This is a genomic window from Pseudomonas sp. NPDC008258, assembly GCF_042956345.1.
Classification (GTDB): domain Bacteria; phylum Pseudomonadota; class Gammaproteobacteria; order Pseudomonadales; family Pseudomonadaceae; genus Aquipseudomonas.
Window position 1 is genome coordinate 1 of the sequence record NZ_JBIBGE010000032.1, and the last position, 88,370, is coordinate 88,370.

79 protein-coding genes and 1 tRNA gene are annotated in these 88,370 nt (G+C 63.3%); 50 read left to right on the top strand and 30 right to left on the bottom strand.

The window, feature by feature from the left end:
• The first annotated feature begins 494 nt into the window (after positions 1 to 494).
• Together ACFY9W_RS22670 and ACFY9W_RS22675 are read left to right on the top strand one after the other, a co-directional pair.
• A complete protein-coding gene (locus ACFY9W_RS22670) occupies positions 495 to 737 on the top strand; it encodes a hypothetical protein (protein ID WP_391135008.1) in 243 nt (80 codons plus the stop codon).
• Between the two features lie 84 nt (positions 738 to 821).
• A complete protein-coding gene (locus ACFY9W_RS22675; RefSeq protein ID WP_391135011.1) occupies positions 822 to 1,091 on the top strand; it encodes a DUF3077 domain-containing protein in 270 nt (89 codons plus the stop codon).
• Positions 1,092 to 1,128: 37 nt separating this feature from the next.
• Here the strand turns inward: ACFY9W_RS22675 and arfB are convergent, their stop codons facing one another.
• From arfB to ACFY9W_RS22695, 4 genes are all read right to left on the bottom strand, one after another.
• Complete coding sequence (gene arfB / locus ACFY9W_RS22680) at positions 1,129 to 1,542, bottom strand: alternative ribosome rescue aminoacyl-tRNA hydrolase ArfB (protein WP_391135014.1); 414 nt, start codon at positions 1,540 to 1,542, stop codon at positions 1,129 to 1,131.
• Positions 1,543 to 1,744: 202 nt separating this feature from the next.
• A complete protein-coding gene (locus ACFY9W_RS22685; RefSeq protein WP_391135017.1) occupies positions 1,745 to 1,924 on the bottom strand; it encodes a hypothetical protein in 180 nt (59 codons plus the stop codon).
• 88 nt (positions 1,925 to 2,012) lie between these two features.
• The gene (trbK, locus tag ACFY9W_RS22690) at positions 2,013 to 2,261 is read right to left on the bottom strand and encodes an entry exclusion lipoprotein TrbK (protein ID WP_391135020.1); all 249 of its coding nucleotides are present in this window, start codon (positions 2,259 to 2,261) and stop codon (positions 2,013 to 2,015) included.
• Between the two features lie 91 nt (positions 2,262 to 2,352).
• A tRNA-Ser gene (locus tag ACFY9W_RS22695) sits at positions 2,353 to 2,440 on the bottom strand.
• Positions 2,441 to 2,574: 134 nt separating this feature from the next.
• On the opposite strand from ACFY9W_RS22695, the gene ACFY9W_RS22700 reads away from it, so the two are divergent.
• From ACFY9W_RS22700 to ACFY9W_RS22735, 8 genes are all read left to right on the top strand, one after another.
• On the top strand, positions 2,575 to 3,246 hold the full coding sequence (locus tag ACFY9W_RS22700) for a Bax inhibitor-1/YccA family protein (protein WP_003251184.1): 672 nt from the start codon (positions 2,575 to 2,577) through the stop codon (positions 3,244 to 3,246).
• A 325-nt stretch (positions 3,247 to 3,571) separates the two neighbouring features.
• A complete protein-coding gene (locus ACFY9W_RS22705) occupies positions 3,572 to 4,951 on the top strand; it encodes a nucleobase:cation symporter-2 family protein (RefSeq protein ID WP_286110629.1) in 1,380 nt (459 codons plus the stop codon).
• 96 nt (positions 4,952 to 5,047) lie between these two features.
• Positions 5,048 to 5,440 carry a sulfurtransferase complex subunit TusD gene (tusD, locus tag ACFY9W_RS22710; protein ID WP_391135025.1) on the top strand — a complete coding sequence of 131 codons (393 nt, stop codon included), beginning with the start codon at positions 5,048 to 5,050 and terminating at the stop codon, positions 5,438 to 5,440.
• Position 5,441: 1 nt separating this feature from the next.
• Entirely contained in the window at positions 5,442 to 5,801 is a 360-nt protein-coding gene (gene tusC / locus ACFY9W_RS22715; protein ID WP_391135028.1) for a sulfurtransferase complex subunit TusC, read from the top strand.
• Complete coding sequence (tusB, locus tag ACFY9W_RS22720) at positions 5,801 to 6,097, top strand: sulfurtransferase complex subunit TusB (RefSeq protein WP_391135029.1); 297 nt, start codon at positions 5,801 to 5,803, stop codon at positions 6,095 to 6,097. The genes tusC and tusB overlap by 1 nt, the downstream gene beginning before the upstream one ends.
• Positions 6,094 to 6,429, top strand: a complete 336-nt coding sequence (locus tag ACFY9W_RS22725) for a TusE/DsrC/DsvC family sulfur relay protein (RefSeq protein WP_119369451.1) — start codon at positions 6,094 to 6,096, stop codon at positions 6,427 to 6,429. Before tusB ends, ACFY9W_RS22725 begins: the two co-directional genes overlap by 4 nt.
• Positions 6,426 to 7,427 (top strand): glycosyl transferase family protein, encoded by a 1,002-nt coding sequence (locus tag ACFY9W_RS22730; RefSeq protein WP_391135031.1) that lies wholly within the window; start codon positions 6,426 to 6,428, stop codon positions 7,425 to 7,427. Before ACFY9W_RS22725 ends, ACFY9W_RS22730 begins: the two co-directional genes overlap by 4 nt.
• A 96-nt stretch (positions 7,428 to 7,523) precedes the next feature.
• A complete protein-coding gene (locus ACFY9W_RS22735) occupies positions 7,524 to 8,483 on the top strand; it encodes a glutathione S-transferase C-terminal domain-containing protein (RefSeq protein WP_391135033.1) in 960 nt (319 codons plus the stop codon).
• A gap of 132 nt (positions 8,484 to 8,615) precedes the next feature.
• Here ACFY9W_RS22735 and cysG read toward each other — a convergent pair whose 3' ends face one another.
• The 6 genes from cysG to ACFY9W_RS22765 all read right to left on the bottom strand — a co-directional run bounded on the left by cysG (position 8,616) and on the right by ACFY9W_RS22765 (position 16,281).
• Positions 8,616 to 10,007 (bottom strand): siroheme synthase CysG, encoded by a 1,392-nt coding sequence (cysG, locus tag ACFY9W_RS22740; protein WP_391135035.1) that lies wholly within the window; start codon positions 10,005 to 10,007, stop codon positions 8,616 to 8,618.
• Entirely contained in the window at positions 10,008 to 11,288 is a 1,281-nt protein-coding gene (gene serS / locus ACFY9W_RS22745; protein WP_391135037.1) for a serine--tRNA ligase, read from the bottom strand.
• Between the two features lie 30 nt (positions 11,289 to 11,318).
• The gene (gene crcB / locus ACFY9W_RS22750; protein WP_391135039.1) at positions 11,319 to 11,693 is read right to left on the bottom strand and encodes a fluoride efflux transporter CrcB; all 375 of its coding nucleotides are present in this window, start codon (positions 11,691 to 11,693) and stop codon (positions 11,319 to 11,321) included.
• A complete protein-coding gene (locus ACFY9W_RS22755) occupies positions 11,690 to 13,015 on the bottom strand; it encodes an AAA family ATPase (RefSeq protein ID WP_391135042.1) in 1,326 nt (441 codons plus the stop codon). The genes crcB and ACFY9W_RS22755 overlap by 4 nt, the downstream gene beginning before the upstream one ends.
• A 12-nt stretch (positions 13,016 to 13,027) precedes the next feature.
• Entirely contained in the window at positions 13,028 to 13,651 is a 624-nt protein-coding gene (gene lolA / locus ACFY9W_RS22760) for an outer membrane lipoprotein chaperone LolA (protein ID WP_391135045.1), read from the bottom strand.
• Between the two features lie 62 nt (positions 13,652 to 13,713).
• Positions 13,714 to 16,281, bottom strand: a complete 2,568-nt coding sequence (locus tag ACFY9W_RS22765) for a DNA translocase FtsK 4TM domain-containing protein (RefSeq protein WP_391135047.1) — start codon at positions 16,279 to 16,281, stop codon at positions 13,714 to 13,716.
• Between the two features lie 353 nt (positions 16,282 to 16,634).
• On the opposite strand from ACFY9W_RS22765, the gene aat reads away from it, so the two are divergent.
• From aat to infA, 3 genes are all read left to right on the top strand, one after another.
• Positions 16,635 to 17,315 carry a leucyl/phenylalanyl-tRNA--protein transferase gene (gene aat / locus ACFY9W_RS22770; protein ID WP_019096728.1) on the top strand — a complete coding sequence of 227 codons (681 nt, stop codon included), beginning with the start codon at positions 16,635 to 16,637 and terminating at the stop codon, positions 17,313 to 17,315.
• A gap of 56 nt (positions 17,316 to 17,371) precedes the next feature.
• Entirely contained in the window at positions 17,372 to 18,079 is a 708-nt protein-coding gene (locus tag ACFY9W_RS22775) for an arginyltransferase (RefSeq protein WP_391135051.1), read from the top strand.
• 101 nt (positions 18,080 to 18,180) lie between these two features.
• Positions 18,181 to 18,399 (top strand): translation initiation factor IF-1, encoded by a 219-nt coding sequence (gene infA, locus ACFY9W_RS22780; RefSeq protein ID WP_002553999.1) that lies wholly within the window; start codon positions 18,181 to 18,183, stop codon positions 18,397 to 18,399.
• A gap of 164 nt (positions 18,400 to 18,563) precedes the next feature.
• Here infA and clpA read toward each other — a convergent pair whose 3' ends face one another.
• Positions 18,564 to 20,834, bottom strand: a complete 2,271-nt coding sequence (clpA, locus tag ACFY9W_RS22785) for an ATP-dependent Clp protease ATP-binding subunit ClpA (RefSeq protein WP_391135054.1) — start codon at positions 20,832 to 20,834, stop codon at positions 18,564 to 18,566.
• 30 nt (positions 20,835 to 20,864) lie between these two features.
• Positions 20,865 to 21,227 (bottom strand): ATP-dependent Clp protease adapter ClpS, encoded by a 363-nt coding sequence (gene clpS / locus ACFY9W_RS22790; protein ID WP_013973290.1) that lies wholly within the window; start codon positions 21,225 to 21,227, stop codon positions 20,865 to 20,867.
• A 230-nt stretch (positions 21,228 to 21,457) separates the two neighbouring features.
• On the opposite strand from clpS, the gene cspD reads away from it, so the two are divergent.
• A complete protein-coding gene (gene cspD / locus ACFY9W_RS22795) occupies positions 21,458 to 21,724 on the top strand; it encodes a cold shock domain-containing protein CspD (protein ID WP_391135058.1) in 267 nt (88 codons plus the stop codon).
• Positions 21,725 to 21,794: 70 nt separating this feature from the next.
• On the opposite strand, the gene icd is transcribed toward cspD, so the two are convergent.
• Positions 21,795 to 23,051 (bottom strand): NADP-dependent isocitrate dehydrogenase, encoded by a 1,257-nt coding sequence (gene icd, locus ACFY9W_RS22800; protein ID WP_391135061.1) that lies wholly within the window; start codon positions 23,049 to 23,051, stop codon positions 21,795 to 21,797.
• Positions 23,052 to 23,465: 414 nt separating this feature from the next.
• Between icd and ACFY9W_RS22805 the strand changes: the two genes are divergently transcribed.
• The 11 genes from ACFY9W_RS22805 (at position 23,466) to ACFY9W_RS22855 (ending at position 37,115) form a co-directional block, all read left to right on the top strand.
• The gene (locus tag ACFY9W_RS22805; protein ID WP_391135064.1) at positions 23,466 to 25,691 is read left to right on the top strand and encodes an NADP-dependent isocitrate dehydrogenase; all 2,226 of its coding nucleotides are present in this window, start codon (positions 23,466 to 23,468) and stop codon (positions 25,689 to 25,691) included.
• A gap of 204 nt (positions 25,692 to 25,895) precedes the next feature.
• The gene (locus ACFY9W_RS22810) at positions 25,896 to 26,336 is read left to right on the top strand and encodes an NUDIX domain-containing protein (protein WP_391135067.1); all 441 of its coding nucleotides are present in this window, start codon (positions 25,896 to 25,898) and stop codon (positions 26,334 to 26,336) included.
• A 59-nt stretch (positions 26,337 to 26,395) separates the two neighbouring features.
• Positions 26,396 to 27,520: a tRNA 2-thiouridine(34) synthase MnmA gene (mnmA, locus tag ACFY9W_RS22815; RefSeq protein ID WP_391135070.1), complete on the top strand. Its 1,125-nt coding sequence runs from the start codon at positions 26,396 to 26,398 to the stop codon at positions 27,518 to 27,520.
• Positions 27,517 to 28,143, top strand: a complete 627-nt coding sequence (gene hflD, locus ACFY9W_RS22820; RefSeq protein ID WP_391135073.1) for a high frequency lysogenization protein HflD — start codon at positions 27,517 to 27,519, stop codon at positions 28,141 to 28,143. Before mnmA ends, hflD begins: the two co-directional genes overlap by 4 nt.
• A gap of 216 nt (positions 28,144 to 28,359) precedes the next feature.
• Entirely contained in the window at positions 28,360 to 29,730 is a 1,371-nt protein-coding gene (gene purB, locus ACFY9W_RS22825; protein WP_391135076.1) for an adenylosuccinate lyase, read from the top strand.
• An 81-nt stretch (positions 29,731 to 29,811) separates the two neighbouring features.
• A complete protein-coding gene (locus ACFY9W_RS22830) occupies positions 29,812 to 30,978 on the top strand; it encodes a JmjC domain-containing protein (protein ID WP_391135079.1) in 1,167 nt (388 codons plus the stop codon).
• A complete protein-coding gene (locus tag ACFY9W_RS22835; RefSeq protein ID WP_391135082.1) occupies positions 30,971 to 31,399 on the top strand; it encodes a GNAT family N-acetyltransferase in 429 nt (142 codons plus the stop codon). The genes ACFY9W_RS22830 and ACFY9W_RS22835 overlap by 8 nt, the downstream gene beginning before the upstream one ends.
• A gap of 224 nt (positions 31,400 to 31,623) precedes the next feature.
• Positions 31,624 to 33,582 (top strand): DNA topoisomerase 3, encoded by a 1,959-nt coding sequence (locus ACFY9W_RS22840; protein ID WP_391135085.1) that lies wholly within the window; start codon positions 31,624 to 31,626, stop codon positions 33,580 to 33,582.
• Between the two features lie 234 nt (positions 33,583 to 33,816).
• Positions 33,817 to 35,106: an FAD-dependent oxidoreductase gene (locus tag ACFY9W_RS22845; RefSeq protein ID WP_391135088.1), complete on the top strand. Its 1,290-nt coding sequence runs from the start codon at positions 33,817 to 33,819 to the stop codon at positions 35,104 to 35,106.
• A 204-nt stretch (positions 35,107 to 35,310) separates the two neighbouring features.
• Positions 35,311 to 36,141 (top strand): alpha/beta fold hydrolase, encoded by an 831-nt coding sequence (locus ACFY9W_RS22850; RefSeq protein ID WP_391135091.1) that lies wholly within the window; start codon positions 35,311 to 35,313, stop codon positions 36,139 to 36,141.
• 194 nt (positions 36,142 to 36,335) lie between these two features.
• The gene (locus tag ACFY9W_RS22855; RefSeq protein ID WP_391135094.1) at positions 36,336 to 37,115 is read left to right on the top strand and encodes a TSUP family transporter; all 780 of its coding nucleotides are present in this window, start codon (positions 36,336 to 36,338) and stop codon (positions 37,113 to 37,115) included.
• On the opposite strand, the gene nudC is transcribed toward ACFY9W_RS22855, so the two are convergent.
• Both nudC and ACFY9W_RS22865 read right to left on the bottom strand, forming a co-directional pair.
• Entirely contained in the window at positions 37,083 to 37,913 is an 831-nt protein-coding gene (gene nudC, locus ACFY9W_RS22860; RefSeq protein ID WP_391135097.1) for an NAD(+) diphosphatase, read from the bottom strand. The genes ACFY9W_RS22855 and nudC overlap by 33 nt on opposite strands.
• Positions 37,914 to 37,950: 37 nt before the next feature.
• A complete protein-coding gene (locus ACFY9W_RS22865) occupies positions 37,951 to 38,763 on the bottom strand; it encodes a crotonase/enoyl-CoA hydratase family protein (protein ID WP_391135100.1) in 813 nt (270 codons plus the stop codon).
• 227 nt (positions 38,764 to 38,990) lie between these two features.
• Between ACFY9W_RS22865 and ACFY9W_RS22870 the strand changes: the two genes are divergently transcribed.
• From ACFY9W_RS22870 to ACFY9W_RS22890, 5 genes are all read left to right on the top strand, one after another.
• On the top strand, positions 38,991 to 39,608 hold the full coding sequence (locus ACFY9W_RS22870; protein WP_391135103.1) for a dihydrofolate reductase family protein: 618 nt from the start codon (positions 38,991 to 38,993) through the stop codon (positions 39,606 to 39,608).
• A gap of 79 nt (positions 39,609 to 39,687) precedes the next feature.
• Positions 39,688 to 40,233, top strand: coding sequence for a lipocalin family protein (locus ACFY9W_RS22875; protein ID WP_391135106.1), 546 nt, complete (start codon positions 39,688 to 39,690; stop codon positions 40,231 to 40,233).
• A gap of 86 nt (positions 40,234 to 40,319) precedes the next feature.
• Entirely contained in the window at positions 40,320 to 40,766 is a 447-nt protein-coding gene (locus ACFY9W_RS22880; protein WP_391135210.1) for an NUDIX domain-containing protein, read from the top strand.
• 10 nt (positions 40,767 to 40,776) lie between these two features.
• Entirely contained in the window at positions 40,777 to 41,736 is a 960-nt protein-coding gene (locus ACFY9W_RS22885) for an MBL fold metallo-hydrolase (protein WP_391135108.1), read from the top strand.
• Positions 41,737 to 41,771: 35 nt separating this feature from the next.
• Positions 41,772 to 42,299, top strand: coding sequence for an AAA family ATPase (locus ACFY9W_RS22890; protein ID WP_391135111.1), 528 nt, complete (start codon positions 41,772 to 41,774; stop codon positions 42,297 to 42,299).
• A gap of 111 nt (positions 42,300 to 42,410) precedes the next feature.
• Here the strand turns inward: ACFY9W_RS22890 and ACFY9W_RS22895 are convergent, their stop codons facing one another.
• Together ACFY9W_RS22895 and ACFY9W_RS22900 are read right to left on the bottom strand one after the other, a co-directional pair.
• Positions 42,411 to 43,694 carry an allantoate amidohydrolase gene (locus tag ACFY9W_RS22895; protein WP_391135114.1) on the bottom strand — a complete coding sequence of 428 codons (1,284 nt, stop codon included), beginning with the start codon at positions 43,692 to 43,694 and terminating at the stop codon, positions 42,411 to 42,413.
• A gap of 119 nt (positions 43,695 to 43,813) precedes the next feature.
• Positions 43,814 to 45,304 carry a cytosine permease gene (locus ACFY9W_RS22900; protein ID WP_391135117.1) on the bottom strand — a complete coding sequence of 497 codons (1,491 nt, stop codon included), beginning with the start codon at positions 45,302 to 45,304 and terminating at the stop codon, positions 43,814 to 43,816.
• A 346-nt stretch (positions 45,305 to 45,650) separates the two neighbouring features.
• Here ACFY9W_RS22900 and hydA point away from each other — a divergent pair, with 346 nt between their 5' ends.
• From hydA to preA, 3 genes are all read left to right on the top strand, one after another.
• Positions 45,651 to 47,090 (top strand): dihydropyrimidinase, encoded by a 1,440-nt coding sequence (gene hydA / locus ACFY9W_RS22905; RefSeq protein ID WP_391135119.1) that lies wholly within the window; start codon positions 45,651 to 45,653, stop codon positions 47,088 to 47,090.
• 170 nt (positions 47,091 to 47,260) lie between these two features.
• Positions 47,261 to 48,628 carry an FAD-dependent oxidoreductase gene (locus ACFY9W_RS22910; RefSeq protein ID WP_391135122.1) on the top strand — a complete coding sequence of 456 codons (1,368 nt, stop codon included), beginning with the start codon at positions 47,261 to 47,263 and terminating at the stop codon, positions 48,626 to 48,628.
• Positions 48,629 to 49,903 carry an NAD-dependent dihydropyrimidine dehydrogenase subunit PreA gene (gene preA, locus ACFY9W_RS22915; protein WP_391135125.1) on the top strand — a complete coding sequence of 425 codons (1,275 nt, stop codon included), beginning with the start codon at positions 48,629 to 48,631 and terminating at the stop codon, positions 49,901 to 49,903. It abuts the gene before it with no gap.
• A 134-nt stretch (positions 49,904 to 50,037) separates the two neighbouring features.
• Here preA and ACFY9W_RS22920 read toward each other — a convergent pair whose 3' ends face one another.
• From ACFY9W_RS22920 to gnd, 7 genes are all read right to left on the bottom strand, one after another.
• Entirely contained in the window at positions 50,038 to 50,658 is a 621-nt protein-coding gene (locus ACFY9W_RS22920) for a TetR family transcriptional regulator C-terminal domain-containing protein (RefSeq protein ID WP_391135128.1), read from the bottom strand.
• On the bottom strand, positions 50,658 to 51,014 hold the full coding sequence (locus ACFY9W_RS22925) for a VOC family protein (RefSeq protein WP_391135131.1): 357 nt from the start codon (positions 51,012 to 51,014) through the stop codon (positions 50,658 to 50,660). Before ACFY9W_RS22925 ends, ACFY9W_RS22920 begins: the two co-directional genes overlap by 1 nt.
• 60 nt (positions 51,015 to 51,074) lie before the next feature.
• Positions 51,075 to 51,362 carry a HigA family addiction module antitoxin gene (locus tag ACFY9W_RS22930; RefSeq protein WP_114171518.1) on the bottom strand — a complete coding sequence of 96 codons (288 nt, stop codon included), beginning with the start codon at positions 51,360 to 51,362 and terminating at the stop codon, positions 51,075 to 51,077.
• Positions 51,363 to 51,377: 15 nt separating this feature from the next.
• On the bottom strand, positions 51,378 to 51,656 hold the full coding sequence (locus tag ACFY9W_RS22935; protein WP_391135135.1) for a type II toxin-antitoxin system RelE/ParE family toxin: 279 nt from the start codon (positions 51,654 to 51,656) through the stop codon (positions 51,378 to 51,380).
• Between the two features lie 117 nt (positions 51,657 to 51,773).
• The gene (locus ACFY9W_RS22940) at positions 51,774 to 53,570 is read right to left on the bottom strand and encodes a glycoside hydrolase family 15 protein (protein WP_391135138.1); all 1,797 of its coding nucleotides are present in this window, start codon (positions 53,568 to 53,570) and stop codon (positions 51,774 to 51,776) included.
• A 141-nt stretch (positions 53,571 to 53,711) separates the two neighbouring features.
• Complete coding sequence (zwf, locus tag ACFY9W_RS22945) at positions 53,712 to 55,208, bottom strand: glucose-6-phosphate dehydrogenase (RefSeq protein ID WP_391135141.1); 1,497 nt, start codon at positions 55,206 to 55,208, stop codon at positions 53,712 to 53,714.
• Positions 55,205 to 56,368, bottom strand: a complete 1,164-nt coding sequence (gene gnd, locus ACFY9W_RS22950) for a phosphogluconate dehydrogenase (NAD(+)-dependent, decarboxylating) (protein WP_391135144.1) — start codon at positions 56,366 to 56,368, stop codon at positions 55,205 to 55,207. The genes zwf and gnd overlap by 4 nt, the downstream gene beginning before the upstream one ends.
• Before the next feature lie 24 nt (positions 56,369 to 56,392).
• Here gnd and ACFY9W_RS22955 point away from each other — a divergent pair, with 24 nt between their 5' ends.
• The 7 genes from ACFY9W_RS22955 to glgX all read left to right on the top strand — a co-directional run bounded on the left by ACFY9W_RS22955 (position 56,393) and on the right by glgX (position 67,921).
• Positions 56,393 to 56,560 carry a DUF6026 family protein gene (locus ACFY9W_RS22955; RefSeq protein ID WP_391135147.1) on the top strand — a complete coding sequence of 56 codons (168 nt, stop codon included), beginning with the start codon at positions 56,393 to 56,395 and terminating at the stop codon, positions 56,558 to 56,560.
• Positions 56,561 to 57,194: 634 nt separating this feature from the next.
• The gene (gene glgA, locus ACFY9W_RS22960) at positions 57,195 to 58,754 is read left to right on the top strand and encodes a glycogen synthase GlgA (RefSeq protein WP_391135150.1); all 1,560 of its coding nucleotides are present in this window, start codon (positions 57,195 to 57,197) and stop codon (positions 58,752 to 58,754) included.
• Positions 58,755 to 58,768: 14 nt separating this feature from the next.
• A complete protein-coding gene (treZ, locus tag ACFY9W_RS22965; protein ID WP_391135153.1) occupies positions 58,769 to 60,511 on the top strand; it encodes a malto-oligosyltrehalose trehalohydrolase in 1,743 nt (580 codons plus the stop codon).
• Entirely contained in the window at positions 60,508 to 62,577 is a 2,070-nt protein-coding gene (malQ, locus tag ACFY9W_RS22970; RefSeq protein ID WP_391135156.1) for a 4-alpha-glucanotransferase, read from the top strand. The genes treZ and malQ overlap by 4 nt, the downstream gene beginning before the upstream one ends.
• Positions 62,574 to 65,348, top strand: coding sequence for a malto-oligosyltrehalose synthase (locus ACFY9W_RS22975; RefSeq protein ID WP_391135159.1), 2,775 nt, complete (start codon positions 62,574 to 62,576; stop codon positions 65,346 to 65,348). The genes malQ and ACFY9W_RS22975 overlap by 4 nt, the downstream gene beginning before the upstream one ends.
• A 14-nt stretch (positions 65,349 to 65,362) precedes the next feature.
• Positions 65,363 to 65,611 (top strand): DUF2934 domain-containing protein, encoded by a 249-nt coding sequence (locus ACFY9W_RS22980; RefSeq protein ID WP_391135162.1) that lies wholly within the window; start codon positions 65,363 to 65,365, stop codon positions 65,609 to 65,611.
• Between the two features lie 156 nt (positions 65,612 to 65,767).
• On the top strand, positions 65,768 to 67,921 hold the full coding sequence (gene glgX / locus ACFY9W_RS22985) for a glycogen debranching protein GlgX (RefSeq protein ID WP_391135165.1): 2,154 nt from the start codon (positions 65,768 to 65,770) through the stop codon (positions 67,919 to 67,921).
• 38 nt (positions 67,922 to 67,959) lie between these two features.
• Here the strand turns inward: glgX and ACFY9W_RS22990 are convergent, their stop codons facing one another.
• A complete protein-coding gene (locus ACFY9W_RS22990; protein WP_391135168.1) occupies positions 67,960 to 68,085 on the bottom strand; it encodes a hypothetical protein in 126 nt (41 codons plus the stop codon).
• Between the two features lie 189 nt (positions 68,086 to 68,274).
• On the opposite strand from ACFY9W_RS22990, the gene ACFY9W_RS22995 reads away from it, so the two are divergent.
• Entirely contained in the window at positions 68,275 to 69,351 is a 1,077-nt protein-coding gene (locus ACFY9W_RS22995; RefSeq protein ID WP_391135171.1) for an autotransporter domain-containing protein, read from the top strand.
• Between the two features lie 117 nt (positions 69,352 to 69,468).
• On the opposite strand, the gene glgB is transcribed toward ACFY9W_RS22995, so the two are convergent.
• From glgB to ACFY9W_RS23010, 3 genes are all read right to left on the bottom strand, one after another.
• Positions 69,469 to 71,679, bottom strand: a complete 2,211-nt coding sequence (glgB, locus tag ACFY9W_RS23000; RefSeq protein WP_391135174.1) for a 1,4-alpha-glucan branching protein GlgB — start codon at positions 71,677 to 71,679, stop codon at positions 69,469 to 69,471.
• Positions 71,680 to 74,997, bottom strand: a complete 3,318-nt coding sequence (gene treS, locus ACFY9W_RS23005; RefSeq protein WP_391135177.1) for a maltose alpha-D-glucosyltransferase — start codon at positions 74,995 to 74,997, stop codon at positions 71,680 to 71,682.
• A 173-nt stretch (positions 74,998 to 75,170) separates the two neighbouring features.
• Positions 75,171 to 77,189, bottom strand: a complete 2,019-nt coding sequence (locus tag ACFY9W_RS23010; RefSeq protein WP_391135180.1) for a maltotransferase domain-containing protein — start codon at positions 77,187 to 77,189, stop codon at positions 75,171 to 75,173.
• Positions 77,190 to 77,329: 140 nt separating this feature from the next.
• Here ACFY9W_RS23010 and ACFY9W_RS23015 point away from each other — a divergent pair, with 140 nt between their 5' ends.
• The 3 genes from ACFY9W_RS23015 to ACFY9W_RS23025 all read left to right on the top strand — a co-directional run bounded on the left by ACFY9W_RS23015 (position 77,330) and on the right by ACFY9W_RS23025 (position 78,109).
• Positions 77,330 to 77,491: a hypothetical protein gene (locus ACFY9W_RS23015; protein ID WP_015271006.1), complete on the top strand. Its 162-nt coding sequence runs from the start codon at positions 77,330 to 77,332 to the stop codon at positions 77,489 to 77,491.
• Between the two features lie 91 nt (positions 77,492 to 77,582).
• A complete protein-coding gene (locus ACFY9W_RS23020) occupies positions 77,583 to 77,858 on the top strand; it encodes a hypothetical protein (RefSeq protein ID WP_391135184.1) in 276 nt (91 codons plus the stop codon).
• On the top strand, positions 77,855 to 78,109 hold the full coding sequence (locus ACFY9W_RS23025; RefSeq protein ID WP_391135187.1) for a hypothetical protein: 255 nt from the start codon (positions 77,855 to 77,857) through the stop codon (positions 78,107 to 78,109). Before ACFY9W_RS23020 ends, ACFY9W_RS23025 begins: the two co-directional genes overlap by 4 nt.
• A gap of 258 nt (positions 78,110 to 78,367) precedes the next feature.
• Here ACFY9W_RS23025 and ACFY9W_RS23030 read toward each other — a convergent pair whose 3' ends face one another.
• Positions 78,368 to 80,050 carry a fatty acid CoA ligase family protein gene (locus tag ACFY9W_RS23030; protein WP_391135190.1) on the bottom strand — a complete coding sequence of 561 codons (1,683 nt, stop codon included), beginning with the start codon at positions 80,048 to 80,050 and terminating at the stop codon, positions 78,368 to 78,370.
• Between the two features lie 321 nt (positions 80,051 to 80,371).
• Here ACFY9W_RS23030 and ACFY9W_RS23035 point away from each other — a divergent pair, with 321 nt between their 5' ends.
• The 4 genes from ACFY9W_RS23035 to ACFY9W_RS23050 are packed head-to-tail and all read left to right on the top strand — an operon-like array spanning position 80,372 to position 85,930.
• Positions 80,372 to 81,535 carry an isovaleryl-CoA dehydrogenase gene (locus ACFY9W_RS23035; protein WP_016711544.1) on the top strand — a complete coding sequence of 388 codons (1,164 nt, stop codon included), beginning with the start codon at positions 80,372 to 80,374 and terminating at the stop codon, positions 81,533 to 81,535.
• A 19-nt stretch (positions 81,536 to 81,554) separates the two neighbouring features.
• Positions 81,555 to 83,162, top strand: coding sequence for a carboxyl transferase domain-containing protein (locus ACFY9W_RS23040; RefSeq protein ID WP_391135193.1), 1,608 nt, complete (start codon positions 81,555 to 81,557; stop codon positions 83,160 to 83,162).
• Positions 83,163 to 83,165: 3 nt separating this feature from the next.
• On the top strand, positions 83,166 to 83,981 hold the full coding sequence (locus ACFY9W_RS23045) for a gamma-carboxygeranoyl-CoA hydratase (RefSeq protein ID WP_391135196.1): 816 nt from the start codon (positions 83,166 to 83,168) through the stop codon (positions 83,979 to 83,981).
• Positions 83,978 to 85,930 carry a biotin carboxylase N-terminal domain-containing protein gene (locus ACFY9W_RS23050; protein ID WP_391135199.1) on the top strand — a complete coding sequence of 651 codons (1,953 nt, stop codon included), beginning with the start codon at positions 83,978 to 83,980 and terminating at the stop codon, positions 85,928 to 85,930. Before ACFY9W_RS23045 ends, ACFY9W_RS23050 begins: the two co-directional genes overlap by 4 nt.
• A 183-nt stretch (positions 85,931 to 86,113) precedes the next feature.
• Here the strand turns inward: ACFY9W_RS23050 and ACFY9W_RS23055 are convergent, their stop codons facing one another.
• Positions 86,114 to 86,767, bottom strand: a complete 654-nt coding sequence (locus tag ACFY9W_RS23055; protein ID WP_391135202.1) for a S24 family peptidase — start codon at positions 86,765 to 86,767, stop codon at positions 86,114 to 86,116.
• Between the two features lie 130 nt (positions 86,768 to 86,897).
• Here ACFY9W_RS23055 and ACFY9W_RS23060 point away from each other — a divergent pair, with 130 nt between their 5' ends.
• Together ACFY9W_RS23060 and ACFY9W_RS23065 are read left to right on the top strand one after the other, a co-directional pair.
• Positions 86,898 to 87,209 (top strand): DUF6124 family protein, encoded by a 312-nt coding sequence (locus tag ACFY9W_RS23060; RefSeq protein WP_391135204.1) that lies wholly within the window; start codon positions 86,898 to 86,900, stop codon positions 87,207 to 87,209.
• A 435-nt stretch (positions 87,210 to 87,644) separates the two neighbouring features.
• Entirely contained in the window at positions 87,645 to 88,160 is a 516-nt protein-coding gene (locus ACFY9W_RS23065; RefSeq protein ID WP_391135207.1) for a DUF4880 domain-containing protein, read from the top strand.
• The last annotated feature ends 210 nt before the right edge of the window (positions 88,161 to 88,370 follow it).

Below are 88,370 nucleotides of genomic sequence, written 5' to 3' on the forward strand. Positions count from 1 at the left end.
GCTTGGACGGGGTGAGAACCGCGTCCAAGCCTCAAATGTGTAAACCATGTCCCCGGTTTACGATGTAAACGATGTCTCCGGTCGTACACCGCGAAGAATCCAACGCGATGCATGGCACCGGCTGCGCCGGTGTTCGCGGGCGTGCCCGCTCCCACAGGGTCCCTGCTAAATCACCAAAATGATGTCAACCTGCTTCGAAAAATCAGAATTTTTCTCTTTCTTGTAGGGCATTTCCCAAAGATACTGTTGCCGCCTATTTTCCATTGCGGGTGCCCTGCTGGGTCTCTAGTCTGGGCCTGTCGCTGCATATCAGTGACACGGCTTTGACGGGCCGCGATGGTTTTGAGTTATGGCACCTCTTTATGGTGGCTGTACGTACGGGCACGCTTGCGTGCGCCGGAGCTTCTCAATTCCGCCGGTCCGTCAACCTACGTACAGCTGCCACCCTTCTGCTTGACGGCTGAAAGGTGGCAGCACCAATAGGGAATTGAACAATGTTGAAGATGGTCCCCGACCCACCCCACACCCTCCACTCCCTCGAAGACACACTCATCCAGGCTTCGGACTACGCCCTCTGCGCGCTCGCCGTTTCGCAACAAGCGATGCTGCTGCAACCCAGATCACCCGCATCGATCTTGATGATGGCGACGACCCATGAACTTGAGTCGCTGCGCCTGTTGCTTGAATCCGCACTGATTCAGGCCCAGACGCCAAAAGAGCCACGAACGCCGCACTAAGCCGAATGTTCTGTATTGACTGGGCTGGCCCTGCTGCCAGCGAAGGTGCTCGCCCAGGTTCTAGATGATCAGGGAGATGGACCCATGACGACTGACGATTCGAACGAGAAAACGACCGTAGGCAAGACCACGTTCTACCAAGGCGAAAACCAGACCCACCCGCTGTTTCGCATCGAAGCCGGCATCCCTTGCCAGAACGCCCGCGAGCAGGCTTCGGAGTTGATGGGGTATGTGCGCGAACTGACGATTGTCGGGTTGATGGATGAGAAGCCGATGATGATCTGGGCTGCGCACTACCTGAGCGCGCTGGCCAAAGCGCTGATGGATGATGCCGAGTTGGGCATGATGCGCTGATCGGGTTCACTAGCCGCGCCACGCTCCACCACCAGCACTAGAAATCCACCTTGCCCCGCCCCGCCTTGACAGTGCTCCGCCTGGCTTTACCTTCAAGGCGGCGGGTTTTCGAGCCGAGGGTCGGCTTGGTAGGCCGGCGTTTCTTCTCGGTCTTGCCGGCAGCGATGATCAACTCGGCAAGACGCGCCAGTGCGTCGGTCCGGTTCTGCTCCTGGGTGCGGTACTGCTGGGCCTTGATGATCAGTACGCCGTCGCCGGTGATGCGGCTGTCACGCAGCGCCAGCAGCCGCTCTTTGTAGAACTCGGGCAACGATGAGGCCGGGATGTCGAAGCGCAGGTGCACAGCGCTGGACACCTTGTTCACATTCTGCCCACCCGCGCCTTGCGCGCGGATGTAGGTCAGTTCGATTTCGGCATCCGGCAGATGCACGTTGTTGGAGATGGTCAGCATGACATGGCCCTTGCAGTTGCCCCCATTATCACCGCCTGCGCCGCTCTCTCCTAGAACTGCACATGACTTGATGATTTAGCAGGGATCCTGTGGGAGCGGGCGTGCCCGCGAAGAGTCCAATGCGGTGCATGGCACCGGCTGCGCCGGTGTTCGCGGGCACGCCCGCTCCCACAGGGTACGCGGAGTGCCTGGGACGCAGTGTTCAAGATTGGGCGTTCTTGCGCGGTGCACGCTGAAGGCGTGTAACCACAATCTGAACAGCGCCGGCCACAAGGCACAGCACACCTATTTTCCATCCGCCTGTGAGGCCAAAGTTATCGGCTATCGTGCCTACGATCATCACGGTTACGAAGATGGCGGTGGGCAGGATCAGTTTGTTCATTTCGGCTTCCGAGTGCGAGCGACAGCGTTTGTGAGAAGGCACAGATCTCCAATCTAAAAGCCCTGAGAAATTCAGGGCTTTTTTGGACTTAGAAGTCGTCAGGCGGGCTTTTCTTGAACTTCCACTGGGTCATTTCCCTGGCTGCATGGAAGCTCTTGCAGTTCGCGATGAACTCATTGCGGTCCCATTCCTTGGAAAGGCTGGCCAGGATCTGCTCGTAGGTTTCACCCGAGCAATTGGCTTCGTTGGGCTCAGGCACCCTGTCTTCGGCAACTGCCCCCAGGCTCACCGCCATGCCAAGGGCTGCAAGAAAACGGGTAAAAGACACGATGTACATCCACTCACTCCTTTGAATTGACCTGCTCCAGAGGCCCGTTTTTGCAGGCCCCAAAAACGCAAAAAGCCCTGAATAATCAGGGCTTTGAATATGGCGGAAGCGTAGAGATTCGAACTCTAGGATAGTTGCCCATCGACGGTTTTCAAGACCGTTGCCTTAAACCACTCGGCCACGCTTCCAGCTCGTTTTGCGGCCGCCATAATACCTTAATGAAACACGCTGTCAAACTCTCTGTGTCGCGGGTTGTGGGAGCTCTGATAGACTCCTAGCATCTGAACGTTCGAAACCACAGGTTTTACCAAGGAGTGTCGCCATGCGCGAACAGGATTACGCCGTACACCACGGCCAGCAGGTCGAGCAGCAGGAGATCAGCAAGGTCCTGCGCAACACGTACAGCCTGCTGGCCCTTACCCTCGCCTTCAGCGGTGTCATGGCCTTCGTGGCCCAGCAGATGCGCGTCGGCTACCCGAACGTGTTCGTGGTGCTGATCGGCTTCTACGGGCTGTTCTTCCTTACCAACAAACTGCGTGATTCGGCCTGGGGCCTGGTGTCCACCTTTGCGCTCACCGGCTTCATGGGCTTTATCCTCGGCCCAATCCTCAACCGTTACCTGGGCATGGCCGGTGGCGCTGAAGTGGTCAGCTCGGCGTTTGCCATGACTGCGCTGGTGTTTGGTGGTCTGTCGGCCTATGTGCTTATTACCCGCAAGGACATGAGCTTCCTCAGTGGCTTCATCACTGCGGGCTTCTTTGTTCTGCTGGGTGCTGTCGTGGCCAGCTTCTTCTTCCAGATCAGCGGCCTGCAACTGGCGATCAGCGCTGGCTTCGTGCTGTTCTCGTCGGTGTGCATCCTGTTCCAGACCAGCGCGATCATCCATGGTGGTGAGCGCAACTACATCATGGCGACCATCAGCCTGTATGTGTCGATCTACAACCTGTTTGTCAGCCTGCTGCAGCTGTTTGGCATCATGGGTCGTGATGACTGATTGATTGGTGTGTGAGAAAGCCCGCTTCGGCGGGCTTTTTTGTGGGTATTGAACTGGGTGTAGGAGCGAGCTTGCTCGCGAACACCGGCAAAGCCGGTGCCATCCACTGCGTTGCCTGTTTCGCGGGCTTGCCCGCTCCCACAGAGGGGGCGATGCATGCTCCTGATCTGTTTTTCCCAGACAACTTCAGCCCAAATAACTGACTAAAAAGTCAGATAATCTGGCGAATGATCGCCGATCATGCGGCCATCGTGCTTTTCTCTACCGCAATCCGCCATCACCCCGTAGAATGCGCTCCTTTTTTCTTGCGGGGCAGCTTTCAGCAATGAGCTCACACGAACACAGCCCAGGCGCGGCGGCGCCTGCCAATGAACTGGTGCTTGGCCTTGAGGACAAGCCACGGCTGGTGATCGGCCTGCTGGCCGCCCTGCAGCACCTGCTGGCGATCATTGTGCCGATCGTTACCCCCGGCCTGCTGATCTGCCAGGCGCTGGGTGTTTCGGCGCGTGATACCAACCTGATCGTTTCCATGTCGCTGGTGATTTCGGGTATCGCCACCTTCGTTCAGTGCAAACGCTTCGGGCCATTTGGCGCCGGGCTGCTGATCGTTCAGGGCACCAGCTTCAACTTCGTCGGCCCGCTGATTGCCGGCGGTGCGTTGATGGTCAAGCAGGGCACGCCTGTAGAAGGCGTGATGGCAGCCATCTTCGGTGTGGTGATCGCAGGATCGTTCGTGGAAATGGGCGTTTCGCGCATCCTGCCCTTCGTCAAACGCCTGATCACCCCGCTGGTGACCGGCATCGTGGTGTTGATGATCGGCCTGACGCTGATCAAAGTCGGCCTGATCAGCATGGGTGGCGGCTTTGGCGCCATGGCCAATGGTACCTTCGCCAACGGCGATAACTTGCTGCTGTCGGGCGTGGTACTGGCGATCATCGTGATCCTCAACCGCGTCCCGGTGGTGTGGATGCGCAGTTGCGCCATCGTCATCGCCCTGGCGGTTGGCTATGCGCTGGCCGGCTACATGGGCCGCCTGGATTTCACCGGCATGCATGAAGCCGCGCTGTTCCAGGTGCCTACGCCGCTGCACTTTGGCCTGGGCTTCTCGTGGGCGCTGTTCATTCCGATGCTGGTGATTTACCTGGTGACTTCGCTGGAAGCCATCGGTGACGTTACCGCCACCAGCAAGGTGTCGCGCCAACCGGTCGAAGGGCCGGTGTGGATGCAGCGGATCAAGGGCGGTGTGCTGGTCAACGGTGCCAACTCGCTGCTGGCCGGCTTGTTCAACACCTTCCCCAGCTCGATCTTTGCGCAGAACAACGGCGTGATTCAGTTGACCGGTATCGCCAGCCGCCATATCGGTATCTGGATTGCCGTGATGCTGGTGCTGCTGGGCCTGTTCCCGAGCGTTGCCGGGGTGATTCAGGCGGTGCCGGAGCCGGTACTCGGTGGTGCGGCCATGGTGATGTTCGGTGCGGTTGCGGCTTCGGGTATCAATATTCTGGCCAGCACGCGGCTGGATCGTCGGGCGCTGCTGATTATTGCGGTGTCTTTGGCGTTGGGCCTGGGTGTTGCGCAAGTACCGGAGTTCCTGGCGCACATGCCGGCGGCGATCCGCAATGTGCTGGAGTCAGGTGTAGCCACGGGCGGTATCTGTGCCCTGGTGTTGAACTGGTTCCTGCCGGAGAGCAAGGAACAGGCCTGAGCCCTTCAGGCCGCATAAAAAGCCCGCCCCGCCATGCACAAGCGGGCGCGGGCTTTTTTGCTTTATCATGGCACCATTCCTTTGCATGAGTTACCCATGAAATTCGCTATCGCGGTGTTCTCTCCGGCCCATGCGCCCTCTTCGCGGCGCGCCTTGCGCTATGCCGAGGCAGTGCTGGCCGGCGGGCATGAGATTGCCCGGTTGTTCTTCTATCAGGACGGGGTGCACAGCGCCTCGGCCAACGTGGTCGCCCCCCAGGACGAACTGGATGTGGCGGGCCAATGGCGCGCCTTTATCCAGGCCAACCAGCTGGACGCCGTGGTGTGCATTGCCGCCGCCCTGCGCCGTGGCGTGCTCGATGAAGCCGAGGCCAACCGCTACCAGCGCCCGGCCGTAAACCTGCCCAAACCCTGGGAACTGTCGGGGCTTGGCCAGCTGCATGAGGCAGCGCAGGTTGCCGACCGCCTTGTCTGCTTTGGAGGCGACTGAAATGGCCAAATCGCTACTGATCATCAGCCGCCAGGCACCATGGAACGGCCCATCCGCCCGCGAAGCGCTGGACATCGCCCTGGCCGGCGGCGCGTTCGACCTGCCGCTGGGCATGCTGTTCCTCGACGACGGGGTGTTCCAGCTCGCCCCGGGCCAGCAACCTACCGCCGTGCAACAGAAGAACCTGGCCGCCAACCTGCAAGCACTGCCCATGTTTGGCGTTGACGAGTTGTTTGCCTGTAGCCACAGCCTCACCCGCCGCGGCCTGGCAGCCGACACCCTGGCACTGCCGGTGCAAGTGCTCGATGACGCGGCCCTGACTGCACTCATCGCCCGTTTTGACCAGGTGGTAACGCTCTGATGACAACCCTGCATGTAATTGCCCACTCCCCGTTTGGCGACGATCGCCTGGCCAGCTGCCTGCGCCTGCTAGGTACCGACGACGCGCTGCTGCTGTGCGGCGATGCTGTGTATGCCTTACGCAGCGGTAGCGAGCCGCACCAGCTGTTGCAAGCGGCCGGCCTGGCCCAGCGCCTGTTCGCCCTTGAAGAAGACGTGCAGGCCCGCGCGGTCGGCAACAGCCTGGCCAAGGCCGTGGACTACGCCGCGTTTGTCGAACTGTCGCTGCACTACGACAAGGTCAACACCTGGCTATGAATACGCTCAACGTTGGCGATAACGCCATCGCCCTGGACAAAGACGGCTTTCTGGTCGACCTGCAAGACTGGTCCCACGCTGCCGCCGAGGCCCTGGCCGAACGCGAGGGCATCCCGTTGACCGCTGACCACTGGGAAATCCTCGAACTGCTGCGCCAGTTCTACCAGGAATACCAGCTGTCGCCGGCCACGCGCCCGCTGATCAAGTACACGGCCCTGAAGCTGGGCCCGGAAAAGGGCAACAGCCCGCACCTGAACCGCCTGTTCAACGGCACCCCTGCCAAACTTGCCGCCAAGCTGGCGGGCCTGCCCAAACCGACCAACTGCATATGACCGAACCTCGCCCTTTGACACTGGAAACCCCGGCCGAACACCCGTTCGCCGAATTCGTGCGCATTCTCGGCAAAGGCAAGCGCGGCGCGCGTGGCCTGACCCGCGAAGAAGCCCGCGCAGCCATGACCCTGCTGCTGGAAGGCAAAGTCGAAGATACCCAGCTGGGTGCCTTCCTGATGCTGCTGCGCCACAAAGAAGAAAGCGCCGAGGAGCTGGCCGGCTTCACCGAGGCCCTGCGCGCCCACCTGCAGGCGCCGAGCATTGCGGTGGACCTGGACTGGCCCACCTACGCCGGCAAGAAGCGCCACCTGCCTTGGTACCTGCTGGCAGCCAAGTGCCTGGCTGGCAATGGCGTGCGCATCCTGATGCACGGCGGCGGCGCTCACACTGCCGGGCGCATGTACAGTGAGCAACTGCTGGACCTTCTGCAGATTCCGCTGTGCCGCGACTGGGCCGCCGTCGGTAACGCGCTTGACCAGCACCAGCTCGCGTTCTTCCCGCTGCACGACTGGGCGCCGCAGTTGCAGCGCATGATCGACCTGCGCAACACATTGGGCTTGCGCTCGCCCATCCACTCACTGGCACGCGTGCTCAACCCACTGGGCGCACGCTGTGGCCTGCAAAGCATCTTCCACCCCGGCTACCAGGCGGTGCACCGCGAGGCCAGCCGCCTGCTGGGCGATCATGCCGTGGTGATCAAGGGCGATGGCGGCGAGATCGAGGTCAACCCCGATGTCATCAGCCACCTGTACGGCACCACGGCAGGCGAAGCGTGGGACGAAGAGTGGCCAGCGCTTAGCGAGCGCCGCCATGTCAAACCGGCCAGCCTGCAAGCCGAGCACTTACTGGCGTGCTGGCGTGGTGATGTGCAAGACAGCTATGGCGAGAAGGCCCTTATTGCCACCATGGCCCTGGCCTTGCGTGGCTTGGGGCAGGACCGCGAGCAGGCGTTCGCAACAGCACAAGGCTACTGGGACACGCGAAACAAATCGATTTAACCGATCATTAACCCCGGTTATTTGCGCTATTTATTCGAACGATTTGGCCTAGACTGGGCTCCAACGACAAACAACTTTGTTCCGAGGAGCTCACTCATGGGCCTTTTGATCGACGGCCGCTGGCATGACCAGTGGTATGAAAACGGCAAGGACGGCACGTTCAAACGCGAAAACGCCCAGCGCCGCAATCAACTGCCCGCCCCCGAGGCCGGCCGTTACCACCTGTACGTCTCGCTGGCATGCCCATGGGCCCACCGCACCTTGATTTTCCGTGCCCTCAAAGGCCTGGAACCATTGATCGATGTATCGGTGGTCAGCTGGCTGATGCAGGACCACGGCTGGACGTTCGATGTGCAGCAGGGCTCTACGGGCGACCACCTCGACGCCTTGCAGTACCTGCACCAGCGTTACACCCTGGATGACCCACACTACACAGGGCGCGTGACCGTGCCTGTGCTGTGGGACAAGAAAGAGAAGCGCATCGTCAACAATGAATCGGCGGAGATCATCCGCATCTTCAACACCGCGTTCAACGAGCTGACCGGCAATACGCTGGACCTGTACCCGCAGCCACTGCGCCCCACCATCGAGGCACTGAACGAGCGCATCTACCCGGCCGTGAACAACGGCGTGTATCGCGCAGGCTTTGCCACCACGCAAGACGCCTACGAGTCCGCGTTCGACGATGTGTTCAACGAACTGGATTATCTGGAAGACCTGCTGAGCCGCAATCGCTACCTGGCGGGTGAATACCTGACCGAGGCCGATGTGCGCCTGTTCACCACACTGGTGCGCTTCGATGCGGTGTATCACGGGCACTTCAAGTGCAACCTGCGCCGCCTGAGCGACTACCACAACCTGTCGAACTGGCTGCGTGAGCTGTACCAGTGGCCTGGCGTGGCGGGAACGGTGGATATGGAGCATATCCAGAAGCACTATTACATGAGCCACAAGACCATCAACCCGAACGGGATCGTGCCAAAAGGGCCTTTGCAGGACTTTGGCCTGGCGCATGATCGGGAGAAGTTGGCGGGGAAAGGGATCTGGCAGGCTTGAGATAGCCGGGGCTGCTTTGCAGCCCATCGCCGGCAAGCCATCTCCCACAGGTATTTCACAGGCCTGAAGCCTTGTGCAGTACCTGTGGGAGCTGGCTTGCCGGCGATGGGCCGCAAAGCGGCCCCGCTAAAATCAGCTGTTCTGCGAACCTTCGAACCAGGCCAGCTTGTCGCGCAATTGCACCACTTCCCCGACAATCACCAGGGTCGGCGCATGCACTTCATGCCGGGCCACCAGCTCTGGCAAGTCTGCCAACGTACCGGTAAACACCCGCTGGTTACGTGTAGTCCCCTGCTGCACCAAGGCAGCCGGCGTACTGGCCGCCCGCCCGTGGCGAATCAGCTCGGCACAGATGGTCGGCAAACCCACCAACCCCATGTAGAACACCAAGGTTTGTGCCGGCGCCACCAGGTCATCCCACGGCAGGTTGCTGGTGCCATCCTTCAAGTGCCCGGTCACGAAGCGCACCGACTGGGCATAGTCGCGGTGAGTCAGGGGAATCCCGCCATAAGCCGAACACCCACTGGCCGCCGTAATGCCCGGCACTACCTGGAACGGAATGCCATGCTCGGCCAGCTCTTCGATCTCTTCGCCACCCCGGCCGAAGATGAACGGGTCGCCACCCTTCAGTCGCAGCACACGCTTGCCCTGCTGAGCCAGATCGACCAGCAGCCGGTTGATCTGGTCCTGCGGCACGGCATGGTCAGCGCGGCGCTTGCCCACGTAGATGCGCTCGGCATCACGCCGGCACATCTCGATGATTGCAGGTGCCACAAGGCGGTCGTACAGCACCACGTCGGCCTGCTGCATCAGGCGCAAGGCACGGAAGGTGAGCAAGTCCGGATCGCCCGGGCCCGCACCTACCAGGTACACCTCACCGCCCTGCTGCACTGGCGCACCGTCTACCATCGCCTGCAACAGGCGTTCGGCCTCGGCACCCTGCCCGGCCAGCTGGCGCTCGGCAATCGGCCCCTGGAACACGGTCTCCCAGAAGCCGCGACGCTGGTTGACGTCCGGATACAAGGATTTCACCTTGTGCCGGAAACGCGCAGCCAGCCCGGCCAGCTCACCGTAGGCCGACGGAATCCAGGCCTCAAGCTTGGCGCGAATCAACCGTGCGAGTACCGGGGCGTCACCGCCACTGGACACCGCAATCACCAAGGGTGAACGGTCGACAATCGCCGGGAAAATCACCGTACACAAGGCCGGTGCATCCACCACGTTGACCGGCAGGCTGAGGGCCTGCGCATCCGCCGACACCTGGGCGTTAAGCCCAGGGTCGTCGGTAGCTGCGATCACCAGCCGGCAACCGACCAGGTCGGCTGCCTGATAGCCACGCACCAGCACCTCTCCGCCACCTTCCCGGGCCAACGCGGCCAACTGGCCGTCGACGTCCGGCGCCACCACGCGCAGCACGCTGCCGGCATCTGCCAGCAAGCGTGCCTTGCGCAAGGCGATCTCACCGCCACCGACGACCAGCACGCGGCCGCCCTGCAGCTTGTGGAACAGCGGCAGGTAATCCATTTAGCGGATGACCTCGACGCCGCCCATGTACGGCTTCAGCACTTCCGGCACCAGGATCGAACCATCGGCCTGCTGGTAGTTTTCCAGCACGGCAACCAGGGTACGGCCTACGGCCAGGCCGGAGCCGTTGAGGGTGTGCACCAGCTCTGGCTTGCCGGTTTCCGGGTTGCGCCAGCGGGCCTGCATGCGGCGCGCCTGGAAGTCGCCGCAGTTGGAGCACGAGCTGATTTCGCGGTACTTGTCCTGGCTCGGCACCCACACTTCCAGATCGTAGGTTTTCACAGCGCCAAAGCCCATGTCGCCGGTGCACAGGGCCAGCACGCGATATGGCAGCTCCAGCAGTTGCAGTACACGTTCGGCGTTGGCGGTCAGGCCTTCCAGCGCTTCCATCGACTTGGCCGGCTCTACCACCTGCACCATCTCGACCTTGTCGAACTGGTGCTGGCGGATCATGCCGCGGGTGTCACGGCCAGAAGCACCGGCTTCGCTGCGGAAGCACGGGGTGTGGGCAACCAGTTTCAGTGGCAGTTGCTTGGCATCGAGGATCTGATCGGCCACCAGGTTGGTCAGCGACACTTCGGCAGTCGGGATCAGGTAGAAGTCTGCCTCACCTTCGCGGGTGATCTTGAACAGGTCTTCCTCGAACTTCGGCAGCTGGCCAGTGCCCTGCAATGCAGGCGCCTGCACCAGGTACGGGGTGTAGTGCTCCTCGTAGCCGTGCTCGCCGGTGTGCAGGTTGATCATGAACTGCGCCAGGGCGCGGTGCAGGCGGGCGATCGGGCCACGCAGCACGGCAAAGCGGGCGCCAGACAGCTTGGCTGCGGCCTCAAAGTCCAGGCCACCGCTGACTTCACCCAGGGCGACGTGGTCCTTGATTTCAAAGTCAAAGGCCTTCGGCGTGCCCCAGCGGCGCACTTCGACGTTGTCGTCTTCGCTGGCGCCGACCGGTACGCTGGCGTCTGGCAGGTTGGGGATGGTCAGCAGGATGCCGTCCAGTTCAGCCTGGATGCCGTCCAGTTCAACCTTGCCAGCGGCCAGTTCATTGGCCATGCGCTCGACATCGGCCATCAGCGGCGCGATGTCTTCGCCCTTGGCCTTGGCCTGACCGATGGACTTGGAACGGGCGTTACGCTCGGCTTGCAGCTGCTCGGTGCGGGTCTGCACCGCCTTGCGGCGCTCTTCCAGTGATTCGATGCGCGCGACATCCAGGCTGAAGCCACGGGAGGCCAGGCGTTGCGCCACTTCCTGAAGTTGGCCGCGTAACAGTTTGGAATCGAGCATATCGTTCTCTCGTTATAGGTAGGTGTTGGTTCAGAATCGGGTCAGTGACAGGCCAGCCCAGGTCGCAAGCAGCCCGCCCACTACGCTGATACCGGTATAGCCCAAGGCAAGGGGCACCTGCCCGCTTTCCATCAGGCGCACGGTATCGAGCGAGAAGGAGGAAAAGGTCGTGAGGCCGCCGAGAAAGCCGACAATAAGGCCGGCGCGCAACTCGACCGGCACCAGCGGCTTGTGCAGGAACAGGCCGTAAAGCAGGCCGATCAACAGGCAGCCGACCAGGTTGACCGCCAGCGTACCGGCATAGAAGTGCCGTGGCCAGTGGGCCGTTACCCAGTTGGCGGTAGCAAAGCGCAGCAAGGTACCGGCGATACCGCCAGCGCTGACCGCGGCGATGAGTGCAATCACGGTTTTCTCCGTTGACGGGGGCTATTGCGGTCGAGGTCTGCCAGGTGGCGCAGCTTCTCGCCAATCTTCAGCTCCAGGCCACGGGGCACTGGCTGGTAGTACTGGCGGGGCTCCAGTTCGTCGGGGAAGTAATCCTCACCGGCGGCGTAAGCGTCGGGTTCATCGTGGGCATAGCGGTACTCGTCGCCATAGCCCAGTTGCTTCATCAGTTTGGTCGGGGCGTTGCGCAGGTGCAACGGCACCTCCAGCGAACCATGCTCGGCTGCTTCGCGCAGCGCGGTCTTGAAGCCCATGTACACCGCGTTGCTCTTGGGTGCACAAGCAAGGTAGGTAATGGCCTGGGCCACTGCCAGCTCGCCTTCGGGGCTACCCAGGCGCTCCTGGACATCCCAGGCCGCCAGGCACAGGCTGAGCGCACGCGGGTCGGCGTTGCCGATGTCCTCGCTGGCCATGCGCACCACGCGACGGGCAATGTACAGCGGGTCGCAGCCGCCATCGAGCATGCGCGCAAACCAGTACAGGGCGCCATCAGGGTTGGAACCGCGCACCGACTTGTGCAGCGCGGAAATCTGGTCGTAGAACGCCTCGCCACCCTTGTCGAACCGTCGGCGGCTGTCACCGAGCAGGCTCTGTAGCATCTCGACGTCGATCTCGCTGCCATCTTCAGCAAGGTCAGAAGCGTTCTCGAGGAAGTTGAGCATGCGCCGGCCATCGCCGTCGGCGGCAGCCATCAGCATCTTGAACGCGTCGTCGCCCACCCGCAGGTTGCGCTTGCCCAGGCCGCGCTCTTCCGTGAGGGCGCGGTTGACCAGTTTGCGCAACGCTCCCTCGTCCAGGCTCTTGAGCACATACACCCGGGCCCGCGACAGCAGCGCATTGTTCAGCTCGAATGACGGGTTCTCGGTGGTAGCGCCAATGAACAGCAGGGTGCCGTCTTCCACATAAGGCAAAAAGGCATCCTGCTGCGACTTGTTGAAGCGGTGCACTTCGTCAACGAACAGAATGGTACGGCGGCCGTACTGGCCAGCCTGCTGTTTGGCCACTTCAACGGCCTGACGGATCTCTTTTACCCCGGCCAGTACTGCCGACACGGTTTCGAAGTGCGCATCGCAGAACTGCGCCAGCAGCCGCGCAAGGGTGGTCTTGCCCACCCCCGGCGGCCCCCAGAAGATCATCGAGTGCAGCGCACCCTGCTCCAGCGCTTCGCGCAGCGGTTTGCCGCGCGCCAGCAGGTGCTCCTGGCCGACGTATTCGTCCAGGTTGGACGGGCGCAGGCGAGCGGCCAGGGGCTGGGCGACGGGTTCGCTTCGAAACAGGTCCATGACGGGCTCTGGTTACTCCTTGATCACGTCCGCGCCTTTGGGGATGTCGAACTTGAACTTGCTGTCCGCCACCGCCTGGTTGGCCTTGACGCCATTGAACAGGATATTGGTGCGCTGACCGACGCTGTCGATCAGCTGCATGTCATTGATCAGGCCTTTGCGGAACGACACGCGCAGCGAGTCGAACAGGGTGTCCTTGGTTTTCGGCTTGAGGGTGAAGTCCATCACTTCGCCCTGCTCCTTGGAGGTGATGTCGAAGCTCTGGCTGATTTTCGACACGTCACCAGACAGCAGCAATGCCGGGGTCTGGTTCAGGCGCACGTCGAGCTTCTTGATGGTGGCCTGCTCCAGGTCCGGGTCCCACAGGGTCACCATCTTGCCGTCAGACACCACCACTTGTTCCTGCGGCGCATCGGTGTGCCAGTAGAACAGGCCCGGGCGCTTCACGGTCATCTGGCCAGCGGTTTCCTGCAGGCTGGCGCCGTCGGCGCCCAAGGTCAACTGCGAGAAATTGGCCTCGATGGTCTGCGACTTTTCCAGCAGTTGGGTCAGGCGTTGTACATCTTGCTCGCCGGCAAAAGCCGAAGCGCTGCCCAGAGCAAGGGCAGAAACCAACAGCATGCGAATCGCGCGCATGGTAATCCTCATTGAGCATTGAAAAGGCCGGGCGCCACCGTTGGCGCCCGGCAAGGTGTTCATCAGTCGCGCGGGCCGCCCGGGGCAATCACTTCCCGCGAGCCGTTGCTGTTCATCGGGGTGACAACGCCAGCCATTTCCATCGACTCGATCATGCGCGCAGCACGGTTGTAGCCGATCTTCAGTTTGCGTTGCACGGCAGAAATGGAAGCACGGCGGCTTTCAAGCACAAACTGCACTGCTTCATCATACAGGGCATCGGTTTCTGCATCGTCACCATCGCCACCACCGCCGCCGCCATCAAAGCCGCTACCGGCCTCTTCGACGCCGTTGAGGATGTCGTCGTTGTAGTCCGGCGCGCCGCGCAGTTTCCAGGCTTCTACCGTGCGGTGCACTTCGTCGTCGGATACGAACGCGCCGTGTACACGGATCGGCAGGCTGGTGCCCGGCGGCATGTACAGCATGTCACCATGGCCCAGCAGCTGCTCGGCACCACCCTGGTCGATGATGGTGCGCGAGTCGATCTTGCTGGATACCTGGAACGCCATGCGGGTCGGGATGTTGGCCTTGATCAGGCCGGTGATCACATCCACCGACGGGCGCTGGGTAGCGAGAATCAGGTGGATACCTGCCGCCCGCGCCTTCTGGGCGATACGGGCGATCAGCTCTTCGACCTTCTTGCCGACGATCATCATCATGTCGGCGAACTCGTCCACCACCACCACGATGGTGGGCAGGGTCTTCAGCGCAGGGGGCTCGTCGTCCATGCTCTCGCGGCGATACAGCGGGTCATGGATGATTTCGCCAGCTTCCTGGGCATCCTTGATCTTGCGGTTGAAACCGGCCAGGTTACGCACACCCATGGCCGCCATCAGCTTGTAGCGCCGCTCCATCTCGGCCACGCTCCAGCGCAGGGCGTTGGCGGCGTCCTTCATGTCGGTGACGACCGGGCACAGCAGGTGCGGGATGCCTTCGTAGATCGACAGTTCAAGCATTTTCGGGTCGATCATGATCAGCCGCGCGTCTTCCGGGCTGGACTTGAACAGGATCGACAGGATCATGGCGTTCACACCCACCGACTTCCCGGAACCGGTAGTACCGGCCACCAGCAGGTGCGGCATCTTGGCCAGGTCGGTAATGACCGGCTTGCCGCCGATGTCGTGGCCCAGGGCCAGGGTGACCGGCGACTTCTGCTCGTCGTACTGCGGCGTAGCCAGCACCTCGGAGAAGCGCACCATCTGCCGGTTTTCGTTGGGGATTTCGATACCCACGGTGGTCTTGCCGGGGATCACCTCGACCACCCGCACGCTGGTAACCGCCAGCGAGCGCGCCAGGTCCTTGGCCAGGTTGGCAATGCGGCTGACCTTCACGCCAGCAGCCGGCTGGATTTCGTAACGGGTAATCACCGGGCCCGGGTGGATCGAGTCCACCGCCACTTCCACACCAAACTCCTTGAGTTTGATTTCCAGCAACTGACCGACGCCCGCCAAGGATTCTGGCGAGTACTCGATCTTCTTCTGCTCGGCCGGGTCGAGGATGGAAATCGATGGCAAGGTGCCTTCCACGGCGCTGTCGATGAACAACGGCGCCTGTTTTTCTTTCATCACCCGCTTGCTCGGCTCTGGCGCCTTGTCGGCTGTCGGCGGCACGATCATCGGGGTTGCAGGCTGCGCACGGGGTACTACCGGTTCGCGTGGCACCACCGGTTCACGGGCGACGGTTGGCTCACGGGGCGGCACGACTGGCTCGCGGCCCAGGGTCGGTTCGCGCGGTTCGACTACCGGGGCGGGCGCCTCTTCACGCTTGAAGATACGCTCACGCAGCGCCGGTTTGGCCGGTTCGCGCTTCTCGGCGGCCATCGGCGCAGCCTTGACCACCGGTTCGTCCTCGCGCAGCTGTGCTTCCAGGCGCTTGCGCTCGTTGCGTGCCTCCCACCAGCGGTTGGCCGCGCCCTGCACCAGCTCGAACAAGTCGAGGGTGATCTTGCCGGTCAGGTCCATCACCTTGAACCACGACAAGTCGGTGAACACGGTAAGGCCGAACAGGAACAGGGCAATGAACATCAGCGTGCTGCCCTGCACGTTCAGCAGGTTGCGCGCCAGGTCACCCAGGCTTTCGCCAAGCGCACCGCCCGCGGAAAACGGCAGGCTGGCCGGCGGGTGGAAGTGGATATGCGCCAACGCCGCCCCGGACAGCACCAGGAACACCAGGCCGATCAGCCGCCAGGAGAACAGCCAGCCGCTCCAGTCCCACGGTTGGTGGCGTTCACGGAAAATCTGCCACGTCTTTACCGCCAGCAGCAGCGGGAAGATATAGGCGAAGTAACCCAGCACCATGAACAGGATGTCGGCGAAGTAGGCGCCGGCACGCCCGGCGGCGTTCTGCACCTGGTCGACGGTGGCGGTGTGGCTGAAGCCTGGGTCCGACGTGTCGTAGGTCAGCAGCGCCATCCACAGGTACAGGCACAGGGCGCCGACAGCGATCAACGCACCTTCCTTGAGGCGATAATGCAGCTGCTGCCGCCACAGGGGCACAGGCAAAGGAGCTGGGGTTGCGGTGGATTTCTTCAAAACGCGTCTATTCCTGCGCGTGCTGCGCGTCCAATAGTGATCGGCCGGCTGTACGGCCAATGAACCACTACTTTTAACATTACTGCCCGCCAGCCGCCATGGCGGCACGCCGTATGGAGCTTTGGCCGGGGGCGACTTTCATATAGGTGCAATTTGAGCATGCATTTTCTTTTGTGACAAAGGCTTATGCTGTGTTTTTGCACAGGTGTGACAGCAAATGTAGCGGATGGTGCCTGCGGTTTCATGAATGTGTAGGAAATTGCCTAATTTCATTGCCTGTAGCGCCCTCTTAGCGGGCGCGCCCGCTCCCACAGGTCCTGTGCAGGCTGCGAGGGCGAAGAAGCCAAAGAGATTGACCCTGCTTTTCACCCGCGCCATGCTGCCCGCTCCCCTCCCCCACCGCACGATAGACCATGCTCACCTGGCTAACCCGCGACTCGCTGACCTTCCCGCCCCTGGAAAAGGCCCTGCACGACCCCAACGGCCTTCTGGCGGCCGGCGGCGACCTTACCCCCGAGCGCCTGGTGCAGGCCTATCGCCACGGTTGCTTCCCCTGGTACCAGGACGGCCAACCGATCCTGTGGTGGTCACCCGACCCGCGTACCGTGCTGCTGCCAGACCAACTGCACGTGTCGCGTTCGCTGGCCAAGCTGATGCGCCAGGGCCGCTATCAGGTCAGCTTCGACACCGACTTCCCTGCCGTGATCGCCGCCTGCGCCGCGCCTCGCGACTATGCCGACGGCACGTGGATCACCGACACCATGCGCAATGCCTACTGCGAACTGCACCGGCGCGGCATCGCCCATTCGGTGGAGGTACGCCAGGACGGTGAGCTGGTCGGCGGCCTGTACGGCCTGGCCATGGGCCAGCTGTTCTTCGGCGAATCGATGTTCAGCCGCGCCGACAACGCTTCCAAGGTTGGCTTCGTGACCCTGGTCAACCACCTGCGCCAGGCCGGTTTCGTGCTGATCGACTGCCAGATGCCGACCAACCACCTGCACAGCCTGGGCGCCCACGCCATCAGCCGCGCCGAGTTCGCCGGCTACCTGGCACGCCACCTCGACCAGCCCAACAGCGCCACATGGGTTGCCTAGGCGAGTTTCCGTAGCTGGCTTACACTTAAAACAAAGTCTCACCGAAGGGGTTGATCATGACAGAGTTGGCGCGGTTGAAGTTCTATGCCACTCAGCCCCACTCCTGCAGCTACCTGCCCGAGGAACAGGCAACCACACTGTTCCTCGACCCCAGCCAGCCGATGGACGTGAACGTGTACGCCGACCTGTCGGAAATGGGCTTCCGGCGCAGTGGCGACCACCTGTACCGGCCTCATTGCCAGAACTGCAATGCCTGCGTGCCGGCCCGCATCCCGGTGGCGCGTTTTATCCCCAACCGCCAGCAACGGCGCATTCTGAAGCGCAACGCCGACCTGACCGTGACGGCAGCACGCCCAACGTTCAAGGAAGAGTACTTCGACCTGTACCGGCGCTATATCGAAACGCGCCACGCCGACGGTGACATGTACCCGCCCAGCCGCGACCAGTTTTCCACCTTCCTGGTGCGCGACCTGCCGTTCTGCTGGTTTTACGAGTTCCGCCTGGAGGGCCGGCTGATGGCGGTGGCGGTGTGCGACCTGCTGCCCAACGGCATGTCGGCGGTGTACACCTTCTATGAGCCGGACGAAGAGCGGCGCAGCCTTGGCCGCTTTGCCATCCTGTGGCAAATCACGGAAGCCCTGCGCCAGGAGCTGGAGGCGGTTTACCTGGGTTACTGGATCAAGAACTGCAAAAAAATGAATTACAAGACGCAGTATCGGCCAATCGAGCTGCTGATTAACCAGCGCTGGGTCACCCTCAACTGAAAGCCTTGGCTTGACACACACTTTTCCGGCATAATCCACGCCACTTTTTTGCCCGGTGCGGTTATGCGTCGGGCCAACACTGGATCCGAGGGTTCTACTGCATGTCGAAAGAAGACAGCTTCGAAATGGAAGGTACTGTCGTCGACACCCTGCCCAACACCATGTTCCGCGTGGAGTTGGAAAACGGGCACGTCGTAACCGCGCACATCTCCGGAAAGATGCGCAAAAACTACATCCGTATTCTCACTGGCGACAAGGTCCGCGTCGAACTGACGCCGTACGACCTGAGCAAGGGCCGCATCACTTACCGTGCGCGCTAAGCTCAAGCCATGAAAAAGCCCGGCCATGTGCCGGGCTTTTTTGTGCCTTCAAGATTGTAGGGGGCTGCGTTGCAGCCCTTCGCGGGCACGCCCGCTCCCACAGGGGTTAGCTATTACCTGTGGGAGCGGGCGTGCCCGCGAAGGGCCGCAAAGCGGCCCCAATATCACGCAACCTCGGCCGTGGTCTCGAAGTCGAACACCAGTTCGCCATCGCGCAGGTCGATGTGCACCACACCGCCATGCTCGGCCAGTTCACCAAACAGGATCTCCTCGGCCAGCGGCCGCTTGATCTTGTCCTGGATCAGCCGCGCCATTGGCCGCGCACCCATCTGTGCGTCATAGCCCGCCACCGCCAGCCAGCCGCGTGCATCATCGCTGACCTCCAGCAGTACCCGCTTGTCTTCCAGCTGCGCCTGCAGTTCGATAAGGAACTTGTCGACGATGCTCTTGATCGTCTCGGTGCTCAGGCGGCCGAACTGGATGATGGTATCCAGGCGGTTACGGAACTCTGGCGTGAAGCTCTTGCGGATAACTTCCATGGCATCGGACGCATGGTCCTGATGAGTGAAGCCGATCGAGGCCCGCGCCGCGGTTTCCGCGCCAGCGTTGGTGGTCATGATCAGGATCACGTTACGGAAGTCGGCCTTGCGCCCGTTGTTGTCGGTCAGGGTACCGTGGTCCATCACCTGCAGCAGCAGGTTGAAGACTTCCGGGTGGGCCTTCTCGATTTCGTCAAGCAGCAATACGCAGTGCGGTTGCTTGGTAATTGCCTCGGTCAGCAAGCCACCCTGGTCGAAACCGACATAACCAGGAGGCGCACCGATCAGGCGCGACACGGTGTGGCGCTCCATGTACTCGGACATGTCGAACCGCACCAGTTCCACGCCCAGCGCCTTGGCCAGCTGCCGCGCCGCTTCGGTCTTGCCGACGCCGGTAGGGCCGGCGAACAGGAACGAACCGACAGGTTTGTCTGGCGACTTCAGGCCAGCACGGGACAGCTTGATGGCAGTGGACAGCGAGTCGATGGCCTGGTCCTGACCGAATACGGTCAGCTTCAGGTCACGCTCAAGGTTACGCAGCAGCTCCTTGTCGGAACTGGTGACGTGTTTCGGCGGAATCCGCGCGATCTTGGCGACGATGTCTTCGACTTGCGGCACGTCGATACGCTTGACGCGGTTGGCCTCTGGCTGCAGGCGTTGGTAGGCGCCCGCTTCGTCGATCACATCGATGGCTTTGTCCGGCATGTGCCGGTCATTGATGTAGCGCGAAGCCAGTTCGGCAGCGGCGCGCAGGGCTTCGTCGCTGTACTCGATGTTGTGGTGGCTCTCGAAACGCCCTTTCAGCCCGCGCAGGATGCCCACGGTGTCTTCGACCGACGGCTCACTGACATCCACCTTCTGGAAGCGCCGCGCCAGGGCACGGTCCTTCTCGAAGATGCCGCGGAACTCCTGGAACGTGGTGGAGCCGATGCAACGGATCTCCCCCGACGACAGCAACGGCTTGAGCAGGTTGGAGGCATCCATCACCCCGCCCGACGCCGCACCGGCACCGATGATGGTGTGGATTTCGTCGATGAACAGGATCGCCTGCGGGCGCTTGCGCAGTTCGCCGAGCAGCGCCTTGAAGCGCTTCTCGAAGTCGCCACGGTATTTGGTACCGGCCAGAAGCGCGCCCAGGTCGAGCGAGTACACCACGCTTTGTGCCAGCAGGTCGGGCACCTGGCCATCGACAATGCGCTTGGCCAGGCCTTCGGCGATGGCCGTCTTGCCGACCCCCGCCTCACCCACCAGCAACGGGTTGTTCTTGCGCCGGCGCGCCAGGATCTGCGCCACGCGCTCCACTTCCTGCTCGCGACCCACCAGCGGGTCGATACGGCCAGCACGGGCCAGCTCGTTCAGGTTGCTGGCATAGGCGTCCAGCGGGTTGCTCGAAGAGGAGGTTTCGCCACCCTCTTCGTCCTGCATGTCCTGGTCGCTTTCAGATTGCGAACCATGCCCCGGCACCTTGGAGATGCCATGGGCGATGTAGTTGACCACGTCGATACGGGCCACGCTCTGCTGCTTGAGCAGGAACACGGCCTGGCTTTCCTGTTCGCTGAAGATCGCCACCAGCACGTTGGCGCCGGTCACTTCGCGCTTGCCAGAGCTTTGCACGTGGAACACGGCACGCTGCAGCACACGCTGGAAGCCCAGGGTTGGCTGGGTTTCACGGTCTTCGTCGTTGACAGGGATCAACGGCGTGGTGGAATCGATGAACTCTTGCAGGTCGTGCTTGAGCTTGTCGAGATTGGCGCCACAGGCGCGCAGAACGGTCGCGGCAGCCTCATTGTCAAGGAGTGCCAACAGCAGATGTTCGACGGTCATGAACTCATGACGCTTCGAACGAGCCTCCTTGAAGGCCAGATTGAGGGTGACTTCGAGCTCGCGGTTTAACATAGCTTCACCTCATACCCAAGTGGTCGGCGATTAACCGTCCTTCTCGATTTCACAGAGTAGCGGATGCTGGCTTTCCCTGGCGTATTGGTTGACCTGCATAGCCTTTGTTTCGGCGATGTCACGGGTAAACAATCCGCACACTGCCCGCCCCTCGGTATGGACGGTCAGCATGATCTTGGTCGCCAGCTCGCGGTTCAGATTGAAGAACGTCTCGAGCACTTCGACGACGAAATCCATTGGCGTGTAGTCATCGTTGAACAAAACCACCTTGTACATCGGTGGCGCCTGCAGGATCGGCTTGGCTTCCTGAACTGCAAGACCTGAGCCGTCGTCCTCATTCGATTGCGGGCGATCCTGATTGAATGTTAGTCGAATCTCACTAGGTGCATGCATGGAAAGAATTTCATCATGAGCGTCAGGTTAAAGTAGTGGGTTGACCGCACAGGCCACCGCCAGCGCAGGCGCCGGGCGACCTTGACTATCGGCAAAACGGTGTTACAACCAATAAGAACCCACCGTGGTCGATAAAGATCCGCGCAGTCAACCAGATTTTTCGCAAGGTTCGTATGCGGATGAAGTGGATGATACTCCAGTGATGGAGTCCTTTGCAGAGGGACGTAGGGATGACAAGCGGTAAAGTCAAGTGGTTCAACAATGCCAAGGGCTACGGATTCATCAACGAGGAAGGTAAATCCGATGACCTGTTCGCCCATTACTCGGCCATCCGGATGGACGGATACAAAACCCTCAAGGCTGGCCAGGCTGTGGTGTTCGACATCGTCCAGGGCCCCAAAGGCTTGCACGCGGTCGAAATCAAGGATGCCGCCGCGGCAGCAGCAGAAACCGCCAGAACCTTAAGTGAGTCCCATAGCGAAACCGTGAAGGCCTGATCCTCTGCTGCCTGCCGGTATACGAAAAAATCGGCCGCCTCTTTAACGAGGCGGCCGGTTTTATATTGCCTTACATATGCTTGATCATTGCATCACCAAAGCCTGAGCTGCCCACCAGCGTGGCGCCGTCCATCAGCCGCTCGAAGTCGTAGGTCACGGTCTTGGCCCCAATTGCACCGTTGGTGCCCTTGATGATCAGGTCGGCCGCCTCGGCCCACCCCATGTGCCGCAGCATCATTTCTGCCGAGAGAATCACCGAGCCCGGGTTGACCTTGTCCTGCCCTGCATACTTGGGCGCAGTGCCGTGGGTGGCCTCGAACATGGCCACGGTGTCGGACAGGTTGGCGCCCGGCGCAATGCCGATACCGCCCACTTCCGCCGCCAGGGCGTCGGACAGGTAGTCACCGTTGAGGTTGAGGGTGGCGATCACGTCGTATTCGGCCGGGCGCAGCAGGATTTGTTGCAGCATGGCGTCGGCGATGGCGTCCTTGACGATGACCTCGCGGCCGGTCTTGGGGTTCTTGAACTTCATCCACGGGCCGCCGTCGAGCAGTTCGGCACCGAACTCATCCCGGGCCACTTCGTAGCCCCAGTCCTTGAAGGCCCCTTCGGTGAACTTCATGATGTTACCCTTGTGCACCAGGGTCAGCGACTCGCGGTCGTTGTCCACCACGTATTGCAGGGCCTTGCGCACCAGGCGCTTGGTGCCCTCTTTCGAAACGGGCTTCACGCCAATGCCGCAGTCCTGGTCGAAGCGGATCTTGGTGACCCCCATTTCCTCCTTGAGGAACTTGATCACCTTGTTGGCCTCGGGCGAGCCGGCCTTCCATTCGATACCGGCATAGATGTCTTCGGAGTTCTCGCGGAAGATCACCATGTCGACGTCGCCGGGCTTTTTCACCGGGCTGGGTACGCCCTGGAACCACAGCACCGGGCGCAGGCACACGTACAGGTCCAACTGCTGGCGCAAGGCCACGTTGAGCGAACGGATACCCCCACCCACCGGCGTGGTCAGCGGGCCCTTGATCGACACCACGTAATCGCGCACGGCATCGAGGGTTTCCTGGGGTAGCCAGGTGTCCTGGTCGTACACCTGGGTGGCTTTTTCGCCGGCATACACTTCCATCCAGGCGATCTTGCGCTTGCCGCCGTAGGCTTTCTGCACGGCGGCGTCGACCACCTTGATCATCACTGGCGAGACATCGACACCGATCCCGTCGCCTTCAATATAAGGAATGATGGGGTTATCAGGCACATTGAGCGAATGGTCTGCATTGACGGTGATCTTGGTGCCGTCGGTCGGAACCTTGATTTTCTGGTATCCCATGCTTGCACTACTCCGCTTTCGGGTGTGGTTTGGAAATCATGCGATGCAATGAGCCTAAACCACATCTGCCGACCTGCAAGGCATGCGACAACCCGCCACATTGCCGCTACGTCTTTGGTCTTATAAATGGGCCGATATCACTTGGCCTTGCTGATTAGCCCGAATGGTTTGGTATACTCCGCCGCGACCGAAGGGTCATCGGGGCGAATCCCAGGAAAATGCGGACCGCCCTAGGCCATGAATGGCCGTAAAGCCTGGGTTGTTACCGCACCCCAGCACTTGACGCTCGACTGATGCATCCACCATCACCGCTCGCAGCCTCTCGACTTTCCGCTCATGGCGTTGCCAGGGCGATGCGCCTACCCTGCGCACCACGAGACTCGAGCACGCTCAGCACACAGAGAGTTAACCCGCATGCCCACCCGTTCCAAGATCATCTATACCTTCACCGACGAAGCCCCCGCCCTCGCCACCTACTCGCTGCTGCCGATCATCGAAGCGTTCACCGCTTCGGCTGACATCGCCGTCGAAACCCGCGACATCTCCCTGGCCGGCCGTATCCTTGCCGCCTTCCCGGAGCAACTGGGCGCAGAGAAGCAAGTAGGCGATCACCTGGCGGAACTGGGCCAACTGGCTACCACCCCTGAAGCCAACATCATCAAGCTGCCGAACATCAGCGCCTCGGTACCGCAGCTCAAGGCCGCGATCAAGGAACTGCAAGGCAAGGGCTTCAACATCCCTGACTACGCCGACGATCCGGCCACCGCGGAAGAAAAAGAGTCCCGCGCCCGCTACGACCGCATCAAGGGTTCGGCCGTGAACCCGGTACTGCGCGAAGGCAACTCCGACCGCCGCGCACCGCTGTCGGTGAAGAACTACGCCCGCAAGCACCCGCACAAGATGGGCGCCTGGGCCGCCGACTCCAAGTCGCACGTTGCCCACATGACCCAGGGCGACTTCTACGGCAGCGAGAAAGCCGCACTGATCGAAGCTGACGACAGCCTGCGCATCGAGCTGGTTGCCAAAGACGGCAACACCACCGTCCTGAAAGAAAAGACCGCCGTCAAGGCCGCCGAAATCATCGACTGCGCCACCATGAGCCGCAAGGCCCTGAAAGCCTTCATCGCCGAGCAGATCGCCGATGCCAAGGCCTCCGGCGTGCTGCTGTCGGTGCACCTGAAAGCCACCATGATGAAGGTTTCCGACCCGATCATGTTCGGCGTGATCGTCGAAGAGTTCTACAACGACGTGCTGGCCAAGCACGCCGCAGCCCTGGCAGACGTAGGCTTCAACGCCAACAACGGCATCGGCGACCTGTACGCCCGCATCAAGGACCTGCCAGCCGACAAGCAGGCCGAGATCGAAGCCGACATCCAGGCCCTGTACGCCCAGCGTCCAGCCCTGGCCATGGTCAACTCCGACAAAGGCATCACCAACCTGCACGTGCCGAGCGACGTCATCGTCGACGCCTCGATGCCGGCCATGATCCGTGACTCGGGCAAGATGTGGAACACCGCTGGCGAACTGCAAGACGCCAAGGCCGTGATCCCGGACCGCTGCTACGCCGGCATCTACCAGGCCACCATCGAAGACTGCAAGCAACACGGCGCCTTCGACCCGACCACCATGGGCAGCGTACCGAACGTTGGCCTGATGGCACAAAAGGCCGAAGAGTACGGTTCCCACGACAAGACCTTCCAGATCAAGGCCGACGGCGTGGTACGCGTGGTCGATGGCAAGGGCAACGTCGTGCTGGAGCAGAACGTCGAAGCCGGTGACATCTTCCGCATGTGCCAGACCAAAGACGCGCCGATCCAGGACTGGGTCAAGCTGGCCGTCAACCGTGCCCGCCTGAGCAACACCCCGGCGGTGTTCTGGCTGGACCCGGCCCGCGCCCACGACGGCGTGATGATCGAGAAGGTACAGAAGTACCTGAAGGATCACGACACTGCCGGCCTGGACATCCGTGTTCTGGCCCCGGTCGACGCCATCAAGTTCTCCCTGGCCCGCATCCGCGAAGGCAAGGACACCATCTCGGTGACCGGCAACGTGCTGCGCGACTACCTGACCGACCTGTTCCCGATCATGGAACTGGGCACCAGCGCCAAGATGCTGTCGATCGTGCCGCTGATGAACGGCGGTGGCCTGTTCGAAACCGGCGCCGGCGGTTCGGCACCGAAGCACGTGCAGCAGCTGGTTGAAGAGAACTTCCTGCGTTGGGACTCGCTGGGTGAATTCCTGGCCCTGGCTGCTTCCCTGGAGCACCTGGGCAACACCTACGACAACCCGCGCGCCAAGGTACTGGCCAACACCCTGGACCAGGCCACCGGCAAGTTCCTCGACACCAACAAGTCGCCTTCGCGCAAAGTCGGCGGTATCGACAACCGCGGCAGCCACTTCTACCTGACCCTGTACTGGGCCCAGGCCCTGGCTGCCCAGGCTGACGACGCTGCCCTGCAGGCTCGCTTCGCCCCACTGGCAAAAACCCTGACCGAGAACGAGGAGACCATCGTCGCCGAGCTCAACGCCGTTCAGGGCAAGCCGGCCGACATCGGTGGCTACTACGCCCCGGATGCCGAGCTGACCGCCAAGGTGATGCGCCCAAGCCAGACCCTGAACAGCGCCATTGCTGCCCTGTAAGGTTCGCTTGAAGTAACAGCCCAAACCCCGGCCACGCACCGGGGTTTGTGCTTTCTGGAGTTTGGGGCTGCTGTGCAGCCCTTCGCGGGCTTGCCCGCTCCCACAGGAAAGGTGCTGCCTGCAAGGCCTGCACTGCACCTGTGGGAGCGGGCAAGCCCGCGAAGGACCGCAAAGCGGTCCCGACAATCTGAAAGGAAACCGCGAATGACCTGGCAACCCCACATCACCGTCGCCACCATCGTCGAACACGATGGCAAGTTCCTCTTCGTCGAAGAGTTCAAAGCCAACCAGCACGTGTTCAACCAACCCGCCGGCCACCTCGAACCCAATGAAACCTTGCCCCAGGCCGCCCTGCGCGAAACCCTGGAAGAAACCGCCTGGGAAGTCGAGCTCACCGGTGTGGTCGGCATCTACCTGTACACCGCCCCCAGCAACGGCGTGACCTACCAGCGCATCTGCTTCGCCGCCCGCCCCGTACGCCACCACGCCGACCTGGCCCTGGACAGCGACATCGTCCGCGCCGTGTGGCTGACCCGCGACGAACTGCTCGCCGACCCCGCCCGCTGGCGCAGCGAGCTGGTGCCGCGCTGCCTCGACGACTACCTCAAAGGCCCCTTGCACAGCCTCGAACTGCTACGCGACTGACGCAACGCCACGGGTTTGATAAACTCGGCGTTTTTCCCCTCTGATACACACCGGTACCCATGACCAGCCCAGCACTCAAAGACCCCGCCAAGACCCGCGTCATCGTCGGCATGTCCGGCGGCGTGGACTCTTCCGTCTCCGCCCTTCTGCTCATGGAGCAGGGCTACCAGGTGGAAGGGCTGTTCATGAAGAACTGGGAAGAAGACGACGGCACCGAATACTGCACCGCCCGCGAAGACCTGGCCGACGCCCAGGCCGTGTGCGACCGCATCGGCATCAAGCTGCACACCGCCAACTTCGCCGCCGAATACTGGGACAACGTGTTCGAGCATTTCCTTGAAGAGTACAAGGCCGGCCGAACCCCCAACCCCGACATCCTCTGCAACCGCGAAATCAAGTTCAAGGCGTTCCTCGACTACGCCCTGTCGCTGGGTGCCGACCTGATCGCCACCGGCCACTACGTGCGCCGCCGCGACACCGGCGAACTGACCGAACTGCTCAAGGGCCTGGACCCGAACAAGGACCAGAGCTACTTCCTGCACGCCGTCGGCGGCAAGGAAATCGCCCGCACGCTGTTCCCGGTCGGCGAGCTGGAAAAACCCGAAGTACGTGCCATCGCCGAAAAGCACGGCCTGGCCACCGCCAAGAAGAAGGACTCCACCGGCATCTGCTTCATTGGCGAGCGCCGCTTCAGCGACTTCCTCAAGCAGTACCTGCCAGCCCAGCCGGGCAACATCGAAACCACCGAGGGTGAAGTGATCGGCCGCCACCATGGGCTGATGTACCACACCATCGGCCAGCGCCAGGGGCTGGGCATCGGCGGCCTGAAGGATGCCGGTGACGAGCCGTGGTACGTGCTGCACAAAGACCTCACCCGCAACGTGCTGGTGGTTGGCCAGGGCAACGAACACCCATGGCTGTTCTCCCGCGCCCTGCTCGCCTCGGAAATCTTCTGGGTCAACCCGATAGACCTCAGCAGCCCGCGCCAGCTGACGGCCAAGGTGCGCTACCGCCAGAGCGACCAGCAGTGCACCCTGGAACTCACCGAAACCGGCTACCGCGCCGTGTTCGACGAGCCGCAGCGCGCCGTCACCCCGGGCCAGTCGGTGGTGTTCTACGACGGTGAAGTGTGCCTGGGCGGCGGCGTGATCGAAGCTGCCGAGCCGTGGAGCCCCCGCGCATGAGCAACCTGCAGGAGCAGCTGATTGCGCTGGGCGGGGTATTCCAGGCTGCCGTGCTGGTCGACCGCATCGCCCGCACCGGCCAGGCCAGCGAGGCCAACATTGGCTGCATGCTTGGCAGCCTGCTGGTGCGTGACCCCAAGGACACCCTTGAGGTGTTCGGCGGTGACGACCTGAACCTGCGTGACGGCTACCGCGCGCTGGTCGGCGCCCTGGAGCGCGACCCCAGCAGCCTGCAACGCGAGCCACTGCGCTATGCCCTGTCGATGCTCGGCCTGGAGCGCCAGCTGAACAAGCGTGGCGACCTGCTCGACACCATCGGCAACCGCCTGCCGCAAATCCAGTCCCAGGCTGACCATTTTGGCCTGGTTCATGAAAACGTCATTGCTTCCAGTGGAGCCTTGTACCAGGACACGCTCAGCACTTTGCGCCAGCGTATTCAGGTGCACGGCGACATGCGCTTCCTGCAGCAACCCAACAACGCCTCGAAGATCCGCGCCCTGCTGCTGGCCGGTATCCGCGCCGCGCGCCTGTGGCGCCAGCTGGGCGGGCACCGCTGGCAGCTGGTATTCAGCCGGCGCAAGCTGCTGAACGAACTGTACGACATGATGCGCAGCCCCAACTGAAGGGCTGAGCTGGCGCTTTGTGGGAGCGGGCGTGCCCGCGAAGCAGGCGACTCGGTGGATGGCACCGGCTACGCCGGTGTTCGCGGGCGCGCCCGCTCCCACAGGGTCTGGCAGCAGATTCAAATTGGCCCGACCTTTGGTCAGCCACCCGACTCGGGCGCAAATTTCATGTATGATATGCGCCCTTCCAAAAGCCTGACTGTCCGAGAACACCCCATGCAGCTTTCTTCGCTCACTGCGGTTTCCCCTGTAGACGGCCGTTATGCCGGCAAAACCCAGGCCTTGCGCCCCATCTTCAGCGAATTCGGCCTGATCCGTTTCCGCGCCCTGGTCGAAGTGCGCTGGTTGCAGCGCCTGGCCGCTCACCCGCAGATCGGCGAAGTGCCGGCGTTCTCCGCCGAAGCCAATGCCCTGCTGGACACCCTGGCCACCGATTTCAAGCTGGAGCACGCCGAGCGCGTCAAGGAAATCGAGCGCACCACCAACCACGACGTCAAGGCGATCGAATACCTCCTCAAGGAGCAGGCCGCCCAGCTGCCTGAGCTGGCCAAGGTCAGCGAGTTCATCCACTTCGCCTGCACCAGCGAGGACATCAACAACCTGTCCCACGCCCTGATGCTGCGCGCCGGTCGTGACGACGTGCTGCTGCCGCTGATGCGCCAGATCGCCGACGCCATCCGCGCCCTGGCCCACGCCCACGCCGACGTGCCGATGCTGTCGCGCACCCACGGCCAGCCGGCCTCGCCGACCACCCTGGGCAAGGAACTGGCCAACGTCGTGTACCGCCTGGAGCGCCAGATCGCCCAGGTTGCCGCCGTACCGCTGCTGGGCAAGATCAACGGCGCCGTGGGCAACTACAACGCTCACCTGTCGGCTTACTCGCAAATCGACTGGGAAGCCAACGCCCGCGCCTTCATCGAAGACGAACTGGGCCTGCAGTTCAACCCGTACACCACCCAGATCGAGCCGCACGACTACATCGCCGAGCTGTTCGACGCCATCGCCCGCTTCAACACCATCCTGATCGACTTCGACCGTGATGTGTGGGGCTACATCTCGTTGGGCTACTTCAAGCAGAAGACCGTTGCCGGCGAAATCGGCTCGTCGACCATGCCGCACAAGGTCAACCCGATCGACTTCGAAAACTCCGAAGGCAACCTGGGTATCGCCAACGCGCTGTTCCAGCACCTGGCCAGCAAGCTGCCGATCTCGCGCTGGCAGCGTGACCTGACCGACTCCACCGTGCTGCGCAACCTGGGCGTGGGCTTTGCCCACAGCGTCATCGCCTACGAAGCCAGCCTGAAAGGCATCGGCAAGCTGGAAGTCAACGAAGCCCGCATCGCCGCCGACCTGGACGCTTGCTGGGAAGTACTGGCCGAGCCAATCCAGACTGTAATGCGCCGCTTCAACATCGAAAACCCCTACGAGAAGCTCAAAGAGCTGACCCGTGGCAAGGGCATCACCCCGGACGCGCTGCTGACCTTCATCGACGGCCTGGACATGCCAGCCGACGCCAAGGCCGAGCTCAAGCAGCTGACCCCCGCTACCTACATCGGTAACGCGGCAGCGCAGGCCAAACGCATCTAAGCTGACCGTCGCGTACAACGCCCGGCCTGGCCGGGCGTTTTTATTCCCGTACGAAAATTACGTTTTTTCAATAGGTTGAACATGAATCCTGATACTCCACTGCAGCTGCTCGGCGGCATCTCGGCCCGCGAATTCATGCGCGACTACTGGCAGAAGAAGCCGCTGCTGGTGCGCCAGGCCTTCCCGGACTTCATCAGCCCGATCGACCCCGACGAACTGGCCGGCCTGGCCCTGGAAGAAGAAGTCGAGTCGCGTATCGTGCTGGAGCACGGCGCCCACCCATGGGAGCTGCGCCGCGGCCCGTTCAACGAAGACACCTTCGGCGAACTGCCTGAAAAGGACTGGACCCTGCTGGTGCAAGCCGTGGACCAGTTCGTCCCAGAGGTGGCAGAGCTGCTGGAAAACTTCCGCTTCCTGCCCAGCTGGCGTATCGATGACGTGATGATCAGCTATGCCGCCCCGGGTGGCAGCGTTGGCCCGCACTTCGACAACTACGACGTGTTCCTGCTGCAAGGCCACGGCGAGCGCAACTGGAAGATCGGCCAGATGTGCGACAGCGACAGCCCGCTGCTGGAACACGCCGACCTGCGTATCCTGGCTGAGTTCGAACAGAGCGGCGAGTGGACCCTGGAACCGGGCGACATGCTCTACCTGCCACCGCGCCTGGCCCACTACGGCGTGGCCGTGGACGACTGCCTGACCTACTCGGTCGGCTTCCGCGCCCCTAGCGCCGCCGAAGTGCTGACCCACTTCACCGACTTCCTGGGCCAATTCCTGCCCGACGAAGAGCGCTACAGCGACGCCGACGCCCAGCCGGTAAGTGACCCGCACCAGATCCAGCACGACGCCCTGGACCGCCTCAAGGCGCTGCTCGACAAGCACATGAACGACAAGGACCTGCTGCTGACCTGGTTCGGCCAGTTCATGACCGAGCCGCGCTACCCGGAGCAGGTTGCCGGCGAAGTGCTGAGTGAAGAGGAGCTGGTAAAAGCCCTGGAAGATGGCGCCATCCTGATCCGCAACCCGAGCGCACGCCTGGCCTGGTCCGAACTCAACGACGACCTGATGCTGTTCGCCAGCGGTCGCAGCTGCCCGCTGCCGGCCAAACTGCGCGAGTTGCTGAAGCTGGTGTGCGCGGCCGATGCCCTGCACATCGACAACCTGGCAGAGTGGCTGGAAGACGAAGATGGCCTTATGCTAGTGCAGCAGCTGGTCCAACAAGGAAGCCTGGGATTCGCCGATGAATAAAATCCGTGTGCGCCTCGCCGACTGGCACAAGGACAATGCCGACATCCGCCGTATCCGCGAAGCGGTGTTCATTGCCGAACAGCACGTGCCACCTGAGCTGGAGTGGGACTCGGACGACCCGAGCGCAGTGCACTTCCTGGCCCTGGAAGGCGACTACCCCATCGGCACCGCCCGCCTGCTGCCTGATGGCACCATTGGCCGGGTTTCGGTACTGAAAGACTGGCGCGGGCTGAAGGTAGGTGATGCACTGATGAACGCAGTGATCGCCGAAGCGCAGAACCGCGACCTGAAGCAGCAGATGCTCAGCGCCCAGGTACACGCCACCCCGTTCTACGAGCGACTGGGCTTTCGCGTAGTCAGCGAAGAGTTCCTCGAAGCAGGCATTCCGCACGTGGACATGGTGCGCGACTCGCGCGCCTGATACCTGTACCGGCCTCTTCGCGGGCTTGCCCGCTCCCACAGGGACCCCACAGCTATTGAATGCTGTGCAGTCCCCGTGGGAGCGGGCAAGCCCGCGAAGAGGCCGGCACAGCCGAATACATGCCTACTGACAAAAACCTGTACATCCATCCAGATAAAGCTTGCCTCCGCGCCCCTGCTTGCGCATCCTAGTGCCCATCCCCCCCCGATGAAGCGTTCCCGGCCATGCGCCTGTTCCTCTGCGAAAAACCCTCCCAGGCAAAAGACATCGCCAAAGTGCTCGGCGCCACCCGCAAGGGCGACGGCTGCTGGCAAGGCACCGACGTCTGCGTAACCTGGTGCATCGGCCACCTGCTGGAAACCGCCCCGCCCGACAGCTACGACGAACGCTACAAGCGCTGGAACCTCGCCGACCTGCCGATCATCCCGGACAAGTGGAAAATGCTGGTCAAGCCCAAGACCGCCAGCCAGTTCAAGGCAGTCAAGCGCCTGCTCGGCGAAGCGCGGGAGCTGGTAATCGCCACTGATGCCGACCGCGAAGGCGAAATGATCGCCCGCGAACTGGTGGAACATTGCCGCTACCGCGGCCCGGTGCAGCGCTTGTGGCTGTCGGCACTGGATGACGCCTCAATCCGCAAGGCCCTGGCACGCCTGCTGCCGGGCCACGAAACCTTCAACCTGTACCACTCGGCCCTGGGCCGCTCGCGTGCCGACTGGCTGATCGGCATGAACATGAGCCGGCTGTTCACCTTGCTGGGGCGCCAATCCGGCTACCAGGGCGTGTTGCCGGTAGGCCGGGTGCAAACACCCACCTTGCGCCTGGTGGTCGACCGCGACCGCAGCATCGCCGACTTCGTGCCGGTGCCGTTCTGGGCCATCGATGTACAGCTGGAGCATGCCGGCCAAAACTTCAACGCCCAATGGCGCGCCCCCGAAGGCGCCTGCGACGATCAGGGCCGTTGCCTGAACCAGGCCCTGGCACAACAAGCCGCCACCGACATCGGCAGTGCCGGCACTGCCCGGGCCATCAAGGTTGCCACCGAGCGCGTACGCGAAGCCGCACCGCTGCCCTTCGATCTGGGTACACTGCAGGAGCTGTGCTCGAAGAAGTTCGGCCTCGGTGCCCAGGAAACCCTCGACATCGCCCAGGCCCTGTACGAAACCCACAAGCTGATCACCTACCCGCGCAGCGATTGCGGTTATCTGCCGCAAAGCCAGCACGCCGAAGCGCCGGCCATCCTTGCCGCCCTGCAACGGGCCGATGCCAGCCTGGTGCCGCTGCAGCCCTACCTGGAGCCGCAACGCCGCTCGCGGGCATGGAACGACGCCAAGGTCAGCGCCCACCACGGCATCATCCCCACCGCCGCCGCCAGCGACCCGTCGCGCCTGCCGGCCAAGCACAAGGCGGTGTATACCCTGATCCGCGCCCGCTACCTGGCGCAGTTCCTGCCCAACCATGAGTACGACCGCACCCAGGCCGATTTCGACTGTGCCGGCCATGCCCTGCGCGCCGTGGGCAAGCAAATTGTCGAGCCGGGCTGGCGCCGCGCCCTGCCCGAGGCGTTGACCCCGGCCAAGGGCCGCGAGGCACCACCGGCCCAGGTGCTGCCAACGCTGCGTGAAGGCCAGGACTGCAATGTGCAAGGCCTGCAATTGAAGGACTTGTGGACCCAGCCGCCCAAGCCCTTCACTGAAGGCGACCTGATCAAGGCCATGAAAAACGTGGCCAAGCTGGTGGACGACCCACGCCTGAAGCAGAAGCTCAAGGAAACCACCGGCATCGGTACCGAGGCCACCCGCGCCAGCATCATCCAGGGCCTGCTCGACCGCGGCTACCTGGTGAAGAACGGCAAGGCGCTGTCGGCCACGCCAGCGGCCTTCAGCCTGATCGATGCCGTGCCCCGTGCCATCGCCGACCCTGGCACCACGGCCATCTGGGAGCAGGCGCTGGACATGGTGCAGGGTGGTGAGATGAGCCTTGAAGAGTTCGTTGCCCGGCAATCGGCGTGGATGGGCAAGCTGGTCGAGCGGTGTAGCGGCATGCGCATGACCATCAGCGGCCCGGCGGCGGGGGCTGCGCCGCCGTGGAAGAAGAAGCGGCGCGGTGGCGGGAAAGGTAAAACAGCTGGCAGCAAGTCGGCCGCCAGCAAGCCGCGTCAGCCCCGAAAAAAAGCGACAACCTGAACATTCTGCATCGCCTTTACTGGCCTCTTCGCGGGCGCGCCCGCTCCCACAGGAATTTCACAAGGCCTGAAGCCTATGCAGTACCTGTGGGAGCGGGCATGCCCGCGAAGAGGTCTGTACAGGCAATACATCACGACCAGGCAAACCACAAATTGGACTGACACATTGGCAGCATGAAATTTACCTGCTAAGTTTTCATGAAAATAATCAAAATAATTTTCACGAGACCTCTGCATGTTCAAACAGTCCGCCCAGCACGTCGCCAGCTATTACGCCCAGACCTACCCCGCCCACATCCCCCTGCGCCCTACCCTGCAAGGCACCCACGACACCGATGTGCTGATCATCGGCGCCGGTTTCAGCGGCCTGCATACCGCCCTGCGGCTTACCCAGGCCGGCAAGCGCGTAACACTGCTGGAGGCCAGCCGCGTGGCCTGGGCTGCCTCCGGGCGCAATGGTGGCCAGGCACTGCTGGGCTGGTCGTGCGACATGCCGCCACTGGAAAAGGCCTTGGGCGTGGAACGCACCCGGCGCCTGTGGGCCAGCATGTGCTGGGCCGCTGACGAAATGCGCGCGCTCCCCCAGCGCCACGGCTTCGATGTCGATTACCGGCAGGGCAGCCTATGGACCGCCGTGCTACCGCGCCGGGTGAAACTGCTTGAAGAAGCCTTGCAAGAGGCTGAACACAAATGGGGCTACGACGCCCTGCGCCTGATCGGCCGAGAAGAGCTGCCGCAATGGGTCGACAGCCCACGCTACCAGGCTGCGCTCTACGATGCCAAAGGCGCCCACCTCAACCCACTCAAACTGGCCCAAGGCCTGGCCAGCACCATCGAGGCTGCGGGCGGGCGCATCTACGAACAGAGCCAGGTGCTCAGCTATCAACAGGCTGGCGACGGCCATGTCGCCCGTACCGACCGGGGCGAAGTACGCTGCCAGGTGGTGGTGCTGGCCTGCAACGCCTACATCGACCGCCTCGACCGCAGCCTGTCGCGGCGCCTGTTGCCGGTCGGCTCCTACCAGGTGGCCACCGCACCACTGGGCGCCGACCTCGCCCGTTCGCTGCTGCCGCGCAACAGTTGCGTGATCGACAACCAGTTCGTGCCCGACTACTTCCGCCTTACCCCAGACCACCGCCTGCTGTTCGGCGGCGGCTGCACCTACCTGGGCGGCATTCCCAAGGATGTCGCCCGCGCCACCCGCCCGTACCTGGAGCGGGTGTTCCCGCAACTGGCCGGGGTGGCCATCGAGTATGCCTGGGGCGGCCATATCGACTGCAGCCTCCAGCGTACGCCGGACGTCGGTCGCGACGGGCAGCGCTATTGGCTGCAAGGCTTCTCCGGGCATGGCGTACTGCCGACCCTGGCCGCAGCGCGGGCGGTCAGCGATGCCATTCTTGGCGATGACGACCTGCTTGAGTTGTACCAGGGCATCGACAACGGCCGCTTCCCCGGCGGCGACCTGCTCGCCGCCCCGCTGGAAGCCGCCGCCAAGGCCTGGTACCGCATGCGCGACCGCGTCTGATTAGTTGACACAATTCCCCTGTGGGAGCGGGCATGCCCGCCAAACAAGCGGCGCGGTGGATGGCACCGGCTTTGCCGGTGTTCGCGGGCTCGCCCGCTCCCACAGGGGACCGTGCAAGTCCGCACCCCACAATCTCCAATACCCAGCAAAATCCCTCCTATTCTCAATAGCTCCCTTCGCTTCCTGCACTCAGGAGACACGACCATGAGCTATGTAACCACGAAGGACGGCGTACAGATCTTCTACAAGGACTGGGGCCCGCGCGACGCACCGGTCATCCACTTCCACCACGGCTGGCCGCTTAGCGCGGACGACTGGGACGCACAGATGCTGTTCTTCCTCGCCCAGGGTTTCCGCGTGGTCGCCCACGACCGCCGTGGCCATGGGCGTTCCAGCCAGGTGTGGGATGGCCACGACATGGACCACTACGCCGACGACACTGCGGCCGTGGTTGCCCACCTGGGCACCCAAGGTGCTGTGCATGTCGGCCACTCGACCGGCGGTGGTGAAGTGGTGCGCTACATAGCCCGCCACCCCGAGGACAAAGTGGCCAAGGCGGTGCTGATCGCTGCCGTGCCGCCCCTGATGGTGCAAACACCCGATAACCCCGGTGGCCTGCCCAAGTCGGTGTTCGATGGTTTCCAGGCCCAGGTCGCCAACAACCGCGCACAGTTCTACCGGGATGTACCGGCCGGCCCGTTCTACGGCTACAACCGCCCCGGTGTCGAAGCCAGCGAAGGCATCATCGGCAACTGGTGGCGCCAAGGCATGATCGGCAGCGCCAAAGCCCACTACGATGGCATCGTGGCGTTTTCGCAGACGGATTTCACTGAAGATTTGAAAAGCATTACTCAACCGGTATTGGTGATGCATGGGGATGATGACCAGATCGTGCCGTACGAGAACTCGGGGCCGCTCTCGGCGAAGTTGCTGCCTAATGGCACATTGAAGACCTACAAGGGCTACCCGCATGGCATGCCGACTACTCACGCCGATGTGATCAACGCGGATTTGCTGGCGTTTATCCGCAGCTGATGTGATCGCCTGTACCGGCCTCTTCGCGGGCACGCCCGCTCCCACAGGTTACGTGCACACTCAAAGTCTTGTGCAGTACCTGTGGGAGCGGGCGAGCCCGCGAAAGGGCCGGCACTGGCAACACACCCCTCCCAGGATTACCATATCGCCCTTCTAGTGCGGCCCTTTGCTGCCTCCCTGCCTGCCAAAACCCCATGCCCTTCGAACTTACCGTAGAACCCCTCACCCTGCTGGTCCTGGCCCTGGTCGCCTTCGTCGCCGGTTTCATCGATGCCATCGCCGGTGGCGGCGGCTTGCTCACCACCCCGGCCCTGCTCACCGCTGGCATGCCACCGCACCTGGTGCTGGGCACCAACAAACTCAGCTCCACCTTTGGCTCTGCCACCGCAGGTTTCACCTACTACAAGCGCAAACTGTTCCACCCGGCCCAGTGGCGCCCGGCATTGTTCGCCACCTTGGCCGGGGCATTGCTCGGCGCGGTCATCGCCCACTACATGCCCGCTGAATGGCTGAACAAGATGCTGCCGGTGATAGTCTTCGCCTGTGGCATCTACCTGCTGTTCGGCGGCACACCCAAGGCGCCGCTCGATGCCGATGCACCGATCAAGAAGAAATGGCAGATGCCGCAAGGCTTCACCCTGGGTTTCTACGATGGCGTGGCCGGCCCTGGCACCGGGGCCTTCTGGACGGTCAGTACCCTGCTGCTATACCCCATCGACCTGGTCCGCGCCAGCGGCGTGGCGCGCAGCATGAACTTCGTCAGCAACATCGCGGCGCTGACGGTGTTCATCATTTCCGGGCAGGTGGACTACATCGTCGGCCTGTGCATGGGCCTGTCGGTGATGGTCGGCGCCTTCTTCGGTGCACGCACGGCGATCAGTGGCGGCAGCAAGTTCATTCGCCCTGTGTTCATCACCGTGGTGCTGGCACTGACTGTGCGCTTAGCGTGGCAGCACTGGTTCGGCCAGGCCTAACCGACGAGCCACATACAAATCGATCAGGTACCGGGCAATCGACCGCCCGGCCGGCAGCGGCGGCAGATCGTGGACGCTGAACCACTGAGCGTCCTCGATCTCGTCCGGCTGCATGACAATGTCGCCACCCGCGTATTCGGCATGGAAACCGAGCATCATCGAATGCGGGAACGGCCAGCACTGGCTACCGACGTACTGGATGTTCTGCACCTCCACCGCCACTTCTTCGCGCACTTCGCGCACCAGGCAGTCCTCGGCCGACTCGCCCGGCTCGGCAAAGCCTGCCAGGGTGCTGTACACCCCAGTGACGAAGCGCGGCGAGCGCGCCAGCAGGATTTCGTCGCCACGGGTGACCAGCACGATCATGCTCGGCGAGATCCGCGGGTAGCTACGCAGGTCGCACGGCTGACAATACATCGCCCGCTCCCAACGGATTTGCGCCATGGCCTGCCCGCAGTTGCCGCAAAAGCGGTGCTCGCGGGCCCAGGTGCCGATCTGCGCGGCATAACCCAGCACCTTGTAGGTGTCGAAATCACCTTCGAGCATGAAGGTACGCAGGCCGCGCCAGCTGCACCCAGGCATCTCGGTAGCGCTGCGCAGTTCCAGCAGGAACACTGGCTGGCCGTCGAAATGGCCGATGCCGTGCTCGCACAGTACATCGAGGTCCTGGCGCTTGAGCCAGTCGCGAGGAAACAGCGCGCCGTTGTCGTCCACCAGGAACCCTTCCGGGCTGCGGGCCACGGCCAGCCCCCCGGTGATCTGCGGATCGAGTACTGCGGTAGTCCAGCGTGCTGACATGTCGGGGGGTTCCTTGACTGCGCGTCCCCCGGCCCGATCAGTCGGCGAACGTCGGTTTCTGTTTGCTCATGTGCGCCGTCACGGCCACACGCAGGTCTTCGGACTGCAGCATCGCGGCGTTCCAGGTGGCGATGTAGTCCAGGCCATCGTCAATGCGATGGTCACGCATGTAGCTGAGCATTTCCTTGGTGCCGGCCACAGCGATCGGCGATTTTGCGGCAATCTCGCGGGCGATGGCAAAGACCCCGTCGAGCAATGCGGCCTGATCATCATAGACCCGGTTGACCAGGCCGATGCGCAGGGCTTCGTCCGCCGCAACGTTACGCCCGGTGAAGGCCAGCTCACGCATCATGCCGTCGCCGATGATACGTGGCAAACGTTGCAGTGTGCCGACATCGGCGGCCATGCCCATGTCGATTTCCTTGATCGAGAACTGGGCATCGCTGCTGCAATAGCGCATGTCGCAGGCGGAGACCAGGTCGATTGCGCCACCGATGCAGTAGCCCTGCACCGCAGCCAGTACCGGCTTGCGGCATTTGTCCACGGCCGTGAACGAGGCTTGCAGGCGCTGGATGGTACCGCGCAGGAAGCGTGCATTGCGGCCCACGTCCTTGCCCATCTGCCCGGCCAGCGATGCCAGCATCATCAGGTCGATACCGGCAGAAAAATGCTTGCCGGCACCGCTGATCACCACTGCGCGCACCGCATCGGTGTCGTCGATCCACTGGAAGATGTCGATGATCTCCTCCCAGAAGGCAGCGTTCATCGCGTTGACCTTTTCCGGGCGGTTGATCTGAACGTGGGCGATACTGTCGGTCAGTTCGACCTTGAATGCGCTGTATTCGGTCACGGGCGGCACTCCTGTGGGTGGGGGGTTCATGGCAGGGATGGTAACCCAGCCCGATGACCGCACTTGTGCCAAAAGCGGGACTGCACGCCTTGCCTAAGGCGTGCCGACCCTGAAGCGTTTCCGTTGCAGATGACCACGCCGCAGGCGCTGTACCAAGTGTCGATTTTGCCTTTTGCCATTCGACTACCCTGAAAGCAGCCACCGGCGCTGCCAACAGGAGAGTCCCCATGCGCAAACTCATCGTAGCGGCCTTCATCAGCCTCGACGGCGTCATGCAAGCCCCCGGCGGCCCGCAGGAAGACACCAGCGGTGGCTTCACCTACGGCGGCTGGATCGTACCCTACGCCGAGGAAGTCTTCGGCCAGGCTATGCAGGCGCTGTTCAGCCAGCCTTTCGAGCTGCTGCTGGGCCGACGCACCTATGACATCTTTGCCAGTTACTGGCCAAACATCAAAGACAACTCGGAAGACTTCTCCATCGCCAACCTGTTCAACCGTGTGCCCAAGCATGTAGCCACCCACACTCCGGGCAGCCTCGAATGGCACAACAGCCACGCCTTGGGCGCGGACATCACTGCGGCGGTACGCACACTCAAACAGCAGGGCGGCGCCGACCTGCTGACCCAGGGTAGCGCCGAACTGGTGCAGCAACTGCTGGCCGCCGGCCTGGTCGATGAACTGCAACTGCTGATTCACCCGCTGCTACTGGGCCACGGCAAGCGCCTGTTCGGCGACGACGCGGCAGCGGCAGCCTTCACCCTGCAACACTCACAGGTTACGCCCGCCGGCGTGATCATCGCCCGCTACGTGCGCGCCGGCCAGGTGCAGACTGGCTCGTTCGACTGAATGAAATTGCGTACAACTTTTGCCCCGCGCCCGCATCGAAACACAGGTAAGCCCCCAATCCGTTCCAAGGAGGTTCACCATGGCGCTACGCACCCCGCTGCTGCTGTCCTGCATCACCCTGGCCCTGCTTGGCTGCGCCGGCAATGATCACCCGGCGCCGCCGCGTACCCAGCAGGTCGACCTGCAACGCTATCAGGGCACCTGGTATGAGCTGGCGCGGCTGCCGATGTTCTTCCAGCGCAACTGCGTGCAATCCGAGGCGCACTATGGCCTGCGTACCGATGGCCGCATAGACGTGACCAACCGCTGCCTGGAAAAGGACGGCCAGTGGAATGAAGCCAAGGGCATTGCCGAGGCCCAGCAACCGGGCAGCACCGACAAGTTGTGGGTGCGCTTCGACAACTGGTTCAGCCGCCTGGCACCGGGCCTGACCAAGGGCGAATACTGGGTGCTGTACCACGACAAGGACTACCGCGTGGCGCTGGTCGGCCACCCCAACCGCGAATACCTGTGGCTGCTGTCGCGCACGCCTGCGGTCACCGACCAGCAACGCGAGCAACTGCTGACCATTGCACGGGATCAAGGCTATGACACCGGGAAGCTCATCTGGCGGCAGGCAGACTAGCAGGCCGTCGACGGCGGGCGGCAATCCGGCTAAGGTGTGCGCCCTTTTATCACCTCGAAGGAACGAGCCCGTTGAGCACCCAGCCGCTGCAAGCACCCCGTATCCGTTTTCTGGCCCTGTGCGTGTTCCATCACCAAGGCAGGATCCTGGTCAATGTCTTCGACGACCCGGCCACAGGGCAGACGCTATGCCGCCCACTGGGTGGCGGTATCGAGTTCGGTGAACTGGGCCGCGATGCCATCGCCCGGGAAATCATTGAGGAGCTCGGCCAGCCGATCAGCGATATACGATTGCTTGGCACTCTGGAAAGCCTGTTTACCTATGCCGGCACACCAGGGCATGAGATTGTGCAGGTGTACGATGCGCGCTTCGACGACGCCAGCCTGTACCAGCAAGACTGGCTGGACGGCCAGGAGTCTGACAACAGCCCGTTCCGTGCCCGCTGGTGCGACAGCGCCGACTTCACGCGGACAGGCCCCTTGGTGCCACAAGGGTTGCAGGCGCTGCTGCACGAGCTGTCGCTGTTGAGCTAGGAGCCTGAGCATGGACCTGCTGTTCCTGGGCACCTCCGCCGGGGTGCCGACCAAGGCGCGTAATGTCAGCGCCACAGCCGTGATCGAAGCCAGTGGCAGCCACTGGTACCTGGTCGACTGCGGCGAAGGCACCCAGCACCAACTGCTGCACACCCCGCTGTCGATCCGCGACCTGCGCGCCATCTTCATCACCCATGTGCACGGCGATCACTGCTTTGGCCTGCCCGGCCTGCTGGCCAGCGCCGGCATGAGCGGGCGCACCCAGCCGCTGGAGCTGGTCCTGCCCGCAGCGCTGCATGAGTGGGTACGCCAGGGCCTGGCGGCCAGCGACACCTTCCTGCCGTTCGAGCTTCGCCTGCTGGCCGTGGAGGACCTGGCCGAATGGCGCAGCGAGACCCTGCAAGTGACCACCGTGCAGTTGTCACACCGGGTACCGAGCGTCGCTTTCGTATTTACCGAACTCAACCCGGAGCCTCGCCTGGACACCCAGCGCCTGGAAGCCGAAGGCATCCCACGCGGCCCGATATGGGGCCAACTGGCCAAAGGCCTGAAGGCGCAGCATGGCGGGCAGTGGCTGAACGGTAACGACTACTTGCGCCCTTCGCGCCCGCCGCGCCGGGTGGTGGTGTGCGGGGACAACGACAACCCCGAACTGCTGGCCGATGCCGCCAAAGGCGCGGATGTGCTGGTGCATGAAGCCACGTTCACCCAGGCAGTGGTCGAGCGTACCGGGCTCACCTTCGGCCACAGCACGGCAGCAGCGGTGGCGCGCTTTGCCGAAGCGGCGGGCGTGCGCAACCTGGTGCTGACACACTTCAGCGCCCGCTACCAGAACGACCCCAGGCGCAGCCCGAATATCGATAACGTACGTGACGAAGCCCTCGCCCACTACCACGGGCAACTGACCCTGGCGCAGGACCTGAAGCGCTATCACATGGGGCACAATGGCTGTCTTGAGCCGGCCGAATGAATTAGCATTGCCGGTTTTTCCAAAAGGACTTGGCCATGCAGCGTATCGTGATTCTGGGCAACGCCGGCAGCGGTAAATCGACCCTGGCCCGGCAGATTGGCACCCGCCTGGGCTCGCCGGTGATACACCTGGACACCTTGTTCTGGGAGGCGGGTTGGGTAGAACCGGATGCCGGCATTTTCCGCAACCGGGTACGCGATGCGGTTGCCGGGGATGCGTGGGTGTGCGAGGGCAACTACAGCCGACGCACCTTCGACCTGCGCTTGCCACGGGCCGACCTCGTTATCTGGCTGGATACACCACGGCTGACATGCCTGAAGCGGGTCATCCTGCGCAGCGTGCTGAACAAGCCACGGCCGGACCTGCCGGCGGGGTGTACAGAGCGCCTGGACCGGGCGTTTCTGACCTTTTTGAAGTTTGTATGGACGTTCGACCGGGGCTATCGGCCAGGGATCGAGGCGAACCGCCAGGCGATCGGGCCACAGGTGCCGGTGGTGCATTTGCGGGGCGGGCGGCAGATTGCGGCGTTTCTCGAAAGCCTTTCACTGCCTGTTCCGGCCTGATCGCCGGCAAGCCAGCTCCCACAGGGGTATCACAGGGCCTGAGGGCGGCACTGTACCTGTGGGAGCTGGCTTGCCGGCGATAGGGCCAATGCAGGCGACACCGATCTCTGGCTACGCCGCCAACCGGCCGCTGGCAATCGCCTCCGACGCCGCCAGCATCGCCCGCAGCAACACCGCACACCCTGCCGCCAGGTCACCGGGCGTGGCGTTCTCGATCTCGTTATGGCTGATGCCGTTCTCGCATGGCACGAATATCATCCCCGCCGGCCCCAGTTCGGCAAGGAAAATTGCGTCATGCCCCGCGCCGCTGACGATGTCCATGTGCGGCAAGCCCAGTGCCTGCGCCGAAGCGCGCACGGCATCGACACAGCCTTTGTCGAAGTACAGCGCCGGGAAGTCTGCCGTGGGCACCAGTTCGTGGCTCAGGCCGTGCCTGGCACAGGTCGCCTCGATCACCCCGCGCACCTCGGCAATCATCGCATTCAGTTGTTCACCTTCCAGGTGGCGGAAGTCGAGGGTCATGCGCACCTCGCCTGGGATCACGTTGCGCGAGCCCGGATAGGCTTGCAGGCAACCTACCGTGCCGCAGGCATGGGGCTGATGGCCGAGGGCGGTACGGTTGACCGCCTCCACCACGGCGGCCGCGCCGACCAGCGCGTCCTTGCGCAGGTGCATGGGCGTCGGGCCGGCGTGGGCTTCGACGCCGCGCAAGGTCAGGTCGAACCATTTCTGGCCCAGCGCGCCAAGTACAACGCCAATGGTCTTGGCCTGGTCCTCAAGGATCGGCCCCTGCTCGATATGCGCCTCGAAATACGCACCCACCGCATGGCCGAGTACTGCACGCGGGCCGGCGTAACCGATGGCGTTCAAGGCCTCGCCAACGCTCACGCCCTGGGCATCACGCTTGGCCAGGGTTTCCGCCAGGGTAAACTTGCCGGCGAACACCCCCGACCCCATCATGCAGGGCGCAAAACGCGAACCTTCTTCGTTGGTCCATACCACCACTTCCAGCGGCGCCTCGGTTTCCACGCCCAGGTCGTTGAGGGTGCGGATCACCTCCAGCCCGGCCATCACCCCGAAACAGCCATCGAACTTGCCGCCCGTGGGCTGGGTGTCGATATGGCTGCCGGTCATTACCGGCGGCAGTTTGGGATTACGCCCGGGGCGGCGTGCGAAGATATTGCCGACGGCGTCGATGCTGACCGTGCAACCGGCGGCCTCACACCACTGCACGAACAGGTCGCGGGCCTGGCGGTCGAGGTCGGTCAGGGCCAGGCGGCACACACCCCCCTTGGCGGTGGCGCCGAGGCGGGCCAGGTCCATCAGCGATTGCCACAGGCGGTTGCTGTCGACGTGATGGGCAGTGGTCTTCAGGATGTCTTGAACTGGAGTCACGGGTTTCTCCTTCAGGCTTTCTTGTTGTCTGTGCGGGCCTCTTCGCGGGCATGCCCGCTCCCACAGGAACTCCACATTTCTGTGGGAGCGGGCGAGCCCGCGAAGAAGCAGGCGCGGTGTCAGGGCAAGGGCTTGGCCAGCCGCGCAGGGTTGCGAGCCGCCACATTGGCGAAGACGTAGTACAGCCCGCCGCCCAGCAGCGAACCGGTAAACCAGCCATAGTCGTAGAACCAGCTGAAGCTGCTGTTGCCAATGGCCATCACGGTCAGCGCCACCGGCAAGGCAAATGCAGCAAAACCGGCCCAGTTCCACGCCGGGTACACGTCATCACGGTACAACCCGGCCAGGTCCAGCTGCTGCCGACGGATCACGAAGTAATCCACCACCATGATCCCGGCAATCGGCCCGAGCAAGCTGGAGTAACCGAGCAACCAGTTGGAATACACGCTCTCCAGGCTCAGGTCGGAGACAATCCAGCCCAGCTTCTTCAACAACTCATGGCCCATCAGCGCCAGGCCGATGAAACCGGTCAACCACACCGCCCGGCTGCGCCCGATCAGGCGTGGGGCAATGTTCTGGAAGTCGTTGGTTGGCGACACGATGTTCGCTGCGGTGTTGGTCGACAGCGTGGCGATCACGATCAGCGCCATGGCCAAGGCCACCCAGAACGGGCTGTGGATCTTGCCGATCAGGCTGACCGGGTCGGATACCGTCTCACCCACCAGCGACGCCGAGGCAGCAGTCAGCACCACACCCAGCGAAGCGAACAGGAACATGGTCAATGGCAGGCCGAAGATCTGCCCGAGAATCTGGTCCTTCTGGCTGCGGGCATAACGGCTGAAGTCGGGAATGTTCAGCGACAACGTGGCCCAGAAGCCGACCATGGCCGTAAGCCCTGCGCAGAAGTAGCTGACCACGCTCGCCCCTTCCGGCCGTTTGGGTGGCTGGGCCAGCAGTTCGGTCATCGACATGTGCGGCAAGGCCCAGAACAGCAGGCCGACGCCCACCGCCACCAACAACGGTGCTGACAGCGTTTCCAGCCACTTGATCGACTCGGCACCGCGCAGCACCACCCAGAGGTTCAGGCACCAGAAAATCATGAACCCGATCACCTCGCCGGTACCGCCCAATGCCTTCCAGCCATCGAACACCGAGCCCAGGAACAGGTGGATGGCCAGCCCGCCGAACATGGTCTGGATACCGAACCAGCCACAGGCAACCACCGCGCGGATCAGGCACGGTACGTTGGAGCCGAGGATGCCGAACGACGAACGCAGCAACACCGGGAACGGGATGCCGTACTTGGTGCCGGGGAAGGCGTTGAGGGTAAGCGGGATCAGCACGATCACGTTGGCCAGCAGGATCGCCAGCAACGCTTCCCCGACGCTGAGGCCGAAGTAGGCGGTAAGCACGCCGCCGAGGGTGTAGGTGGGTACGCAGATGGACATGCCCACCCACAGGGCGGTGATGTGCCACTTGTTCCAGGTACGCTGGTGCACCTTGGTCGGTGCGATGTCGTGGTTGTAGCGCGGGCTGTCGAGGACATCACTGCCCTCGGCCAGCTCGAACAGGCCATCCTGCTCGACCACTTCCGATCTGCTCTGTTGCATGGGCCTTTCTCCAGACTTTCTTGTAGTTGTTTGCTCATCGGGCTAATTCGATGGCCGGAGTACACACGCGTATTTGTGCTTAGAAATCTTGACCAGAATTTCATCTTGTCAAGTCAGTCAATAACCGTTGAAAGCCCCGTAGTCAGCAGGTCTTCAAAAATTAGTCTTTTAATATCAACTAGTTAATGACCACAAAATTTATAGGAAAATTTTCTTGATGATTTCCTGATCAGCATCTAGCCTCGAATCTTGTCAGGCCTGACAGGATTAACCGCCCTGCCCGCCCTGCGAACCAGACAATTCCAAGAACCGGCCAAGAGACCGGTCAGCCTGCGAGGAAAACGGCATGTCCCTGTTGATCCGTGGCGCCACCGTGGTTACCCACGAAGAGAGTTACCCCGCCGATGTCCTGTGTGCCGATGGCCTGATCCGCGCCATCGGGCAAAACCTTGAACCCCCGACCGACTGCGAGATCCTCGACGGCAGTGGCCAGTACCTGATGCCCGGCGGCATCGACCCGCACACCCACATGCAATTGCCGTTCATGGGCACCGTGGCCAGCGAGGACTTCTTCAGCGGCACCGCTGCGGGCCTGGCCGGCGGTACTACGTCGATCATCGACTTCGTCATCCCCAACCCGCAGCAGTCGTTGCTGGAGGCCTTCCACACCTGGCGCGGCTGGGCACAGAAAAGCGCCAGCGACTACGGTTTCCACGTTGCCATCACCTGGTGGAGCGAGCAGGTGGCCGAGGAAATGGGCGAACTGGTGGCCAAGCATGGGGTGAACAGTTTCAAGCACTTCATGGCCTACAAGAACGCCATCATGGCCGCCGACGATACACTTGTGGCCAGCTTCGAGCGCTGCCTGCAACTGGGTGCGGTGCCCACCGTGCATGCCGAGAACGGCGAACTGGTGTATCACCTGCAAAAGAAACTGCTGGCCCAAGGCCTGACCGGGCCAGAAGCACACCCGCTTTCGCGCCCTTCGCAAGTGGAAGGTGAAGCGGCCAGCCGCGCCATCCGCATTGCCGAAACCATTGGCACGCCGCTGTATGTCGTGCACATTTCCAGCCGGGAAGCACTGGACGAAATCACCTATGCGCGGGCCAAGGGCCAGCCGGTCTACGGCGAAGTCCTGCCCGGCCACCTGCTACTGGACGACAGCGTCTACCGCGACCCGGACTGGGCCACTGCCGCCGGCTACGTGATGAGCCCGCCGTTCCGCCCGCGGGAACACCAGGAGGCACTGTGGCGTGGCCTGCAATCGGGCAACCTGCACACCACCGCCACCGACCATTGCTGCTTCTGCGCCGAGCAGAAAGCCATGGGGCGCAGCGACTTCAGCCGCATACCCAACGGCACTGCGGGCATCGAGGACCGCATGGCGGTGCTGTGGGATGCAGGGGTGAACAGTGGGCGCCTGTCGATGCATGAGTTCGTTGCGCTGACGTCTACCAACACGGCGAAAATCTTCAACCTGTTCCCGCGCAAGGGCGCCATCCGCGTTGGTGCCGATGCCGACCTGGTGCTGTGGGACCCGCAGGGCACCCGCACGATCTCGGCCCAGACCCACCACCAACGTGTGGACTTCAACATCTTCGAAGGCCGCACCGTGCGCGGCATCCCCAGCCACACCATCAGCCAGGGCAAGGTGCTCTGGGCCGATGGCGACCTGCGCGCCGAAGCGGGCGCGGGGCGGTATGTGGAGCGGCCGGCGTATCCGTCGGTGTATGAGGTGTTGGGGCGTCGGGCCGAGCAGCAGCGCCCGACGCCTGTCCAGCGTTAAGGCCATGGGGCCGCTGTGCGGCCCAATCGCGACACAAGGCCGCTCCCACAAAAAGCAAAAGCCGCGTTCCCCTGTGGGAGCGGCCTTGTGTCGCGATGGGCCGTGCAGCGGCCCCCGAACCCACCGCAACACCTGTCGCCTGCACCATAAAAAATAGAGAGGCTACAACCGTGATCGACGCCCTGAACCACTTGCCGCGCCCCCGGGCCGGTGCCGACCAGTTGGCCGAGCGCTTCAGCGACCTGGCCCCACCCCTCACCGCTCGCCAGGCCGCCGTGGAAAGCGCACGCTGCCTGTATTGCTACGACGCCCCCTGCGTGAACGCGTGCCCCAGCGATATCGACATTCCCTCGTTCATCCACCGCATCAGCGACGAAAACCTGCAAGGCGCCGCCGAACGCATCCTCTCGGCCAACATCCTTGGCGGCAGCTGCGCCCGCGTGTGCCCCACGGAAATCCTCTGCCAGCAGGCCTGCGTGCGCAACAACGCACAGGAATGCGCACCGGTACTGATCGGCCAACTGCAACGCTATGCCCTGGACAACGCCCACTTCACCGAACACCCGTTCAAGCGCTCACCCGCCACCGGCAAGCGCATCGCGGTTGTCGGCGCCGGCCCTGCCGGGCTGTCCTGCGCCCACCGGCTGGCCATGCACGGGCATGACGTGGTGGTTTTCGAGGCCAGCGAAAAGGCTGGCGGCCTCAACGAATATGGCATCGCCCGCTACAAGCTGGTCGACGACTACGCCCAGCGTGAGGTGGAGTTCCTGCTGGGCATCGGCGGCATCGAGGTTCGCCATGGCCAACGCCTGGGCGGCAACCTCAGCCTGGGCGAACTGCGCGACCAGTACGACGCGGTGTTCCTCGGCCTCGGCCTGAATGCCGTGCGCCAGCTGGGCCTGCCCGATGAAGAAGCCCCCGGCCTGCTCGCCGCCACCGCGTACATTCGCGAGCTGCGCCAGGCCGACGACCTTGGCCAACTGCCGCTGGCCGACCGCTGCCTGGTGATCGGCGCCGGCAACACGGCCATCGACATGGCAGTGCAGATGAGCCGCCTGGGGGCGCGCGACGTCAACCTGGTGTACCGCCGCGGTCACGCCGACATGGGTGCCACCGGCCACGAGCAGGACATCGCCAAGGCCAACCAGGTCCGCCTGCACACCTGGGCGCGCCCCGATGCCGTGCTGCTGGATGACGCCGGCAAGGTACGCGGCATGCGCTTTGCCCGCACCGAGCTGGCCGACGGCCGCCTGCGTGATATCGGCGAAACGTTCGAGCTGGCCGCCGATGCCATCTTCAAGGCCATCGGCCAACGCTTCGACGATGCCAGCCTCGGCGACCCGGTGGCTGCGCAACTGGCCCGCGAGGGTGAGCGCATCCGCGTGGACGAAACCCTGCAAACCAGCCTGCCGGGCGTGTATGCCGGCGGCGACTGCACCGCCTTGGGCCAGGACCTTACCGTCCAGGCCGTACAGCACGGCAAGCTGGCCGCCGAAGCCATCCATGCCCGACTCATGCTCAACGTGGAGGCAGCGTAAATGGCCGATTTGTCTATCGTGTTTGCCGGCATCAAGGCACCCAATCCGTTCTGGCTGGCTTCTGCGCCGCCCACCGACAAAGCCTACAACGTGGTCCGCGCCTTCGAGGCCGGCTGGGGTGGCGTGGTCTGGAAAACCCTGGGCGAAGACCCGGCGGCGGTCAACGTGTCGTCGCGCTACTCGGCGCACTATGGCGCCAACCGTCAGGTACAGGGCATCAACAACATCGAGCTGATCACCGACCGTTCGCTGGACATCAACCTGCGCGAAATCACCCAGGTGAAGAAGGACTGGCCTGACCGTGCACTGATCGTGTCGCTGATGGTGCCGTGCGTGGAGGACTCGTGGAAGTTCATCCTGCCGCTGGTGGAGGCCACCGGGGCCGACGGCATCGAGCTCAACTTCGGCTGCCCGCACGGCATGCCGGAACGCGGCATGGGCGCGGCGGTTGGCCAGGTGCCGGAATACGTGGAACTGGTTACCCGCTGGTGCAAGACGTACTGCTCGCTGCCGGTGATCGTGAAGCTGACACCGAACATCACCGACATCCGCCAGTCGGCACGTGCCGCGCACCGGGGCGGGGCCGATGCGGTGTCGTTGATCAATACCATCAACTCCATCACCAGCGTCGACCTGGACCGCATGGTGGCCCACCCCATCGTGGGCGACCAGAGTACCCACGGTGGTTACTGCGGGTCTGCGGTGAAACCGATTGCCCTGAACATGGTGGCGGAAATCGCCCGCGACCCGCAAACACGCGGCTTGCCGATCTGCGGCATTGGCGGCATCGGCAACTGGCGTGATGCGGCGGAGTTCATGGCCCTGGGCAGCGGTGCCGTACAGGTGTGCACGGCGGCGATGCTGCACGGGTTCCGCATTGTCGAGGACATGAAAGATGGCCTGGCGCGCTGGATGGACCAGCACGGGCACGTCAACATCGAAGCATTTCGCGGGCAGGCGGTGGGGCATACCACCGACTGGAAGTACCTGGACATCAACTATAAGTCGGTGGCGCATATCGACCAGGACGCGTGCATTGGTTGCGGGCGTTGCCACATTGCCTGCGAAGACACTTCGCACCAGGCCATTGCCAGCACGCTGAAGCCTGACGGCACGCATGCCTACAGCGTGATCGAAGAGGAATGCGTGGGCTGCAACCTGTGCCAGATCACCTGCCCGGTGGAAAGCTGCATCGAGATGGAGGCGCAGGATACCGGCAAGCCTTACCTGAACTGGACGCAGGATCCGCGCAACCCCTATCGCGAGGCCAGTTGAGGCATTGGGGCTGCTGCGCAGCCCTTCGCGGGCACGCCCGCTCCCACAGGGACCGCGCCGCTCATGAGGGCAACGCAGAACCTGTGGGAGCGGGCGTGCCCGCGAAGGGCTGCGCAGCGGCCCCCTTTCCGGACTCAGGGCTCCAGCCCGATCCCCCGCAAGATCACACTGGTCACTGTCTGCACCGCACTCTCGAATGCCATGTCCGACAGCACCTCGCCGCCGTTGAGCAGCTGCACCTGGTAACCGAAGTCGGCATAGTGCTGGGTCGAGGCCCAGATCATGTACAGCAACGCCGACGGCTCCACCGGCAGGATGCGCCCCTCCTCCACCCAGCGGCGGATTTTGGCTTCCTTCAGTTGTGCCCAGGGCACCAGGCTTTCATCCAGGCTCACCCCCAGCACTGGCGCCCCGTGCAGCATCTCTTCGGCCCAGATTTTCGAGCCCAGTGGCCGCGAACGCGAATGCCCCATCTTCGCCCGGATGTAACTGGTCAGCACCACGCGCGGGTCGTCGAAGTTCTCGAAGCACAGCGCGTCCTGCTTCCACACATCCAGCAGGTCTTGCAGCACCGCGCGGAACAGGTCGTCCTTGGTGCTGAAGTAATAATGCAGGTTGGAGCGCGGTAACTCGGCCTGTTCGGCAATATCGCCCATGGACGTAGCGCCGTAGCCTTTCTCGGCGAACACCTTTTCTGCCGCCTGCAGGATCTTCTGGATATTGCGCCGGCGGATTTCGATCTTGTGGTTGGCCATCAGGCTTGAGCCGTCCACACCGCCAGTTCATAGCCGTCCGGGTCGATGAAATGGAAACGCCGCCCGCCGGGGAAGGCGAAGGTCGCCCGGCTGATTTTCGCCCCCGCGGCCTCGATTCGCTGCTGGGTGGCCTCTAGGTCGTCGGCGTACAAAATGACCAGCGGCCCACCTGGGCGCACCGGCTCACCCGTGGTGAAGCCCCCGGTCAGGCGACCATCGCTGAACTCGGTGTAGGTGGGCCCGTAATCGGTGAACGCCCAGCCGAACACGCTGCCATAGAAGGCCTTGCTCCGTGCGATGTCGCTGACATTGAACTCGATGTTGTCGATTTGCCGATCACTACCGCGAATGCCCATGTGTGCTCCGTGCCGAATGGTGTTTGACCTAGTCTACTCCGGTATTTTCAGAGTTTTTTATCAGGCGGCTTGAAACAGCCGGGCGATTACAGGTTGCTGGCGGTGGCGTGCCTGCCAGATATCGTAGTCGGCCTGAATGGCCAGCCAGAGACGAGCGGTGCTGATGCCCGCCATCTCAAGACGCACGGCCAGGTCCGGAGAAATCGCCGCGCGGCCATGCAGTACCCGGGAAAGCGCTTCGCGGGAGAACCCCAGGTGCGCAGCGAAGGCTTTCACCGTCAGGCCAAGCGCTGGCAGCACATCTTCGCGCAAGGTTTCGCCTGGATGTGGCGGATTGTGCAAAGGCATTATCAGCTCTCCTTCTCAGTGGTAATCAAGGTAATCGACCAGTTCGACATCGGAACCCACGAAGCGAAAGATCAACCTCCAGTTGCCGGACACACTGACTGACCAGAAGTCCGATAACGCGCCCTTGAGCGGATGCAGCTGCCAGCCAGGAACGACCAGATCCTGCGCAGCCATGGCGCGCTCAAGAAATTGAAGTTGCCGTTTCAAGCGCTTTGAGTGCGCTGCCTGGATCCCTCGGGTGTTGCCCGTTTCATGAAAAACTCGCAGTCCCTTGTGTCGAAAACTGATGATCATGGGTAACTCGCCGCATCCATTTGGGAGACGAATCAAGTGTGACCCCATGCATCACACTAAGCAAAGTATCATATGTGACGCGATGCGTCACACAAAGAATATGAGACAGCGGCTTGTCTACCCACAACTCGCCCGATCACGCACCGGGCACTGTGCCCGGTGCAGGTTCAGCGCGGTGTTGATGATGCCGATATGGCTGAACGCCTGGGGGTAGTTGCCAAGCATGCGCTTGCCGGCCGGGTCGTACTGTTCGGCCAGCAGGCCAAGGTCGTTGCACAGGCCGGTCAGGCGTTCGTACATGGCCTGCGCTTGTTCCTGGCGGCCCAGCAGTACGTAGACATCGGCCAGCCAGAACGAACACACCAGGAAGGTGCCCTCGCCCGGGGTCAGGCCGTCGCTGCAACTGTCGCTGTCGTAGCGCAGCAGCAGGCCGTTTTTCACAAGGCGCTGTTCGACCTGCTCCAGCGTACGCAGGAAGCGCGGGTCTTCGGCAGGCAGGAAGCCGGTCAGGGCGATCTGCAACAAGCTGGCGTCCATCTCGGTCGAGCCATAGGCCTGGACGAAGAACTGGCCGCTGCTGTCCAGGCCGTGCTCGCAGACTTCGCGGTGAATTTCATCCGCCACCTGGCGGTAGTGCCGCCCGCGCTCACGGCCTTCTTCGGTGGTATCGGCCAGCCCTGCGGCACGGTCAAACGCCACCCAGGCCATGACCTTGGAATGCACGAACTGCTGCCGCCCACCGCGCACTTCCCAGATGCCTTCGTCCGGCTCGCGCCAGATGCGCTCGACGTAGGGCAGGATCAAGCGGGAGATGGCGGCGCTTCGCGGGTGGCGTGGCAAACCACCCTTGATTGCCTGGGTCATGGCATCGGCCAGCTCGCCGTAGATGTCCAACTGCACCTGCTGCGATGCGGCGTTGCCGACCCGTACGGGTTGCGAATGCTCGTAGCCCGCCAGCCAAGGCAACGTGTATTCCTGCAAGTCGCGCTCGCCGGCCAGGCCGTACATGATCTGCATCTGTTCCGGGTTACCGGCCACCGAGCGCAGCAGCCATTCGCGCCAGGCCTGGGCCTCGTCGAAGTAGCCGAGGTTCATGAACGCCAGCAAGGTCATGGTGGCGTCGCGCAGCCAGCAGAAGCGGTAGTCCCAGTTACGCTCCCCACCCACGCGCTCGGGCAGCGAGGTGGTCACAGCGGCAACGATGCCGCCGGTAGGCGCATAGGTCATGGCCTTGAGGGTAAGCAACGAACGGCGCACCAAGGGGGTATAGGGACCTACCTGCGGACAGCGGGCAGCGAAGGCCTGCCATTGCTCGACGGTTTGGACAAAGGCCTGGTCGATCTCGCAGTCGGGGTGCAGCGGCAGGTGCGAGGCCTGGTGGCGCAGGCTGAAGACCTGGCGCTCACCCGCGCCGACGCGAAAGCGCGCAACGGTATGGTGGTCGAGGGCATGCGGGGGCACCGTGCTGCAGAGGATCAGCCGGTCGGGGCCGGCAACGGCGCTGAGGGTCAGTGGGTCGAGGCGCTCCACCCAGGGCACACTGCGGCCGTAGTCGAAGCGCATGACCAGGTCCATTTCAAAATTGGTTTCGCCACTGAGACCTTCGACGATGCGGACCACTGAGTTGACCTCGCCCAGTGGCATGAAATCGAGTACCCGGGCGCGGCCGGTGGCGGTGACCCAGGTGGTTTCCAGTACCAGGGTATCGTCCAGGTACTGGCGGCTGCTGTGTTCGACCGGGTCGCAAGGGGCCAGGCGCCAGCGGCCGTTTTCTTCATTGCCCAGCAGGGCGGCGAATACGGCGGGGGCGTCGAAGCGTGGCAGGCACAGCCAGTCAATGGAGCCATCGCGGCTGACCAGGGCGGCGCTGCGGCAGTTGCCTAGCAGGGCGTAGTCTTCTATGTGGGCGGGCATCGGGCCTCCTTAGTGTGGTTGCCTGTGCTGGCCTCTTCGCGGGCTTGCCCGCTCCCACAAGTTCAGCAGCGGCCTTGAACCTGCGCCATCCTGTGGGAGCGGGCAAGCCCGCGAAAGGGCCGGTACAGGCTTGCAAACCTCTCACCCCAACCGGTGCCACTCGCGCTTGTCCCGGGCCAGCAGTTCATTGCCAGCCTCGGGCCCGTCTTCACCGGCCGGGTACTCATGCACTTCTCCCCCTTGCGCCCAAGCGTCGAGGAACGGCTGCACCGCTCGCCAGCCGTTCTCGATATTGTCGGCCCGCTGGAACAGGGTCTGGTCACCGGTCAGGCAGTCGTAGATCAGCGTTTCATAACCGGTCGCCGGGGTCATCTTGAAGAAGTCCTTGTAGGCAAAGCCCAGCTCCACATTTTCCATTACCAACTCCGGCCCTGGCCGCTTGGCCTGCAGGTCGAACCACATGCCCTCGTTGGGCTGAATCTGGATTTTCAGGTAGTTGGGCTTGGGCCGCTCCAGCTCCGACTCGCGGAACTGCGCATATGGTGCAGGCTTGAAGCAGATGGCGATCTCGGTGTCGCGCACGCTCATGCGCTTGCCGGTGCGCAGGTAGAACGGCACGCCGGCCCAGCGCCAGTTGTCGATCATCACCTTCAACGCCACGTAGGTTTCGGTCTGGCTGTCTGGGGCGACGTTGGCCTCCTGCCGGTAGCCGGGCAACTGCTTGCGCCCCTGCTTGCCGGCGCTGTACTGGCCACGCACGGAGTTTTTCAGGGCCATTTTCGCCGACCATGGGCGAATGGCACCGACCACCTTGGCCTTTTCGCCACGCACGGCATCGGCACCGAACGCAGCCGGCGGCTCCATGGCCACCATCGCCAGCAACTGGAACAGGTGGTTGGGCACCATGTCACGCAGGGCCCCGGTGCTGTCGTAGAACGCGCCGCGGGTTTCGACGCCGACCGTTTCCGCAGCCGTGATCTGCACGTGGTCGATGTAGTGGTTGTTCCAGAACGATTCGAACAGGCCGTTGGAGAAGCGGCTGACCAGGATGTTCTGCACCGTTTCCTTGCCCAGATAATGATCGATGCGGTAGATCTGCCGCTCACCCATCACCTTCAGCAAGCAGGCATTGAGCGCCTCGGCGCTCGCCAGGTCAGTGCCGAACGGCTTCTCGACCACCACGCGGCGAAAGCCCCCGGCGGACTCGTCGAGCAAGCCGGCCTGCCCCAGGCGCTGGGCCACTTCGGGGAAGAAACGCGGCGAGGTTGCCAGGTAGAAGATCGCATTGCCATGACTGGTCTTTTCGATACGCTTGGCGATGGCCTGATAGGTCGCCGGGTCGAGGAAATCACCCGTCTGGTAGTCCAGGCGCTTGGCCAGGCGTGCCCATAGTTTTTCGTCCAGGCATTTGGCCGAGCCTTTGTCCCGCTCGACCATGAACGCGTGCAGGCGGCCGGCAAAATCCTCGGCACTGGCCGGGTTGTGGTCAACGCCGACAATGCGCAGGTTGCGGTCCAGCAACCCGTCGCGGCTGAGGTTGTACAGCGCCGGCATCAGCAGGCGCTTGACCAGGTCACCATTGGCGCCGAACAGGAACAGGGTGCAAGGAGGGGCAGCGGGAATGGTCTGTTTGGTCATTCGGCTTTCTTCTCGACATGGCCACCAAAGCCCAGGCGCATGGCCGAGAGGATCTTGTCACCGTAAGTGCCCTGCTGCTGACGCGAGCGGAAGCGGGCAAACAGTGCACTGGACAGCACCGGTACCGGCACCGCCTGCTCCACGGCGGCGTCGATGGTCCAGCGCCCCTCGCCACTGTCAGACACCGAACCGCTGAACTGCGACAGTTGCGGGTCGGCTACCAGCGCATCGGCAGTTAGATCGAGCAGCCACGAAGTGACCACGCTGCCCCGCCGCCACACTTCAGCAATTTCGGCCACGTTCAGGTCAAAGCGCTGGTCTTCCGGCAGCTCGCTGCCACCTTTGCTGCGCAGCAGGTCAAAACCTTCGGCGTAGGCCTGCATCAGGCCGTATTCGATGCCGTTGTGCACCATTTTCACGTAGTGCCCGGCCCCCGGGGGGCCCGCGTGGATGTAGCCATGTTCGGCACGCTGGTGCTCGCCGCTACGGCCATGCGTGCGCGGGATGTCGCCAACGCCCGGTGCCAGCGCCTTGAACAGCGGCTCCAGGCGCTCGAACACGTCCTTCTCGCCGCCGATCATCATGCAGTAGCCACGGTCCAGGCCCCAGACACCACCGGAAGTGCCCACGTCCAGGTAGTGCAGGCCGCGCTTGGCCAGTTCTGCGGCGCGGCGCATGTCGTCCTTGTAGAAGGTGTTGCCGCCGTCGATGATCGCATCGCCCGGCTCCAGCAGTTCGGCCAGCTGGGCGATAGTCTGCTCGGTCGGCTCGCCCGCCGGCAGCATGACCCACACTGCACGCGGTGCCTTGAGCTTTTGTACCAGGGCACCGAGGTCGTGCGCACCCTGTGCGCCCTCGCCCTCCAGCCCGGTGATGGCCTCGCGGTTGCGGTCGTGTACCACGGTGCGATGGCCGGCGCGCATCAGGCGCCTTGCGATATTGCCGCCCATGCGGCCCAGCCCGACGATTCCCAGTTGCATGAGCCGATGCTCCCCTTTCGAAATGGATGACAACACAGTCCAGCTTTTCAGATTAGTCCAGCCTGCCGCCCGAGGGTTCAGCGACGAACGGCGAGACCACGATAAACAAAAAAGTTCCCAAGGCCTGCGAAAGAATTCAAAATGCGCCCCGCGTGAAGCGTCTACGCTTTGACTTGTCACCAGCCAAAACCGCGAGGTGTGCTCATGGGTACCTTGATGCCTGCAACCCCAACCCAGACACTCTATGTCTCCGTGCGCCGTGATGAGCTGCGTAAACTGAAAGACGAACGTGACCAGCTGCGCCAGCAGGTTGCGCAACTGAACCTGCTGCTGGCACAGCAGCGTGATGGCGAGAAAGCGATCGGCGTCTGATTTTCCCCTCCCCCAGTGGGAGTTGTAAGGCTCCCACCTTGCTTGTTTCCTGATCCTGCATTTCCAGGTCCGTCCCCTTCGCGGGCTTGCCCGCTCCCACAGTGTGTTTGCGTTGCCTGAAGCCCACACATTACCTGTGGGAGCGGGCAAGCCCGCGAAGAAGCAAACACCTCTCCAGCGCACCAACAGGGTGCACGCGCCCACTCCAGCCATATTTTGGCGCACCCGAAAAACACCCTCGGCAAACCTTTTCACATCTGGTCACATACGCCAACGTTTGCGTCTATTTCGCACATAACAATAGTGACCAGCGGGTCACCTTTTTATCACTTTCTCTCCTACACTCGGTTTTCGGCCCGCCATTTGCTCAAGGGAAGAGTGACGTAAAAAAGTCGAACTTTAAGGAAAACCGGCAGGTCAGGAATTAAGTAGGCCAAACGCATGGGACACGCCCAGCCACGGCCCACCCACCCCAACCAGTCCACTCGCCTGCGGCCGGAACGCCGACAGCGCTGTGCCTGCGCGCACGACTCAGGGGCATGGAACGCACTAGACGGATTCGAATTAGAGAGAACCAACACGATATATCGCCACGGGTGCCAGCACCCGGCCAAGCATAGGGACGGAGAGAAGTATGATCAGTGCCGCTGTCGAGCCTCACGTAGATTCATTCAACCCGGACAACCGCGAGCCGCTCACCCCGGATTTCGCCACGACAGGCAAGGCACCCGGCGCCCAGCGCCAGCACAACCCGAACATGCGCAAGATTCTGTTCGTGACCTCGGAAATCGCCGACCTGGTGAAAACCGGCGGCCTGGGCGACGTGTCCGCCGCCCTGCCGCGTGCCCTGGCCCACCTGCACGATGTGCGGGTGCTGATCCCTGGTTACCCGCAGGTGATGGAAAGCGACAACCCGATCCACATCGTCGGTGAACTGGGTGGCCACGCAGCCCTGCCGCCTTGCAAGATCGGGCGCATGGACATGGCCGACGGCCTGGTGATCTATGTGCTGATCTGCCCCGAGCTGTATCAGCGCGACGGCACACCCTATGGTGCCAACAACGGCCGCGATTGGCCCGACAACCACATCCGCTTCGCCCGCCTGGGCCTGGCCGCCGCGGAAATCGCCGCCGGTGAGGGCATGATCCACTGGAAGCCCGAAGTGGTGCACGCGCATGACTGGCCCGCGGGCCTGGCCCCGGCCTACATGCACTGGCGCGGGCTGAACACGCCCACCCTGTTCACCATCCACAACCTGGCCTACCAGGGTGTGTACAGCCGTGGTTGCAGCCCGGAACTGGCAATCCCGGACCACGCCATGCAGCAGGAAGGCATGGAGTTCTACGGCAAGCTGTCGTTCCTCAAGGCCGGCCTGGCCTATTCCAGCCACATCACCACGGTCAGCGCCACCTATGCCCGGGAAATCACCACCCCCGAATTTGGCTGCGGCCTGGACGGTTTCCTTGCCAGCAAAGCCCAGCAAGGCCTGCTTGGCGGCATCCCCAACGGTATCGACGAAAGCTGGGACTCGGCCACCGACAAGCACCTGCAACACAACTTCAGCATCAACGACTGGGAAGGCAAGGCACGCAACACCCAGGAAGTACGCGCATTGTTCAACCTCGAACCTTCCGAGGGCCCGCTGTTTGCCGTGGTTTCGCGGCTGGTCTACCAGAAGGGCCTGGACCTGACCTTGGGCGTGGCCGACTACATCGTCGAGCAAGGTGGGCAGATTGCGATCATCGGCCGTGGCGAGCCGGAAGAAGAGCAGGCCATGCGCGAACTGGCGCTGCGCCACCCGGGCCGCATCGGCGTGCGCATCGGTTTCAACGAAACCGACGCCCGGCGCATGTTTGCCGGCAGCGACTTCTTGCTGATGCCGTCGCGCTACGAGCCCTGCGGCCTCAGCCAGATGTATGCGCAGCGCTTCGGCTCACTGCCGGTGGCACGCAATACTGGCGGCCTGGCCGACACCATCGAATGTGGCGTTACCGGGTTCCTGTTCAACGAGTCCACCGTCGAGAGCTACCGTCAGGCGCTCAGCCGTGCCTTTTATGTATACGGCAAGAAAGACCTGCTGAACGCCATGCGCTGCCTGTCGATGACTCAGCCGTTCAACTGGTGCCAGGCGGTGGAACCCTATGCCCGCCTCTACGAGGACCTGGTCAAGCAGGCACAGCTGAGCCATTACTGAGCGGGGGCCAGAAGATGCACAGGCATGGCGCACACTTGCTGGACGCCACGTCGGCGCGCTTCGCCCTCTGGGCACCCGATGCGCGCAGCGTGAGCGTGGAACTGGAGCAGCAGCCGGCCATCGCGCTGCTGCCGGATGAAGACGGCTGGTACACCGGCGTGGCACCGTGCCAGGCCGGTGACCGTTACCACTACCGGATCGACGGCGAACTGCGGGTGGCCGACCCGGCCTCGCGCTACCAGCCCGACGGCGTAAAGGGGCCGAGCCAGGTGGTGGGTGTGGCCGGTTACCCTTGGCAACACCCTTGGCAAGGCCGGCCCTGGCACGAAGCGGTGATCCAGGAGCTGCATGTTGGCTTGCTCGCTGGCTACGACGGCGTTGCCCGGCAGTTGCCGCGCCTGGCCGAACTGGGCATCAGTGCCATCGAGCTGATGCCGCTTGGTCAGTTCCCCGGCGAGCGCAACTGGGGCTATGACGGCGTGCTGCCGTACGCGCCACAAAATACCTACGGCAGCCCCGAACAGTTATGCGCCCTGGTCGACCAGGCCCACGGCCACGGGCTGATGGTGCTGGTGGACGTGGTGTACAACCACTTTGGCCCCGATGGCAACTTCCTGCACCAGTACGCCAGCCCGTTCTTCCGCGAAGACCGGCAGACGCCCTGGGGCGCGGCCATCGATTTTCGCCGCCCGCAGGTACGCGAGTACTTCATCCAGAACGCGCTCATGTGGCTGTGCGACTACCGCTGCGACGGCTTGCGCCTGGATGCCGTACACGCCATCGACCAGCCCGACTTTTTGCTCGAACTGGCGCAGCGTGTGCGTGCCGCCGTGGAACCGGGCCGGCAGATATGGCTGGTGCTGGAAAACGAACACAACCAGGCCGGCCTGCTGGAGCAAGGCTTCGATGCCCAATGGAACGACGACGGCCACAACGCCCTGCATGTGCTGCTGACCGGCGAAACCGAAGGCTACTACGCCGACTACCAGCAGCGCCCCATCGACCAGCTTGCACGTTGCCTGGCCGAAGGCTTCGTGTTCCAGGGCCAGGCCAACCGCCATGGCACGCCACGCGGTGAACCCAGCGGGCACCTGGCGCCCAGCGCCTTTGTGCTGTTCCTGCAGAACCACGACCAGGTCGGCAACCGCGCCCTGGGCGAACGCCTGACCCGCCTGTGCCCGCCGCCGGCCCTGCGTGCGGCCACCGGCCTGCTGTTGCTGGCACCGATGATCCCGCTGCTGTTCATGGGCGACGACGATGGCAGCTGCCGCCCGTTCCTGTTCTTCACCGACTTCCATGACCAGCTGGCCGACGCCGTCCGCGAAGGCCGGCGCGGCGAGTTTGCCCACTTCAATGCGTTTGCCGACCCCGAGCAACGCAAGCACATCCCGGACCCCAATGCCGAACAGACCTTCGAGGCATCACGCCCGCAAAACAAGGAAGTGATCGCCGGCTGGCATGGCTTGTACCAACAACTGCTCGACCTGCGCCACCGCCACATCATCCCGCACTTGCCCGGTAGCCGGGCACTGGGTGCCGACGTGCACGGCGACAAGGCGCTGACCGCACGCTGGCGCCTGGGCGATGGCAACACCCTGCGTATCGACCTGAACCTGGCCGACACCTCGCAGTCAATCGAGTTACCCCCAGCGTCAACCCGGCTGTTCGACAGCAGTGACACCCGGCACCCCGATAGCCAACTGGCCGCGTATAGCTGCGTGGTCAGCCTGCTTCCCCCTGACCAGGAGCGCCCATGAGCGAAACCGCCCTGCACCGCCTGGCCAGCCGCGTCGGCCTGAGCCGCGACTGGATTGATGCCAATGCCCGGCCGCAACGTGTCAGTGACGAGGTGCTGCGCAACATCCTCGCAAACCTGGGCCACCCTGCCGCCGATGACACCGCGATCGCCGCCAGCCTGCGGGCGGTGGAAGCCGCCGAAGATAGCGAACACCTGCCGCCGCTGCTGACCGCGGACCTGGGCCAGCCATTGCCGCTGGCGCGCTACTTCAGTGCAGCCAGCGTCGCGCACTGCACGCTTGAAGACCACGCCTCGCTTACCCTCAGCCTCGACAACCAGTCACGCCTGCCCGGTGAGTTGCCCATCGGCTACCACCAGGTGGAAATCGACAGCCGCCGCTTTACCTTGGCCGTGGCACCCCCACGCTGTCACAGCCTGGAAGACACGGTGCCACAACCGCCACCTCGCTGCTGGGGCCTGGCCGTGCAGTTGTACAGCCTGCGCCGCCCCGGCGACGGCGGCTACGGTGACTGCCTGGCCCTGGAGCAACTGGCCCGTTCGGCTGCCGAACGCGGCGCTGACGCCTTGGCCATCAGCCCGATCCACGCCCTGTCGGCCATCGACCAGGAACATTACAGCCCGTATTCCCCCTCCAGCCGGCTGTTGCTCAACACCCTGTATGCCAGCCCGGCTGCGCTGCTGGGGGAGCGGGAAGTGCGCATGGCCATCGAAGCCTGCGGCCTGGAGCAGCAACTGGAGGACATCGAGCAACGCTCACTGGTTGACTGGCCACGCGCCGCCAACGCCCGCCTGCGCCTGCTCGAAGCGCTGTACCAGGGGTTCAGCAAGGGCGACCACCCACTGCGCAGCGACTTCGACAGTTTCCGCCAGGCCGGTGGCCAGGCCCTGGAGCACCACTGCCGCTTCGAGGTACTGCAAGCGCAAGCCGTGGAGCATGGCCTGGGCGCCGACTGGCGCAACTGGCCCAAGGCCTGGCACGACCCTTACCACCCTGAAGTTGAAGCCTTTGCCAACGCCTACCCGGCCAAGGTCGAGTTCCATGCCTTTTGCCAGTGGCTGACCGAACGGGGCCTGCAACGTGCCCAGGAGGCCGCCCGCAGCAATGGCATGTCTGTCGGCCTGATCGCCGACCTGGCCGTGGGTGCCGACGGCGCCGGCAGCCAGGCCTGGAGCCGCCAGGATGAATTGCTGGCAGGCCTGAAGGTGGGCGCGCCGCCCGACATCCTCAACCGTGCCGGGCAGGACTGGGGCATCTGCGCGTTCTCGCCCGAAGGCCTCAAGCGCAACGGCTACCGCGCATTCATCGAAATGCTGCGCGCCAACCTCGCCCACGCCGGCGGCCTGCGCATCGACCATGTGATGGGCCTGCGCCGGCTGTGGCTGATCCCGCAAGGGGCAAAACCCAGCGAAGGCGCTTACCTCAACTACCCGCTGGACGACCTGCTGCGCCTGCTGGCGCTGGAGTCGGTGCGCCATCGGGCGATCATTCTCGGCGAAGACCTGGGCACCGTGCCTGATGGCCTGCGCGAAACCCTGGCCGGGAAGGCGGTGCTGGGCATGCGCGTGCTGCCCTTCGAGCAAACCCAGCCGGGCCAGTTCAAGCCGATTCTCGACTGGCCGGACAACGCCCTGGCTACCACCGGCACCCATGACCTGGCGCCATTGGCCGGCTGGCTGGAAAACCGCGACATCGACTGGAGCCACCGCTTGCAACTGATCGATGCCGCCACCGAGTTGCACTGGCGCCACGACCGCCAGAAAGAACACGATGGCCTGCGCCGAACCCTGGAGGCCAACTACGGCGAACTGAAGGACAACGATGCATTGATCGATGCCGCCATCCGCTACGTCGGCCATACCCGCGCACCGCTGGTGCTGGTGCCTTTGGAAGACCTGCTGGGCTGCGACGAACAGCCCAACCTGCCGGGTACTACTGCCGGCCACCCAAACTGGCGCCGGCGCTTTGCCCAGCCAGTGGGCGAACTGCTCGACGACGAGGACGCAGCGCGGCGCCTGGAGCTGCTGGCCCAGGCGCGCGAACAGGCCTGGGAGCGTGACCGATGAAGCCGCTGACCGCGACCCTGCGCCTGCAGTTTCACAGCGACTTCACCCTCGACCACGCCGTGCCGCTGGTGCCGTACTTCGCCCAGCTGGGCATCAGCCACGTGTACGCCTCCCCCATCCTCAAGGCCCGCGCCGGCTCGCGTCACGGCTATGACGTGGTCGACCCGACCTGCATCAACCCCGAGCTGGGCGGTGAAGCGGCACTGGAGCGGTTGGTCGCCGCCCTGCGCTTACACGGCATGGGGCTGATCCTCGACACGGTGTCCAACCACATGGCCGTGGGCGGTGCCGACAACCCTTGGTGGCAGAGCCTGCTGGCCTGGGGCCGGCGCAGCCCGTATGCAGCGTTCTTCGACATCCAGTGGCACTCCAGCGACCCGCTGCTGGCCGGGCAACTGTTGCTGCCGTTCCTGGGCAGCGACTATGGCGTGGCCTTGAAGAATGGCGAGATACCGCTGCAATTCGACAAACGCCACGGTCTGCTGCAAGTGGCTCATTACGAGCATCGGTTCCCGGTCTGCCCGGTCGACTATGGCTGGATCCTGGCGCTCAGCCCAGAACCGGCCCTGAAAACCCTGGCCGAACACTTCACCGCGTTGAACGAATCGGCTACCCCGCTGGCCGACGCGCTCGCGCTGCAAGCCGAGCTGGCGCGCCTGGTGCGTGAAGGTGCCGACCTCGACTCGGCCCTGCTGGCCTTCGATAGCCGCAGCGAAGCGGGCTTCAAGCGCCTGCACCTGCTGCTGGAGCGCCAGACCTACCGCCTGGCCTGCTGGCGCACCGCCGCCGACGATATCAACTGGCGGCGCTTCTTCGACATCAACGAGCTGGGTGGCTTGCGGGTGGAGCGCGCCGAGGTGTTCGAGGCCACTCACGCCAAATTGTTCGAGCTGGTGGAACGCGGCCTGGTGGATGGCCTGCGCATCGACCATATCGACGGCCTGGCCGACCCACGCGGCTACTGTCGCAAACTGCGACGACGGGTCGATGGGCTGTTGGCACGCAGGCCTTTGCCGGCTGCCCTGGAGCACTTCCCGATCTACGTGGAGAAAATCCTCGGCGCCAACGAGCACCTGCACCGCGACTGGCTCACCGACGGCACCACCGGTTACGAGTTCATGAACCAGGTTTCGCTGCTGCAACACGACCCGGCCGGTGAAGCGCCGTTGACCGAGCTGTGGGCCAACGTCACTGAACGACCGGACTTCCCCGAAGAAGTGCGCCAGGCCCGTCACCTGGTGCTCAATGCCAGCCTGGCCGGCGACTGCGAGTCGGTAGCCCAGGCCCTGTTGCAGGTGGCCCGCAACGACCTGATGACCCGCGACCTGACCTTGGGTGCGATCCGCCGCGCCTTGCAGGCACTGGTGGCGCATTACCCGGTGTACCGCACCTACTTCAACGCCTGCGGGCGCCCGGTAGAAGACGAACGGTTTTTCCAGCAAGCATTGGCCAACGCCCGGCAAGACCTCGGCGAAGCCGACTGGCCGCTGCTGGAGCAACTTGAACAGTGGCTGGGCGGGCACGCCTGGCGGCATCTGCCACCGGGCCGCGCCCGCAAGCAGTTGCGCCACGCCTGCGTGCGTTTCCAGCAGCTGACCGCGCCCAGCGCAGCCAAGGCCGTGGAAGACACCGCCTTCTACCGCAGCGCGCGGCTGCTGTCGCGTAATGATGTGGGCTTCGAAGCCGAGCGTTTCAGCGCCCCGCCCATGCATTTCCATAACGAAGCCCAGCGGCGCCTGCGCGACTTCCCCGACAACCTGCTGGCCACCGCCACCCATGACCACAAGCGCGGCGAAGACACCCGCGCACGCCTGGCCGTGCTTAGCGAGCGAGGCCCGTGGCTGGCCAGCCGGGTAGAACATTGGCGCGAGCTGGCCGAACCGCTGCGTGCGCAACTGGAAGATGGCCAAGCCCCCAGCCCCGGCGACGAACTGATGCTGCTGCAAACGCTGCTCGGCAGCTGGCCGCTGGACCTCGACCTGCACGATGGCAACGCCTTGCGCCAGTACGCGGAGCGCATCCGCCAGTGGCAGCAGAAGGCCCTGCGCGAGGCCAAGTTGCGCAGCAGCTGGAGCGCGCCGAACGAGGCCTACGAAAGCGCCTGCGCGCGCTACGTCGACGGCCTGTTGCTGGGCGACGAGAACCAGCAACTGCGCAAATCGGTGGCCGATGCCGCGCAACAGCTGGCCTGCCCTGGCGCCCTCAATGGCCTGGTGCAGGCCTTGCTACGCATGACCCCCCCCGGCGTACCCGACCTGTACCAGGGCAACGAGTACTGGGACTTCAGCCTGGTCGACCCGGACAACCGCCGCGCCGTGGACTACGCTTGCAGGCGTCGCACCCTGGACGATGCCACGCCCGTCGCCGAGCTGCTGGCGCACTGGCGCGACGGTCGCATCAAGCAAGCCTTGATCGCCCGGCTGCTGGACTGCCGCCAGGCCCATGCCGACCTGTTCCGCCGCGGCGCTTACCTGCCGCTGACGGTGCAAGGCCGGTATGCAGAACAAGTGATCGCCTTTGCCCGCCTGGGTGAAGGTGAACGCGCCATCATCGTCGCCCCGCGCCTGGCCAGTGGCCTGCTGGGCGGCGCTGCAACCCCGTTGATCCCGGCACAGAACTGGGACGACACCCGGCTGGTACTGCCGTTTGCCTTGTCGCCTGCCAACTCGACGGGACTTTTCCCCTGTGCGGCGGTCAGCCCTTCAAGGGAGCTGCTACTGAGCGCCATGCTGGCGGAGTTTCCGGTCAACGTGCTGATACAACAATCTTGAGCATCAGGAGCGTCATGATGAGTGTCGATGAAAAGCGTATTCGCGAATTTGCATACCAGATATGGGAGTCAGAGGGTAAGCCCGCCGGCGAGGAAGAGCGCCACTGGGACATGGCCCGCAAGCTGGCCGAGGCTGAGGCGTTGGCACCCAAGGCTGCGCCGCGCAAGCGGGCGCCGGCCAAGCCCAAGGCAGCAGCAGCGGCTGCTGAAAAACCCGCTGCCGTGAAAAAGCCCCGGGCGGTGAAAAAGCCTACTGCTGGTTAAACCTGCGCCGGCCTCTTCGCGGGCTTGCCCGCTCCCACAGGGACCGCACAGGTTATGAAATTTGTGCACTACCTGTGGGAGCGGGCAAGCCCGCGAAGAGGCCGGCGCAGGACTGCATCACTCCCTCCCTTCCACCACGGCCACCCGAGGATTGCCATGAGCCCCCGCACCCCAAAGAAAACCCGCTCAGTTGCCCCATCGCGCATCCGCGAAGGCCTGCCCTTCCCCCTTGGCGCCACCTGGGATGGCCTTGGGGTGAATTTTGCCCTGTTCTCGGCCAACGCCACCAAGGTCGAACTGTGCTTGTTCGACTCCACCGGCGAGCAGGAAATCGAACGCATCGAACTGCCCGAATACACCGATGAGATCTACCACGGCTACCTGCCTGACGCGCATCCCGGGCTGGTCTATGGCTACCGTGTATACGGCCCCTACGAACCGGAGAATGGCCACCGTTTCAACCCCAACAAACTGCTGATCGACCCCTATGCCAAGCAGCTGGTCGGCAGCCTGAAATGGTCCGAAGCCCTGTTCGGCTACACCATCGGCCACCCCGACGGCGACCTGTCGTTTGACGAACGCGACAGCGCGCCCTTCGTGCCCAAGTGCAAGGTGATCGACCCTGCCTTCACCTGGGGCCGCGACCAGCGTGTGCTGATCCCGTGGGAACGCACGATCATCTACGAGGCGCATACCCGTGGCATCAGCATGCGCCACCCGGCGGTACCGGAAAAGCTGCGTGGTACCTTCGCTGGCCTGGCCAATGACGAGCTGCTCAAGCACATCAAGGAACTGGGCGTTTCCAGCATCGAACTGCTGCCAATCCACGCCTTCGTCAACGACCAGCACCTGCTGGACAAAGGCTTGAACAACTACTGGGGCTACAACAGCATCGCCTTCTTCGCCCCCCACCCGCGCTACCTGGCCAGTGGCAAGATCGCCGAGTTCAAGGAGATGGTCGCGCACCTGCACGACGCCGGGCTGGAGGTGATCCTGGATGTGGTCTACAACCACACCGCCGAAGGCAACGAGCGCGGCCCCACCCTGTCGATGCGCGGCATCGACAACGCCTCGTACTACCGCCTGATGCCGGACGACAAGCGCTACTACATCAACGATTCCGGCACCGGCAACACCCTGGACCTGAGCCACCCCTGCGTGCTGCAACTGGTCACCGACTCGCTGCGCTACTGGGCCGGCGAAATGCACGTGGACGGCTTCCGCTTCGACCTGGCGACCATCCTTGGCCGCTACCACGACGGCTACAGCGAGCGCCACGGCTTTCTCGTCGCCTGCCGCCAGGACCCGATGCTGAGCCAGGTCAAGCTGATTGCCGAACCCTGGGACTGCGGGCCCGGGGGCTACCAGGTGGGCAACTTCGCCCCGGGTTGGGCCGAGTGGAACGACCGCTTCCGCGACACCGCACGCGCCTTCTGGAAAGGCGACGAAGGCCAGCTGGCCGACTTCGCCGCACGCATGACGGCATCAGGCGACATGTTCAACAACCGCGGACGCCGGCCTTACTCCTCGGTCAACTTCATCACCGCCCACGACGGCTTCACCCTGCGCGACCTGGTGTCTTACAACCACAAGCACAACGAAGACAACGACGAGAACAACCAGGACGGCACCGACAACAACCTGTCGTGGAACTGCGGCGCCGAGGGGCCCACCGACGACCCGGACATCAACGCCCTGCGTATGCGCCAGATGCGCAACTACTTTGCCACCCTGCTGCTGGCCCAGGGCACGCCGATGATCGTCGCTGGCGATGAATTCAGCCGCACCCAGCACGGCAACAACAATGCCTACTGCCAGGACAGCGAGATCGGTTGGATCAACTGGGATCTGGACCAGGACGGCAAAGACCTGCTGGCCTTCGTCAAGCGCCTGACCCGTTTGCGCCTGGCCTACCCGGTACTGCGCCGCTCGCGCTTTCTGGTGGGTGACTACAACGAAGCCATCGGGGTCAAGGATGTGACCTGGCTGGCGCCAGATGGCAACGAAATGAGCGTGGAGCAATGGGAAGACCCGCACGGGCGTTGCCTGGGCATGCTGATCGACGGCCGCGCGCAGGTCAGCGGCATTGCTCGGCCTGGGGCCGAGGCGACGGTATTGCTGATCGTCAACGCCCACCATGACATTGTGCCGTTCAAGCTGCCGGCCGTGCCTGAAGGCGAATACTGGAGCTGCCTGGTCGATACCGACCGGCCGGAGCTGCGCAAGGGGCAGCACCTGCCATTCGACAGCACGTTCGAGGTTAAAGGGCGCTCGATGCTGCTGATGGTGTTGCAGCACGAGGAAGACTGAGCCACCTGCCAGTGGCAGTGCGGGTTAAGTGCTAGCAATCATTCTTCATAGCCGGGGCGCGTCAAATAGCGAACCCGGCTATGCCCTCCCTGTTTGCTCAATAAATCAAAGGTTTGAGCCATGCCACGAAGCGTGAACAGATTCTTCACGCTTTCTTGACGCAAGCGCCGTCCTCTCCTTAGCTGAACATTATCTAGCAGTAAAGATCTCGCGCCGGGCCTCTAGCTCGCGCCTTTGTGCGCGCTTGCGAAGGCTGGCGTGCTGGTTTGGGTCGCCCACTGTTTTTGCCGTACAGCTCGTGACAACAGGCCAGGTCCTCGGGCTGTACCCCACAAAAACAAAGGAGATCCGCCATGAAATGCACCTCGAACCCCTTGCGCTTCGACAGCATTTTCTACGCGGTTTCCACGTCGCTGCTTCTGGCAACCCCGGTGGAAACGTTCGCGTACGAGCTGCAAGGTGACCCCACCTCGCCCGGTTTCTTGCAGCAGCCTGCGCTGGCGCAGATGTCGCTCGACCCGGTCAGCGCCAGTGGTATCAACATTGGCACGCTCAATGCCTTTTCGCAGAAGATGAGCGAGCGCCACGGGCAGGCGGCACCGGACCTGGTTGCCAGCCAGTGGGCACAGTTTTTCCCCACCACTTCGCGCAACGGCGCGCAGCCGCCAGAGCAGCTGGAGGCGCCCAGCCAGCAACTGATGATCGGCCCGGACCTGTTCGTGCGTGAAACTGCAGCGGGCAATGTGCACCGTGCGGGGATTTTCGTGGGGCACAACAACCTGCAGAGCAGCTTCAACGGCATGCGCCCGCTGCTGGGCGACAAGCAGCGCAATGCCGTGAACCTGAGCGGGGAAAGCCTGGGCGTCTACTGGAGCATGACCCATGAACAGGGCTGGCACCTGGACGCGGTGGCCATGGGCTCGCGCATCGATGTACTGGGCCGTGGCGAAAACGGCCAGCGCCTGGACGACAATGGCCATGCGATGACCTTCTCGGTGGAGGGCGGCTACCCGATCCGCCTCGGCGGCAACTGGGTGATCGAACCCCAGGCACAGTTGATCAACCAGCAGTTCTTCCCCGGCAACCAGGTGCAGGAAGAAACCTTGCAGGCCTTCGACAGCCAGCCGAGCTGGAGCGGCCGGGTGGGTGCGAAATTGTCCGGGCGCTATGAAGTGCGCGGCATGCCCATCGAACCCTATGTGCGGACCAACGTGTGGTACGACTTCAGCGATGCCGATGAGGTGAAGCTGGACCAGGTCGACAAGATCTCAAGTTCACGCTATTCGACCACGGTGGAATTGGGGTTGGGGCTGGTGGCGCGGGTGACGCCTTCGGTGGCCTTGTTTGTGAGTGCCGATTACAGCAGTGATGTGGATGACAATGATTTGAACGGGTTGATTGGCAGCCTTGGGGTGCGGATGCGGTGGTAGGCAGGCTCGGCCTCTTCGCGGGCACGCCCGCTCCCACAGGGACCGCACATGACCTGAACATTGCGCAATCTCTGTGGGAGCGGGCATGCCCGCGAAGAGGCCGGTACAGGCTGCCAATCAAGCCGGTTTCATTATCAGGACCCCAAGCGGCGGCAAGTTGAGCGCCAGCGACAATGGCTGCCCATGGCTGGCTACAGCCTCACTGGCCACCGCCCCCAGGTTGCCCACGTTCGACCCGGCATACAGCTCGGCATCACTGTTCAACAACTCCTGCCAACGCTCACCAAACGGCACGCCAATCCGATACCCCTCACGCGGCACCGGGGTAAAGTTGGCCACCACCAGCACCGGCTCGCCATTGCTGCCCCAGCGCAACCAGGCGTACACGCTGTTCTGCGCGTCGTCACCAATCAACCACTGGAAGCCCTGCGGCTGGCAGTCCTGCTCATGCAGTGCCGGTATGTCGCGGTACAGCCGGTTGAGGTCGCCGACCAGCCGCTGCACACCTTGGTGCTCAGGGTACTGCAACAGGTACCAGTCCAGTTCGCTGTCATGGTTCCACTCACGCCACTGGCCGAACTCGCAGCCCATGAACAACAGCTTCTTGCCCGGGTGCGCCCACATGAAGGTGAGGTAGGCACGCAGGTTGGCGAACTTCTGCCAGCGGTCGCCGGGCATCTTGTCGATCAGCGAACGCTTGCCGTGCACCACTTCATCGTGGGAGATGGGCAGGATGAAGTGCTCGGAATAGGCGTAGATCAGCCCGAAGCTCATCTCGTTGTGGTGGTGGGCGCGGTGCACCGGGTCGTTCTGGATGTAATGCAGGGTGTCGTGCATCCAGCCCATGTTCCACTTGTAGGCAAAGCCCAGCCCGCCCTGCTGGGTCGGCTGGCTTACACCCGGCCAGGCGGTGGACTCCTCGGCGATGATCAATGCACCCGGGGCCTCGTGAGCGGCCACGCCGTTGAGGTGGCGGATAAAGTCGATGGCTTCGAGGTTCTCGCGCCCGCCATGGCGGTTGGGTACCCATTCGCCGGCTTTGCGCGAATAGTCGCGGTACAGCATCGAAGCCACCGCATCGACCCGCAGGCCATCGATGTGGAAGTGCTTCAGCCAGTGCAAGGCCGAGGCCATCATGAAACCGCGTACTTCGTTGCGGCCAAGGTTATAGATAAGCGTGTTCCAGTCCTGGTGGTAGCCCTCCAGGGGGTTGTCGTATTCGTACAGGGCGGTGCCGTCGAAACGCGCCAGGCCGTGTTCGTCCGTGGGGAAATGCGCCGGCACCCAGTCGAGCAGCACACCAATGCCGCCCTGGTGGCAGGCATCGATGAAGGCGGCGAAATCCTCGGCACTGCCGTAGCGCGAGGTGGGCGCGAACATGGACAACGGCTGATAGCCCCAGGAGCCGCCAAACGGGTGCTCCATGATTGGCAGCAGTTCGATATGGGTAAAGCCGAGTTGCTGCACATAAGGCACCAGCCGTTCGGCCAGTTCGCGCCAGTTGTAATAGCGCCCGACTTCGCCCGCTTCATCCAGCTCGCAGCGCCATGAACCGGGGTGCAGTTCGTAGATCGACAGCGGTGCGTTGTAGGCATGGCGCTGCGCGCGTTGTGCCATCCAGTCGTGGTCCTGCCAATCGTGGCTGAGTGCATTGGCAACCTTGGACGCGGTGCTCGGCGGCAATTCGGTGGCGCGGGCCAGCGGGTCTGCCTTCAGCGGCAGAATCCCGCCCTTGCCCAACACCTCGAACTTGTAGGTTTCACCCACACCCAGGCGCGGCACGAACAGCTCCCACACCCCGGCACTGTGGCGCAGGCGCATGGGGTGGCGGCGGCCATCCCAGTTGTTGAAGTCACCCACCACCGACACCCGCCGGGCGTTGGGTGCCCACACCGAAAAGCACACGCCGGCAATGCCATCGACCTGGACCGGCTGGGCGCCAAAGCGCCCGGACAGGTCGCGATGGTTGCCTTCGGCGAACAGGTGCAGGTCCATATCACCCAGTTGCGGGCCGAAGCTGTAGGGGTCTTCGGTAACTTGCTCGCCACCCGCCCAGCCGACTTGCAGCAGATAAGCCTGTGCATCATCCAGGTGCGCGGTGAACAAGCCCGGTACACCCCCCTGCACCATTTCGGCCAGCACGCGCCCATCATGGCGCGCCAGCACCCGGGCACTCAGCGCATCGGGCAGGAAGGCGCGGATGAACACCCCGCCCGCCCCGTCGCCGTGAGGGCCTAGCACTGCAAAGGGATCGGCGTGCTCGGCGCGGGCCAGGGCATCCAGGTCCCGTTGCCGAAGGCCGCCGTTTTCACGCGTTGTAGCATTCATCTATGACTCTCCCCAGGTACTGATCAGTCCATGCAGGCCATGCAAAGGCACGGCCAGCCAGCTTGGACGGTTCTCGGCTTCGTATGTAATTTCGTAGGCGGCTTTTTCCAGGCAGAACAGTTCCAGTGCGGCGCGCTCGCCCTCGGCCTGTTGCCAGGCATGGGGCATGGCGGCGGTGGCCAGGCCATAGGCTTCGACGAAGGCGTGGCGCGACTGATGCAGGTACTGCCGGGCAACCCGCTGACGTGCCTGGCGCGCCGGGCCGGAAAGGTCGACCGCAGACGCGCTGCGCAGAATCATGGCAGCAGCATAGTCGAAGGATCGCAGCACGCCGCTCACATCCTTGTACGGGCTGTGTTTTGCCCGGCGTTCTTGCAGTGGCCGGGACGGTTCGCCTTCGAAATCGATCAGGTAGGCGTCACCCTGCACCACCAGCACCTGGCCCAGGTGAAGGTCGCCGTGCACGCGCATCAGCAGGCCGCCCTGGGCCTGCCCGGCGAGGTGACTGATGTGCTGGGCCAGGCCGTCGCGCTGTTGCTGCAAGTCGTCGACCAGGGCCTGGCTGTCACCGTCGAGGTTGTCGCGGTGCTGGGCCAGCAGATCGAGGGCATGGGTCAGTTCGGCGCTGATCTGCGTGGCCCAGCGCTGGCTGTCGTCGGCATCGCTGGGGCGCGGCCGGAACGCCTCATCGTCGGTAGGCGCCGCCAACAGCATGTGCATCTCGCCCAGGCGCTGGCCAAGCAAGGCGGCGAAACCGCTGAGTTCGGCCAGCGCATCGGTATGCACCTCGGCATCCTCGGCGGTGGCTTCCATCTGGTCGCGGATGGCCCGCTCCAGGGTGTTCTGGGTCCAGGCCCAGGCGTCGCCCTGGTTGTTCAGGTAGCCCTGGGCAATCATCAGCAGGTGTGGCGCGTGTTGTTCGTCCACCCGGCTGACCCAGGCCAGCAATGGCGAGATATTGGCAAAGCCGGCGGCGGTCAGGTAGGCGCTCATTTCAAGCTCGGGGTGGATGCCCGGGTTGACCCGGCGGATCAGCTTGAGCACCACCCGGTCGGCGATCACCACCGAGCTGTTGGACTGCTCGGCGCTGAGGTAGCGCACTGTGCTTTCATCATTGAGCGCAAGGGCTGCCAATTGCCCGGTGCTTTCGAAACGCAGTTCTCCTTCGCCGTTGCCGCATGGCAGGCGCATACCCTCCTGGCAGGCACGCAGCACTGCACGAATGAAGGGTTCCAGAACGAAGGCGTCGGTGATCAGGCCCACCTGATGGGCACGGCGCACCCGCGACAGGGCCAGTTGCTGCGGCAGCGCGGTGTTGATGTCTTCCTCGCGCAGCAGGCCGAACGGCAACTGGTAGCGGTTGGCCGTGCCATCGCTGAGCACTTCGATTTCGCTGAGCAGAACCGGTGTGGTGGCGGTGCCGAAGCGCACGCCGTAGCACAACCGAACGGCGTCGATCGGCCCCTCTTTGCCAGCGAACCAGCGCCGCTTAGGCAAGTACTGCGGCAGGATGCCGTTTGCCAGGGTATCGCTGGACGGTGCTTCCAGCAGTTCTTCCATGCGTTTGCGCAACACCAGCGTAGTCAATTCGGGTAACCCCTCGGTGGCCTGGACGTGCCAACTGGGCATGCGGTCGTGCGAAGCCAGCAGGAACCAGTAGAAGGCATAAGGTGGCAAGGTGAGCAGGAACGGCAACTGGCCAATTGGCGGGAAGGCGCTGCCGCCGAGCATCTCAACCGGTACTTTGTCGGCGTAGTGTGACAATTCCAGTTCTGCGGCCTGGGCAGCGCGGGAAACGTTGGCCACGCAGAGGATGACCTCGGTATTACCGTCGGCATCGGTGTACTCGCGGATGTAGGCGAGGATGCGCCGGTTGCTGGGTGTGAGGGTGCGCAGGCTGCCGCGGCCAAAGGCCTTCTGCTGCTTGCGCACCGCCAGCATGCGCCGGGTCCAGTTGAGCAGCGAGTGCGGGTCGTGGCTTTGGGCTTCGACGTTGACGGTCTGGAAGCCGTACAGCGGGTCCATGATCGGCGGCAGCACCAGGCGCTGCGGATCGGCGCGGGAAAAGCCGCCGTTGCGGTCCGGCGACCATTGCATGGGCGTGCGTACGCCGTCGCGGTCGCCCAGGTAGATGTTGTCGCCCATGCCCAGCTCGTCGCCGTAGTAGAGGGTTGGGGTGCCGGGCATCGACAGCAGCAGGCTGGTGAGCAGCTCGATACGCCGACGGTCACGCTGCAGCAGCGGCGCCAGGCGCCGGCGGATGCCTAGGTTGATGCGGGCGCGGCGGTCTTCGGCGTAGTAGTTCCACAGGTAGTCGCGTTCGCGGTCGGTGACCATTTCCAGGGTCAGCTCATCGTGGTTGCGCAAGAAGATCGCCCATTGGCAATTGGCCGGAATCTCCGGCGTCTGGCGCAGGATATCGGTGATCGGGAAGCGGTCCTCCATGGCCAGGGCCATGTACATGCGCGGCATCAGCGGGAAGTGGAAGGCCATGTGGCATTCATCGCCCTCGCCTTCGCCAAAATAGGGGCGGGTGTCTTCCGGCCACTGGTTGGCTTCGGCCAGCAGCATGCGGTCGGGGTAGTTGGCGTCGATTTCGGCGCGAATCGCCTTGAGCACCTCGTGGGTTTCGGCGAGGTTTTCGTTGTTGGTGCCGTCGCGTTCGATCAGGTAGGGGATGGCATCCAGGCGCAGGCCATCGACGCCCAGGTCGAGCCAGAAACGCATCACGTCGATCACCGCCTTGAGCACCTGCGGGTTGTCGAAGTTGAGGTCGGGCTGGTGCGAATAGAAGCGGTGCCAGAAGTACTGGCTGGCGACCGGGTCCCAGGTCCAGTTGGACTTTTCAGTGTCGAGGAAGATGATGCGCGTGCCGTCGTATTTCTGGTCGTCGTCCGACCACACGTAGAAGTCCCTTGCCTTGCTGCCACGCTTGGCATGGCGGGCGCGCTGGAACCACGGGTGCTGGTCGCTGGTGTGGTTGATGACCAGCTCGGTGATGACACGCAGGCCGCGCTTGTGAGCCTCGGCGATGAAGCGTCTGGCGTCGGCTAGGCTGCCGTAGTCGGCGTGCACGGCCTTGTATTCGGCGATGTCGTAGCCGTCGTCGCGCCGTGGCGAGGGGTAGAACGGCAGCAGCCACAGGGTGTTGACGCCCAGCTCGGCAATGTAGTCAAGCTTGCTTATCAAGCCGGCGAAGTCGCCGATGCCGTCGTTGTTCGAATCGAAGAACGACTTGATGTGCAGCTGGTAGATAACGGCGTCCTTGTACCACAGCGGGTCGTCGATGAAGGCTGCCGGGCGGGTACGCTTGGCCATGGGTGACTCCTTTCAGTTCCAGGTTGCTCTGGCCCAATGCACAAGCAACAGGCTTGACAGCATCCCTGTGGGAGCGGGCATGCCCGCGAAGCAGGCACCGAGGTGTATGGCACCGGCTTTGCCGGTGTTCGCGGGCGCGCCCGCTCCCACAGGTGCAGGGCAGTGCGCCGGCGTTACCCGGCCTTTTCGATACGCCAGATACCAAACGGCAGGTGCCAGGGCTCGATGCGCATGAACTGGGTCTTGCCGTACCACGACCAGCGGTGGCCGTTCATCAGGTCTTCGCCGTGGGTTTCGGCGTTGTCGTCCAGCCCAAGCTCCCACAGCGGCAGCTCGAAATGCGCCTCTTGGGCGTTGTGCGGGTCCAGGCTGATCGCCACCAATATGAAGTTGTCGCGCTCGGGCGTGCGCTTGGCGAAGTACAGGATGTTGTCGTTCCAGCAATTGAAGAACGCCACGCCCAGGTGGGTTTGTAGAGCACGGTTCTGCCGGCGAATGCGGTTGAGCTGGGCGATCTCGGCAATGATGTTGCCGGGTTGGGTGAAGTCCCGTGGGCGGATTTCGTATTTTTCCGAATCCAGGTATTCCTCCTTGCCCGGCAGCGGCGTGCCTTCGCAAAGCTCGAAGCCCGAATACATACCCCACAGGCCCGAACCCATGGTGGCCAGCGCGGCGCGGATGAGGAAGCCGGCGCGGCCAGAGGTGTGCAGGAAGTACGGGTTGATATCCGGGGTGTTGACGAAGAAGTTGGGCCGGTAGCACTGGCTCCACGGCGGCTGGTTGAGTTGCTCGTAGAATTCGCGCAGTTCCTGCTTGGTGTTACGCCAGGTGAAGTAGGTATAGCTTTGCGCGTAGCCGACCTTGCCCAGGCGCGCCATCATCGCGGGCTTGGTGAATGCCTCGGCCAGGAAGATCACATCCGGGTAGCGGGCGCGCACATCGGCGATCATCCATTGCCAGAACGGTAGTGGCTTGGTGTGCGGGTTGTCGACGCGGAAGGTTCTGACACCCTCCTCCACCCAGCCAATGATCACATCGCGCAGGGCCAGCCACAGGCTGGGCACCGCGTCGGGGGCGTAGAAGTCGACGTTGACGATGTCCTGGTACTTTTTCGGCGGGTTCTCGGCATAGCGGATGGTGCCGTCCGGGCGCCAGCTGAACCAGCCCGGGTGCTCCTTGAGCCAGGGGTGGTCCTGCGAGCACTGGATGGCGAAGTCGAGGGCGATTTCCAGGCCGTGCTCGGCGGCGGCGGCCACCAGGCGGCGAAAGTCGTCGCGGCTGCCCAGTTGCGGGTGGATCGCGTCATGGCCACCTTCGGCACTGCCGATGGCATAAGGGCTGCCCGGGTCGCCCGCCTGGGCCGTGAGCGCGTTGTTGCGGCCCTTGCGGTGCTGCATGCCAATGGGGTGGATAGGCGGGAAGTACAGCACGTCGAAGCCCATGTCACGGATCATCGGCAGGCGTTCATGTACATCGTTGAAGGTGCCATGGCGCTTCGGGGCGTCAGTGATCGAACGCGGGAACAGCTCGTACCAACTGGCGAACTGCGCAGCCGGGCGGTCGACATCGACGGGGAATTCGCGGCTGCGGGCCAGGTAGCTGCGGTGCTCGGCTTCGCTCATCAGGCGCGCCGTAGTGGGGTCGAGGAACAGCGCCACCTGGTCGTCTGTGCCAAGCGTGGCCAGGCGTTGCTGCGTGGCGTGCAGTTCTTCGCGCAGGGCACCGTTGCACAGGTCGATACCCTTGCCCAGCATCAACCGGCCCTCTTCCAGCTCCAGCGTCACCTCGACACCGGCGTGGTACTTTTTCTCCAGGTCGTGACAGTAGGTAGCGTAGGGGTCGACCCAGGCTTCGATGCTGAACAGGTGCGGGCCCAGCTCGGTCGGGGTGAATTCGGCCAGCCAAAGGTCGTTACCCGGCGACTGCATGGGCACGCAATGCCAGCGCCGGCTGTTGGCCTGGCGCCAGTTGAGCATCACGGCCAGGCGGTCGTGGCCATCGCAATAGACCTTGCTGCTGACGGCCACCGGCTGGCCGCTGATGGCCTTGGCGGCGAAGGTGCCGGCTTCGAGTACAGGCTGGGTGTCTTCGATCACGATACGCGGCGCCAGCAGCGCCTGGGACAGACCAATGGCCTGGTCCGCGTGATCGTTCGCCATGGGCACGCTTTCAAAGGGCTCGTTACGTGACATCGACCTTGCTCCCTCAGGCTGGTGGCGGTAAGGGTTCAGAGCCGGGCACAGGCGTGGGGTTCAAAAAAATTGAGCGAACGGCAGCTGCCAGCGGTCACAGCCTGCAGCACCTCTTCAATCCACCCACGCGAGGTCAGGCAATGAACATTCCCATTCCACCGGAAACCCCCGATCCGAATATCGACGACCCCAGCTTGCCGCCGCCCGTGCCGGAAGAAGAGCCGGACGAGTTGCCGATCAAGCCTACGGTGCCGCCGACAGTGGGCGACCCGCCGAGCCAGGAACCACCGGTGAAGGCTTAAGGGTAGACCAACGCACCTGATATTTTTGCCAGTAGCTCCTTTCGGCGTTGAATACGAACATCGGGTCTCCACTACGCACTGGAGGTTGCAGATGATCATTGAAAACGTCGAAGGCGATTTTGGCAGGGCGTCGCTTGATAACATGAATGCATGGCTTGTCAGTTATGCACCCACAATCAACGACCCGAAGCTTGATCAACGCCTCAGCGATCTTTTCAGCAAGGCGCAGTTCGAGCGGTTTCTTGAAGGCATTGATGAAGAGCTGGAGGATTACGGACCGGTAAAAAGACGTTTCTTGCCACTGTATCCGGAAGGCACTTTGGTGAAACTGGTGGAGGCTTGGGAACGCTATCAGGAGTCTGCATGATGACCGGTGGCTCAGGTATTGCCTCCAAGCCACATCACACGCATTACCAAGCTGAAGTAATCGATCATCTTCAAGATGCAGGCATCGTTGATCCTACTTTAGGCATGCGCTTGCTGGAGATGGACCAGGACAAGCGCGAATATGCGCTTCGACAGTTGGAATCAAGGTACCAGGTACGATTGAGGCGAGACGCGGCTGCCACCGTCCATGCGCTGGCTGAAGAGCTTGGCAGGGCGCTGATTTTACGTTGATCATTCCGGCCTCTTCGCGGGTAAACCCACAGGGATTGGCGCTGCATCTGTGGGAGCAACTGTCTTGTTCAAGATCTGAAGGCTTGCGCAGTCCCTGTGGGAGCGGGCGCGCCCGCGAACACCGGCAAAGCCGGTGCCATCCACCGCGTCGCCTGTTTCGCGGGCATGCCCGCTCCCACAGGGACTGCGTTGGCTTCGAGTTAACGCGGTACCAGTGGGAGCGGCTTTAGCCGCGAAAGGGCCGGTTGAGCCCATGCATCAACCAGCAATTGCAGCCGAAATTTCCGCCACACTGATCTCCCGCATGCGGAATTTCTGCACCTTGCCGGTCACCGTCATCGGGTATTCGTCGACAAAGCGGATATGCCGCGGCACCTTGAAGTGGGCAATGCGTGCCTTGCACCAGCCCTGCAACTCTTCGACCGTGGCGCTGTGCCCTGGGTGCAGCTTGATCCAGGCGACGATCTCCTCACCGTAGCGGCTGCACGGAATACCGATTACCTGCGCATCGGCCACGGCCGGGTGGGTGTAGAAGAACTCTTCCAGCTCACGCGGGTAGATGTTCTCGCCGCCGCGAATGATCATGTCCTTGTTGCGCCCGACAATGCGCACGTGGCCATGCTCGTCCATCACCGCCAGGTCGCCGGAGTGCATCCACCCTGCCGGGTCGATGGCATCTGCCGTGGCCTGCGGGTTGTCCCAATAGCCAAGCATCACGCTGTAGCCGCGGGTGCACAACTCGCCAATCTCGCCGCGCGGGACGATACAGCCGTCAGTGTCCACCAGTTTGTTTTCCAGCTGTGGCTGGGTGCGGCCGACGGTGGTCACGCGCAATTCCAGCTCGTCGTCCGGACCTGTTTGCAGCGACACCGGGCTGGTTTCGGTCATGCCGTAGGCAATTTGCACTTCGGCCATGTGCATCTGGTCGATGACCCGGCGCATTACCTCGATCGGGCAAGTGGCACCGGCCATGATGCCGCTGCGCAGGGTCGACAGGTCCATGCCTTGGCGGGCCGGGTGGTCGAGCATGGCAATGAACATGGTCGGCACGCCGTACAGGATGCTGGCGCGCTCCTCGGCGACGGCGCGCAGGGTGAGCTCGGCGTCGAAGGCGTCGTTGGGGTAGATCATGGTGCTGCCGTGGGTGATGCAGCCAAGGTTGGCCATGACCATGCCGAAGCAGTGGTACAGCGGCACCGGGATCACCATGCGGTCGTGTGCGGTCAGGCCCAGGCTTTCGCCGACCATGAAGCCGTTATTGAGGATGTTGTAGTGGCTGAGCGTGGCACCCTTGGGCGCCCCAGTGGTGCCTGAGGTGTACTGGATGTTCACCGGCTGGTCGAACTGAAGGCTCTGCTGCCGGGCGGTACAGGCCTCGTTCGAGGTTTGCCCTGCCCGCTCGGCCAGCGCTTGCCAGGGCAGGAAGCCGGCAGGTGGCTTGGCGCCCAGGCTGATCACACCGCGCAGGTCCGGCAGGCGCTCGCAAGCCAGTTCACCTGGCATGGCGCACGCCAGTTCCGGCGCCAGTTCCTGGACCATGGCGTGGTAGTCGGACGTTTTGAAAGCATCGGCGCACACCAGCCAGCGGCAGCCGGACTGGCGCAACACGTATTCCAGCTCGCCCACGCGATAGGCGGGGTTGATATTGACCAGAATGGCGCCGACCTTGGCACTGGCCAGTTGCAGGATGCACCACTGGGCGCAGTTGGGTGACCAGATGCCAACGCGGTCGCCGGTGTTCACGCCCAGGGCCATCAGCGCGCGGGCATGCACTTCGACCTGTTCGGCCAGCTGGCGCCAGCTGTAACGCAAGCCTTGGTGACGCGACACCAGCGCCTCGCCGTCGGCACAGCGGGCCACGGTGGCATCGAAGGCCTGGCCGATGGTCTGGGTCAGCAAGGCTTGGTCCTGGCGACCGCGGGTATAGCTCGGTTGACTCATGGGTGTCCCTTCTTGTGGTTGTTCTGGGCACGACTAAAGCAGCGGGAATACTCTGGCGCAGATTTACGTTTACGTAAAGGTGACGATTGGATTGACAGCCACTGCACTCAGGTTTACGTTAACGTAAAGGTGATGAACAACACCGACCCTCAGGCATGACGCCGAACCCTGTGGGAGCGGGCGTGCCCGCGAATGCGATCATTCAGGCAATGACGGTGGCCCTGCTGATGCATTCGCGGGCACGCCCGCTCCCACAGGGTCCGGCGACAGCTACATGAGCTACGGTGTAACCCAATTTCAAGAACAAGAAGGTGCCCCAGCATGCATTACCCCTCCCTGAACTTCGCCCTGGGCGAAACCATCGACATGCTCCGCGACCAGGTTCGCGCCTTCGTCGCTACCGAACTGGCCCCACGCGCCGCGCAAATCGACCACGACAACCTGTTCCCCGCCGACATGTGGCGCAAGTTCGGTGACATGGGCCTGCTGGGCATCACTGTTTCGGAAGAGTACGGCGGCGCCGGCCTGGGCTACCTGGCCCACGTGGTGTCGATGGAAGAAATCAGCCGTGGCTCGGCCTCGGTGGCACTGTCGTACGGCGCCCACTCCAACCTCTGCGTCAACCAGATCAACCGCAACGGCACCCACGAGCAGAAGCTCAAGTACCTGCCCAAGCTGATCAGCGGCGAGCACATCGGCGCGCTGGCCATGAGCGAGCCCAACGCGGGCTCCGATGTGGTGTCGATGAAACTGCGCGCCGAAAAGCGCGGTGACCACTACGTGCTCAACGGCAGCAAGACCTGGATCACCAACGGCCCAGACGCCAACACCTATGTCATTTACGCCAAGACCGACCTGGACAAGGGCCCGCACGGCATCACAGCCTTCATCGTCGAACGTGACTGGAAAGGCTTCAGCCGCAGCAACAAGTTCGACAAACTGGGCATGCGCGGGTCCAACACCTGCGAGCTGTTCTTCGACGGCGTGGAAGTGCCGCAGGAGAACATCCTCGGCCAGCTCAACGGTGGCGTACGCGTGCTGATGAGCGGCCTGGACTACGAGCGCGTGGTGCTGTCCGGCGGCCCGACCGGCATCATGCAAAGCTGCATGGACCTGGTGGTGCCCTACATTCATGACCGCAAGCAGTTCGGCCAGAGCATCGGCGAGTTCCAGCTGATCCAGGGCAAGATCGCCGACATGTACACCCAGCTCAATGCCAGCCGTGCCTATCTCTACGCCGTGGCCCAGGCCTGCGACCGAGGCGAAACCACCCGCAAGGACGCCGCCGGGGTCATCCTGTACACCGCCGAGCGTGCCACGCAAATGGCCCTTGAAGCGATCCAGATTCTGGGCGGCAACGGCTACATCAACGAGTTCCCGGCTGGGCGCCTGCTGCGCGACGCCAAGCTGTACGAGATCGGTGCCGGCACCAGCGAAATCCGCCGGATGCTGATTGGCCGCGAACTGTTCAACGAAACCCGCTGAGCACAAGGGACGGGCGCACATGGCTACCTTGCACACCCAGATCAACCCGCGTTCGGCGGAGTTCGCCGGCAACAGCGCGGCCATGCTCGAACAGGTCCAGGCCCTGCGCGGCCTGCTGGCCCAGGTGGCCCAGGGCGGCGGCCCCAAGGCCCAGGAGCGGCACACCTCACGTGGCAAGCTGCTGCCACGCGAACGTATCGACCGCCTGCTGGACCCGGGCTCGCCATTCCTCGAAATCGGCCAGCTGGCCGCCCATGAGGTGTACGGCGAAGACGTGCCGGCTGCGGGCGTGATTGCCGGCATCGGCCGCGTCGAAGGCGTGGAATGCATGATCGTGGCCAACGACGCCACGGTAAAGGGCGGTTCGTACTACCCGCTGACGGTGAAAAAGCACCTGCGCGCGCAAACCATCGCCCTGCAAAACCGCCTGCCGTGCATCTACCTGGTGGATTCGGGCGGCGCCAACCTGCCGCGCCAGGACGAAGTGTTCCCCGACCGCGAGCATTTCGGGCGGATCTTCTTCAACCAGGCCAACATGAGCGCGCAAGGCATCCCGCAGATTGCCGTGGTGATGGGCTCGTGCACGGCGGGCGGTGCCTATGTGCCGGCCATGGCCGACGAAGCAATCATGGTGCGCCAGCAGGCGACCATTTTCCTGGCCGGCCCGCCACTGGTAAAAGCCGCGACGGGTGAGGTGGTAAGCGCCGAAGACCTCGGCGGTGCCGATGTGCACTGCCGCACCAGCGGCGTCGCCGACCATTACGCAGACAACGATGAACATGCATTGGCCATTGCCCGGCGCAGCGTGGCCAACCTCAACTGGCACAAGCTGGGCAAGCTGCAACGCCTGGCCCCGGTGGCGCCGCTGTATGCCGCCGAGGAGCTGTATGGCGTGGTGCCGGCCGATGCCAAGCAACCGTTCGACGTGCGCGAGGTGATTGCGCGCCTGGTCGATGGCTCGGTGTTCGATGAGTTCAAGGCGCTGTTCGGTACTACCCTGGTGTGCGGCTTTGCCCACCTGCATGGCTACCCGGTGGCGATTCTGGCCAACAACGGCATCCTGTTTGCCGAAGCCGCGCAAAAAGGCGCGCACTTCATCGAACTGGCCTGCCAGCGCGGCATCCCGCTGCTGTTCTTGCAGAACATCACCGGTTTCATGGTCGGCAAGAAGTACGAAGAAGGCGGTATCGCCAAGCATGGCGCCAAGCTGGTGACTGCCGTGGCCTGCGCCCAGGTGCCCAAGTTCACGGTGATCATCGGCGGCAGCTTTGGTGCCGGCAACTATGGCATGTGCGGCCGGGCCTACGACCCGCGCTTCCTGTGGATGTGGCCCAACGCGCGCATTGGCGTGATGGGCGCTGAACAGGCCGCCGGGGTGCTGGCGCAGGTCAAGCGCGAGCAAAGCGAGCGCAGCGGCCAGCCCTTCAGTGCCGAGGACGAGGCCAGGCTCAAGCAGCCGATCCTCGACCAGTACGAACACCAGGGCCACCCCTACTACTCCAGCGCCCGCCTGTGGGACGACGGCGTCATCGACCCGGCGCAAACCCGTGACGTGCTCGGCCTGGCGTTGTCTGCCGCGCTGAACGCACCGATCGAACAGAGCCGCTTCGGCATTTTCCGGATGTGACCCATGAGCGATTTCAGCACCCTTGAAGTGACTCGCGACCCACGCGGCTTCGCCACCCTGTGGCTAAGCCGCGAGGACAAGAACAACGCGTTCAACGCGCAGATGATCCGCGAGCTGATCGTGGCCATCGACCAGTTGGCCGAAGACACCAGCCTGCGTTTTGTGCTGTTGCGTGGCCGTGGCCGGCACTTCAGTGCCGGTGCCGACCTGGCCTGGATGCAGCAGTCGGCGCAGCTGGACTTCAACACCAACCTGGATGACGCCCACGAACTGGGTGAGCTGATGTACGCCCTGCACCGCCTCAAGGCCCCTACCCTGGCCGTGGTGCAAGGGGCAGCCTTTGGCGGCGCGCTAGGCCTTATCAGCTGCTGCGACATGGCCATTGGTGCCGAAGACGCCCAGCTGTGCCTGTCGGAAGTACGCATCGGCCTGGCCCCGGCGGTGATCAGCCCGTTCGTGGTCAAGGCCATTGGTGAGCGCGCTGCGCGCCGCTACGCCCTCACTGCCGAGCGTTTCAGCGGTGTACGGGCCCGCGAGTTGGGCCTGCTGGCCGAGGTGTACCCGGCCAGCGAACTGGACGCGCAGGTCGAAGCCTGGGTGAACAACCTGCTGCAGAACAGCCCGCAAGCGTTGCGCGCTACCAAGGACCTGCTGCGCGAAGTGGACGACGGCGAACTCAGCCCGGCCCTGCGCCGCTACTGCGAAAACACCATCGCCCGCATCCGCGTCAGCGCCGAAGGCCAGGAGGGCCTGCGCGCCTTCCTGGAAAAACGCCGCCCCGCCTGGCAAACCGATGACAAGAAGGAACCGCGCCCATGAGCCGCCCCGTTTTGACCACCCTGCTGGTCGCCAACCGCGGCGAAATTGCCTGCCGGGTCATGCGCACCGCCAAGGCCATGGGCCTGACCACCGTCGCCGTGCACAGCGCCACCGACCGTGACGCCCGCCATAGCCGCGAAGCGGACATTCGTGTCGACCTGGGCGGCACCAAGGCTGCCGAAAGCTACCTGCTGGTCGACAAGCTGCTGGCCGCCGCCAAGGCCAGTGGTGCCCAGGCCATTCACCCGGGCTATGGCTTCCTGTCCGAGAACGCCGGCTTCGCCCGCGCCATTGAGCAAGCCGGGCTGATCTTCCTCGGCCCACCGGCCAGCGCCATCGACGCCATGGGCAGCAAGTCGGCAGCCAAAGCGCTGATGGAAGCTGCCGGGGTGCCGCTGGTGCCGGGCTACCACGGCGAAGCGCAGGACCTGGACACCTTCCGCGCAGCTGCCGAACGTATTGGCTACCCGGTGCTGCTCAAGGCCAGCGCGGGTGGCGGCGGCAAGGGCATGAAAGTGGTCGAGGACGAGAGCCAACTGGCCGACGCCCTGGCCTCGGCCCAGCGTGAGGCGCAGTCGTCATTCGGCGATGCGCGCATGCTGGTGGAAAAGTACGTCCTCAAGCCGCGCCATGTGGAAATCCAGGTGTTTGCCGATCAGCACGGTAATTGCCTGTACCTGAACGAACGCGACTGTTCCATTCAGCGCCGCCACCAGAAAGTGGTTGAAGAAGCCCCAGCCCCGGGCTTGTCGCCTGAACTGCGCCGGGCCATGGGCGAGGCGGCGGTGCGCGCTGCCCAGGCCATCGGCTATGTGGGCGCGGGCACTGTGGAGTTCCTGCTCGATGCCCGTGGCGAGTTCTTCTTCATGGAGATGAACACCCGCCTGCAAGTGGAGCACCCGGTCACCGAGGCCATCACCGGCCTGGACCTGGTGGCCTGGCAGATTCGCGTGGCCTGCGGCGAGGCGCTGCCGATCACCCAGGAGCAGGTGCCGCTGATCGGCCATGCCATCGAAGTGCGGTTGTATGCCGAAGACCCGGCCAACGAATTTTTGCCCGCTACCGGCACGTTGGCGCTGTACCGTGAATCGGCGCCTGGCGAAGGCCGGCGGGTAGACAGCGGGGTCAGCGAAGGCGACGTGGTGTCGCCGTTCTACGACCCGATGCTGGGCAAGCTGATTGCCTGGGGTGAAAACCGCGAACAGGCGCGCCTGCGCTTGCTGGCCATGCTCGACGAATTCGCCATTGGCGGGTTGAAGACCAACATCGCCTTCCTGCGGCGCATTCTGGCGCACCCGGCGTTTGCGGCGGCAGAGCTGGATACTGGCTTTATTCCGCGTCATCAGGATGTCTTGTTGCCCGCGCCACAGGCGCTGCCGGCTGGCTTCTGGGAAGCAGCAGCCGAAGCCTGGCTGCAGGGCCAGGAAGGACATCAGCGCGATGACGACCGTAGTTCGCCATGGGGGGAGCGCAACGGCCTGCGTTTGGGCTTGCCGGCGCGCACTAGCCTGCACTTGATGAGCGGCGGGCAGGACCAGGCGGTGGCTCTGGAGCGCAGTGCTGCGCCCACCTGGCAGCTGGCCGGCGAGCATCTGGTGCATGACCAGGCAGGTGTACGCCGCCAGCACTTGGCGATGCGCCGTGGTGGCACGCTGTACTTGAACTGGGAGGGTGAAATGCATGCCATCGAGGCTTTCGACCCGATTGCCGAGGCCGAGGCCAGCCATGGCCATCAGGGCGGTTTGGGTGCTCCCATGAACGGCAGCATCGTGCGTGTGCTGGTGGAGCCGGGGCAGGTGGTTGAAGCGGGTACGGCGCTGGTGGTGCTGGAAGCCATGAAGATGGAGCACAGCATTCGTGCACCGCATGGCGGGACGGTGAAGGCGCTGTTCTGCCAGGAAGGGGATATGGTCAGCGAAGGGACGGTGTTGGTCGAACTGGCCGAGTAAAGTAAACATCAACCCTGTGGGAGCGGGCGTGCCCGCGAAGAAGGCGACGCAGTGCATGGCACCGGCTTTGCCGGTGTTCGCGGGCATGCCCGCTCCCACAGGGACCGCGCAATGTTTGAGGTTTGCGCCGTACTTGTGGGAGCCCGGCTTGCCGGCGATGGGCTGCGCAGCAGCCCCGGCAATCTAGAATGCCCCGTGCACCCGCACGACCACACCCAGAAACTCGCAACCCTCTTCACACAGGATTGTCGGATAGCGCGTATTCAACGGCTTGAGCATCTTGTCGCCACCCTCCTCGACCAACTGCCGCAACACCGCAGGTCGCCCCGGCTGCCGGGCAATTACCAACCTGCCGGGTTCGGCCGGCAGGCCAGTGTCCACCAGTACGCGCATGCCCTCAGGCACACTCTTGCCGCTGGCCGCATTCATCGAATCGTTTTCCACCATTAGCCAGAACGCATTGCCGGCTGGCATGTAGTCCGTCTGCTCATGGGATTTGACCGCCTCGGGTAATGGCCCCTGCAAGTCGGCCCAAGCCAATACCGGGAAACGAAAGCTGGCATAGAGCAGCGCTTCACCTGAAACCGGCTGCTCGACGGCATAGCGGCCAGGCGCCTCACGTACGATGTCACGTTCTACCACCATGACTTGTGCTTCCAGAAACACCAGGCCAAGTTTTTCGAGCTTTTCGTTGATGGTTTCCAGCGTGGGACGCCGCGTGCCGCGCAGCCAATGCCCCACGCCACCCTGAGTCATGCCCAGGCGTTCGGCCAGCTTCAGCTGGCTGAGGTTGTGTTCGCGCTTGTAGCGCTTGAGAAATGCGTTCCAGTTTTCCATGAGCGGCAACAATACGGACTGTATTACCCGCAGCAATACACAATCTGAATTATTTATTTGAGCATAGTCAGTACAGATTGACCTATCCTCTGATTCCAGTGTGTTTGAAGGGAAATCAGAAGGTATCGCGATGAAACCACCGAAAAACGACGAAACAGATCTCGACAGCGAAGCCGCCCGCCGCGCGCTCGACTACTACCTGAACCCCAAGCCCCAGCGCCCCACCCTCGACAACAAGATCTGGACCCTGCACGAGAACGTCACGGGCGACCAGGCCCAGGAACATGCCATCGCCCTGCTGCGCTGCGCCGCTGCCACCGCACAGGAAACTGCCGCCCACCAGCACGGCAGCCAGCGCGAGCTGACTTACGCATTGATGCACATGATGGACATGGCCCGCGCCCTGCTGGAGCACAAGCGCGCCGCAGATCCGGATTTTTGAGTAAAAAGAAGGGAGAGAACGTGATGGCCGCGAACGGCAGAGGCCCCGATTGCCGGGACAAGGAAGTGCATCGGTAAAACTTTTTTACCGAATTGACGAAAATTCATTTGACTGGCAAATGATAACGATTATTATTGCACTCAGCTGATCGCGAGATCTGCTGGATAACCTGGAGCTTAGGTCGCTCTCAGATTATCTCCTCATCAGGCTAATCACGGTTTTTGACCCGGCTTTTTGCCGGGTCTTTTTTTTGGCTCTTCAGGCTAATGAAGATCGTGATGGCGCGCATGATAGCAAAGGTGTTTCAGGGCGTGAACGCTCATTACAAAACTTTGCGGAATCAGCACTTGAGAATCAATCTCGTTTCGCCTACGCTGGTCTCGCATCAAGGAAGATGCCCCCACCCCTCCCCCCTTTGTAAGCAAGGAGCTGTCCATGACCCGTCTGCTACTGCCCCTTGAGCACCCGACACCTGCTGCCGAACACGATGCCGAACACGCACTGCTGCATGCCCTGAAGCGGCTGCCCCGGCGTGTGCAACAAGTGTTCCTGCTAAACCGCCTCGACCAACTGGACTTCGCCAGCATCGCTGCGCGCCTGGACCTTCCCCTGGCCAGCATCGAGCGGAACATGGACCAGGCGCTGCAGGCCGGCCGCTCGCGCCGGGATGTACTGGCGAGTGTTGCCGGGCAATGGTATGTGCGCTTGCAAAGCCCCCAGGTGACGGCGTGCGAACGGATCGACTTTCGTCGCTGGCTGGATGCAGATACAGCCAACCTACAAGCGTTTCACGAAACAGAACTGCGCTGGCGCAGCCTGCTTGCACCGGCACGGCAGCTGGGCCATGACGGCTGGTACCGTCAAGGCCGGGCGGCGCTGTCGCTGGGCGGATGTTCGATTGCAGTCGGGCTTGGTGTGGCGGCGTTGGTGCTGTTTGGTTTCTGGGCGTGAGCAAAGCACCTGCATAGTCAAGCGAAGCCTGTGCCGACAATCGCCCGCAGCACGACCCCGATCACTTTTTGAACCGCATCCGGCTTGATTCTGCCAAGGATTAGGCAAAATTTTGGGTTCTTCACGGAATCCCGGGAAAGACAGAAACAAGAACGCCGGTTTGATGGATGATGTTCGTGCGAGCAAACACATCAACAAACCGGCGTTCTT

Bases quoted from the DNA above. Each gene is read 5' to 3' on its own strand.
- serS (WP_391135037.1), bottom strand. From the start codon at position 11,288: ATGCTCGATTCCAAACTGTTACGCGGCCAACTTCAGGAAGTGGCGCAA.
- ACFY9W_RS22675 (WP_391135011.1), top strand. From the start codon at position 822: ATGACGACTGACGATTCGAACGAGAAAACGACCGTAGGCAAGACCACG.
- tusC (WP_391135028.1), top strand. From the start codon at position 5,442: ATGGCCAAATCGCTACTGATCATCAGCCGCCAGGCACCATGGAACGGC.
- zwf (WP_391135141.1), bottom strand. From the start codon at position 55,208: ATGACCAAACAGACCATTCCCGCTGCCCCTCCTTGCACCCTGTTCCTG.
- ACFY9W_RS22755 (WP_391135042.1), bottom strand. From the start codon at position 13,015: ATGGACCTGTTTCGAAGCGAACCCGTCGCCCAGCCCCTGGCCGCTCGC.
- trbK (WP_391135020.1), bottom strand. From the start codon at position 2,261: ATGTACATCGTGTCTTTTACCCGTTTTCTTGCAGCCCTTGGCATGGCG.
- ACFY9W_RS22920 (WP_391135128.1), bottom strand. From the start codon at position 50,658: ATGGCCAACCACAAGATCGAAATCCGCCGGCGCAATATCCAGAAGATC.
- ACFY9W_RS23035 (WP_016711544.1), top strand. From the start codon at position 80,372: ATGCATTACCCCTCCCTGAACTTCGCCCTGGGCGAAACCATCGACATG.
- glgX (WP_391135165.1), top strand. From the start codon at position 65,768: ATGAGCCCCCGCACCCCAAAGAAAACCCGCTCAGTTGCCCCATCGCGC.
- ACFY9W_RS23020 (WP_391135184.1), top strand. From the start codon at position 77,583: ATGATCATTGAAAACGTCGAAGGCGATTTTGGCAGGGCGTCGCTTGAT.
- infA (WP_002553999.1), top strand. From the start codon at position 18,181: ATGTCGAAAGAAGACAGCTTCGAAATGGAAGGTACTGTCGTCGACACC.
- ACFY9W_RS22840 (WP_391135085.1), top strand. From the start codon at position 31,624: ATGCGCCTGTTCCTCTGCGAAAAACCCTCCCAGGCAAAAGACATCGCC.
- ACFY9W_RS22830 (WP_391135079.1), top strand. From the start codon at position 29,812: ATGAATCCTGATACTCCACTGCAGCTGCTCGGCGGCATCTCGGCCCGC.
- ACFY9W_RS22730 (WP_391135031.1), top strand. From the start codon at position 6,426: ATGACCGAACCTCGCCCTTTGACACTGGAAACCCCGGCCGAACACCCG.
- ACFY9W_RS22705 (WP_286110629.1), top strand. From the start codon at position 3,572: ATGAGCTCACACGAACACAGCCCAGGCGCGGCGGCGCCTGCCAATGAA.
- ACFY9W_RS23010 (WP_391135180.1), bottom strand. From the start codon at position 77,189: ATGTCACGTAACGAGCCCTTTGAAAGCGTGCCCATGGCGAACGATCAC.
- ACFY9W_RS22900 (WP_391135117.1), bottom strand. From the start codon at position 45,304: ATGCAACAGAGCAGATCGGAAGTGGTCGAGCAGGATGGCCTGTTCGAG.
- lolA (WP_391135045.1), bottom strand. From the start codon at position 13,651: ATGCGCGCGATTCGCATGCTGTTGGTTTCTGCCCTTGCTCTGGGCAGC.
- tusD (WP_391135025.1), top strand. From the start codon at position 5,048: ATGAAATTCGCTATCGCGGTGTTCTCTCCGGCCCATGCGCCCTCTTCG.
- ACFY9W_RS22845 (WP_391135088.1), top strand. From the start codon at position 33,817: ATGTTCAAACAGTCCGCCCAGCACGTCGCCAGCTATTACGCCCAGACC.
- ACFY9W_RS22955 (WP_391135147.1), top strand. From the start codon at position 56,393: ATGGGTACCTTGATGCCTGCAACCCCAACCCAGACACTCTATGTCTCC.
- ACFY9W_RS23060 (WP_391135204.1), top strand. From the start codon at position 86,898: ATGAAACCACCGAAAAACGACGAAACAGATCTCGACAGCGAAGCCGCC.
- arfB (WP_391135014.1), bottom strand. From the start codon at position 1,542: ATGCTGACCATCTCCAACAACGTGCATCTGCCGGATGCCGAAATCGAA.
- ACFY9W_RS23040 (WP_391135193.1), top strand. From the start codon at position 81,555: ATGGCTACCTTGCACACCCAGATCAACCCGCGTTCGGCGGAGTTCGCC.
- ACFY9W_RS22995 (WP_391135171.1), top strand. From the start codon at position 68,275: ATGAAATGCACCTCGAACCCCTTGCGCTTCGACAGCATTTTCTACGCG.
- ACFY9W_RS22925 (WP_391135131.1), bottom strand. From the start codon at position 51,014: ATGGGCATTCGCGGTAGTGATCGGCAAATCGACAACATCGAGTTCAAT.
- ACFY9W_RS22940 (WP_391135138.1), bottom strand. From the start codon at position 53,570: ATGCCCGCCCACATAGAAGACTACGCCCTGCTAGGCAACTGCCGCAGC.
- ACFY9W_RS22930 (WP_114171518.1), bottom strand. From the start codon at position 51,362: ATGCCTTTGCACAATCCGCCACATCCAGGCGAAACCTTGCGCGAAGAT.
- purB (WP_391135076.1), top strand. From the start codon at position 28,360: ATGCAGCTTTCTTCGCTCACTGCGGTTTCCCCTGTAGACGGCCGTTAT.
- ACFY9W_RS22725 (WP_119369451.1), top strand. From the start codon at position 6,094: ATGAATACGCTCAACGTTGGCGATAACGCCATCGCCCTGGACAAAGAC.
- hflD (WP_391135073.1), top strand. From the start codon at position 27,517: ATGAGCAACCTGCAGGAGCAGCTGATTGCGCTGGGCGGGGTATTCCAG.
- ACFY9W_RS22855 (WP_391135094.1), top strand. From the start codon at position 36,336: ATGCCCTTCGAACTTACCGTAGAACCCCTCACCCTGCTGGTCCTGGCC.
- ACFY9W_RS22975 (WP_391135159.1), top strand. From the start codon at position 62,574: ATGAAGCCGCTGACCGCGACCCTGCGCCTGCAGTTTCACAGCGACTTC.
- ACFY9W_RS23030 (WP_391135190.1), bottom strand. From the start codon at position 80,050: ATGAGTCAACCGAGCTATACCCGCGGTCGCCAGGACCAAGCCTTGCTG.
- preA (WP_391135125.1), top strand. From the start codon at position 48,629: ATGGCCGATTTGTCTATCGTGTTTGCCGGCATCAAGGCACCCAATCCG.
- ACFY9W_RS22850 (WP_391135091.1), top strand. From the start codon at position 35,311: ATGAGCTATGTAACCACGAAGGACGGCGTACAGATCTTCTACAAGGAC.
- ACFY9W_RS22685 (WP_391135017.1), bottom strand. From the start codon at position 1,924: ATGAACAAACTGATCCTGCCCACCGCCATCTTCGTAACCGTGATGATC.
- ACFY9W_RS23045 (WP_391135196.1), top strand. From the start codon at position 83,166: ATGAGCGATTTCAGCACCCTTGAAGTGACTCGCGACCCACGCGGCTTC.
- ACFY9W_RS22700 (WP_003251184.1), top strand. From the start codon at position 2,575: ATGCGCGAACAGGATTACGCCGTACACCACGGCCAGCAGGTCGAGCAG.
- ACFY9W_RS22935 (WP_391135135.1), bottom strand. From the start codon at position 51,656: ATGATCATCAGTTTTCGACACAAGGGACTGCGAGTTTTTCATGAAACG.
- ACFY9W_RS22670 (WP_391135008.1), top strand. From the start codon at position 495: ATGTTGAAGATGGTCCCCGACCCACCCCACACCCTCCACTCCCTCGAA.
- ACFY9W_RS23050 (WP_391135199.1), top strand. From the start codon at position 83,978: ATGAGCCGCCCCGTTTTGACCACCCTGCTGGTCGCCAACCGCGGCGAA.
- ACFY9W_RS22810 (WP_391135067.1), top strand. From the start codon at position 25,896: ATGACCTGGCAACCCCACATCACCGTCGCCACCATCGTCGAACACGAT.
- ACFY9W_RS22875 (WP_391135106.1), top strand. From the start codon at position 39,688: ATGGCGCTACGCACCCCGCTGCTGCTGTCCTGCATCACCCTGGCCCTG.
- ACFY9W_RS23015 (WP_015271006.1), top strand. From the start codon at position 77,330: ATGAACATTCCCATTCCACCGGAAACCCCCGATCCGAATATCGACGAC.
- tusB (WP_391135029.1), top strand. From the start codon at position 5,801: ATGACAACCCTGCATGTAATTGCCCACTCCCCGTTTGGCGACGATCGC.
- ACFY9W_RS22735 (WP_391135033.1), top strand. From the start codon at position 7,524: ATGGGCCTTTTGATCGACGGCCGCTGGCATGACCAGTGGTATGAAAAC.
- ACFY9W_RS23065 (WP_391135207.1), top strand. From the start codon at position 87,645: ATGACCCGTCTGCTACTGCCCCTTGAGCACCCGACACCTGCTGCCGAA.
- treS (WP_391135177.1), bottom strand. From the start codon at position 74,997: ATGGCCAAGCGTACCCGCCCGGCAGCCTTCATCGACGACCCGCTGTGG.
- ACFY9W_RS22980 (WP_391135162.1), top strand. From the start codon at position 65,363: ATGATGAGTGTCGATGAAAAGCGTATTCGCGAATTTGCATACCAGATA.
- nudC (WP_391135097.1), bottom strand. From the start codon at position 37,913: ATGTCAGCACGCTGGACTACCGCAGTACTCGATCCGCAGATCACCGGG.
- aat (WP_019096728.1), top strand. From the start codon at position 16,635: ATGCTCACCTGGCTAACCCGCGACTCGCTGACCTTCCCGCCCCTGGAA.
- cysG (WP_391135035.1), bottom strand. From the start codon at position 10,007: ATGGATTACCTGCCGCTGTTCCACAAGCTGCAGGGCGGCCGCGTGCTG.
- malQ (WP_391135156.1), top strand. From the start codon at position 60,508: ATGAGCGAAACCGCCCTGCACCGCCTGGCCAGCCGCGTCGGCCTGAGC.
- ACFY9W_RS22835 (WP_391135082.1), top strand. From the start codon at position 30,971: ATGAATAAAATCCGTGTGCGCCTCGCCGACTGGCACAAGGACAATGCC.
- ACFY9W_RS22890 (WP_391135111.1), top strand. From the start codon at position 41,772: ATGCAGCGTATCGTGATTCTGGGCAACGCCGGCAGCGGTAAATCGACC.
- glgA (WP_391135150.1), top strand. From the start codon at position 57,195: ATGATCAGTGCCGCTGTCGAGCCTCACGTAGATTCATTCAACCCGGAC.
- glgB (WP_391135174.1), bottom strand. From the start codon at position 71,679: ATGAATGCTACAACGCGTGAAAACGGCGGCCTTCGGCAACGGGACCTG.
- hydA (WP_391135119.1), top strand. From the start codon at position 45,651: ATGTCCCTGTTGATCCGTGGCGCCACCGTGGTTACCCACGAAGAGAGT.
- icd (WP_391135061.1), bottom strand. From the start codon at position 23,051: ATGGGATACCAGAAAATCAAGGTTCCGACCGACGGCACCAAGATCACC.
- ACFY9W_RS22870 (WP_391135103.1), top strand. From the start codon at position 38,991: ATGCGCAAACTCATCGTAGCGGCCTTCATCAGCCTCGACGGCGTCATG.
- mnmA (WP_391135070.1), top strand. From the start codon at position 26,396: ATGACCAGCCCAGCACTCAAAGACCCCGCCAAGACCCGCGTCATCGTC.
- clpA (WP_391135054.1), bottom strand. From the start codon at position 20,834: ATGTTAAACCGCGAGCTCGAAGTCACCCTCAATCTGGCCTTCAAGGAG.
- ACFY9W_RS22885 (WP_391135108.1), top strand. From the start codon at position 40,777: ATGGACCTGCTGTTCCTGGGCACCTCCGCCGGGGTGCCGACCAAGGCG.
- ACFY9W_RS23055 (WP_391135202.1), bottom strand. From the start codon at position 86,767: ATGGAAAACTGGAACGCATTTCTCAAGCGCTACAAGCGCGAACACAAC.
- ACFY9W_RS23025 (WP_391135187.1), top strand. From the start codon at position 77,855: ATGATGACCGGTGGCTCAGGTATTGCCTCCAAGCCACATCACACGCAT.
- ACFY9W_RS22805 (WP_391135064.1), top strand. From the start codon at position 23,466: ATGCCCACCCGTTCCAAGATCATCTATACCTTCACCGACGAAGCCCCC.
- ACFY9W_RS22775 (WP_391135051.1), top strand. From the start codon at position 17,372: ATGACAGAGTTGGCGCGGTTGAAGTTCTATGCCACTCAGCCCCACTCC.
- treZ (WP_391135153.1), top strand. From the start codon at position 58,769: ATGCACAGGCATGGCGCACACTTGCTGGACGCCACGTCGGCGCGCTTC.
- cspD (WP_391135058.1), top strand. From the start codon at position 21,458: ATGACAAGCGGTAAAGTCAAGTGGTTCAACAATGCCAAGGGCTACGGA.
- clpS (WP_013973290.1), bottom strand. From the start codon at position 21,227: ATGCATGCACCTAGTGAGATTCGACTAACATTCAATCAGGATCGCCCG.